General features: G+C 66.5%; 109 protein-coding genes (1 of these 109 running past the window's edge). 48 read left to right on the top strand and 61 right to left on the bottom strand.

All coding sequences use genetic code 11. The annotated features are described in order from the left end of the window. A protein-coding gene (locus ASC78_RS06185) for a DNA-3-methyladenine glycosylase 2 family protein (RefSeq protein ID WP_055797978.1) crosses the window boundary here: on the bottom strand, positions 1–1,428 show its 5' portion. The gene continues 165 nt to the left of window position 1, outside the view; the window shows 1,428 of its 1,593 coding nt (coding positions 1–1,428); the start codon lies at positions 1,426–1,428; its stop codon lies off the left edge, out of view. A 112-nt stretch (positions 1,429–1,540) separates the two neighbouring features. On the opposite strand from ASC78_RS06185, the gene ASC78_RS06190 reads away from it, so the two are divergent. From ASC78_RS06190 to ASC78_RS06200, 3 genes are all read left to right on the top strand, one after another. After that, positions 1,541–2,923: a phosphomannomutase/phosphoglucomutase gene (locus ASC78_RS06190; protein WP_055797981.1), complete on the top strand. Its 1,383-nt coding sequence runs from the start codon at positions 1,541–1,543 to the stop codon at positions 2,921–2,923. A gap of 5 nt (positions 2,924–2,928) precedes the next feature. Further along, a complete protein-coding gene (locus tag ASC78_RS06195; protein WP_055797984.1) occupies positions 2,929–4,305 on the top strand; it encodes a 3-deoxy-D-manno-octulosonic acid transferase in 1,377 nt (458 codons plus the stop codon). A 129-nt stretch (positions 4,306–4,434) separates the two neighbouring features. Then, positions 4,435–5,010, top strand: coding sequence for a hypothetical protein (locus ASC78_RS06200; RefSeq protein WP_157634394.1), 576 nt, complete (start codon positions 4,435–4,437; stop codon positions 5,008–5,010). 42 nt (positions 5,011–5,052) lie between these two features. On the opposite strand, the gene ASC78_RS06205 is transcribed toward ASC78_RS06200, so the two are convergent. From ASC78_RS06205 to ASC78_RS06220, 4 genes are read right to left on the bottom strand one after another with little or no spacing between them, the layout of a single operon-like run. After that, the gene (locus ASC78_RS06205) at positions 5,053–6,579 is read right to left on the bottom strand and encodes a TolC family outer membrane protein (protein WP_055797990.1); all 1,527 of its coding nucleotides are present in this window, start codon (positions 6,577–6,579) and stop codon (positions 5,053–5,055) included. A 22-nt stretch (positions 6,580–6,601) separates the two neighbouring features. After that, the gene (locus ASC78_RS06210; protein WP_055797993.1) at positions 6,602–6,940 is read right to left on the bottom strand and encodes a rhodanese-like domain-containing protein; all 339 of its coding nucleotides are present in this window, start codon (positions 6,938–6,940) and stop codon (positions 6,602–6,604) included. Between the two features lie 14 nt (positions 6,941–6,954). Then, positions 6,955–7,632, bottom strand: a complete 678-nt coding sequence (locus ASC78_RS06215) for a protein-L-isoaspartate O-methyltransferase family protein (RefSeq protein WP_055797996.1) — start codon at positions 7,630–7,632, stop codon at positions 6,955–6,957. A gap of 42 nt (positions 7,633–7,674) precedes the next feature. After that, entirely contained in the window at positions 7,675–8,400 is a 726-nt protein-coding gene (locus ASC78_RS06220) for a TetR/AcrR family transcriptional regulator (protein WP_157634395.1), read from the bottom strand. Positions 8,401–8,502: 102 nt separating this feature from the next. Between ASC78_RS06220 and msrA the strand changes: the two genes are divergently transcribed. The 4 genes from msrA to ASC78_RS06240 all read left to right on the top strand — a co-directional run bounded on the left by msrA (position 8,503) and on the right by ASC78_RS06240 (position 12,699). Then, positions 8,503–9,054: a peptide-methionine (S)-S-oxide reductase MsrA gene (gene msrA, locus ASC78_RS06225; RefSeq protein ID WP_055798000.1), complete on the top strand. Its 552-nt coding sequence runs from the start codon at positions 8,503–8,505 to the stop codon at positions 9,052–9,054. A 23-nt stretch (positions 9,055–9,077) separates the two neighbouring features. Beyond that, a complete protein-coding gene (locus ASC78_RS06230) occupies positions 9,078–9,494 on the top strand; it encodes a hypothetical protein (protein WP_055798003.1) in 417 nt (138 codons plus the stop codon). An 81-nt stretch (positions 9,495–9,575) separates the two neighbouring features. Then, positions 9,576–11,678 carry a TonB-dependent receptor gene (locus ASC78_RS06235; protein WP_055798005.1) on the top strand — a complete coding sequence of 701 codons (2,103 nt, stop codon included), beginning with the start codon at positions 9,576–9,578 and terminating at the stop codon, positions 11,676–11,678. Between the two features lie 70 nt (positions 11,679–11,748). Continuing rightward, entirely contained in the window at positions 11,749–12,699 is a 951-nt protein-coding gene (locus ASC78_RS06240; protein ID WP_055798008.1) for an AEC family transporter, read from the top strand. A gap of 132 nt (positions 12,700–12,831) precedes the next feature. Here the strand turns inward: ASC78_RS06240 and ASC78_RS06245 are convergent, their stop codons facing one another. Then, complete coding sequence (locus ASC78_RS06245) at positions 12,832–13,224, bottom strand: hypothetical protein (protein WP_055798011.1); 393 nt, start codon at positions 13,222–13,224, stop codon at positions 12,832–12,834. 18 nt (positions 13,225–13,242) lie between these two features. Between ASC78_RS06245 and ASC78_RS06250 the strand changes: the two genes are divergently transcribed. After that, complete coding sequence (locus ASC78_RS06250) at positions 13,243–14,451, top strand: OmpA family protein (protein ID WP_055798014.1); 1,209 nt, start codon at positions 13,243–13,245, stop codon at positions 14,449–14,451. Positions 14,452–14,457: 6 nt separating this feature from the next. On the opposite strand, the gene pdxH is transcribed toward ASC78_RS06250, so the two are convergent. Beyond that, on the bottom strand, positions 14,458–15,129 hold the full coding sequence (gene pdxH, locus ASC78_RS06255; RefSeq protein WP_443082707.1) for a pyridoxamine 5'-phosphate oxidase: 672 nt from the start codon (positions 15,127–15,129) through the stop codon (positions 14,458–14,460). 46 nt (positions 15,130–15,175) lie between these two features. Between pdxH and ASC78_RS06260 the strand changes: the two genes are divergently transcribed. Beyond that, the gene (locus ASC78_RS06260) at positions 15,176–15,751 is read left to right on the top strand and encodes a nucleotidyltransferase family protein (RefSeq protein WP_055798017.1); all 576 of its coding nucleotides are present in this window, start codon (positions 15,176–15,178) and stop codon (positions 15,749–15,751) included. A gap of 4 nt (positions 15,752–15,755) precedes the next feature. Here the strand turns inward: ASC78_RS06260 and ASC78_RS06265 are convergent, their stop codons facing one another. Continuing rightward, a complete protein-coding gene (locus ASC78_RS06265; protein ID WP_055798020.1) occupies positions 15,756–16,307 on the bottom strand; it encodes a superoxide dismutase family protein in 552 nt (183 codons plus the stop codon). Then, a complete protein-coding gene (locus ASC78_RS06270; RefSeq protein ID WP_055798024.1) occupies positions 16,304–17,017 on the bottom strand; it encodes a gamma-glutamylcyclotransferase in 714 nt (237 codons plus the stop codon). Before ASC78_RS06270 ends, ASC78_RS06265 begins: the two co-directional genes overlap by 4 nt. 123 nt (positions 17,018–17,140) lie before the next feature. On the opposite strand from ASC78_RS06270, the gene ASC78_RS06275 reads away from it, so the two are divergent. The 4 genes from ASC78_RS06275 (at position 17,141) to ASC78_RS06290 (ending at position 21,066) form a co-directional block, all read left to right on the top strand. Beyond that, positions 17,141–17,707, top strand: coding sequence for an OmpA family protein (locus ASC78_RS06275; RefSeq protein WP_055798027.1), 567 nt, complete (start codon positions 17,141–17,143; stop codon positions 17,705–17,707). A gap of 166 nt (positions 17,708–17,873) precedes the next feature. After that, complete coding sequence (edd, locus tag ASC78_RS06280) at positions 17,874–19,700, top strand: phosphogluconate dehydratase (protein WP_055798030.1); 1,827 nt, start codon at positions 17,874–17,876, stop codon at positions 19,698–19,700. Beyond that, positions 19,691–20,335 (top strand): bifunctional 4-hydroxy-2-oxoglutarate aldolase/2-dehydro-3-deoxy-phosphogluconate aldolase, encoded by a 645-nt coding sequence (eda, locus tag ASC78_RS06285; RefSeq protein ID WP_055798033.1) that lies wholly within the window; start codon positions 19,691–19,693, stop codon positions 20,333–20,335. The genes edd and eda overlap by 10 nt, the downstream gene beginning before the upstream one ends. A gap of 2 nt (positions 20,336–20,337) precedes the next feature. Continuing rightward, positions 20,338–21,066: a haloacid dehalogenase type II gene (locus tag ASC78_RS06290; protein ID WP_055798039.1), complete on the top strand. Its 729-nt coding sequence runs from the start codon at positions 20,338–20,340 to the stop codon at positions 21,064–21,066. A 6-nt stretch (positions 21,067–21,072) separates the two neighbouring features. Here ASC78_RS06290 and ASC78_RS06295 read toward each other — a convergent pair whose 3' ends face one another. The 9 genes from ASC78_RS06295 to ASC78_RS06335 all read right to left on the bottom strand — a co-directional run bounded on the left by ASC78_RS06295 (position 21,073) and on the right by ASC78_RS06335 (position 29,722). Next, a complete protein-coding gene (locus ASC78_RS06295; protein WP_055798043.1) occupies positions 21,073–22,134 on the bottom strand; it encodes an acyltransferase family protein in 1,062 nt (353 codons plus the stop codon). After that, positions 22,131–23,297: a hypothetical protein gene (locus ASC78_RS06300; RefSeq protein ID WP_055798045.1), complete on the bottom strand. Its 1,167-nt coding sequence runs from the start codon at positions 23,295–23,297 to the stop codon at positions 22,131–22,133. The genes ASC78_RS06295 and ASC78_RS06300 overlap by 4 nt, the downstream gene beginning before the upstream one ends. A gap of 295 nt (positions 23,298–23,592) precedes the next feature. Further along, positions 23,593–24,030, bottom strand: coding sequence for a lactoylglutathione lyase (gene gloA / locus ASC78_RS06305; protein WP_055798048.1), 438 nt, complete (start codon positions 24,028–24,030; stop codon positions 23,593–23,595). Between the two features lie 41 nt (positions 24,031–24,071). Then, the gene (locus ASC78_RS06310; RefSeq protein WP_055798294.1) at positions 24,072–24,752 is read right to left on the bottom strand and encodes a glutathione S-transferase family protein; all 681 of its coding nucleotides are present in this window, start codon (positions 24,750–24,752) and stop codon (positions 24,072–24,074) included. A 105-nt stretch (positions 24,753–24,857) separates the two neighbouring features. Further along, complete coding sequence (locus ASC78_RS06315) at positions 24,858–25,541, bottom strand: ABC transporter ATP-binding protein (protein WP_055798049.1); 684 nt, start codon at positions 25,539–25,541, stop codon at positions 24,858–24,860. Beyond that, positions 25,538–27,217 (bottom strand): ABC transporter permease, encoded by a 1,680-nt coding sequence (locus ASC78_RS06320; protein WP_055798052.1) that lies wholly within the window; start codon positions 27,215–27,217, stop codon positions 25,538–25,540. Before ASC78_RS06320 ends, ASC78_RS06315 begins: the two co-directional genes overlap by 4 nt. Positions 27,218–27,251: 34 nt before the next feature. Continuing rightward, positions 27,252–28,313, bottom strand: coding sequence for a Fe(3+) ABC transporter substrate-binding protein (locus ASC78_RS06325; protein WP_055798058.1), 1,062 nt, complete (start codon positions 28,311–28,313; stop codon positions 27,252–27,254). A gap of 154 nt (positions 28,314–28,467) precedes the next feature. After that, a complete protein-coding gene (locus ASC78_RS06330; protein WP_055798061.1) occupies positions 28,468–29,160 on the bottom strand; it encodes a nitroreductase in 693 nt (230 codons plus the stop codon). 13 nt (positions 29,161–29,173) lie between these two features. Then, a complete protein-coding gene (locus tag ASC78_RS06335; RefSeq protein WP_055798066.1) occupies positions 29,174–29,722 on the bottom strand; it encodes a PaaI family thioesterase in 549 nt (182 codons plus the stop codon). Between the two features lie 44 nt (positions 29,723–29,766). On the opposite strand from ASC78_RS06335, the gene ASC78_RS06340 reads away from it, so the two are divergent. The 3 genes from ASC78_RS06340 to ASC78_RS06350 are packed head-to-tail and all read left to right on the top strand — an operon-like array spanning position 29,767 to position 32,940. After that, complete coding sequence (locus tag ASC78_RS06340) at positions 29,767–30,270, top strand: MarR family winged helix-turn-helix transcriptional regulator (RefSeq protein WP_443082708.1); 504 nt, start codon at positions 29,767–29,769, stop codon at positions 30,268–30,270. Continuing rightward, a complete protein-coding gene (locus ASC78_RS06345; RefSeq protein ID WP_055798068.1) occupies positions 30,263–31,498 on the top strand; it encodes an MFS transporter in 1,236 nt (411 codons plus the stop codon). Before ASC78_RS06340 ends, ASC78_RS06345 begins: the two co-directional genes overlap by 8 nt. A 35-nt stretch (positions 31,499–31,533) precedes the next feature. Next, entirely contained in the window at positions 31,534–32,940 is a 1,407-nt protein-coding gene (locus tag ASC78_RS06350; RefSeq protein WP_055798071.1) for an MATE family efflux transporter, read from the top strand. Positions 32,941–33,024: 84 nt separating this feature from the next. Here the strand turns inward: ASC78_RS06350 and ASC78_RS06355 are convergent, their stop codons facing one another. From ASC78_RS06355 to ASC78_RS06375, 5 genes are all read right to left on the bottom strand, one after another. After that, entirely contained in the window at positions 33,025–33,348 is a 324-nt protein-coding gene (locus ASC78_RS06355) for a hypothetical protein (protein WP_055798074.1), read from the bottom strand. A 158-nt stretch (positions 33,349–33,506) separates the two neighbouring features. Next, positions 33,507–34,247, bottom strand: coding sequence for an aldolase (locus ASC78_RS06360; RefSeq protein ID WP_055798076.1), 741 nt, complete (start codon positions 34,245–34,247; stop codon positions 33,507–33,509). 60 nt (positions 34,248–34,307) lie between these two features. Then, a complete protein-coding gene (locus tag ASC78_RS06365; protein WP_055798079.1) occupies positions 34,308–34,949 on the bottom strand; it encodes a 2-dehydro-3-deoxy-6-phosphogalactonate aldolase in 642 nt (213 codons plus the stop codon). Beyond that, a complete protein-coding gene (locus ASC78_RS06370) occupies positions 34,946–35,854 on the bottom strand; it encodes a 2-dehydro-3-deoxygalactonokinase (RefSeq protein ID WP_055798082.1) in 909 nt (302 codons plus the stop codon). Before ASC78_RS06370 ends, ASC78_RS06365 begins: the two co-directional genes overlap by 4 nt. 42 nt (positions 35,855–35,896) lie before the next feature. Continuing rightward, positions 35,897–37,633 carry an IlvD/Edd family dehydratase gene (locus ASC78_RS06375; RefSeq protein ID WP_055798085.1) on the bottom strand — a complete coding sequence of 579 codons (1,737 nt, stop codon included), beginning with the start codon at positions 37,631–37,633 and terminating at the stop codon, positions 35,897–35,899. A 150-nt stretch (positions 37,634–37,783) separates the two neighbouring features. Between ASC78_RS06375 and ASC78_RS06380 the strand changes: the two genes are divergently transcribed. The 5 genes from ASC78_RS06380 to ASC78_RS06400 all read left to right on the top strand — a co-directional run bounded on the left by ASC78_RS06380 (position 37,784) and on the right by ASC78_RS06400 (position 42,835). After that, the gene (locus ASC78_RS06380; RefSeq protein ID WP_055798088.1) at positions 37,784–38,527 is read left to right on the top strand and encodes a FadR/GntR family transcriptional regulator; all 744 of its coding nucleotides are present in this window, start codon (positions 37,784–37,786) and stop codon (positions 38,525–38,527) included. A gap of 75 nt (positions 38,528–38,602) precedes the next feature. Then, positions 38,603–39,988, top strand: coding sequence for an ABC transporter substrate-binding protein (locus tag ASC78_RS06385; protein ID WP_055798090.1), 1,386 nt, complete (start codon positions 38,603–38,605; stop codon positions 39,986–39,988). Positions 39,989–40,024: 36 nt separating this feature from the next. Further along, a complete protein-coding gene (locus tag ASC78_RS06390) occupies positions 40,025–40,900 on the top strand; it encodes a carbohydrate ABC transporter permease (RefSeq protein ID WP_082517452.1) in 876 nt (291 codons plus the stop codon). After that, the gene (locus ASC78_RS06395; protein WP_055798093.1) at positions 40,897–41,748 is read left to right on the top strand and encodes a carbohydrate ABC transporter permease; all 852 of its coding nucleotides are present in this window, start codon (positions 40,897–40,899) and stop codon (positions 41,746–41,748) included. The genes ASC78_RS06390 and ASC78_RS06395 overlap by 4 nt, the downstream gene beginning before the upstream one ends. Before the next feature lie 19 nt (positions 41,749–41,767). Then, on the top strand, positions 41,768–42,835 hold the full coding sequence (locus ASC78_RS06400; protein ID WP_055798096.1) for an ABC transporter ATP-binding protein: 1,068 nt from the start codon (positions 41,768–41,770) through the stop codon (positions 42,833–42,835). A gap of 18 nt (positions 42,836–42,853) precedes the next feature. Here ASC78_RS06400 and ASC78_RS06405 read toward each other — a convergent pair whose 3' ends face one another. Continuing rightward, positions 42,854–43,867: an endonuclease/exonuclease/phosphatase family protein gene (locus ASC78_RS06405; RefSeq protein ID WP_055798099.1), complete on the bottom strand. Its 1,014-nt coding sequence runs from the start codon at positions 43,865–43,867 to the stop codon at positions 42,854–42,856. Between the two features lie 238 nt (positions 43,868–44,105). Between ASC78_RS06405 and ASC78_RS06410 the strand changes: the two genes are divergently transcribed. Continuing rightward, entirely contained in the window at positions 44,106–44,537 is a 432-nt protein-coding gene (locus ASC78_RS06410; protein WP_157634396.1) for a hypothetical protein, read from the top strand. 9 nt (positions 44,538–44,546) lie between these two features. Next, positions 44,547–45,272: a hypothetical protein gene (locus tag ASC78_RS06415; protein WP_235505008.1), complete on the top strand. Its 726-nt coding sequence runs from the start codon at positions 44,547–44,549 to the stop codon at positions 45,270–45,272. A gap of 80 nt (positions 45,273–45,352) precedes the next feature. On the opposite strand, the gene ASC78_RS06420 is transcribed toward ASC78_RS06415, so the two are convergent. Next, complete coding sequence (locus ASC78_RS06420; protein ID WP_055798107.1) at positions 45,353–47,182, bottom strand: DEAD/DEAH box helicase; 1,830 nt, start codon at positions 47,180–47,182, stop codon at positions 45,353–45,355. Positions 47,183–47,470: 288 nt separating this feature from the next. On the opposite strand from ASC78_RS06420, the gene ettA reads away from it, so the two are divergent. Further along, positions 47,471–49,132, top strand: coding sequence for an energy-dependent translational throttle protein EttA (gene ettA, locus ASC78_RS06425; RefSeq protein WP_055798110.1), 1,662 nt, complete (start codon positions 47,471–47,473; stop codon positions 49,130–49,132). Between the two features lie 86 nt (positions 49,133–49,218). Here ettA and ASC78_RS06430 read toward each other — a convergent pair whose 3' ends face one another. The 5 genes from ASC78_RS06430 to ASC78_RS06450 are packed head-to-tail and all read right to left on the bottom strand — an operon-like array spanning position 49,219 to position 53,351. Beyond that, positions 49,219–50,058 (bottom strand): hypothetical protein, encoded by an 840-nt coding sequence (locus ASC78_RS06430; protein WP_157634397.1) that lies wholly within the window; start codon positions 50,056–50,058, stop codon positions 49,219–49,221. Then, the gene (locus tag ASC78_RS06435; protein WP_055798115.1) at positions 50,055–50,477 is read right to left on the bottom strand and encodes a carboxymuconolactone decarboxylase family protein; all 423 of its coding nucleotides are present in this window, start codon (positions 50,475–50,477) and stop codon (positions 50,055–50,057) included. Before ASC78_RS06435 ends, ASC78_RS06430 begins: the two co-directional genes overlap by 4 nt. Then, entirely contained in the window at positions 50,392–50,886 is a 495-nt protein-coding gene (locus ASC78_RS06440; protein ID WP_055798118.1) for a MerR family transcriptional regulator, read from the bottom strand. Before ASC78_RS06440 ends, ASC78_RS06435 begins: the two co-directional genes overlap by 86 nt. A 34-nt stretch (positions 50,887–50,920) precedes the next feature. Continuing rightward, the gene (locus ASC78_RS06445; RefSeq protein ID WP_055798301.1) at positions 50,921–52,315 is read right to left on the bottom strand and encodes a TAXI family TRAP transporter solute-binding subunit; all 1,395 of its coding nucleotides are present in this window, start codon (positions 52,313–52,315) and stop codon (positions 50,921–50,923) included. A gap of 10 nt (positions 52,316–52,325) precedes the next feature. After that, entirely contained in the window at positions 52,326–53,351 is a 1,026-nt protein-coding gene (locus ASC78_RS06450) for a P1 family peptidase (protein ID WP_055798121.1), read from the bottom strand. A 40-nt stretch (positions 53,352–53,391) separates the two neighbouring features. Here ASC78_RS06450 and ASC78_RS06455 point away from each other — a divergent pair, with 40 nt between their 5' ends. Continuing rightward, positions 53,392–54,690: an NAD(P)/FAD-dependent oxidoreductase gene (locus ASC78_RS06455; protein WP_055798124.1), complete on the top strand. Its 1,299-nt coding sequence runs from the start codon at positions 53,392–53,394 to the stop codon at positions 54,688–54,690. 15 nt (positions 54,691–54,705) lie between these two features. Here ASC78_RS06455 and ASC78_RS06460 read toward each other — a convergent pair whose 3' ends face one another. Genes ASC78_RS06460 through ASC78_RS06475 form a run of 4 tightly spaced genes read right to left on the bottom strand, consistent with a single transcriptional unit; the run spans position 54,706 to position 57,015 of the window. Then, positions 54,706–55,173: a DUF411 domain-containing protein gene (locus tag ASC78_RS06460; protein WP_055798127.1), complete on the bottom strand. Its 468-nt coding sequence runs from the start codon at positions 55,171–55,173 to the stop codon at positions 54,706–54,708. An 11-nt stretch (positions 55,174–55,184) separates the two neighbouring features. Continuing rightward, the gene (locus ASC78_RS06465) at positions 55,185–55,463 is read right to left on the bottom strand and encodes a hypothetical protein (protein ID WP_055798129.1); all 279 of its coding nucleotides are present in this window, start codon (positions 55,461–55,463) and stop codon (positions 55,185–55,187) included. Then, positions 55,460–56,452 carry a glycerophosphodiester phosphodiesterase gene (locus ASC78_RS06470; protein WP_055798132.1) on the bottom strand — a complete coding sequence of 331 codons (993 nt, stop codon included), beginning with the start codon at positions 56,450–56,452 and terminating at the stop codon, positions 55,460–55,462. The genes ASC78_RS06465 and ASC78_RS06470 overlap by 4 nt, the downstream gene beginning before the upstream one ends. Then, positions 56,449–57,015, bottom strand: coding sequence for a DUF1439 domain-containing protein (locus tag ASC78_RS06475; RefSeq protein WP_235505009.1), 567 nt, complete (start codon positions 57,013–57,015; stop codon positions 56,449–56,451). The genes ASC78_RS06470 and ASC78_RS06475 overlap by 4 nt, the downstream gene beginning before the upstream one ends. A gap of 169 nt (positions 57,016–57,184) precedes the next feature. Between ASC78_RS06475 and ASC78_RS06480 the strand changes: the two genes are divergently transcribed. Beyond that, positions 57,185–58,147, top strand: a complete 963-nt coding sequence (locus ASC78_RS06480) for a DUF72 domain-containing protein (protein ID WP_055798138.1) — start codon at positions 57,185–57,187, stop codon at positions 58,145–58,147. A 21-nt stretch (positions 58,148–58,168) separates the two neighbouring features. Here ASC78_RS06480 and ASC78_RS06485 read toward each other — a convergent pair whose 3' ends face one another. The 7 genes from ASC78_RS06485 to ASC78_RS06515 form a co-directional block, all read right to left on the bottom strand. Continuing rightward, complete coding sequence (locus tag ASC78_RS06485) at positions 58,169–58,951, bottom strand: amino acid ABC transporter ATP-binding protein (RefSeq protein ID WP_055798140.1); 783 nt, start codon at positions 58,949–58,951, stop codon at positions 58,169–58,171. Continuing rightward, positions 58,935–59,588, bottom strand: a complete 654-nt coding sequence (locus ASC78_RS06490) for an amino acid ABC transporter permease (protein ID WP_055798143.1) — start codon at positions 59,586–59,588, stop codon at positions 58,935–58,937. The genes ASC78_RS06485 and ASC78_RS06490 overlap by 17 nt, the downstream gene beginning before the upstream one ends. A gap of 17 nt (positions 59,589–59,605) precedes the next feature. Then, the gene (locus tag ASC78_RS06495) at positions 59,606–60,262 is read right to left on the bottom strand and encodes an amino acid ABC transporter permease (RefSeq protein ID WP_055798146.1); all 657 of its coding nucleotides are present in this window, start codon (positions 60,260–60,262) and stop codon (positions 59,606–59,608) included. Positions 60,263–60,296: 34 nt separating this feature from the next. Continuing rightward, positions 60,297–61,097 carry a transporter substrate-binding domain-containing protein gene (locus tag ASC78_RS06500; protein WP_055798148.1) on the bottom strand — a complete coding sequence of 267 codons (801 nt, stop codon included), beginning with the start codon at positions 61,095–61,097 and terminating at the stop codon, positions 60,297–60,299. After that, positions 61,094–61,858: a GntR family transcriptional regulator gene (locus ASC78_RS06505; protein WP_055798303.1), complete on the bottom strand. Its 765-nt coding sequence runs from the start codon at positions 61,856–61,858 to the stop codon at positions 61,094–61,096. The genes ASC78_RS06500 and ASC78_RS06505 overlap by 4 nt, the downstream gene beginning before the upstream one ends. A gap of 112 nt (positions 61,859–61,970) precedes the next feature. Beyond that, a complete protein-coding gene (locus ASC78_RS06510) occupies positions 61,971–62,930 on the bottom strand; it encodes a Bug family tripartite tricarboxylate transporter substrate binding protein (RefSeq protein WP_157634400.1) in 960 nt (319 codons plus the stop codon). 74 nt (positions 62,931–63,004) lie between these two features. Continuing rightward, positions 63,005–63,445, bottom strand: coding sequence for an OsmC family protein (locus ASC78_RS06515; protein ID WP_055798152.1), 441 nt, complete (start codon positions 63,443–63,445; stop codon positions 63,005–63,007). A gap of 222 nt (positions 63,446–63,667) precedes the next feature. On the opposite strand from ASC78_RS06515, the gene ASC78_RS06520 reads away from it, so the two are divergent. Both ASC78_RS06520 and ASC78_RS06525 read left to right on the top strand, forming a co-directional pair. Beyond that, entirely contained in the window at positions 63,668–65,368 is a 1,701-nt protein-coding gene (locus ASC78_RS06520; RefSeq protein WP_055798153.1) for a long-chain fatty acid--CoA ligase, read from the top strand. 76 nt (positions 65,369–65,444) lie between these two features. Continuing rightward, positions 65,445–65,963 carry a thermonuclease family protein gene (locus tag ASC78_RS06525; RefSeq protein ID WP_055798306.1) on the top strand — a complete coding sequence of 173 codons (519 nt, stop codon included), beginning with the start codon at positions 65,445–65,447 and terminating at the stop codon, positions 65,961–65,963. Positions 65,964–66,003: 40 nt separating this feature from the next. Here the strand turns inward: ASC78_RS06525 and ASC78_RS06530 are convergent, their stop codons facing one another. Beyond that, positions 66,004–67,350, bottom strand: coding sequence for an NAD(P)/FAD-dependent oxidoreductase (locus ASC78_RS06530; RefSeq protein WP_055798308.1), 1,347 nt, complete (start codon positions 67,348–67,350; stop codon positions 66,004–66,006). 166 nt (positions 67,351–67,516) lie between these two features. Between ASC78_RS06530 and egtB the strand changes: the two genes are divergently transcribed. Both egtB and egtD read left to right on the top strand, forming a co-directional pair. Continuing rightward, positions 67,517–68,767, top strand: coding sequence for an ergothioneine biosynthesis protein EgtB (gene egtB / locus ASC78_RS06535; RefSeq protein ID WP_055798156.1), 1,251 nt, complete (start codon positions 67,517–67,519; stop codon positions 68,765–68,767). A gap of 3 nt (positions 68,768–68,770) precedes the next feature. After that, positions 68,771–69,772, top strand: coding sequence for an L-histidine N(alpha)-methyltransferase (egtD, locus tag ASC78_RS06540; RefSeq protein WP_055798159.1), 1,002 nt, complete (start codon positions 68,771–68,773; stop codon positions 69,770–69,772). A gap of 802 nt (positions 69,773–70,574) precedes the next feature. Here the strand turns inward: egtD and ASC78_RS06545 are convergent. From ASC78_RS06545 to ASC78_RS06555, 3 genes are all read right to left on the bottom strand, one after another. Beyond that, complete coding sequence (locus ASC78_RS06545; RefSeq protein ID WP_055798162.1) at positions 70,575–71,420, bottom strand: ABC transporter permease; 846 nt, start codon at positions 71,418–71,420, stop codon at positions 70,575–70,577. A 3-nt stretch (positions 71,421–71,423) separates the two neighbouring features. Next, complete coding sequence (locus ASC78_RS06550; protein ID WP_055798166.1) at positions 71,424–72,371, bottom strand: ATP-binding cassette domain-containing protein; 948 nt, start codon at positions 72,369–72,371, stop codon at positions 71,424–71,426. A 92-nt stretch (positions 72,372–72,463) separates the two neighbouring features. Beyond that, a complete protein-coding gene (locus ASC78_RS06555; RefSeq protein WP_055798169.1) occupies positions 72,464–73,354 on the bottom strand; it encodes a LysR family transcriptional regulator in 891 nt (296 codons plus the stop codon). A 116-nt stretch (positions 73,355–73,470) separates the two neighbouring features. On the opposite strand from ASC78_RS06555, the gene ASC78_RS06560 reads away from it, so the two are divergent. Both ASC78_RS06560 and ASC78_RS06565 read left to right on the top strand, forming a co-directional pair. Further along, positions 73,471–74,127 carry a glutathione S-transferase family protein gene (locus ASC78_RS06560; RefSeq protein ID WP_055798172.1) on the top strand — a complete coding sequence of 219 codons (657 nt, stop codon included), beginning with the start codon at positions 73,471–73,473 and terminating at the stop codon, positions 74,125–74,127. Further along, on the top strand, positions 74,124–75,092 hold the full coding sequence (locus ASC78_RS06565; protein WP_055798174.1) for a pyridoxamine 5'-phosphate oxidase family protein: 969 nt from the start codon (positions 74,124–74,126) through the stop codon (positions 75,090–75,092). The genes ASC78_RS06560 and ASC78_RS06565 overlap by 4 nt, the downstream gene beginning before the upstream one ends. Here the strand turns inward: ASC78_RS06565 and ASC78_RS06570 are convergent. Next, positions 75,086–76,258 carry a cytochrome P450 gene (locus tag ASC78_RS06570; protein ID WP_055798311.1) on the bottom strand — a complete coding sequence of 391 codons (1,173 nt, stop codon included), beginning with the start codon at positions 76,256–76,258 and terminating at the stop codon, positions 75,086–75,088. The genes ASC78_RS06565 and ASC78_RS06570 overlap by 7 nt on opposite strands. An 82-nt stretch (positions 76,259–76,340) precedes the next feature. On the opposite strand from ASC78_RS06570, the gene ASC78_RS06575 reads away from it, so the two are divergent. Beyond that, positions 76,341–77,045 (top strand): ArsR/SmtB family transcription factor, encoded by a 705-nt coding sequence (locus tag ASC78_RS06575; RefSeq protein WP_055798313.1) that lies wholly within the window; start codon positions 76,341–76,343, stop codon positions 77,043–77,045. A gap of 9 nt (positions 77,046–77,054) precedes the next feature. Here the strand turns inward: ASC78_RS06575 and ASC78_RS06580 are convergent, their stop codons facing one another. The 4 genes from ASC78_RS06580 to ASC78_RS06595 form a co-directional block, all read right to left on the bottom strand. Next, positions 77,055–78,065: a Bug family tripartite tricarboxylate transporter substrate binding protein gene (locus ASC78_RS06580; RefSeq protein WP_200934275.1), complete on the bottom strand. Its 1,011-nt coding sequence runs from the start codon at positions 78,063–78,065 to the stop codon at positions 77,055–77,057. A gap of 100 nt (positions 78,066–78,165) precedes the next feature. Continuing rightward, positions 78,166–79,683 (bottom strand): AMP nucleosidase, encoded by a 1,518-nt coding sequence (locus ASC78_RS06585; protein WP_055798177.1) that lies wholly within the window; start codon positions 79,681–79,683, stop codon positions 78,166–78,168. A gap of 31 nt (positions 79,684–79,714) precedes the next feature. Beyond that, positions 79,715–80,614 carry a hypothetical protein gene (locus tag ASC78_RS06590; RefSeq protein ID WP_055798181.1) on the bottom strand — a complete coding sequence of 300 codons (900 nt, stop codon included), beginning with the start codon at positions 80,612–80,614 and terminating at the stop codon, positions 79,715–79,717. Between the two features lie 28 nt (positions 80,615–80,642). Next, positions 80,643–81,659: a hypothetical protein gene (locus ASC78_RS06595; RefSeq protein ID WP_055798184.1), complete on the bottom strand. Its 1,017-nt coding sequence runs from the start codon at positions 81,657–81,659 to the stop codon at positions 80,643–80,645. 114 nt (positions 81,660–81,773) lie between these two features. Between ASC78_RS06595 and ASC78_RS06600 the strand changes: the two genes are divergently transcribed. Beyond that, complete coding sequence (locus ASC78_RS06600; protein WP_055798186.1) at positions 81,774–82,682, top strand: ketopantoate reductase family protein; 909 nt, start codon at positions 81,774–81,776, stop codon at positions 82,680–82,682. Here the strand turns inward: ASC78_RS06600 and gorA are convergent. Next, positions 82,679–84,037, bottom strand: coding sequence for a glutathione-disulfide reductase (gorA, locus tag ASC78_RS06605; RefSeq protein WP_055798188.1), 1,359 nt, complete (start codon positions 84,035–84,037; stop codon positions 82,679–82,681). The genes ASC78_RS06600 and gorA overlap by 4 nt on opposite strands. A gap of 97 nt (positions 84,038–84,134) precedes the next feature. Beyond that, positions 84,135–86,120: a DUF6600 domain-containing protein gene (locus tag ASC78_RS06610; RefSeq protein WP_055798190.1), complete on the bottom strand. Its 1,986-nt coding sequence runs from the start codon at positions 86,118–86,120 to the stop codon at positions 84,135–84,137. A 138-nt stretch (positions 86,121–86,258) separates the two neighbouring features. Between ASC78_RS06610 and ASC78_RS06615 the strand changes: the two genes are divergently transcribed. Continuing rightward, positions 86,259–88,328 carry a PEP/pyruvate-binding domain-containing protein gene (locus ASC78_RS06615; RefSeq protein WP_055798194.1) on the top strand — a complete coding sequence of 690 codons (2,070 nt, stop codon included), beginning with the start codon at positions 86,259–86,261 and terminating at the stop codon, positions 88,326–88,328. Positions 88,329–88,341: 13 nt separating this feature from the next. Here ASC78_RS06615 and ASC78_RS06620 read toward each other — a convergent pair whose 3' ends face one another. The 3 genes from ASC78_RS06620 to ASC78_RS06630 form a co-directional block, all read right to left on the bottom strand. Further along, positions 88,342–90,309, bottom strand: coding sequence for a TRAP transporter large permease (locus ASC78_RS06620; RefSeq protein ID WP_055798196.1), 1,968 nt, complete (start codon positions 90,307–90,309; stop codon positions 88,342–88,344). Further along, on the bottom strand, positions 90,306–90,926 hold the full coding sequence (locus ASC78_RS06625) for a TRAP transporter small permease subunit (protein WP_055798199.1): 621 nt from the start codon (positions 90,924–90,926) through the stop codon (positions 90,306–90,308). The genes ASC78_RS06620 and ASC78_RS06625 overlap by 4 nt, the downstream gene beginning before the upstream one ends. An 88-nt stretch (positions 90,927–91,014) precedes the next feature. Next, positions 91,015–92,130: a TRAP transporter substrate-binding protein gene (locus tag ASC78_RS06630; RefSeq protein WP_055798204.1), complete on the bottom strand. Its 1,116-nt coding sequence runs from the start codon at positions 92,128–92,130 to the stop codon at positions 91,015–91,017. A gap of 218 nt (positions 92,131–92,348) precedes the next feature. On the opposite strand from ASC78_RS06630, the gene ASC78_RS06635 reads away from it, so the two are divergent. After that, positions 92,349–92,759, top strand: coding sequence for a rhodanese-like domain-containing protein (locus ASC78_RS06635; protein ID WP_055798206.1), 411 nt, complete (start codon positions 92,349–92,351; stop codon positions 92,757–92,759). Positions 92,760–92,806: 47 nt separating this feature from the next. Here ASC78_RS06635 and lysM read toward each other — a convergent pair whose 3' ends face one another. Continuing rightward, complete coding sequence (gene lysM, locus ASC78_RS06640; protein WP_055798210.1) at positions 92,807–93,268, bottom strand: peptidoglycan-binding protein LysM; 462 nt, start codon at positions 93,266–93,268, stop codon at positions 92,807–92,809. 134 nt (positions 93,269–93,402) lie between these two features. On the opposite strand from lysM, the gene ASC78_RS06645 reads away from it, so the two are divergent. After that, positions 93,403–94,179, top strand: coding sequence for a type III pantothenate kinase (locus tag ASC78_RS06645; protein ID WP_055798213.1), 777 nt, complete (start codon positions 93,403–93,405; stop codon positions 94,177–94,179). A 15-nt stretch (positions 94,180–94,194) separates the two neighbouring features. Here the strand turns inward: ASC78_RS06645 and ASC78_RS06650 are convergent, their stop codons facing one another. The 3 genes from ASC78_RS06650 to ASC78_RS06660 are packed head-to-tail and all read right to left on the bottom strand — an operon-like array spanning position 94,195 to position 97,251. Then, positions 94,195–95,520 (bottom strand): serine hydrolase domain-containing protein, encoded by a 1,326-nt coding sequence (locus ASC78_RS06650; protein WP_055798321.1) that lies wholly within the window; start codon positions 95,518–95,520, stop codon positions 94,195–94,197. 32 nt (positions 95,521–95,552) lie between these two features. Then, the gene (locus tag ASC78_RS06655) at positions 95,553–96,368 is read right to left on the bottom strand and encodes a crotonase/enoyl-CoA hydratase family protein (RefSeq protein ID WP_055798216.1); all 816 of its coding nucleotides are present in this window, start codon (positions 96,366–96,368) and stop codon (positions 95,553–95,555) included. 34 nt (positions 96,369–96,402) lie between these two features. Then, a complete protein-coding gene (locus tag ASC78_RS06660) occupies positions 96,403–97,251 on the bottom strand; it encodes a 3-hydroxybutyryl-CoA dehydrogenase (RefSeq protein ID WP_055798218.1) in 849 nt (282 codons plus the stop codon). Between the two features lie 183 nt (positions 97,252–97,434). On the opposite strand from ASC78_RS06660, the gene purT reads away from it, so the two are divergent. From purT to ASC78_RS06710, 10 genes are all read left to right on the top strand, one after another. Then, positions 97,435–98,649, top strand: a complete 1,215-nt coding sequence (gene purT, locus ASC78_RS06665; protein ID WP_055798221.1) for a formate-dependent phosphoribosylglycinamide formyltransferase — start codon at positions 97,435–97,437, stop codon at positions 98,647–98,649. A 118-nt stretch (positions 98,650–98,767) separates the two neighbouring features. Further along, positions 98,768–99,712 carry an alpha/beta hydrolase gene (locus ASC78_RS06670; RefSeq protein WP_055798224.1) on the top strand — a complete coding sequence of 315 codons (945 nt, stop codon included), beginning with the start codon at positions 98,768–98,770 and terminating at the stop codon, positions 99,710–99,712. A 110-nt stretch (positions 99,713–99,822) separates the two neighbouring features. Continuing rightward, positions 99,823–100,650, top strand: coding sequence for a helix-turn-helix domain-containing protein (locus tag ASC78_RS06675; protein ID WP_055798324.1), 828 nt, complete (start codon positions 99,823–99,825; stop codon positions 100,648–100,650). A gap of 23 nt (positions 100,651–100,673) precedes the next feature. Next, positions 100,674–101,549 carry a branched-chain amino acid ABC transporter permease gene (locus ASC78_RS06680; RefSeq protein WP_055798227.1) on the top strand — a complete coding sequence of 292 codons (876 nt, stop codon included), beginning with the start codon at positions 100,674–100,676 and terminating at the stop codon, positions 101,547–101,549. A gap of 36 nt (positions 101,550–101,585) precedes the next feature. Beyond that, positions 101,586–102,662 (top strand): branched-chain amino acid ABC transporter permease, encoded by a 1,077-nt coding sequence (locus tag ASC78_RS06685; RefSeq protein ID WP_055798230.1) that lies wholly within the window; start codon positions 101,586–101,588, stop codon positions 102,660–102,662. Then, on the top strand, positions 102,659–103,480 hold the full coding sequence (locus ASC78_RS06690) for an ABC transporter ATP-binding protein (RefSeq protein WP_055798234.1): 822 nt from the start codon (positions 102,659–102,661) through the stop codon (positions 103,478–103,480). Before ASC78_RS06685 ends, ASC78_RS06690 begins: the two co-directional genes overlap by 4 nt. 466 nt (positions 103,481–103,946) lie before the next feature. Next, positions 103,947–104,720, top strand: a complete 774-nt coding sequence (locus ASC78_RS06695) for an ABC transporter ATP-binding protein (protein WP_055798237.1) — start codon at positions 103,947–103,949, stop codon at positions 104,718–104,720. A gap of 4 nt (positions 104,721–104,724) precedes the next feature. Further along, positions 104,725–106,608, top strand: a complete 1,884-nt coding sequence (locus ASC78_RS06700; protein WP_055798241.1) for an AMP-dependent synthetase/ligase — start codon at positions 104,725–104,727, stop codon at positions 106,606–106,608. 48 nt (positions 106,609–106,656) lie between these two features. Further along, positions 106,657–107,820, top strand: coding sequence for an ABC transporter substrate-binding protein (locus ASC78_RS06705; RefSeq protein WP_055798326.1), 1,164 nt, complete (start codon positions 106,657–106,659; stop codon positions 107,818–107,820). A gap of 53 nt (positions 107,821–107,873) precedes the next feature. Next, the gene (locus ASC78_RS06710; protein WP_055798244.1) at positions 107,874–108,335 is read left to right on the top strand and encodes an EVE domain-containing protein; all 462 of its coding nucleotides are present in this window, start codon (positions 107,874–107,876) and stop codon (positions 108,333–108,335) included. A 7-nt stretch (positions 108,336–108,342) separates the two neighbouring features. Here ASC78_RS06710 and ASC78_RS06715 read toward each other — a convergent pair whose 3' ends face one another. Continuing rightward, on the bottom strand, positions 108,343–108,996 hold the full coding sequence (locus ASC78_RS06715; RefSeq protein ID WP_015867683.1) for a MarC family protein: 654 nt from the start codon (positions 108,994–108,996) through the stop codon (positions 108,343–108,345). Beyond that, a complete protein-coding gene (locus ASC78_RS06720; protein WP_055798247.1) occupies positions 108,997–109,743 on the bottom strand; it encodes an SDR family oxidoreductase in 747 nt (248 codons plus the stop codon). It abuts the gene before it with no gap. 72 nt (positions 109,744–109,815) lie between these two features. Between ASC78_RS06720 and ASC78_RS06725 the strand changes: the two genes are divergently transcribed. Continuing rightward, complete coding sequence (locus tag ASC78_RS06725) at positions 109,816–110,421, top strand: 2-hydroxychromene-2-carboxylate isomerase (RefSeq protein ID WP_055798250.1); 606 nt, start codon at positions 109,816–109,818, stop codon at positions 110,419–110,421. Positions 110,422–110,467 lie beyond the last annotated feature (46 nt).

The raw sequence follows: 110,467 nt of genomic DNA on the forward strand, positions 1-110,467 counted from the left end.
GCCCAATGCCTTCTGCAGCGCGACGTCGCCCGCGGGAAACGCATCGGGCCAGCGCAGTGCGCGCATCGCGATGTACTGCGCGGTCCACGCGCCGATGCCGGGGAGTTCCTGCAGCGCCGCGATGGTCGATGGCACGTCGGCACCCGCATGCAGCGCCAGCTTGCCGGCAGCGACTTCGCGGGCAATGGCCTGCAATGCGGCCTGCCGCTGCCGCACGATGCCTAGCTGCCCGAGTGCATTGCCGCTTGCCGCGGCGAGTGCCGCGGGCGTGGGGAACAAGCGGTCCAGGCCTTCGATGGGCGTGGCGATCGGCTCGCCGAATGCCTCGACCAGCCGCGAACCCAGCGTGCGCGCCGCGGCCACCGTGATCTGCTGGCCCAGCACCGCGCGCACCGCAAGCTCGAAGCCGTCGACCGTGCCCGGCACGCGCAGCCCGTCGCCGTGCGGAAAAGCCTCGTGCAGCGCGGCGTTGATGGCCATCGGCTCGGCATCGAGATCGAGCATTGCGCGTGCGCGGCTGATCACGATCGGCAGTACCGCGGCGAGCGAATCGCTCACCGAGAGCAGCATCTGCTCGCGCTCCATGTCGAAGCGCAGTTGCAGCCAGCCAGCGTGCGTCTGTCCGCCTTGCTGTACGCGCAGCGTGCGGGCCAGGCGAACATATGTCGGCGTGCTGCCCTTGACGGGCACCTTGCCGTCGGCCGTGCTTGCAACCTCGACACCGCGCAGCGCGCGCCGTGCAAAGAAGCCGAGCATCGCGTCCGCGTCGTAAGGCGGACGAAAGCCCAGCCGCACCTCGATGGCCTTGCCTTCGCCGCCCTCGGCACCGCCAGCGCGCCGCAGCGCACTGGGGTTGAGGCCGTAATGCTCCACGAAGGCCGCATTGAAGCGCCGCACGCTCGCAAAGCCGCTGGCCAGTGCGACCTGGGTCATCGGCAGCCGGGTGTCGGCAATCAGCTGCTTGGCGGCCAGCAGGCGGCGCGTCTGCAGATACTGCAACGGGGACACGCCGAACTGCGCCTCGAAGATGCGCCTAAGGTGCCGGTCGCTCACGCCGAGCCGCGCCGCGATCTGCGCCGCGCCGGGGCCTTCTTCGGCCCATGCATCGGGTTCGTCGATGAGCCGCGCGGCCTGCAAGGCGAGGATGCGCGAGGCGTCTTCGGTCGACCAGCTTGCCGCGCGGGGCGCGAGTTCGGGCCGGCAGCGCAGGCAGGGGCGAAAGCCCTCGGCCTCTGCCTGTGCCGCATGGCGAAAGAACCTGCAGTTCTCGCGCCGCGGCAGCTTCACACGGCAGACCGGCCGGCAATAGATGCCGGTGGAGGTCACCGCGGTGAAGAAGGAGCCGTCGAAGCGCGCGTCATGCGTCTTCATCGCCAGGTAGCAGGCGTCGCTCTCGAGCGCTTCGGTGAAGGCATGAGTGATAGGCATGGGCAAATGATAAGGTTTCGAGTCGTTTCAACTGGCCGTTTTCGGACATGTGGGCGCTGGAACGCTTGCCTACAATGGCCCGGTCTCCAGAACCAACAGGGAATGCCTCTTCATGCAACTCAGCGCATCGATATTCAAGGCCTATGACATCCGAGGCGTGGTGCCCGTCACGCTCGATGCAGAGGTCGCAGAAGCGCTCGGCCGGGCTTTCGGCAGCGCCGCCCGCGCGGCCGGTGAAAAGACCGTGGCCGTGGGCCGCGATGGCCGCCTTTCGGGCCCCGCGCTCGTCGAGGCATTGATCGACGGCCTGGTCGCCACCGGTATCGAAGTGATCGACGTGGGTGCGGTCACCACGCCCATGCTCTACTTTGCGGCCCACACGCTGTGCTCGAGCGGCATTCAGGTCACGGGCAGCCACAACCCCAAGGACTACAACGGCTTCAAGATGGTGCTGGCGGGGCGTGCCATCTACGGCGACGAGATCCAGGGCCTGCGAAAGGTGATGGAAGAAGGCACAGCGAAGCTCGCACCCGGCGGCAGCGTGCGCAAGGTCGACGTGACCGATGCCTACGTGCAGCGCATCGTCGGCGACATCAAGCTGGCGCGACCGCTCAAGATCGTGGTCGATTCGGGCAACGGCATCGCGGGCGCCACGGCACCCGCCATCTTTCGTGCCATTGGCTGCGAAGTGACCGAGCTGTTCAGCGAAGTCGACGGCGACTTTCCCAATCACCACCCCGACCCGAGCAAGCCCGAGAACCTCAAGGACTTGATGGCTGCGCTGGCCACGGGCGATGCCGAACTGGGCCTGGCCTTCGACGGCGACGGCGACCGCCTGGGCATCGTTACCAAGGACGGCCAGAACATCTTCCCCGACCGCCAGATGCAGCTGTTTGCACAGGACGTGCTCTCGCGCGTGCCCGGCGGCACCATCGTCTACGACGTGAAGTGCTCGCAGCGCCTGGCGCCGGCCATCGAGGCCGCGGGCGGCAAGCCGATGATCTTCAAGACCGGCCATTCGCTCATCAAGGCCAAGATGAAGGAAATCGATTCGCCGCTCGGCGGAGAGATGAGCGGCCACATCTTCTTCAAGGAGCGCTGGTACGGCTTCGACGATGGCACCTACGCCGGCTGCCGCCTGCTCGAGATATTGAGCAAGACGCCGAACGCGAGCGACACGCTCAACGCGCTGCCCACGAGCTTCTCGACCCCCGAACTCAACGTGAAGTGCGCCGAAGGCGAACCGCACGTGGTGGTCGACCAACTCGTTGCCGGCGCGAGCTTCGCGGCACCCGCGGTGGTCTCGACCATCGACGGCCTGCGCGTTGACTGGCCGGACGGCTTCGGGCTCATCCGCGCTTCCAACACCACGCCGGTGCTGGTGCTGCGCTTCGAGGGCCAGACCGATGCGGCCCTGAAGCGCATCGAAGCCGAAATGCTCGCGCTCCTTCGAACCGTCAAAGCCGACGCGACGCTGGCCGAAGCGTCGCACTGAGCCCCGTGCGTTCGCTGCTGCTGCGCCTCTATGGCGCCTTCACCACCGCCGTGCAACCGCTGGTTCGCCGCAAGCTGCGGCGCCGCGCGGAAGCCGAGCCCGGCTACGCCGTGGCCGTCGAGGAGCGCTTCGGCCACTACGACGATGCCGTCACCGGCGAAGGCCAGTGCTGGGTGCACGCGGTTTCGCTCGGCGAAACGCGCGCCGCCGCCATCCTGATCGCGGAGCTGCGCAGGCAATATCCGGGCATCCCGATCCTGCTCACGCATGGCACGGCCACCGGCCGCGAAGAGGGCGCCAAGCTGCTCGAACCCGGCGATACGCAGGTCTGGCAGCCGTGGGACACGCCGGGGGCCGTGGCGCGTTTTCTCGACCGCTTCCAGCCGCGCATCGGCGTGCTGATGGAAACCGAAGTCTGGCCCGAGATGGCCGCGGCCTGTGCCGAGCGCCGCATTCCGCTGGTGCTGGCCAATGCGCGGCTCAACGAAAAATCGCTGGCTGCGGCCGAGCGCCTGGGCTGGCTCGCGCGGCCCGCGTACTCGGCGCTGGCCGCCGTATGGGCGCAGACCGAAGCCGATGCGCACCGGCTGGTGTCGCTCGGCGCCAAGGTGGCCGGCATCTACGGCAACCTCAAGTTCGACGCCTCGCCCGATGCGCGCCAGCTCACCGCGGCCGTGGCGCTGCGCGAGCGCTTGCCGCGTCCGATGGTGGTGCTCGCGAGCTCGCGCGACGGTGAGGAGCGCATGCTGCTCGACGTGCTCAAGCGCTTTGGCGCCACCTCGCCCGTGCCGCCCGAGCAGGGTGCCGTTCGTTCGATTGCCAAGCGTGTGCACGACGTGCAATGGATGATCGTGCCGCGCCATCCGCAGCGCTTCGACGAAGTGGCCGCGCTGATCGAATCGCAGGGCTTCGCGGTGGCGCGCCGCAGCGCCGCTGGCGAGCCGGCCGAAGCCGAGATCTGGCTGGGCGATTCGCTCGGCGAAATGGCCCTTTACTACGGCCTGGCCGACGTCGCGCTGCTCGGCGGAAGCTTCGAGCCGCTGGGCGGTCAAAACCTCATCGAGCCCGCCGCATGCGGCTGTCCCGTGGTCATGGGCTCATCGACCTTCAATTTTGCCGAGGCGGCGCAGCTGTCGCTCGCGGCCGGTGCCTCCTTGCGCGTCGAGAACATGGAGCAGGCCGTGACCGCGGCGCTCAAGCTGGTCGAGAACCCCGAGCGCCGCGCCGCCATGGCGGAGGCCGCATTGGCTTTCTCGTCGTCGAACCGCGGTGCGGCCGAACGCACGGCTGCGGCGGTTCTGGCCATTGCACAGGCCGCCGATCCCGTCGTCACCGAACGCGCGCCCCTGGACGATTCCAGAGCAGAGCCAACGCTGGAGTGACCTGACAATAGTTAAAAATTCACGATTGTTTCGCCCAAGGAAAAGAGGCGATGACTTCGTGAAATAAACCCACTGCCGTGAAGGCACTCCTCCCACAATGCGACATCGTCATTGTTCAGGAGGGCGACAGTGGAGAAAAAGATCATTGCGGGTGGCGGTCCGACAGCATCTGGAAGGCGCTTGCCCTTTCTTCGCAGCGGCGCCAGAGGGCCCATCGCCGCGGCGCTGCTCGGGTGCTTCCTGAACTCTCTGGCGCTGGCGCAGGAAGGGCGGGAGGCGGGCACGCTGCAGCGACTGGCGGCTCAATCCGGCCTCGGCACGTGTCTGAATGCTGTGCGCAGTGCTGGGCCTTTACTCACGGGCCCGGAGGGCTCTTACGCGGTCCTTTCAATGAGCCATCCGGTGGCCCCCGATGCCAGCGCCTGGACCGTGGCGATAGAGCGTGCCCGTGAGGACGTTTCCGATCTGGTGTCGGCCACCTTCGCTCCCACGATTCGGGGCGGCTGCGACGTCGTCTACGAAGTCGTCCAGCTATGGCGCATGTCATGCCAGGACTACGCACTGAAGGCCGGGTCCGCAATCGGCAGCGTTCCCGTCATCGGACTGCGCGTCGGAGTGCTGGCGGCAAGCCCGACAAGTCATGTGTACTTGATGCGCACGCCCGGCGGGTGCACCAGCGTCACGAGGGAATACCTGTTTCTCTGAGCGAGCCGCGCAGATCCGGCGGCTTGCGCGCTTCGCGGCGTTCTAGCGCGCTGGCGGATTCAGAATGACTGGCGGCGGCGGTGCCGTAGGCATGACCGGCGCCGGCGGGTTGAATGGCGGCACCAGCACTGGCGGCACGACCGGAATACTGGGCGGCGTGACCGGCACGGCCTGCGGGCGCTCGCCAAGCGACGGCGCTGGCGTGCTCCCGTTTTTCGCGAGCGTCGCATTGATCGCGTTCATGTCTTCAACGGTGAGCGTGCCATTGGCCTGGCGCAGCTTCAGGTTGCCGAGCAGCACGTTGTAGCGCGCCTGCGCAAGATCGCGCTTGGTCTGGAACAGCTGGCTCTGCGAATTGAGCACGTCGATGTTGATGCGCACGCCCACCTGGTAGCCGAGCCGGTTGGCATCGAGCGCGCTCTGGCTCGAGGCCTCGGCCGCTTCGAGCGCCTTCACCTGGCCCGCGCCGGAAACAAGCCCGAGGTAGGCCGCACGCGTGGCCTGCGCCACGCTGCGGCGGGTGCCTTCGAGCACGCTGCGCGACTGGTCTTCGAGCGCGAGCGTTTCCTTGATGCGGTTCTCGGTGGCAAAACCCGCGAACAGCGGCAGGTTGAACACCACGCCCACCGAGGCAGCGTTGATGCGCGTGCCCACGGTGCTGGTGGCGGTCCCTTGGGGGTTGCGCGTGATGTTGTATCCCAGGTTGGCATCGAGCGTGGGCTTGTGGCCGGCCTCGGCCTTGCGTATTTCGAGGCCCGCCACGTCGAGGCCGAGCCGGGCCTGGCGAATGGAGGGATGCACGTCATCGGCCTGCGCGACCCAGGCTTCGATGTTGGCCGGCATGGCGGTGGGCAGCACCACCGGCTGTGCCAGCGGCACAGGCACGCTGCCGGGGCGGCCGACCAGCTGGTCGAGCACCACCTTCTTCACCTGCAGGTCGTTCTCGGCGGCAATCTCCTGCGCAATGACGAGGTCGTAGCGCGCTTGGGCTTCGCGCGTGTCGGTGATGGTGGAAGTGCCGACCTCGAAATTGCGCTTGGCCGATGCGAGCTGCTCTGCCACGGCCACCTTTTGCGCGCGCACCAGCGTCAGGCTGTCCTGGCTTGCGAGCACGTCGAAGTACGCCTGGCTCACGCGCACGATCAGGTCCTGCTCGGCCGCGGTGAGCACCGCTTCGGCGATCTCGGCCTGGCGCTTGCCCTGCTCGTAGGTGGCCCAGTTGGCAGGCCGGTAGAGCGGCTGCGTGGCGTTGACGCCGACGTTCTGCGTGGTGAAGTCGCGCGGCGTGCTTGTTCCGCGGCCGGCGCCGGTGAGCGTGTCGATGTCTAGCGCGTTGCGGGTCGCGCCGGCTGTGAGCCCCACGGCGGGAAGGATTCCGGCCTTGGCCTGCGCGGCGCGCGCCACGGTTGCGTCGTATTGGGCACGCGCACCTTGGTAGGTGGCGTCGAAGCCGCGTGCGGATTCGTAGAGTTCGTTCAGTGTCTGGCCTTGGGCCGGCAGTGCGAGCAGGGTGGCAAAGAGACTTGCGAGCGCTGCGGAGAGAGGCAAAAGCCTGGGCCTGGAAGGCATTGAACGTCCTTGGGAGAAAGAATCAGTAGCGCGGCACGGCGGGGTCGTGCTGTGCGGACCAGGCGTCGATGCCGCCGGCCACGTTGGCCACCTCGGCAAAGCCGTTCTGGCTCAGGAAGGCCGCCACGCGTTGGCTGCGCGCGCCGTGATGGCACAGGCACGCAACGCGCTGGCCTTCGTCGAGTTCCGAAAGCCGCGCCGGAATTTCGTTCATCGGAATGGCGACCAGCGTGAAGCCCTGCGGAGTGACGCTGGCCGTCTGCAGTTCCCAGGGTTCGCGCACGTCGAGCAGCACGGGCGCCGCGCCGGGGTTCTGCGCAAACCAGGCGGCCAGGTCGGTGGGGCGGACTTGATCGATCATGCGGTGGTGCCCGATCAGAACGAGAAGCGCGAAGGCTCGGGGAAATTGAGCAGCCGCGGTGCCACGGTGTCCCACGGCTGGATGGTGTCCCACTTGCTTTCGCTGGTGCGGGTGACGAAGTGGGCGCGCATCATCGGTTCGTCGCCCACGATGGCGGCAAGGCGGCCACCCACCTTCAGCGAGCCGATCAGGTTCTGCGGAATGCGCGCCACGGAGCCGCTGAGCACGATCACGTCGAAGCTCGGGCCGCTTGGCAGCGGCACGGCGCCGTCGGCATTGCGCACCTCGACATTGGCCACGCCGTTCTGGCGCAGCGTTTCGGCGGCGCGGGCGGCCAGTACGGGGTCGATTTCCAGCGACAGCACCTGGGCCGCGCGATGGGCGAGCAGGGCGGCCATGAAGCCCGATCCGGTGCCGATCTCGAGCACCGACTCGTGCTTTTGCACGTGCAGGTCTTGCAGTATGCGCGCCTCGACCTTGGGCGAGAGCATCACCTGGCCGGGAACGGAGCCGTCGCCCAGCGGAAGCTCCATGTCGAAAAAGGACAGCGTGCGATGCTCGGGCGGCACGTAGTCTTCGCGCCGGATGCTGGCCAGGAGGTCGAGGATTTCCAGGTCGAGCACATCCCAGGGCCGGATCTGCTGCTCGATCATGTTGAAGCGCAAGCGCTCGAGGGTGGGGGTCGGGTTCATTGGAGGGCTTTACCTTGTGGGACTCAGGACAAACCTTCAATTTTAGGTGGCCCGGCCCGCGCCGGTGGAAGGCTCGCCTGGCGTTTGCGCGTCCTGCCGCTGTTCCGGCCGCCGCGTGAGGCCGTAAAGCACGGTCTCTGCCTGCGTCGCAAGGTATTTTTCGGGGTCGAGCGAGGCCTGCCCGTCGACGCAGATCATGGCCGAGTGCTTCCACAGCATGAGGAACATCATGGGCGCCACCACCGCGTAGATGGCGTGATCGATGTCGACCGGCGCGAACTCGCCGCGGTCGATGCCGCGCTGCAGGATGCGCCGCAGCAGCACGTGGCCCGGCCGGACCACCTCCTGGCGGTAGAACTCGGCCAGGTCGGGAAAATTGGTCCCTTCGCTCATCATGAGCTTGGTCAGGCCCGAGGCCTTGGTCATGCCGACCCGTTCCCACCAGACGCGCATGCAGTAGCGCAGCATGTCGGCGGTGGTGCCCTCGAAGGCCTCGAACTCGTCGTTCCACTCGGAGAACCGGCCGCTGAGGTTCTCGACCACCACGGCCTTGAAGAGCTCTTCCTTGCTCGGAAAGTAAAGAAAGAGGGTGCCCTTGGAGACCCCCGCGCGGGCCGCGACTTCTTCGGCGCGGGTGGCTGCAAAGCCTTTCTCGACGAAGAGATCGAGCGCCGCCGCCAGCAGTTCGCCGGGGCGCGCCTCCTTGCGGCGCTCGCGTTTGGAGCGCACCGGGCAGAGCTTGTCGACAAAGGAACGGGGGGTGGGCATGAGATTAATGACTCGCGGGTTAGTAATGTAGTGACCAGCATCCGGCCCGTCAAGCCGCGACAATATCGGGTTCGCCTTTTTTCCACCTGCCGGAGCAGCCCCATGTCTTCTTCACCGTCGCCCACCGAAACCGTCGTGCTCGGCGGCGGCTGCTTCTGGTGCACCGAGGCCGTGTTCGACCGTGTGCAGGGCGTGGTGGACGTCGAATCGGGCTATTGCAACGGCCAGACGGTGAATCCTAGCTATGAGCAGGTCTGCACCGGCCGAACCGGGCATGTGGAAGTGGTGAAGGTCGAATTCGACCCGGCCGTCATCAGCCTGCGCGAAATTCTCGAGATTTTCTTCGTGGTGCACGATCCGACCACCTTGAACCGCCAGGGCAACGACGCCGGCACGCAATACCGCAGCGGCATTTATGTGACGAGCGACGCGCAGAAGCAGGTGGCGCAAGACGTCATCCGCGAAATCGAGGCGAGCAAGACCTACGCTTCGCCGATCGTGACCGAGGTGGCGCCGCTCGCCAACTACTCGGCGGCCGAGGCCTACCACCAGGACTATTTTTTGAACAACCCGAACCAGGGCTACTGCGCATTCGTGGTGGGTCCCAAGGTCGAGAAGTTCCAGAAGACCTTCGCGTCCCGGGTCAAGGGCTGATCGTTCTGCAGGCCCCGCGTTCCGTGCACTTTGCCCCCTGCCCAACCTATCGCCGCTCGATCCTGTCGACGCGCGCGATTGCTGTCGCGCTGGTGGTTGCGCTGTGGTTCGCAGGCACGCTGGGACTCATGCACCGGACGCTGCACGTGCCCGGCCTGGCGCATGCCGAAGCGACTGCCCAGGCATCGGCACAAGCCGTTCACCCCGATGGGGCGCACGAGCATGCGGTCCCGCGCGGCATAGGCGACCTGTTCAGCGGCCACTCCGATGCCGAATGCCGGCTGTACGACCAGCTGTCGCACGGCTCGGGCGCATTGGGCGTTCCCACGGTGGTGCTGCCGGTGCTGCTGCCGTCGGCCACCTTTGCCTATCTGCAGGGCGAGGCCATCGCCCGTTGGGTTGCGCTGTTCGACGCGCGCGGCCCGCCTTCCACTCGCTGAATCTTCCCTGTGTTCCGGTTGCTGCACCCGCGCCTTTGCGGGTGGCGGCAGATCGTCCCTTGATTCAACGAGTGCTCATTCATGATTCCCAATTTCCGTCGCAACGCCATTGGCGCTGCTGTTCTTTCGCTCGCCTCTTTTGCGAGCATGGCCCAAGCCCAGCCGGCACCCCAGGCGCAACCTGCCGACGCGGCCGCGGCCAGCCTGCCCGAGATCGCCGTCACCGGCAATCCGCTGGGTGCCAGCGAGCTGATCGCACCCACCACCACGCTGTCGGGCGACAAACTGTTGATGCGCTCCGAATCGACGCTGGGCGAAACGCTCAACAACCTGCCTGGGGTAAGCAGCAGCTACTTCGGCCCCAACGCGAGCCGGCCGATCATCCGCGGCCAGGACGGCGACCGCATCCGCATCCTGCAGAACGGCGGCGGCGCCCCTGACGCTTCGGCGTTGAGCTACGACCATGCCGTGCCGGTGGACGCGCTGGTCACCGACCGGATTGAAGTGCTGCGCGGGCCTTCGGCGCTGCAGTACGGCGGCAGCGCGGTGGGCGGCGTGGTCAACGTGATCGACAACCGCATTCCCACCGAGCCCATCAACGGTTTCGGCGGCCGTGCCGACCTGGGCTTTTCAACCGGTAGCAAGGAGAAGAGCGGCGGCGTGGTGCTCGAAGGCGGCAATGACCGCTTCGCGCTGCACGTCGATGCGTTCAACCGTGACGCCAAGGACGTCTCGGCGCCCATCGACCTGGAATGCAGCAAGCCCGGGCGCCCCTGGCTGGCGCGCAAGATCTGCAACTCGGCCAACGAGGCGCACGGCGGCGCGGTGGGCGGCACGCTGTTCTTCGACCAGGGCTATATCGGCGCCTCGGCCAGCACCTACCGCAGCAACTACGGCACCGTGGCCGAAGACGATGTGACCATCGGCATGAAGTCCGACCGCTATGCGATCGAAGGCGAATGGCGTCCGGGCGGCATCATCAGCACCGTTCACGTCAAGGCCAGCCACACCAACTACCGCCACACGGAATACGAAGGGGGCGAGGCCGGCACGACGTTCTCCAACATCAGCAACGACCTGCGCATCGAGGCGCGTCACCGCAAGATCGGCAACTTCGAAGGCCTGGTCGGCTTTTCCAGCGAAAGCAACCGCTTTGCCGCCGATGGCGAGGAAGCCTTTGCGCCGCACAGCCGCACCCGCTCCAATGCGCTGTTCATGTATGAAGAACTCGGCACTTCGTGGGGCCGCCTGAGCTTTGGCGCGCGCACCGAGAAGGTCCGCGTCACGTCGCTCGGCTATCCGGACGATCCAACGGTGACGCGCTTTGCCATTGGCGAGCGCACGTTCAACCCGCACAGCGCGGCCCTGGGTGCGCTGGTCAACCTGACGCCGCAATGGCAGCTCACGTCGAACCTCGCCTACACCGAGCGGGCGCCGAAAGATTACGAACTGCTCGCCAACGGGCCGCACGTGGCAACGGCCGCCTGGGAGGTCGGCAATCCCGACCTGCAGAAAGAAAAGTCGACCGGCTTCGATGTCGGCGCGCAATGGAAGTCGGGCGCCAACACGGCTCGCGTCAACGCTTACGTTACGCAGTTTCGCAACTACATCGGCCTGACGGCTTCGGGCCGCACACTCGATGAAGAAGGCCAGGTGGTGACCGACCCCGCGGCGACCGACACGCTGGCCGAGTACCTCTACAGCGGCGTGCGCGCGCGCTTCACCGGCATCGAAGCCAGCGGCAACCTGCGCCTCCTGGGCACCGAAGGATTCGCGCGCATGGCCGATGCCTCGACGCTCGATCTGGAGTGGCGCGGCGACGTGGTGCGTGCAAAGAACCTCGACACTGGCGAGCCGCTGCCGCGCATCGCGCCGTTCCGCGCGGGCGCGACGTTGGCATATGGCAATGGCCCATGGAGCGCGCGCTTCGGCTTCGACTACAACGCGGCGCAGCGCCATGTGCCGAGCGTCGGCGCGCGGGAGACCGATGCCTACACGCTGTGGAACGCGTCGATTTCCTATCGCATGAAGGTGCAGCGCGCCAACCTCACCTGGTATGCGCGCGTCGACAACATCACCAACAAGCTGGCCTACAGCCCGACTTCGATCCTGACGACGACGGTGTACCCGAATGCGCCGCTGCCGGGGCGTTCGCTGAAGGTCGGCCTGCGCGTGACGTTCTAAAGGCGCTGGACCTGCTCCTTCCGTCCTCGCGGGGCGGAAGGAGGGGCAGGCAAGAGGCTATCCTCGGCGGGTGAATTCGTTCGTCATCTCGTCGCTGCTTCCCGTCGTCTTTCTCATTGCCGTGGGCTACCTGGCCGGCCGGCGCCGCTGGATCGGCGGCAACGCCGTGAAGGATCTGTCCAACCTGATCTTCCTCTTGCTCGCGCCGGCACTGCTGTTTCGCGCCATGAGCACGGTGCACGTGCAGGAGCTGAGCCTGAAGCCGGTGGCGGCGTACTTCATTGCCTCGGGCCTGCTGTTCGCGGCCACGCTGGCGCTGCGCGGCTTCAACCGCACGGCGGCCGTCATTGCGCTGGCCAACACCTACAGCAATACCGTGATGATCGGCATCGTGCTGGTCGGCCTTGCCTATGGCGAGCAGGGCATGGTGGTGCTGCTCACGCTGATCTCTCTGCACTCGCTGGTGCTCTTGACCAGCGCCACGGTGGTGCTGGAACTGGCCGTGGCGCGCGAGCATGCGGCGGTGAGCGGCCAAGCGAAGCGCCCCATGGCGCGCACCGTGATGCGGGCGCTCCGCAACGCCATCATCCACCCGGTGCCGCTGCCGATCATCGCGGGGCTGCTGTTCGCGCAGACGGGGCTCACGATGCCCGAATCCATCGACAAGCCGATCATGCTGCTCGGCCAGGCCTTCGGTCCCGTCGCGCTCGTGATGGTGGGCATCACGCTCGCGCTGACGCCCATCGGCCGGCACTGGCGCGGCGCCATGGTGCAGTCGCTGGTGAAGAACCTGCTGCATCCGCTGCTGGTGGCGGGCATCGGCTGGCTGCTGGGCGTGCGCGGCATTCCGCTCACCGTGATGGTGGTGGCGGCGGCGTTGCCCATTGGCGCCAACGTCTTTCTCTTTTCGCAGCGCTACCGCACGGCCGAAGACCTGGTCACGGCCAGCGTCGCGATGTCGACAGTGCTCGCGCTGGCCACGCTGACCCTGGTGATGACCCTGGTGCAGTGGCTTCCCTGAATTTTTCATAAGCCTTTAGCTCTACCGACGCGCCGACCGCGTGCAACGGCGGGCGCCTATGCCGTTCGGCAGGGTGGCCATTTGGCGAGATGGCGAGCGGCGGCTGCCGCTCTACATTTGCCCGCTGATGATTTACCAGGCGCGGTCTTCGCCGTTTTCCGTCATGGCGCCGATCGCGATGGTGATGGCGCTGTGCTGTGCTGCCTTGCCGGCGGTGGCTGATACCAAGCCGTGCCGGACGCCCTGCCTTTCGGCCGCGGTGCCGCGCGAGTCGACGCCAACTCCGCCAGCAGCGCCGGTGAAGCCAACGGAGGCGGAGCCCAAGTCTGCGTCTGCACCTGCCGCGGCAACGCGGCCGAATGCCAAGCCGAGGCCGCAGGCCGTTGCGGTGGCTGCACAGCCGCCATCACCGCCCGCACCGGAGGTGGAGAAAGCCGCTGCCGCCAAGCGGCCCTCGCCCTCCAGGCGCTGCAGCGAAATCAACATGCGCGCGGCGGTCGGGGAGCCGCTGTCGGACGAAGACATGAAGATATTGAGGAGTCAATGCTGATGATGAACACCACCCGTCCCATTCGCTCGGCGCTGCGCATGCTGGCGCTGTGCGCCACCGTGCTTGCCGCTGCGTGCGCGCACAGGCCGGCACCAAGCAATGCCATGCCCTTCGACCAGGCCGTCAACCAGGCGGTGGACGACCTGATCGTGCAGACCCAGAAGCTGCCGGCCTTTCTGGCCAAGGTGGAGTCGACGATCAAGCAAAGCCGCATCGTGATCGATCCGCTGCTCGAGGGCTCTAGCGGCCAACAGACCGAAGTCACGCGCGTGGCCGAGCAGCGCATCGTCCAGCGCATGCAGTCGCAGTTCAAGCAGTTCACCGTCACGCCGTTCAACAACGCCGAGATCGAGCGCGCGCAGTACGTCCTCAACGGCACGCTGGTGCGCGACAAGGACGCGGCAGACGGGCGCTACCGCCTGAACCTGGCGCTGACCGAGATCAAGAGCGGCGTGGTCATCGCGCAATCGGTGGCGCGCATCAGCGATGCAACGCTCGACACGCGGCCCACCGCCTTCTTTCGCGACAGCCCCGTGAACGGCAAGGACCGCGGCGTGGAAGGCTACATCCGCACCGCCGAAACGCAGCCGGGCCAGGCGGCCGACGCGCTGTACCTGGAGCGCCTGCCCACGTCGACCGTGCTGCAGGAAGCCACCGCGGCCTACGAGGCCGGCCGCATGAGCGAAGCGCTCAGCCGCTACGAAGCCGCTTCGCGCCGGTCAGACGGCCAGCAGCTGCGCATCTACAGCGGCCTGTACCTCACGCAGGCCCAGCTCGGTCGCACCGCGGAGGCGGAGAAGACCTTCGGCACCATCGCGCGGCTCGGGCTGGAAACCAACAACCTGAGCGTGAAGTTCCTGTTCAAGCCCGGCTCGACCGACTTCCTGGCCGATCAGAAGATCAGCGCCGCCTACCCGATGTGGCTGCGCCAGATCGCGCGCCAGGCCGCGCAAATCGATTCATGCGTGGTGGTCACGGGCCATACGAGCCGCACCGGTTCGGAATCGGTCAACGAGCGCCTGTCTCTGCAGCGCGCGGTCAGCGTGAAGACCCGGCTGGTGGGCGAAGCGCCGCCCTTGTCGAAGAAGCTGCGCGAATCCGGCATGGGGTTCCGCGAGAACATCGTGGGCACGGGTGCGGACGATGCAAGCGATGCGCTGGACCGCCGCGTCGAGTTCAAGGTTGTCGGCTGCGAGGCTTGACGAAATTCAAGGTGCGAGGCGTTCACGCACCCACGCGCTGCCTTCGAGCCGGTAGCGCAGTCGGTCGTGCAGCCGGCTCTTGCGGCCTTGCCAGAATTCCCAGCGATCCGGCACGAGGCGGTAGCCGCCCCAGTGCGGCGGGCGCGGTGGCGAGAGCAGGTGCCTGGCGGCCGCCACGGCCGCGTTCTTCACCAGCACGTCGCGCCCGCTGATCACTTCGCTCTGCGGGCTGGCCCAGGCGCCGATGCGTGAATCGAGCGGGCGGCTCGAAAAGTAGGCATCGCTTTCCTCGGCACTGGTTTTTTCCACGCGGCCCTCAATGCGCACCACGCGCTCGAGCTCGACCCAGTGGAACTGCAATGCCGCATACGGGTTGCCCGAGAGCTCGCGCCCCTTGCGGCTTTCATAGTTGGTGTACCAGACGATGCCGCGCGCATCAAAGCCCTTGATGAGCACGATGCGGCTCGAAGGCCGCAGGTCGCTGGCCACGGTGCACAGGGTCATCGCGTTGGGCTCGGGCACCTGGGCGTCGATGGCTTCGCCGAGCCAGCGCTCGAACTGCTTCAGCGGATCGTCGGCACTGTGGGTTTCGCCGAGTTCGGCGCGCTCGTAGCTCTTGCGCAGCGCGGCCAACGTTTCGTTGGTGGGAGAAGAAGTCATGGCGGCATTGTTGCGCATGCACCACCAAACGGCATCCCGGCCATTCCGCGCACATACTCGGCGCATGGCGGCAAAGGCGACTTCCCCCTTGGTGATCGTGCTGGCCTCGGGGCGCGGCGAGCGTTTCATCGCGGCCGGGGGATTCGGCTCCAAGCTGCAGGCGCCGCTCGCGGGCAAGCCGCTGCTCGAACGCACGCTCGACGCCGTGCGCGCCAGTGGCCTGCCGTGGCGGCTCGAAGACGCCGGGCATCCGGGCATGGGCGATTCAATTGCCGCCGCGGTGCGCGCCACGCCCGATGCCGCGGGCTGGCTGATCCTGCCGGGCGACCTGCCGCTGGTGCGCCCCGAGACATTGCGCGCCGTGGCCGCGGCGCTCACAGGCCGCATCTGCGCGGCGCAGCCGCAATACAGGGGCGAGCGCGGGCATCCGGTCGGCTTCGCACCGGGATGCCGGGCTCAGCTTGCGGCGCTGCGGGGAAACTTCGGCGCGGCACCGGTCCTGAAGGCAATGCGCGCCATCGATGCCGTGGCCGACCTGGTGGTCGACGACGTCGGCATCGTGACCGACATCGACACGCCCGAGGCCCTGGCGCGCGCCGAGGTCCTGTGGCGGGAGCGCTCCACCGGCCGCCCCGGCTAGCCGATCAGCGCCGCGTGATCACCGCGCAAGCGGTGCGCGGGCCGGAGTTGCCGGCCGGCTGGGTCGTGAAATCGTCTCGGTCGCGGTGTACCACGAGCGCGCGGCCGACCACGTTGTTGGCAGCGCCCTCGGTCAGCGAGATGGCGTGGTCGTCGACGCTGAAGCGCGCCACGCCGCTGGCATCGGCGACCAGGCTCGGCAACTCGCCGGCATGGCTGCCCGGCGCGCCGAACTTGCCGTGCGTGCCGCCGGCGGGGTTGAAGTGGCCGCCCGAGGCATTGCCGTTGTCGCCGCAGTCGCCCTTTTCATGGATGTGGAAACCGTGCTCGCTGCCTGGCGCCAGTCCGCGCACCTCGCCGGCGATGCGCACGCCGTGGTCCAGCGCGGTGAAGGTCACCGAGCCGCGCGTCGGATTGGGCGAGATCGCCGCGGTCGGCATCAGTTCGGCGGCCGCGCGCGGCTTGCCGCTCATCATGCCGCTCATGCTGCCGCAGGCAGACAGCAGGGCGGCGGCGATAAGGGCGGTGCCGGTGGCGGCGAAAAGGCGATGGTTCATGGTTTTTCCTTTTTGGAAGATGGGTTCGGAGACCCCGGAACATATACCGGACCCGGCGGCATATCGCAATCGGCGGCTGCCGCGGACTGCTTTTGCCGCGCCTCTTTGGCGTCTTGCTCCTGCTGCTCCTGCTTCTCGTGCGCGAGCGCCACCAGCCGCGCCAACGCCGCGTCGTGGATCGAGTGCCGGCGCAGCTCCAGCAAGGTCTGTCGCGCGTAGTCGAGCGAGCTGCCGTAACGGCCCACGGCATGGGTAAAGATGTGGCGGTAGCGGTCGTCGCTGAGCTCGCCGGTGAAGTTGGGGCTGCGCCTGGACAGGGTGAAGGCCAGCGCGCGCACGGGGCCTTCGGGCGTGTTGCACTTGAGCCACCTCGGGTCGTATACGCCGGTCGGCATCTCGCGCAGCCAGAGCCTGCGGAGCGTGTCGAGGCCGTGCGCCGAAGGCACTCGGAACACCATACCGCGGCAGCTGCCGCCAGAAAGCAGGCCGAAGACGAGGCCCGGCGTCTGCACGCTGCCGCGGTTGATGCGGCTCCACATCTTCAGTGCTCGATGCCAGCCGTGCACCCAGGCGGTCCGCCGCTCGACAAAGTCGAACTCCGGGCGCCAGATGAGCGACCCATAGCCGAAGAGCCACAGATCCTCGCGGCCTCCCCAGTCGGCAATGGCCTGTTCGAGCATGGGCTGCGGGTCGCGCAGGGGCTTGGGCATCGGGTCCAGGCCCGGTGGCCCAGGGTCTGGCAACGGTCCTGAAGGGCCGGCGCCTACAATTTCGTGATCATGGTTCACCGCACCATTATTTACCGACCTCTTTCCTATGGAGTACGCCCCCTCATGAGCGACGACGACAGCCAGCAAAATTTCATCCTCGGATTTCTCCTGGCATTGATTGCGCTGGTGATTTTCTTCGTCGTCGGTATCGCGGTCTGGCACAAGGGGCACGCCGTGGCGCCGGCCAATGCCAAGCCCGCCGTGGCGGCAGCGATTGCTCCAGCCGCGCCCGCAGCGCCGGCACCCACCACGACGGTGGCGGAGGTGACCGAGACGGTGACGGTCGTGATCCCCGATGGCGCGAGCATCCGCGTGGCCAAGGATGGCGTGGTGAACTTCTATTTCGCCACCGGCAGCGCCGATCTCGCGCCCGGTGCGGCCGAGGCGCTGGCGGCGGTCATCAAGGGCGTGGAGAGCGGCCGCAAGGCGGTGGTCTCCGGCTTCCACGACACCACGGGCGACGCGACCATGAACGAACAGCTTGCCAAGAAGCGCGCTGAAACCATACGCGACGTGCTGGTCGGTCTGGGTGTGCCCGCGAGCAAGGTCGATCTGCAGAGGCCCGCGGTCACCGCGGGGTCGGGCAACAACGCCGAGGCGCGCCGCGTCGAGGTCAAGCTGGTCGACTGACGAGGCTCGCGCCTGCCGCTCGATGGGCGCGGATGGTAAATGCGTATAGCCGGGGTGGTGATTTCCATCGGCCCGGCGCCTGCTGTCTTGGTACCATTGACTTCCGAGTCGAAGGTCGCAAAAGCGACAGTGCCGACAGGCCGGCCACGCGACCGAACACATCCCCATGAGCACACATCCCACCGTCCTTGACGTTACCGATCGCATTCGCGAACGCAGCCGGGGGCCGCGTAGCGCGTACCTCGAGCGCCTGAGAGAAATTGGCAACCGCGACCGGGGCTCCGACCGCATGGGCTGCGCGAACGTGGCGCACGCCGTGGCCGGTATCCCGGCCAATGACAAGTTCAGGGTGGTGACCGAGCGCGCGCCCAACATCGGCATCGTCACCGCCTACAACGACATGCTCTCGGCCCACGCGCCGTACCAGGGCTATCCAGACATCATCAAGCAGGAGGCGCGCGGCCTCGGTGCCACGGCGCAAGTGGCCGGCGGCGTGCCGGCCATGTGCGACGGCGTGACGCAGGGCACGCCCGGCATGGAGCTGAGCCTCTTCAGCCGCGACGTGATCGCCATGAGCACCGCGGTGGCGCTCACGCACGACATGTTCGACGGTGCGCTGCTCCTGGGCGTGTGCGACAAGATCGTGCCGGGCCTCCTGATCGGCGCGCTGCACTTCGGGCATCTGCCCACGGTGTTCGTGCCCGCCGGCCCCATGCCCTCGGGCCTGTCGAACGGCGAGAAGTCCAAGGTGCGCGAACAGGCGGCGCAAGGCCTGGTCGGCCGGCAGGGCCTGCTCGACGCCGAGATGGCGGCCTATCACACGGTCGGCACCTGCACCTTCTACGGCACGGCCAACAGCAACCAGATGCTGCTCGAGGCCATGGGCCTGCACGTACCCGGCACCGCATTCATTCAGCCCGGCGACGCGATGCGCGAAACGCTCACGCGCGAGGCCGTTCGCACGGTGCTGGGCCGCGCGAGCGAAGCGAAATTCAACTGCCCTCCCATCGGCGAGATGGTCGACGAGCGCTGCATCGTCAACGCCATGGTGGCGCTGCTGGCCACCGGCGGGTCCACCAATCACCTGATCCACTGGGTAGCCGTGGCGCGCTCGGCGGGTATCGTGATCGACTGGGACGACTTCTCCCGGCTCTCCGACGTCATTCCGCTGCTCACGCGCGTCTATCCCAACGGCAGCGCCGACGTGAACGCCTTCCAGGCCGCGGGCGGCCCGGGCTTCGTGATCGGCGAACTGCTCGATGCAGGGCTGATGCACGCCGACGTGCTGACCGTGCGCGCCGGCGGCATCCGCGAATTTGCGGACGTTCCTTCCCTGGTGGACGACAAGCGCCTGGTCTGGAGTTCCGCCGCACCATCGAAGGACGAAGCCGTTGCGAGGCCCGTCGAGAGCCCCTTCAGCGCCACCGGCGGCCTCAAGCTGCTCAACGGCAACCTGGGGCGCAGCGTGATCAAGGTGTCTTCGGTGCCGGACGACCGCCACGTGATCGAGGCGCCCGCACGTGTGTTCGATTCGCAGGCCGCGCTGCACCAGGCCTTCACGGCCGGCGAGCTCGAGCGCGACGTGGTGTGCGTGGTGCGCTGGCAGGGCCCGCAGGCCAATGGCATGCCCGAGCTGCACAAGCTCACGCCGCCGCTCTCGGTGCTGCAGGGCAAGGGCTTCCGCGTGGCGCTTGTCACCGATGGCCGCATGAGCGGTGCCTCGGGCAAAGTCCCGGCCGCCATCCATGTGTCGCCCGAAGCCGCCGCCGGCGGACCACTCGCCAAGGTGCGCGATGGCGACGTGATCCGTCTCGACGCCGTGGCGGGTACGCTGGCTGTGCTGGTGCCCGACGACGAATGGGCCGAGCGCGAAACCGTTACGCTCCCCGAGGCCAAGCGCATCGCCGACGGCCACGGCCTCGGCCGCGAACTGTTCGCCGGCATGCGCCGCAATGCATTGACAGCTGAAGAAGGAGCCTGCTCATGGCTGTAGAAAACAACAAACTCACCGCGCTCGACGTGATGCGCGATGCACCGGTCATTCCGGTCATCGTGCTGAACGATGTGAAGCATGCCGTTCCGTTGGCGCGCGCTCTGGTGGCTGGCGGCATCCGCATGCTCGAAGTCACGCTGCGCACGCCGCAGGCGCTCGAATGCATCGAAGCCATTGCGCGGGACGTGCCCGATGCAGTGGCAGGCGCGGGCACCATCCGCAGCGCCGCCGATGCGCAGGCCTCGGCGCTGGCGGGCGCCAAGTTCGGCGTGAGCCCGGGCTACACGCGAGCAGTCGGCAAGGCCTGCCACGACCTCGGCCTTCCGTTGCTGCCGGGCGTGGCCACCGGCGGCGAGATCATGATGGCGCAGGAAGACGGCTACACCGAACTCAAGTTCTTTCCCGCGCTGCAGGCCGGCGGCCTGCCCATGCTCAAGGCGTGGCAAGGGCCATTCGGCGACGTCACTTTCTGCCCCACCGGCGGCATCCACGCTGGCAATGCGGCGGAGTTTCTCGCCCTTTCTAACGTGGCGTGCGTGGGTGGCTCCTGGATCGTGCCGACCGACGCGATCCAGGGCGGCAACTGGGCGCTGATCGAGCAACTGGCCCGCGCAGCGAGCCAGCTGCCGCGCTGACCATGCGCGCGGATTTCGACGCGAGCGACCTGAAGGTCATCGCGTTCGACGTTTTCGGCACCGTGGTCGACTGGCACAGCGGCGTTGCCGCCGAGGCCGAGCTTGCGTTGCCCGGTGTGGATGGCGCGACCTTCGCGCTGGCCTGGCGCGCCGGCTATTTGCCCGCGATGAAGTCCGTGATGGAACGCATCGCTGCGGGCGAGGGCGGCTTCACGCTGCTGGACGAACTGCACCTGAGCATGCTCGAACAGGTGCTGCATGATTTCGGCCTGACCGGGCAACTCGATACCCCCGCCAAGCGCCACTTGAGCCGCGCCTGGCACCGGCTGCCTGCCTGGCCCGATGCGGTCGAGGGGCTCACGCGCCTGAAGAGCAAGTTCACCATCTGCACGCTTTCCAACGGCAACATCGGCCTGCTCACCGAAATGGCCAAGCGCGCCGGGCTGCCCTGGGACTGCGTGCTGTCGGCTGAAGTGTTCAAGGCCTACAAGCCCGACCCGCGCACCTACCTGGGCGTGGCGGGCGTATTCGACGCAACGCCCGGACAGGTCATGCTGGCCGCGGCGCACCACGACGACCTGGCCGCGGCGCGCGTCTGCGGCCTCAAGACCGCCTACATCGAACGGCCCAACGAATTCGGCCGCGCGCAGCCGAAGGACGTTTCTCCCAACCCAGAGAACAACCTGCACGCCCGCGACATCAAGCAGCTGGCCGACCTGCTGGGCTGCTGAGCGCGGTCACCTGGCCCTGGCTGCGCCCAGGGATTTTGCGGACTTGATCATGCCGCGCATCATTTGCGTGAGCGGGAATTCCACGAACCTGTAGACCATGTGCGAAGCCCAGAACGAGGCGACGCAGACCGCAGCGGCAATGGCAAGGATTTGGATCGGCGACGAGAGTCCGAGCGCCTTCACCGCGATGGGAATGGCCACCAATATGAACGGGTGAAAAAGGTACAGCGAATAGGAGCTGTCCCCAATGGCCAGGATCGTGCGTGCCTTGGCCCACACCGATCCGAGCAGGATGATTCCGACGAACATCATGGCTGATGGGATTGCCAGTGCAAACCCCCGGAGTTCGCTGTTTCCGAAGCCCCACGAAATGGCCAGGTAGGCAAGAAAAGCACCGGCGGTGGTCAAGACAATCGACAAGGGAATGCTCTGCCGCAGCAGTCCCTTCTTGAACGCGACGCCAATAGCGACCCCGAACGCGAACTCCACGAACAAGGAAAAATTCATGACCTTGTAGTCGATGCCGGAGAGCAGGCCAATAAACGATGCGGCTGCCAATACGAGGCAGGCGATGTAAGCGTTTCTCGGCTTGGCCACGGGAAGTGCGACAAGCGCCCACAGCCCGTAGAAGATGATCTCGTAGGTCAGCGTCCAGCCGTTGTTGACCAGATAGGGCGCAGAGGTCGGCCACAAGAAGAACGATGCGGCGACATCGGTCGCTTCTTTCGCGTTGCTGTTGATCAGCTTGGGCGCAAGAATGAAGACGAGCAGCGCGAGCAGCGAGAGTCCCCAGTACAGCGGAAACACTCTCACGATCCGCTTTTCCATGAACTCCACGTGCGTCATCGTCTTGTTCGCGGTGACGAAGTAGATGATGAAGCCACTGATCATGAAGAAGACGTCGACCCCGACGATTCCGAAATCGAACAGCGGGATGGTGCCGCCAGACAGCGCGTGCGCCTTTTGCGCTGCGTGGTGAATGACGACCAAGAGGGCGGCAATGCCTCGTCCGGCCTGGATGGACTCTACGTACTGGGGCTGATCGACCGCAATGGATTGGGACTTCACGAGTTGCGATCCTGAGCAAGCGGGCGAGCAAAAGCCGCGGCGGCAGAAGTGGTCGTAGGAGTGGCGGCTTGCCTGCGCCGCAGTCGCTTTTCCTGCGCCAGCTCGCTTTTTTGCACCAGCGCCAATGCGGAAAAGACCAGCGGGCTCACGATGGCGAAGTGGCGGGCGAACGAACCGAAATCAGGCTCGAACACGCCCTCGATGATGAGAAAAGCCAGTGGTGCCAGCGCCACCTTGCCGGCCTGGATCAAATACTTGCTGTCTGATTTCACGCCCTTGACGATGGCTTGCACCATCCAGATGAAGGTGAAGGGCATGATCGAAATGAATGCCAACTGGCTGACCGATCCAAAACGCAAAAGCTCAAGAGGAAATGCCAATCGGAAAAAGGTGATCGTGGCGTTAAGTGCCTGAAGCATTGCATTGTCGGAAGCAATCACCGCATCGATGACAGTTCGCGATCCTTCGGCGCCCACGTCTCTGTTTTCATTGACTGCGGCGCGGGCGAAGTCGAGCGTGGCGCCCAATGCAATCTGGAACGTCAGCGAAAGCGCGATGTAAATCAAAACGATGACAACGAACAGCCTGAATACGGTGAGCTGATTTCTTACGAGCCTCAATCCGAGCCATGTGGCGCTGACCAGCAGCCAGTATTTTCTGACCACCCAGCCGTAGACCGTGGAAGATAAAAACCACGTGAGCCCGAACCCGCTGTGCTGCGCCGCCATGATCGAAAGCAGCACCACGCAGGCGGAGAGCATGTCTTTCGAAAGAACCGAAAGAAAAATGGCCCTGATGAAACCCCATCCCAGTGAAACAAGAAAAACGCCGAGGGATATCCGGCTGAATTGAAATATGGGTATGAGGGTGAGCGAGACGCTCAGCAGGGCGCCCGCAATCGGAGCCGTCTTGGCGCTCAGCCCCACCGATTCGAGCAGGAAGGCGCTGCATGCGTAGGAGTTTCGTTCCTCCACCGACGTGGAGGCGATCTGGCATGAGTCGGCACCGAAGAAGCTCAGCAGCGTTTCTTCATCAGGAAAATTCTGTGCGGCCGTGTCGTGGTAAGCAAAAGGTATTGCTCCCACAATCAGGGCGGCAAACAAAAATATGATGAGCGATATGGCCGGATCAATGGCTTTGCCGCGGATGCTGAGAATGGTCAATGGCTGGCCGCTTAAAAGAAGCGAAAAGGTAGAAAATAGTTCAAAGGCGCGCCACCGGACGATTCATCCGAATGGACGGCCTTGCCGAACTCTAAAGGGGCTTGATTGCGATTTCAGGAAACGGCGCGCGGAGCATTGAGCAGCCGCGCCGCACCCCGAGAAAATACCAGCAAAGAATATGCCGATCGCCTGCGAAACGGTGATCATTTGTATCCCCAATTCGCCGCGCTTTCATTTTAAACGGCACCCTCTTGGGGCCCGTTTCGAAGGGGCGAGCGGGCGGCGCAGCGGCCGGCTAGGAGGCGCGCAATGCGTCGGCGCCGGCTTCAGGTTGGCCCTGGGCCCTGGATTTGTCTTGTATCAATTCGACCTTGTAGCCATCGGGATCGGTCACGAAGGCGATCACCGTGGTGCCGCCCTTCACCGGGCCGGCTTCTCGCGTGACCTTGCCGCCAGCCGCCTTGATCTTCTCGCAGGCGGCATAGGCGTCCGGCACGCCAAGTGCGATGTGGCCATAGGCGGTGCCCAGCTCGTAGCTTTCGGTGCCCCAGTTGTAGGTGAGCTCGATCTCGGCCTGCTCGGGATTGCCGGTGCCGTAGCCGAGGAAGGCGAGGCTGTATTTGTACTCGGGGTTCTCCGAGGTGCGCAGCAGGTTCATGCCCAGCACCTGAGTGTAGAAATCGATCGAACGCTGGAGGTTGCCAACGCGCAGCATGGTGTGGAGGAATCGCATCTCGTGGTAGTTGTGGTGAGGGGAAGGAACGCCGATTTTCGTTATTGCGCGAGCTCGAGCAAGTGCGCCTCGCGCTTGCGCAAGAACTCGCGCAGGTGCTGCGGATACTCCGGCACCACGGCGCTTTGCACGCTCGGGCGCACCGCCAGCGCATGGCGCCATGCATTCACCTTCGGCAAGGCGTCGAAGATGTGCGAGTTGCTGATTTCTTCGAACACCTCGAAATAGCGAAAGATCGGCGCGAACACCGCGTCGACCAGGCTGAAGTCGGCGCCGGCGAAGTAGGGCCCCGCACCCAGCGCGGCTTCGACGCGCTCGAACTTGGCGGCGAGTGCCAGGCGCTTCTGCTCGAACACTTCGGCGTCGCGCGTGGTTTCGTAGCCCCACAGGTCGCCGAGGATGGCCGACCCGAATTCCATCCACGCGCGGTGTTCGGCACGGGTGAGCGGATCTTCCGGATGCAGGCGCGAGCCCGGCTGCGTTTCTTCGAGGTACTCGCAGATCACGTTGCTTTCGAACAGCACCGCTTCGCTGCCGTCGGGCCGTGCCAGCCGCAGCAGGGGCACCTTGCCGAGCGGCGAGATCGCAACGAACCAATCGGGCTTGTTGGCAAGGTCGATCACGACGCGTTGAAACGGCACCTTCTTTTCGGCCAGTGCGATGGCTGCGCGCTGCACGTAAGGGCACAGCAGGTGGCTGACGAGGGTGAGTGGCTTGGACATGGCGTTTGCGTTCTCGAAGAAGAAAAGTTGAATGGAGCGCCGCGATTCTTGCGGGCCCGAACAACCTTTTCCCGAAAAGCCCATTCGCCGAATGGGCGCCTTGTGCTACTGGGCGGTGTCCAGCCAGTGCGTGATTCGGCCCCCGTGCATCACGCCGATACGGTCGGCCATGGCATGGGCCTCGGCGTCGTTGTGGGTGACCAGGATGGCGGTCTGGCCGGCGCGCTTGAGGATGCCGCGCACCTCCGCCGTCAGGCGCTCGCGTGTGCCGCCGTCGAGATTGGAAAAGGGTTCGTCGAGCAGCAGCAGCGCGGGCGAAGGTGCCAGCGCGCGGGCCAGCGCGATGCGCTGCTGCTGGCCGCCCGAGAGTTCGTGCGGAAAGCGCTCGCCGGCATCGGCCAGGCCGACCAGCGCCAGCATCTCGGCCACGCGCGCCTGCTGCATCGAACGGCTCGAACGGCGCAGGCCGAAGGCCACGTTCTGGCCCGCCGTCAGGTGGGGAAAGAGCGCGTACTCCTGGAACATCATGCCCACGCGCCGCTGCTCGGGCGGCAGGTGCACCTCTGTCGAAGAGAGCAGCACGTCACCCAGACGGATGCTGCCGGCGCGTAGCGGCTCGAAGCCCGCAATCGCACGCAGCACGGTGGTCTTGCCGCAGCCCGAAGGGCCAAAGAGGCATGCGATTTCACCGGCGGGCAGCGAGAGCGAGAAGTCGCTCACCACGGTGTGCAGGCCGCGCGGTGTCTCGTAGGCGAGTTGGATCGATTCGATGGAAAGAGAGGAACTCATGTCTTGTCCGGGCCGGGCAGCGCCGATGGCGTGCCCAGCTGATTGCGCGCCAGCAGAATCACGGGCAGCAGGCCCACCGCGACGATGGCGAGCGCGGCAATGGCGCCTTCCTCATACGTGCCGCGGGCGGCCTCGGCATAGAGCCAGGTGGCCAGCGTGTCGAAGTTGGCCGGCCGCAGCAGCAGTGTGGCGGGCAGTTCCTTCATGGCATCGACAAAAACCAGCAGCGCGCCCGTGGCAATGGCGGGCTGCAAAAGCGGCAGATGCACTCGCCGCAGCGTGCTGCCACTGGTCTCGCCCAGCAGCCGCGACGCCTGCTCGATGGCGGGCGGAATGCGCGCGAGTCCGGCTTCGATGCCGCCGACCGGCATGGCAAGGAAACGGATCGCGCAGGCCACCACCAGCACGATGCCCGCACCCATGAGCGGCAGGCCCTGCAGGCCAAGCACATTGGCGAGCGCGGCGTCGACCGCGAGCGCGGGCGTGAGCAGGCCGATGGCGAGCACCGTGCCCGGCACCGCGTAGCCCAGCGTGGCGACGCGTGCCTGCCAGCGTGCGCGGCTGGGTCGCGAGCCCTGGCTGCGCGCTGTCCATGCGACGACCAACCCCCCCGCCACCGCCACCACCGTCACTCCGGCGGCCAGGGCCAGTGTGTTGCCGAGGCTTGCGAGCAGGCCATGCGATACGCCGCCACCCTGGTGCAGCCGCTTGGCGCTCTCCCACACCAGGTAGAGGGCTGGCGCCACGAAACCGATCAGCACCGGCAGCGTGGCGATGGCGGTTGCGAGCCAGGCGGCGCTGCCGTGCAGGCGGCGCGGCTGCATGGCTCGCATGCGTTGCGCCGAGCCGAAGCGCTGGTGCTGGCGTCCGTTGCGCTCGAGCCAGACGAGCGCCACCACCATGAACAGCATCGCGCAGGCGATCTGCGCCGCGCCCGCCAGGTCGGAGCGCGTGATCCACGTGGTGTAGACCGCCACCGTGAGCGTGTTGATGCCGAGGAATTCAGAGGCGCCGATGTCGTTCAGCGTCTCGAGCAGCGCGAGGCTCAGGCCCACCGCAAGCGCCGGCCGAGCGAGCGGCAGCGCCACCCGAAAGAACGCGCCGCGCCGGCTTTCGCCCAGCGTGCGGGCGGCTTCCATCAGGTGCGCGGGCTGAGTCATGAACATGGCGCGCGCGGTCATGTAGACATAGGGGTACAGCACGAAGCCGAGCACGAAGATCGCGCCCGGCATCGAGCGCAGGTCGGGCAGGCGGAACTGGCGCGGACTGTCGAAGCCCAGTGCCCAGCGGATCGCGCCTTGCACCGGACCGATCGGGTGCAGCAGGTCGAGATAGGCGAAGGCGACGATGTAGGTCGGCATTGCCAGCGGCAGCAGCAGCGCCCAGTGCAGCACGCGCCGGCCCGGAAAGTCGCAGGCCGTGACCAGCCACGCACAGCCGGTGCCGATCACAAGCACCATCGTGCCCACGCCTGCCAGCAGCACGGCCGTGTTGAGTGCGGCCCGTGGCAGCACGTGCGCGAACAGCGGCCCCCAGTGCCCCACGCCGGACCCGAACGCCAGCCATGCCAGCGTGAGCACCGGCGCCAGCACGCCGATGGCGATGGCGAACGAGGCCGAGCGCCAGAGCGGGCCTGCAGCATGCAGGCCCGGCAAGTGGCGCCGCGCGATCAGCATTCGGGCACCAGGAACGCGTGCCCGGCCATCTCGATCACTGGTCGAAACCGACCTTGTCCACCAAAGCGCTGGCTTGCTTGCGGTACTTGGCGATCTCGGCCACCGGCAGCGCGTCGGCCTTCACCCCGCCGATGGTCTCGCCGATGATCGAGTCGAGCGCCACGCCCTTGCGCACCGGGTACTCGTAGTTGGCCTGCGCGTAGAGCGTCTGCGCCGGCTCCGACACCAGGAACTCGATCAGTTTGACCGCATTGGCGCGCTGCGGCGCATTCTTGGCCACGGCCGCGCCGCTGATGTTGACGTGCGTGCCGCCGCTCTTGGCGTTGGCGAAGGTCGGGCGGATCACCTTGATGGCGTCGCCCCACTTGCGTGCATCGGTGCCTTCCTTGGCGCTCTTCATCTGGCCGACGTAGTACGAGTTGGCCAGGCCGATGTCGCAGATGCCGCCCAGGATGTCGCGCGCCACGTCGCGGTCGCCGCCGGTGGCCTTGCGGGCCAGGTTGGCCTTGACGCCGCGCAGCCACTGTTCGGCCTTGGCCTCGCCGTCGTGCGCGATCATCGCCGCCACCAGTGCCGTGTTGTAGGGGTGCTGGCCCGCGCGGATGCAGACCTTGCCCTTCCACTTCGGGTTGGCCAGGTCTTCATAGCGGAAGCTGGTGAGCGGCTGGTTCTTGTCGGCGTAGAGCACGCGCGCGCGCAACGAGAGCGCGACCCACTGCCCATCGGCACCGCGCAGGTTGGCGGGCACAGCCGATTCGATCGCGGCCGACTTCACCGGCTGCGTCACGCCGCCATCGACCAGATCCATCAGGTTGCCAATGTCTACCGTCATCAGCACGTCGGCCGGCGAACGCGCGCCCTCGGCCTTGACGCGCTCCAGCAGGCCGTCTTTCACGAAAACGGTGTTGACCTTGATGTTGCTCTGCGTGCTGAAGGCGGTAATCAGCGGCTGGATCAGCGCGGGCTCGCGCGTCGTGTAGAGCGTGAGTTCGTCATTGGCGGCGTAGGCCGGCAAGGCGGCGGCTGCCAGCCAGGCGGCGGAGACGCCGATCAGTGCGCGGGCGGCGCGGCCTTGGACGCCGAAGCGGTCGGTCATGAAGGATCCTCCAGGTGCAGAGACGTATTTGAAAAAGCATCGCAGCCATGTGGCTGACGATGAGAATCATTATCACTGCCCTTGGGGTGCTTTTTACGTCCTTGCACTTACACGGTGAAGGATTCCCGGATGGGCCTGCCGCCCCTGTGGACCTTCAATCCACCCAGCGGCAGACCTGTTCCAGCGCCGCGCGCGTCGTGCGAAAGCGGTTCGCGGGATGCGAGGCATCCTCGTAGCCAAACGAAATGCCGCACACCACCTGGCGATCGTCCGGAATGTCGAACCACCGGCGCAGGAACTTTGCGCGCGAGGCCACGGCCGCCTGGGCGATGCTGGCCACACCGAAGCTGCGGGCCGCGAGCACGAAATTGTTGACATAGGCGCCGCAGTCCACTGCGCCGTAGGTGCCGAGCACCGCCTCGGTAGTGACGAGGGCCAGGTGTGGCGCGCCGAAGAACCGGAAGTTCTCCCGCGCCTGCCGCTCCGAAGCCTCGCGGTCGCCGCGTGCGATACCCACGCTTTCGTACAGCTGGAAGCCGCATTCACGCCGGCGCTCGAGGTACACGCCGCGGTATTCGGAGGGAGGCGCGATGTCGAACGCGGCATCGGCCGCGGCTTCTGCCGAGTCGAAGGCCTGGCGGAGCCGCTCGGTAGCGGCGGCGCTGGTCACGATCACCTGCCAGGGCTGCGAGTTGCACCATGAGCCGGTGCGCTGCGCGAGCTGGAGGATGGCATCGATCATTTCTCTCGGTACCGGATCGGCAAGGTAGCCGCGGCAGCTGTAACGCTGGTCGAGAAGGGCCTTGAAGGCCGGTGCAAGCGAGGGGTCGTCGGGCGTCGGAGGCATGGCGGTGGCCGGTTCAGCGTGGCGTTGGAATCTCGAACACCAGGCAGGTGGTGGTGGCATGCGCGTACAGCTTGCCGTCGGGCCCGACGAGCCGTGCCTCGGCGGTGGCGAGCTGCCGGCCGCAATGGATCACCTTGCCCTCGGCGCGAACCCGCTGCACCTGGGGTGTGACGCCTCTCACGAAGTTCACGCTCAGCTCGGCCGTCGTGTAGCTGCGGCCCACCGGCATCATGGTGTGGATCGCGCAGCCCAGCGCGGAATCGAGCACCGTGGCAATCCAGCCGCCGTGGATGGTGCCGAGCGGGTTCAAGTGCTGCGCCAGCGGAGTGCCCTGGAACACCGCCACGCCGGGGCTGACGGAAAGCAGCGTGAAGTCGAGCGTCTTGGCAATGGCCGCAAAGGGAATCTCGCCCCTCAGCATGGCCTGCATCATTTCGAGCCCGGTCTTGCCGGCGATCTGCTCAGGCCGTGCCAGGCCAGGGCCGGGTCCCGCATCGAGGCGTTGGACGATCTCGGCCTCTTGGGCGATCCACGCGTCGATGACATGGGACGGCTCGGTCATGAAAGAATTCCTTGATAGTTGCATATACAATCATTGTAGCTACAATGAAAAGCATGAACACCGCTCTGAAGCCTCAGCTGAAGCCCCAAGGATGTACCAATTTCCGTCTGCGCCGGCTCTCCAGGCTGGCGTCGCGCCTCTATGACGCGCACGTTGCGCCTAGCGGGCTCAAGACCACGCAGTATTCACTGCTCTCGCACGTGCTGCATTTCGGGCCGCTCCGCCCCGTCGACGTGGCGCGCGAGATGAACGTCGACGCCTCCACGCTCACGCGCAATCTCAAGCCTATGCTGGCGGCGGGCTTCCTGGTGCAGACCGAGGGCCCCGATGCGCGCAGCCGCATGCTGGCGATCACCGATGCGGGCCGCGAGAAGCGAGCCGAGGCGCAGCGCCTTTGGCACGGCGCGCAGCTCGCGCTCAACGACATCCTCGGCACGGAGCGCGTGCTGGCGCTGCATGCCCTTCTCGACGAGAGCCTGGAATTGCTGCAGCGCGCAGGCCTGGGCGATGGACAGCCGGAAGACCAAACAGGAGCCCGCGATGAATGAAACCTCTTTGCGGCGCCATGCGCTCTGGCTCGTGCTGCTTGCGGCCGCGGGCGCTTTTGCGCTCACGATGGGCGTGCGCCAGACGATGGGGCTGTTCCTCTCGGCGCTCAACACCTCGACCGCTCTCGGGATCGGCAGCATCAGCCTCGCGTTCGCGTTCGGGCAGCTCTGGTGGGGACTCACGCAACCCTTTGCGGGCGCCGTGGCCGACCGCATCGGAACCGGGCGCGTGGTGTTCATCGGCGTGCTGCTGGTGGCCGTCGGCACGCTCATCACGCCGCTCATGACGAGCACGGCGGGCCTGATCTTCGCCATTGGCGTGCTCGCGGCCGGCGGCGCCGGCATGGCGGGCCCTTCGGTGCTGATGGCCGCGACCACGCGCCTGGTGCCGGCGGACAAGCGCGGCCTGGCCACCGGCTTGGTGAATGCCGGCGGTTCCTTCGGACAGTTCGCGATGGCGCCGATCGCCGTCGGCCTGACGGCGGCCGTGGGCTGGGCCGGCGCCATGCAGTGGCTCGGCGTGCTGGTGCTGCTGGCGCTGCCGGCCGCATGGGTGCTCAAGGGCAATTCGAACGCAATGGCCGCGGCTTCAGCGGCCGCATCGGGCACAAAGCCGCTGAGTGCGCGCCAGGCCATCGGCCAGGCGCTCGCGACGCCCAGCTTCCGCTACCTGAGTCTGGGCTTCCTGGTCTGCGGCTTCCACGTTGCCTTCCTGGCCACGCACCTGCCCGGCGTCGTCGCGGCCTGCGGGCTGCCGGCCGAGGTCGGTGGCTGGGCGCTCGCAATGATCGGGCTCTTCAACATCGTCGGCAGCCTTGCGATGGGCTGGGCCGTCGGGCGCTGGCGCATGAAGTCGCTGCTGTCGCTGGTCTATGCCACGCGCGCCATCGCCGTGCTGGTGTTCCTGCTGGCGCCGAAGACGACCTTGGTCATGCTTGTGTTCGCCGCCGTGATGGGTGTGACCTTTCTGTCCACCGTGCCGCCCACCGCCGGCCTGGTCGCCAAGATGTTCGGGCCGGCCAACATGGCGATGCTGTTCGGCATCGTGATGCTGGCGCACCAGATCGGCGGTTTCCTGGGCGCGTACCTGGGCGGCTACGTGTTCCAGGCCACGGGCAACTACGACATCGTCTGGTACATCGACATCGCGCTCGCCGCGGGCGCCGCGCTGGTGCACCTGCCGATCCGCGAAGCGCGGCTCGCGCGTTCAAAGCTGGCGGCCGCATGAGCGCGCACCGCGGCGCACAGCACGGAGGTCGATGAATGAGCCAGGAACTCGATCCGCGCACGCGCCGCATGCTCGAGGCGCCCATCGTGCCCACGCTGCTGCGCCTGGCCGCGCCCAATGTGCTCGTGATGCTGGCGCAGGCCTCCGTCGGGCTCATCGAAACCTATTTCGTGGGCAAGCTGGGCACGAATGCGCTGGCGGGCATGGCGCTGGTGTTCCCCATCGTCATGCTGATGCAGATGATGTCGAGCGGCGCGATGGGCGGCGGCATCGCCTCGTCGATTGCCCGTGCACTGGGTGCGCGCCGCCGCGATGATGCCGATGCGCTGGTCTGGCACGCGGTGGTCATCGCGCTCGGATTCGGCCTGTGCTTTTCGCTCGCGCTGCTGCTCGGCGGGCGCTGGCTGTACGGCGTCATGGGCGGCACGGGCGCCGCATTGGACGCGGCGCTGACCTATTCGAACTGGGTGTTCGCGGGCGCCGTGCTGGTGTGGCTCTTCAACTCGCTCGCGGCCGTCATCCGCGGCACCGGCAACATGTCGGTGCCGGCGAATGTTTCGGTGGTCGGGGTGCTGTTCCTCATTCCCGCATCGCCGCTCCTGATCTTCGGCTGGGGCCCGCTGCCCGGCATGGGCATCGCGGGCGGCGCGATGGCGCTGCTGCTGTACTACCTGCTGGGCTCGGTGGCGCTCATCGTCTACCTGCGGTCGCCGCGCAGCCTGCTGCGACCCACGCTTGCCGCAATGAAGCTGCGCTGGCCGCTGTTCCGCGAGATCCTGCGCGTCGGCCTCGTGGCCGCGGTCGCAACCGTGGCCACCAATCTGTCGATCGGCACCGCCACTGCATTGACCGGCCATTTCGGTCCCGGCGCACTGGCCGGCTATGGTACCGCGTCGCGGCTCGAGTACCTGCTGGTGCCGCTGGTGTTCGGCCTGGGTGCGCCGCTGGTCGCCATGGTCGGTACCTGCATGGGCGCCGGCCAGCGGGAACGCGCGCTGCGCGCCACCTGGGCCGGTGCGGCCATTGCCTTTGTGCTCACTGAAAGCATTGGCCTGGCGGCGGCGCTGTTTCCGCGGCCCTGGCTGCTGCTGTTCGGCAATGACCCCGCCATGCTCGAAACCGGCACGCACTACCTGCGGCTGGTGGGGCCGCTCTATGGCTTCTTCGGTGTCGGATTGGTTCTGTATTTCGCCTCGCAGGGGGCAGGGCGCCTGCTGTGGCCGGTGCTGGGCAACATCACACGCCTTTCCGTGGCGGGCATCGGCGGCTGGCTCGCTTTCCAATGGGGCGGCGGGCTGACCGGCGTCTTTGCGGCGCAGGGCGTGGCGCTGGTGCTGTACGGCACGGTCATCGCTTCGGCCATTGCGGGCGGCGCATGGTTTGGCCGCGTGGGCTGGCCGCGCACGACCACCGGGCTGCTGCGGCGGGTGGCGCAAGCCTGAGCGGGCACAAAGCCTGCCGGCAATTCGCCCGCCTATGCGGTGGCATTTGCCGCCGCACAGGCCCGAACCTCGCGCTGCGGCGAATCAGTACCGGTAAGGATTCTCGGGCCGGCGGTCGTAACGGTTGGGCACGCCGTCCCCGTCATAGTCCCTGCGGCCGTGGCGGCGCTCTTCCCACCGGCGATGCCGATGCTCGTAGCGGTCATGGTCGCTGTAGCGCGGTCCGTAGTAGTGGTGCGGCGGAGGCGGCGCCACGTAGTAGTGATGGCGCGGCGGCGGCGGCGGCGCAGGCACCACATACACCTGGGTCTGGATGAAGCGGCCGCCGGCCTGTGCCTGCGCCGGTGCGCTGAGGGCTGCCAGCGAGAGCAGGGCCGCGGCGCCAAATGCGAGAGTGAGCTTTTTCATGGCAACTCCAATGGAGTGGTTGGAAGCCCTATCGTCGTGGCTCCATGTGAACGCTGTGTAAGGCTGGAGCGAAATCGGATAAAGAGCTGTAAGCCGCTGCGCGGCAGTTCCGCCATCGTAAGCGCCGCATTTCCGATGCGAAAGCAGCCGAACGGACGTCAGCCGTGTGGCGGGGGTGGCAGCATGCGCCGCAGCGCCTCGAAGAACAGGTCGGATTGCTCGCGCTCGCCCTGGATCTGCGCCGCGGCATGCGCCGCCAGCTTCGCATCGACCGGGATCAGTGGCCGCCCGGTCGATTGCGCGATCACCTGGTGCAGGCTGGCGCGTTCCAGATAGTAGAGATCGTCGTAGGCATGTGCAATGGTGGCGCCCGCCACGATCACGCCATGGTTGGCCAGGAACGCCACGTCCTTGCCTTCCATGGCATGCGCGATGCGCTCGCCCTCTGCGTCGTCGAGTGCCAGGCCGTTGTAGACCGCATCGATCGCGATGCGGTTCATGTAGCGCATTGCGTTCTGGCTCAGCGTGGGATCGAGCGCGCGATCGGCCGTGAGCGTGAGCGCGGTGGCGTAGGGCATGTGGCAGTGCAGCACGACCGCGTGGCCGGTCAGCCGATGCACCGCGCCATGGATGAACAGCGCGGTCGGCTCCACCCGGTGGCGGCCGGCAAGCACTTCGCCGTGCACGTCGATGAGCACGATGTCGTCGGGACCGATTTCGCTCCAGTGCAGGCCGCGCGGGTTGATCAGGTAGCGGTCTTGCGCGCCGGGCAGCATCACGCTGAAGTGATTGCAGACGCCCTCCGAGAGGCCATGGTGGGCGGCTGCGCGCAAGGCGAGCGAGAGGTCTTCGCGCAACTTGCGCACGGCGGGGCTGGCGTAGTCTGAATCTGCGGACATCGACGGGGCCTCGTGGATGTTGGGTGAAGAAGAAAACGACGAAAGAGGTGAAGCCTTTTTTCAGGCGTGGATTGCGCCCGTGCAGGCGGCGACGAATCTCTCGGCGTCGGCACGCACGTCCGACGCTTGCTTGCCGGGCTTGTAGAGCGCAGAGCCGATGCCGAAGCCGGCCGCGCCGGCCGCACGCCATTCGGCCATGTTGGTGGGTGTGATGCCGCCCACGGGCATCAGCGGCGTGCCGGCGGGCAGCACCGCGAGCAGGGCTTTCACCACGGCCGGCGATGCCAGTTCAGCCGGGAACAGCTTGAGACCGGTCGCGCCCGCGGCCAGCGCGCCGAAGGCCTCGGTCGGCGTCATCACGCCGGGCAGGCAGACCATCCCGAGCCGCACCGCTTCGGCGACCACCTCGGCATTGAAATTGGGCGAAACGATCAACTCGCCGCCCGCCGAATGAACGTAGCGCACCTGCTGCACGTCGAGCACCGTGCCGGCACCCACCAGGGCTTCGGGAAAGCGCGTGCGCATCAGCGCGATGCTGGCGTAGGGCTTGGGCGAATTGAGCGGCACTTCGAGCAGCCGGAAGCCGGACTCGACGATGGCGTCGCCCACGTCGGCGGCTTCGGCGGGCGTGAGCCCACGCAGGATGGCGACCAGCGGCAGCTCGCGCATCGCGGCTTCGAATTTTTCTTGCGGAGTGGTCATGAGGAGGTTCTGTCTGCGTCGAGAAAAACGGACAGCGCATGCAGCCCGGCCCAGGTGGCTTCGGCGCCCATCGTGCGCGTGGCGATGCCGGTGGCGTGCAGCGCCAGCGCGTAGCGTTGTGTCAGAGCCGGGGAGCCGATCAGCACCACTTCGCCGGAGGCATGCAGAGATTGCGTGCGCAGCTCTTCGCCGATCAGGAGGCCCGATAGATAACTGGCGAGTTCCTGCGTCGGCATGCGCTCGAACAGCGCCAGCGTGCGGGCGCCGAAAGCGTTGTGCAGCAGGCCCTGGCCGTTGTCGGAACGCGTGACGCCCTCCACGAAGGCCGCCTCGTCGAGCGGTGCGTTGGCATCGAGCGTGCGCGATAGGATCGAATGCTGGCTCAGCAGCGCATAGAACTCGCCCGTCATGAAGGTGCGAAAGCCCTTGACGCGGCCCTTCTTGACCGTGGCCCACTTGTTGTGCGTGCCCGGCAGCACGAAGACGCCTTCATCGACATCCATGAGCGCCATGGCGCCGAAGATCTGCACTTCTTCGCCGCGCATCACATCGGGAACGCCGGCGTGCTCATCCCTGAGGCCCGGCACGATGGAGATGCGCGCGCCCGGCAGCGCATCGATGTCGATGATCTGGCGGCCCACTTCGACGCGGCCAGCGGGGCAGGCGCAATAGGGCGCCTCGACCCAGCCCTGCTTGCTGCCGGCCATGCCGGAGATCAGGCAGCGCGTGCCCGCGGGCTGCATCCAGTCGGCGAACAGCGACTCGAACACCGCCGGAAAGCCGCCCGCCGGCACCTTGAGAATGCCGCGCGCATCGCTGCGCTCCTCGAGCACCTTGCCGCGGGCATCGAGCAGCGCGCCGCGCAGGGAGCTCGTGCCCCAGTCGACCGCCACCAATCTGCTCATGTCAATGCGACTCCTTGGGGAAAGCCTGGGGTGTGCCCAGTGCTAGTGATTGTCCCTTGGAACGAAGGCACCGCGCCGGCCGCGCAAGAAAGCCAGGTCGGCGCCCTGGTCGGCCTGCAGCACCGTGTCGACATAGAGCTTCCAGTAGCCGGAATCGAGCGGCGCCTTGGGCGCAACCCATTTCTCGAGACGGCGCGCCAGTTCTTCGTCGCTCACGTGCAGGTGCAGCTTGCGGTTGGGCACGTCGAGCTCGACGATGTCGCCATCCTGCACCACCGCCAGCGGCCCACCGGCGGCGGCCTCGGGTGCTGTGTGCAGCACCACGGTGCCGTAGGCGGTGCCGCTCATGCGGGCGTCGCTGATGCGCACCATATCGGTGATGCCCTTGCGCAGCACCTTGGGGGGCAGCGGCATGTTGCCCGACTCGGACATGCCAGGGTAGCCGCGCGGGCCGCAGTTCTTTAGCACCATGATGCAATGCTCGTCGATGTCGAGGTTCTCGTCATCGATGCGTTGGTGCAAGTCGTCGGCGTTTTCGAACACCACCGCGCGGCCCTTGTGCACCAGCAGTTCCGGCGTGGCGGCGCTGGGCTTGATGATGGCGCCGTTGGGCGCGAGGTTGCCGCGCAGCACGCAGATGCCGGCGTTTTCCTTGAACGGCTCGGCCAGCGGACGGATCACCTGCGGGTTGTAGTTCTCGGTGTCTTTCACGTTGTCCCACAGCGTCTGGCCGTTGGCCGTGATGACGTCCTTGTGCAGGTACTCCGCGATCTCCTTGATGACCACCGGCAGCCCGCCCGCGTAGCAGAAGTCTTCCATCAGGAAGCGGCCCGAGGGCTGCAGGTCGACCAGGCAAGGCAGTTCGGAGGCGAGCCGGTCGAAGTCGTCCAGCTTGAGGTCGACGCCAATGCGGCCCGCAATGGCCAGCAGGTGGATGACCAGGTTGGTGGAGCCGCCGATGGCCGCGTTCACTTTGATCGCGTTCTCGATCGCCTCGCGCGTGAGGATCTTCGACATGTGCAAATCTTCATGCACCATGTCGACGATGCGGCGCCCGGCCATGCGCGCCAGCACGTTGCGACGCCCATCCACAGCCGGGTAGGCCGCATTGCCGGGCAGGCCGATGCCCAGCGACTCGACCATGCAGGCCATGGTGCTCGCGGTGCCCATCGTCATGCAGTGGCCGTGACTGCGGTGCATGCAGCTTTCGGCCTCGAAGAAATCTTGCAGCTTGAGCGTGCCGGCACGCACCTGCTCGCTCATCTGCCACACGCCGGTGCCGGAGCCCAGTTCCTGGCCGCGCCATTTGCCCGAGAGCATGGGGCCGCCGGAGACGCCGATGGTCGGCAGGTCGACGCTGGCTGCTCCCATCATGAGCGCGGGCGTGGTCTTGTCGCAGCCCATGAGCAGCACCACGCCGTCGAGCGGATTGCCGCGAATGCTTTCTTCCACGTCCATGCTCGCGAGGTTGCGATACAGCATGGCGGTGGGGCGCAGCAGCGTTTCGCCGAGCGACATCACCGGGAACTCGAGCGGGAAGCCGCCGGCTTCGTACACGCCGATCTTGACCTGCTCGGCCAGTGTGCGGAAGTGCGAGTTGCAGGGCGTGAGTTCGCTGAAGGTGTTGCAAATGCCGATGACCGGGCGGCCGTCGAACTGGTCGTGCGGTACGCCCTTGCCCTTGACCCAGCTTCGGTAGATGAAACCGTCTCGGTCATTGCGGCCGAACCATTGCTGGCTGCGCAGTTCGCTGGCTTTTTTCTTGGGGGAAGTGCTCATCGGTTGTCTCCGTTTACGACCGCTTACGACTCCAAACCTCAGGGTTTGTCCTGCCAATCGGTCATTTCAATCATCATATGATAAGTGCGAAGTACATGTCGGACCCTTAGTGTTTTCGAGCGTCGGCATATCAAATTTCACATCACGCACATGATCAAGAACATCCACGGTCGCACGCTCGAGCTTCTCGGCGAAGCTGTCGTGGCCGGCCGTTATGCAATTGGTGCGTCGATCCCGGCCGAACCCATTCTGGGCGAGGAACTGGGCGTGAGCCGAACCGTGGTGCGGGAGGCGATCAAGTCGCTCGCCGCCAAGGGCCTCATCGTGACTGGGCCGAAGGTGGGCACACGGGTGCTGCCGCAGGACAAGTGGAACTGGTTCGACCCCGACGTCATCACCTGGCAGTCGCGCGCCGGGCTCACGCCCGAGTTCCTGCGCGACCTGCAGGACCTGCGGCGTGTGGTCGAGCCGGCCGCCGTGCGACTCGCGGCCGAGCGCGCGAGCCCGGAGGACATCCAGGAGATCGAGCGCGCCTACGCCGGCATGAAAGAGGCCGTGGAAAACGGCGGCGACTACGTCACTTTCGACCTGCGCTTTCACACCGGCTTACTGAGCGCCGCGCGCAACCGCATGCTGGCTCAGATGAGCAAGGCGCTCAATGCGCTGCTGCGCACCAGCTTCGAGATTTCGACCACCAAGCCCGACGGTCCGGCGCTCTCGCTGCCGATGCACCGCGCGGTGCTCGATGCGGTGATTGCGCACGATCCGGCCAAGGCCGAGCGCGCGATCATCCGCCTCATCGACGGCGCGCGCCAGGACATCGAGGACGTGCTCGGTTCGCGCAGGCGGCTGCCGCGGCTCAGCCGCCCGCCGCCCCGGCTCAAGGCGCATTAGCCTTCCTGGCAGGTTGCAAGAGGTTTTTCACCACGCTCGTGTTTCGAGCATTTCCACCGAAGAAGAGGAGACACCATGAAAGTCGTCAAATCGCTGATAGCGCCGACGCTATTTGCGCTGGGGTTGTTGGCCGCGGCAGGCCCCGCCGCCGCGCAGGAAAAGCTCACCGTCTGGTGGGTGAAGGGCTTCTACAAGGCGGAGGACGATGCGCTGTTCGCCGCCATCAAGAAGTTCGAGGACAAGAACAAGAACGTGAAGATCGAACTGTCGCAGTACCCGATCCAGGACATGATCCCCAAGACTGTGTCCGCACTCGACTCGGGCAGCCCGCCCGACGTGGCGTACGCCGACGTGTACGACTTCCAGGTCACGGGCAAGTGGGCCTACGACGGCAAGCTCGAAGACCTCAGCAGCGTGCTCGCGCCCATGAAGGACCGCTTCGCGCCCAACACGCTGGAGACCACGTACCTGCACAACGAGCAGACCAAGACCAAGGCGTACTACGCCTTCCCGATCAAGCAGCAGACGATGCACGTCGAGTACTGGCTCGACATGCTGACCGAAGCCGGCCTCAAGGAAACCGACATTCCCACCACCTGGAAGGACTACTGGACCTTCTGGTGCGAAAAGGCGCAAACCGCCAGCCGCCAGAAAAGCGGCAAGCGCACCTTCGGCATCGGCATGCCCATGGGCGTGGATTCGAGCGACTCGTTCTATTCGTTCCTGACCTTCATGGATGCGTACAACGTCAAGCTGGTGGACGACAACGGCAAGTTGCTGGTCGACGACCCGAAGGTCCGCACTGGCCTGATCGGCGCTCTGACCGACTACACCTCGCCCTACACCAAGGGCTGCACGCCGCCGTCGGCGACCAGCTGGAAAGACCCGGACAACAACGTCGCGTTCCACAACAAGACGACGTTGATGACGCACAACGCGACCATCTCCATTGCCGCCAAGTGGCTCGACGACTCGAACAACGCGACGCTCACGCCCGAGCAGCGCGAGGAAGCGCGCAAGAACTACACGGAGCGCATCCGCACGGCGGGCTTTCCGAGCAAGCCGGATGGCAGCAAGATGGTCTACCGCAGCGCGGTGAAGACCGGCGTGGTGTTCAAGGACTCCAAGAACAAGGCTCGTGCCAAGGAGTTCGTTGCCTTCCTGCTGCAGGAAGAAAACCTGACGCCGTACGTCGAGGGTTCGCTGGGCCGCTGGTTCCCGGTCACCAAGGCCGCGCAGCAGCGTGACTTCTGGAAGGCCGATCCGCATCGCCTCTCGGTCTTCAACCAGTACGCCGCCGGCACCGTGACCTTCGAGTTCACCAAGAACTACAAGTTCACCGTGCTCAACAACGAGAACGTCTGGGCCAAGGCCATGAGCCGCGTGGTCACCGACAAGGTGCCGGTGGACAAGGCGGTCGACGAGATGATCGCTCGCATCAAGACGGTCGCGGCGCAGTAAGCCGCATTCGGAAACACCTTCACCGGGCTGACTCGCATGAGCTCCACTGCCACCGCCGCGCCATCCCTGGCGCCTGTTGTTAATCTTGGGGCGCGGCACGCGCGCTGGCAGTTCTGGGGCGCGGTCATGGTCGTGCCCTACCTGCTGGTGTTCGTGGTGTTCGTGCTCTATCCGGTGGGGTACGGGCTGTGGCTCGCGCGCCATCCGCAAAGCTACGTCAAGCTGGTTGAAGACCCGATCTTCTTCCGCTCGGTGATCAACACGGCCATCTTCCTGGTCGTGGCGATCAACATCAAGATGCTCGTGGCCCTTGTGCTCTCGGGTTTCTTCGTGACATCGCGATGGTGGATCAAGATCGTCTCGGCGATCTTCATCCTGCCTTGGGCGATGCCGTCGATTCCCACCATTTTGTCGATCCGCTTCATGCTCAACCCCGAGTGGGGCGTGATCAACAGCACCATCTTCCGCCTCACCGGCGCGGATGGTCCCAATTGGCTCAACGATCCTTCGCTGGCACTGTCCTTGGCGATGGTCGTGCACATATGGAAGTCGCTGCCGTTCTGGACGCTGATCCTGGTGGCGGGGCGGCTGGCCATTCCGACCGAGCAGTATGAAGCTGCGTCCGTCGACGGCGCCTCGTCGTGGCAGAAGTTCCGCTTCGTGAGCTGGCCCGCACTGAAGACGCTCTACGTCACGTCGCTCATTCTTTCGATGATCTGGACGCTGGGCGATTTCAACAGCGTCTACCTGCTGACCGGCGGCGGACCTGCCGACCTGACGCACGTGCTCGCAACGCTGGGCATCCGTTATCTGCGGCTGGACCAGGTCGACTTGTCGATGGCATCGATCGTGGTGGCATTGCCCCTCGTGCTGCCGCTTGTCTACTTCATGATGAAAAGGCTCTCGAAATGAAGCGCTGGACCCCCAAGGCCATAGCGACCGAGGCCAAGCTGCTGCTGATCGGCATTCCAGTGCTGCTGTGGACGCTGATCCCGGTCTACCACATGGTGCTCTTCGCGATCTCGTCGAAGGACTCCGCGACCTCGGGCCACCTGTGGCCCAAGAACCCGACGCTGGACAACTTCAGCATCGTGTTCCAGCAGAAGCACTTCTATCTCGACCACTTCTGGCTGCAGTTGGGGAACTCGCTGCTGATCGCGGTTTCGGTCGGCGTGCTCACGCTGTTCGTGGCGACCACGGCCGCGTTCGCGATCAGCCGTCTGCGCGTGCGTGGCGGGCGCACGGTGATGAACCTGGCGCTCTTCACCTACTTCATTCCCGCGGCCTTTCTTGCGGTGCCGATGTACAAGACCATGGGCAACTATGGCTTGCTCAACAGCCAGTGGGCGCTGATCCTTGCCATGGTGACCATTGCATCGCCGTACTGCATCTGGGTGCTGAAGCAGGCGTCGGACAAGCTGCCCTACGAGCTCGACGAGGCTGCGCGCATGGACGGCGCCTCGCCGCTGCAACTGTTCCGCCTGGTGTACCTGCCGCTCATGGTGCCGTCGCTGGTGGCGGTGGGCACCTATTCGCTGCTGCTGGCGTGGAACGAGTACCTCTATGCCTTCTTGCTGCTGTCGAACGACAGGAGCGTGACGCTGGCGGTGGCGCTCGGCAACTTCCTCTCGGCCGACGATTCGCCGTGGGAGCTGCTGATGGCGACCGGTCTCATCTACGCATTGCCGCCCGCGGCAATCTATTACGCATTCAAGCGCTACATGGTGGGCGGGCTCACCGCCGGCGCCGTCAAGAGCTGAGCGAAACCTGGGAATAAAAATGGCTTCCGTATCCTTTCGCAATATCCAGAAATCCTTCGGCAAGGTCCAGATCATCCAAGGCCTGAGCTTCGACATCACCGACGGCGAGTTCGTCGTGCTGGTCGGCCCTTCGGGCTGCGGCAAGTCGACCTTGCTGCGCATGCTCGCTGGCCTCGAAGACATCAGCGGCGGCGAGATCATGATCGACAGCCGCGTGGTCAACGACCTCGAGTCGAAGGACCGCGACATCGCCATGGTGTTCCAGAGCTATGCGCTTTATCCGCACATGACGGTGGGCGAGAACATGGGCTTCAGCCTGCGGCTGCGCAACGCCGAGAAGTCGGTGACCGACGAGCGCGTGTCGCGCGCCGCCAAGATCCTCAACCTCGATGCACTGCTCGGACGCTATCCGCGCGAGCTGTCGGGCGGCCAGCGCCAGCGCGTGGCCATGGGGCGCGCCATCGTGCGCGACCCGAAGGTGTTCCTGTTCGACGAGCCGCTTTCCAACCTCGACGCCAAGCTGCGCGTGGCAATGCGCGCCGAGATCAAGGCGCTGCACCAGCGGCTGAAGACCACCACCGTCTACGTGACGCACGACCAGATCGAAGCCATGACCATGGCCGACCGCATCGTGGTGATGCACGACGGCATCGTCGAGCAGATCGGCACGCCGCTCGACCTGTACGACCGCCCCGACAACCTGTTCGTCGCGCAATTCATCGGCTCGCCGTCGATGAACGTGATCGAAGGCACCGTGCGGCGCTCTGGCTTGGAATGCTGGGTCGAGGCGCACGGCGCGCGCTGGCCCGTGCCAGCGGGCACCTCGGCACCCGATGGCCAGCCGGTGCACTACGGCATCCGTCCGGGCGACATCACGCTGGGCGGCGGCAGCGGCGTCAATGCGCAGGTGATCGTGGTCGAGCCCACGGGCGCCGAGACCGAACTGCTGGTGCAGGTGGGCGAAGCGAAACTGGTGCTGGCGGTGCATGGCCGTGTCGACGCGCAGCCCGATGAGACCGTGGGCCTTGCCATCGACGTCGACCGGGTGCACTTGTTCGACCGCCAGAGCGGCCGGCGCATGCCCTGAGTTTTCTCGACTTTCGGCTCAGTCCGTGCGCAGCCGGAGAAGCGCGCGCACAAAGCCGTGGTCCGAGCGCGAGCGGTCGCGCCCTTCGTGCAGGTGGTCGTTGAAGTAGTCGACCCGGCGCACGTCGCCCAGGCTGTTGCGGCTCGTCGCCACGAATTCTTCGCTCACGAAGACCTGGTCGAGCACGGCCGGAAAGCCCTGGTGGATGTGGGAGTAGGCCACGTCTTTCTTGAGCGCCGATTCGCCCTGCATCTCGTAGGCGTTGAAAAGCGCCACGTCGCGCGCGGCCTTGTCGTAGGCCACTTCGGAAGTGGCGGCCACCAGTTGCGTGGTGACGCTGTGCGGGTCGTCGTTGAAGTCGCCCATCACCACCAGCGGCGTGTTCGTACCCTGCAGCAGATCGAGCACGATGCAGCGCAGGGCGGCGGCCTCGGCGCCGCGCATGACGAGCGAGCGCAGCGACGCCATCACGCCAACCTTGCGGTCCTCGCGGTCTTCCAGTGAGTTGCCTTGCGCGTCCTGCAGAAACTTGGGCCGCTTCGACTTGAGGTGCGCCGTGAGCACGTGCACCTGCTGCCCGTGCTTCATGCGCAGCGTGACCAGAAGCGGCGGGCGCTCGAAGCGCGTGTGCGGGCCGAGGCCCGGCACCTCGACCCCGAAACCAGGTGGAAAGTCGACGAACGATTGCACGCGGTCTACCTGCAGCCGCGTGGCAATGCCGACCCGCGGCGTGCCCTGTGCGCCGTTGTGCGGCGGCGTGTTTTCGGCACCAGGCACCGCGACGAAGTCGTAGCGCAAGCCGCTGCGCGCAATGGCGGCTCTCAGCGCGTTTTCGTCCCAGACTTCCTGCACCGCGAGCACGTCGGCATTGAGCGCACGAATGCGCTCGCCGATCCAGTCGATCTTGCGCTCGTATTCGCGTTCGTCGTATGGGTCCTGGTTCTCGTAGAACACGCGATGAGGATTCGCGAGATTCAACAGGTTGCAGGTGGCGACGAAGAGGGTGGCGTAGTTGGGCGGGATGTATTGCATGGCTCGCGATTGTGTCCGGCGCTGTGCCAAGTCTGGGAGACGCCTTTGGTACTAATAGGCAAAACCACCGTGAATGCGGTTGTGTGGAGCAGTTGACAAAAACGCAATAAATGCGCCGGGTTCGCACCCTGGCAACGATTGTGTCGGGACTTGTAAAACGACAATTCGATGCTGCGGACTTTTCATCCGTGTTGGCGGGCTCTCATGTTCGCGCCAAATTTCAACGGGAGGAATAAAGATGATGATTCGATCGACCTGTGCTGTCTTGCTGGTTTGCGTTGCACTGGCCGCCTGCCAATCTGCCCCTTTGTACGAGCCCAGCCGGCGCGCGCTGGTCACAGCGCAAGAAGACGAAGAGCGCACCGCGGTCGGCCAGCCGTTGCCCGGCACCCCTTTCGCGCAGCTTCGGCCCGGCATGAGCTACGCGGAAGTCATCAAGATCGCGGGTAAGCCCAGCGCCGAAACCGTCCGGAACACAGGCAAGGCCTGGATTCCCACCTACAACGGCACAGATCGGTGGCGCCATTACCTTGCCTACAAAGGGCAGGGCGTGCTGGTCTTCGCCGGCACCGCAGGCGGAGAAATTGCCGAGATCTCGCGCACGAGGGCCTACACGCCCGACGTGCTGATCCAGATCGTGCACAACTCCGCCGACAGCGGGAAGCTCTGAAGCGACACCGTGAAACCCATCAACCGCCTCCCATCCCGCCGCGTTCTCTTAACCTTGGCCTCCACGGGCTTCCTGGTGCTCGCGGGTTGCGGCTCCAGGCCCGCTACCGTGGCGGAGCTTCCCACCGTCACCCGCGTCATGGTGATTCCCGTGGCGCCGATCAAGAAGCTTCACACCGAGAACAAGGGCATCCCGCTCGGGGTGCTGTGGCAGTCGATTGCCGATCGGGTCAAGGGCTCTGAATTCAACGAACGAATGGAGTCCGTCCGCAACGACATGGGCCCGAAGATGACGGCGGCGCTGGTCGCGCAGCTGAGTGCACAGGGTTACCAGGCGCAGGCGCTCGAAGGTGTTTCCAGGCCGGCGGCGTCGCCCGACAACATCGACTACGGACTCCTGCCGACTTCGGAGCCGGTGCTGCACGTCTACTTCAACGAAGTCGGCATGTCTTCGGCGCGCTTTTCGACCGACTATGTGCCGCGCGTGAACCTGAGCGCCTACCTGATGAGCGCCAAGGACGGGGATACCGTGTACTCCGAGACCATCTACTACGGTGCCGACGCCAGCGGCGATTCTTCAGGCAGCGTGCCGGCCAATGCGCGCGATCGCTGGGGGAGCTTTGGCGAACTGGTGGCGCAGCCGCAAGCGGTGGCCCGCAGCTATGACGACGCAGTGACCGCCCTGGCCACCCGGATCGCAAAGAACATCCGGGTGAACACGGCGCCGCCGCGCTGACGGCCCGGACAGAAAAAACAAAGGGCACCGAGGTGCCCTTGTTCGTTTGCGGGATAGTTGTGTTCTACCCGACGTTCCGCTTAGCGGCCGAAAGAACGGCCACCGCCACCACCGCCGGAGCGATTGCCACCACCACCGCCGCCGTAGCCACCGCCGCCACCCGAACGGCCACCGCCGCCCGAACGGTTGCCGCCGTAGCCGCCACCACCGCCGCCGCCCGGACGGCCGCGACCGCGGCCGCCACCCATGTGGTCAACGCTCGTGCGCAACGGATCCGGCTGGCCATCGCCGCCTGCGACTGCTTCGGCGCGCAGGTGTGCCACCTGGTTGGCTTGCGTCGGGCTGTGGCTGTTGCCGTGATGGCGCGGCTGGCGCTCGTCATGCGGCAGGTGATTCTGTTGTTGATGATGATGCTGGGGCGCATGGTGCGGCGTGCGTGCCGGGCCTTGCGGTCCGCGGCCTTGTGCCGGACGGGCACCCTGGCCACGCGGGCCCTGGCCCTGGCCTTGACCGCCACCATTGGCGTTGCGGCCTTGACCGCCACCGCCCTGGCCGCCACCGCGGCGTTGACCGCCGCCGTTGCCGCCACCACCGCCACCGGCGCGTTCGCCGCCGCCCTGGCCGGCCTTGTTCTCGCGAATGCGTTGCAGCATTTCGGTGCGGGCAGCCTTGGCGGCCGCCTGCATCACGTCGCGGCTCGGCGGACGGCCGGCGCCGCCCCAGATCGTCTGGCGGCCCATGGCGATCGGCTCGGCGCGTTCGCCGTCTTCAGGGCCGAAGCCTTCGACGAACTGCACCGGAATCGTCTGCTTCGTGAAGCGTTCGATCTCCTGCATGAAGCCTTCTTCGTCCAGGCAGACAAAGCTCACGGCCTCGCCGCTCGAACCGGCACGGCCGGTGCGGCCGATGCGGTGAACGTAGTCTTCGCTGACGTTCGGGATTTCGTAGTTCACGACGTGCGGCAGCTCATCGATGTCGATGCCGCGGGCTGCGATGTCGGTGGCCACCAGCGCGCGGATGTCGCCGCTCTTGAAGCCGGCCAGCGCTTGCGTACGCGCGCTCTGGCTCTTGTTGCCGTGCAGCGCCATCGCCTCGATGCCGTTCTTGGTCAGGAATTCGGCCACGCTGTTGGCGCCGAACTTGGTGCGCGTGAACACGAGCACCTGGCTCCATTTGTTCTCGTTGATGATGTGCGCGAGCAGCGCCTTCTTCTTGCCGCGGCCCACCGGGTGGATCACCTGGGTGATGCGCTGCACGGTGGTGTTGCGCGGCGTGACCTGGATGCTTTGCGGGTTCTTGAGCAGCGTGGCGGCCAGGTCGCGGATTTCGTCGCTGAAGGTTGCCGAGAACAGCAGGCTCTGCTTTTCCCGGGGCACCAGGGCGAGGATCTTCTTCACGTCGTGGATGAAGCCCATGTCCAGCATGCGGTCGGCTTCGTCCAGGATCAGCATCTGGACCTGGCTCAGGTCGAGCATGCCTTGCTGCTGCAGGTCGAGCAGGCGGCCGGGGGTGGCCACGAGGATGTCGACACCCTTCTTGAGCTTGCTGATCTGCGGGTTCATGCCCACGCCGCCAAAGATCACCGTGGAGTCAAGCTCCAGGTATTTGCCGTAGGTGCGGACCGACTCTTCGACCTGGGCCGCGAGTTCGCGCGTGGGCGTGAGCACCAGGGCACGAATGCCGATGCCGCCGAACTTGTTGGTGGCGCTCGCGCCCGTGCTGAGCTTGTGCAGCATCGGCAGGGTGAAGGCGGCCGTCTTGCCGGTGCCGGTCTGGGCGCCGCCGAGCAGGTCGTGCCCGTCGAGAACCGCGGGAATGGCTTGCGCCTGGATGGGGGTGGGGGTGTCGTAACCGTGCTCGTGCACAGCCTTCAAGATGGCGGGAGCCAGCTTCAGTTCGTCAAAATTCATTGGAAACAATAAGCGCCATACACGGCGCAGTGGCATCGGCCCGCTTGGCGCTTTTTGCAACGCCGAGCCAGTCAAGGCTGATGAAGGTCAGGGGTGGGAGCCGAAAAACCCGTCGTGATTGAGGGCTTTCTTCGTCCCCGGCAGAGAGCCGGTGTTGCGGGCAACTGGACCCGGCAACGGTGAGTATTGTGGCATGAGTCGATAATGCGTGGTTTGCCGCGCCCGAATATCGCTTTCGGATGCCCGCGATTTCCCCGAATCTCCGCTACCCAAGGTAACTACCCCCAGATGGCTCAATACGTCTATTCGATGAACCGCGTCAGCAAGACCGTGCCGCCCAAGCGGCAGCTCTTGAAAGACATTTCGCTCTCTTTCTTCCCCGGCGCCAAGATCGGCGTGCTCGGCCTGAACGGCTCGGGCAAGTCCACGCTGCTCAAGATCATGGCGGGTGTGGACAAGGAGTTCGAGGGCGAGGCGCTGCCCATGCCCGGGATGACGATCGGCTATCTGGAGCAGGAACCAAAGCTCAACAACGAGCACACGGTGCGCGAATCGGTCGAAGAGTCCATGGGTGCGGTGTTTGCGGCCAAGGCGCGCCTCGAAGAGGTTTACATCGCCTATGGTGCCGAAGACGCCGACTTCGACGCGCTGGCGGCCGAGCAGGCCCAGCTCGAAGCCATCATCGCCACCGCCGGCACCGATTCCGAACACCAACTGGAAATCGCCGCCGACGCACTGCGCCTTCCGCCGTGGGACGCGAAGATCGGCCTGCTGTCAGGCGGCGAAAAGCGGCGCGTGGCGCTGTGCCGCCTCTTGCTGTCCAAGCCCGACATGCTGCTGCTCGATGAGCCGACCAACCACTTGGACGCCGAATCGGTGGAGTGGCTCGAAGTGTTCCTGCAGCGCTTCACGGGCACCGTGGTGGCCATCACCCACGATCGCTACTTCCTCGACAACGCGGCCGAGTGGATCCTGGAAATGGACCGAGGTCGCGGCATTCCCTGGAAGGGCAACTACAGCACCTGGCTCGAGCAGAAGGGCGAACGCCTGGCGCAGGAGCAGAAGAGCGAAGAAGCCCACGCCAAGGCACTGAAGAAGGAACTGGAGTGGTCGCGCCAGAACCCGAAGGCGCGTCAGGCCAAGAGCAAATCCCGTCTCGCCCGCTTCGAAGAGCTGAGCGACATGGAATACCAGAAGCGCAACGAGACGCAGGAAATCTTCATTCCGGTGGCGGAGCGGCTAGGCCAGCAGGTGTTCGAGTTCCACGGCGTCAGCAAGTCCTTCGGTGACCGCATGCTGATCGACAACCTGAGCTTCACCGTGCCGCCGGGCGCGATCGTCGGCATCATCGGCCCGAACGGAGCCGGCAAGTCGACGCTCTTCAAGCTGCTCGCGGGCAAGGAGCAGCCGGACACCGGCGAAGTCGTCATCGGCTCGACGGTCAAGATGGCCTTCGTGGACCAGCACCGCGACGAACTCGCCAACAACAAGACCGTGTGGGAAGACATCTCGAACGGCCTGGACATCATCAACGTCGGCAAGTTCCAGATGGCGAGCCGTGCGTATGCGGGCCGCTTCAACTTCAACGGCGCGGACCAGCAGAAGAAAGTCGGCACGCTCTCGGGCGGCGAACGCGGCCGCCTGCACCTGGCCAAGACGCTGATCGCTGGCGGCAACGTGCTGCTGCTTGACGAACCCTCGAACGACCTTGACGTCGAAACCCTGCGCGCGCTGGAAGACGCGCTGCTCGAGTTCGCCGGCACGGTCATGGTCATCAGCCACGATCGCTGGTTCCTCGACCGCATTGCCACGCACATTCTTGCGGCCGAAGGCGACAGCCAGTGGACCTTCTTCGACGGCAACTACCAGGAGTACGAAGCCGACAAGAAGAAGCGACTTGGCGAAGAAGGCGCCAAGCCCAAGCGCATGCGCTACAAAGCCCTCAAGTAAGCCTGCACCGGTTCTTCCGGAACGCGAACGGCGCGCCGACCTTGGAGGGTGGCGCGCTTTTTTCATGGGCCGCGCAAGCCGGCTTCTCAACGCGCCTGCACCAGCCGAAAGGCCGCATTCGCCCCCCATGTGGCGACCAGCAGGTTTCCGTCGGGTGTGCGGGTGAGTCCGACCGGGCTCGAAAGGCCGTCCGCCACCACGACGCGGCCTCCTTCGCGGTCGATGCGGCTGACCGTCGTGCCGCCGTAGTCGACCACATAGGCGGCAGCACCATCCCGGTCCGCGACGATGCCGGGGCCAGGGCTGCGCAGCCCGCCGTGAATGCTTCGCGCGCGGCCGTCCTGGCCGACCAGCGAGATGCCGCCCGCGATGTTGCTGACCATCAGCTCGCCGCCCGGCAGTTCGACTGCGCCGACCGGTGTCTGCAACCCCTCCGCGGCGATTTCGATCCTGCCGTCGGGATGCGCCGCGAGGATCTGATTGGTTCGACGGTTGGCGATCAGCAACCGGCCCTTGCGGTCGAAGCTCAGGCCGGCCGGCGTTGCCAGGCCGCTCACGAACACGCTCTGCCTGCCGCCGGGCGTGAAGCGCCACACAAGGTCCTGGCTGTAGGACGCGACGAAGATGTCGCCGGAAGGGCCGATCGCCAGCCCGCTGGGGCCGCTCAAGCCCGATGCGAACACCGAGCGGGCACCGTCAGGCGCAAAGCGCAGGACGGTCCCGGCCGACCAGTTGGCGACATAGAGATGGCCCGCCGCGTCGTAGGCCATGCCGACCGGCGAGGAGAGGTCGCTGTGCACGGCGCGTTTCTCCAGCGTCCAGCCCGGCAGGGCGGGCGTTTGCGCCGAGGCGGGCGCATTCATCGCAGCCGCAAGCAGCGCCAGGCCGAGCAGCGGCATCCGGACGCGAAAACTGCGGTGCTTCATGCGGGCTCCCCCACCGGGGCCTCCGCGGCAAACACCTCGCGCGCGGCCGTCAGCCCGTTCAGCGCGGCCGGAAAGCCCGCGTACACCGCCATCTGCATGATGACTTCGACCACCTCGGCACGCGTGACTCCAACGTTGAGCGCGCCCTGGATATGCACCTTGAGCTGCGGCGCGGCATTGCCCATGGCTGTGAGCGCGGCCACCACCGCGATCTCGCGTGAGCGCAGGTCGAGGCCGGGGCGCGAGTAGATGTCGCCGAACGGAAACTCGATCAAGAGGCGGGCGAAATCCGGCGCGATGCTGGCCAGGCTTTCGACGACCTTGATGCCGCCTTCACCGTCGATTTGCTGGAGCTTGGCCAGCCCGCGTTCGTAGCGCAGGTTGTCTTTGCCGTTCTGGCTTGCGTGTGCGTTCGTCATCGCTCGTCTTCCTTTCCGGGGCAGTGCCCGGTGACGAGGGACGCTTCTTGTCGATGGCTCGGTAATGCGCGATCTTCAGCGACAGCGCCTGCATGGATTGCTGCAGCGCCGCCACCTTGGCCTGGACCTCGGCAAGATGCTGTTCGAGCATCTCGCGCCGCTCCCCGACACTGGCGTCCCCCTGGCTTCGAAGCCTGGCGAAGGCCTGCATACCCTGGATGGGCATGCCGGTCTCGCGCAGGCGCAACAGGAAGGCCAGCCAGTCCATGTCGGCGCTTGCATAGCGGCGCTGGCCGCCCGGTGCACGCGGCACTGCGGCGATCAGGCCGATGCGCTCGTAGTAGCGCAGCGTGTGGGCCGTGAGGCCGGTGCGCTGCGCGACTTCCGCAATGGTCAAGCTGGTTTCCATGGCGGGAATTCTCGAAGTTGGAGCGCGCTCGAAGTCAAGCGCTTTCCGCGGCTTCCTTCGGCAGCGGCGTTCGGGGCGCGAAGTCGCCCGGTTCCGGCCAGCGCATCTGCACGCGCTTTTGCACCGTGTGGATGTTGTTGCGCAGCGCATAGAGCTCGTCGGCGTACGACAGCGGAACGGCCACCTTGTTCACCACGCGGTCCAACTCGTCGAGTTCGTCGAGCAGCTCCTTGCGCTCGCCTTGCCGCGCATCCACCTTGGATTCGATATCGCGCAGCCGCGCATACCAGCGGAACACGCGCCGCCGCACGCGGAACTGGTAGAGCGGCGGCACCACGCGGCTCAGCGGCAGCATCAGTACCAGCAAACCGCCCAGCACCAGCCACATGCGCTCGATCAGGTTGCTGGCCCAGAACGGCAGGTAGCGCTGCCAGAAGGGCGGCGTGCCGTTGATGGCACGATCGCCCTCGGGGCTTACGGGCAGTTCGCTGGTGCGCGTGTTGGGAAAGTCGCGCGCGCGGTTGAACCAGCCGGCATCGCTGTGCATGCCTTGCGCGGCCTGCGCAAAAAGCTGCCGCAGTGCCGGGTGCGTTTCGTCGCGCGAGAGCAGCGAGGTTGTGGCCGCGAGCAGGGATACGTCGGAAGGCGGCAGGTCTCTCGACAGGTCGACCACGCCGCGCGGCAGCGTGACCGCCGAGAGGAACGGAAAGCGCCGGGTATAAGCATCGGCCTGGCCGAAGTCCATGAGCTTGATGTCGGGCGCGCGCAGCAGGCGTTGCACCTGCGGCGACTGCGGCGCGGAGGACAGCACGATGGCGTCGAGCAGGCCGGCCTGCAGCGCTTCGGCGGCGGCCGCCTGTTCAAGGTTGGAAAGCTGCAGCGCGTCGGGGTCCAGGTGATTGGCTTTGAAGAGCCGCTCCATGATCTCGGGCAGGCCGCTGCCCGCGAGATCGACATTCACGCGCAAGCCGCGCAGTTGCGCGAGCGATGTCAGCGTGCTCGTCTTGCGGTCGATCTTCTGTGCGCTATCCGCTCGGTAGAAGAGCCAGATCGGCTCGTAGAACAGGCTGCCGAGGGAAGTGAGACCGGCTTCCTCGTCGGCCACCGGATCGGCGCTGCCGCCGCGCACAAAGCCCACGTCGGCGCCGCCGCTGCGAAGCAGTTCCAAATTCTCGGACGATCCCGTGGTGGCCTTGAGCTCCACCTCGATGCCGCTGCTCTTGAGCAGTTCGGCATAGCGCTTGCCGAACTGCGAGTAGGCGCTGCCTGTGGGCCCGGTGGCCAGGGTCACATGCCCGGGTGGCTGCGGCTGCAGCCACCAGTAGGCGGCAATCAGCAGGCCGATCACGAGGAACACGATCGGGCCGGCCGATGCGATCAGGTCGCGGATCGAGAGCAGGATCAGCTTCAGCGTCTTGGGCATGGCCATGGGAATCAATTCAAATTTTGGTAGTGGCGAGGTCGGCTGCGCACGGCACGTGCATTTCGCCCACGGTGACAGAACGCGCGGCCAGCACCGCGCGCAAGGTGGCGCGCGCCACCGCCTCCGCGGCCATGGTGCCGAGCACGGTCATGCCGGGGGCATTGCCCTCGAGCGGCACGCGGCCGGTGGCCAGCGCAAAGAGCGTGTCGCCGTCGCTCATCGTGTGCACCGGGTTGATGGCGCGCGCGAGACCGTCGTGCGCCACGCTGGCGAGGCGGTTGGCCTGCACCTTCGTCAGCACCGCATCGGTCGCGATCACGCCCAGCGTGGTGTTGGTGCCCGCAAGCAGCGGCTTGGGCTGCTCGCCGCGCAGCAGGGCGCGGCGCGTGTCGAGCAGTGCCAGGCCGTCTTCAGTGCGCGCGCCGGCCACCGGCTGCGCGGTGTCGGGGTCGATCACGTCGCCGAGCGAATTGACCGCGATCAGCGCGCCCACCGTCACGCCGCCCACGGTGACCGAAGCCGTGCCGATGCCGCCCTTCATCGCGCGATGCACGCCGAAGAGCTTGCCCACAAGTGCGCCGCTGCCGGCGCCCACGTTGCCTTCGGCCGGGGGGGCGCTGCTGGCCGCCTCGCAGGCTGCATAGCCGGATGCGGCGTCGGGACGGACGCGCGCGTCGCCCATGGGCAGGTCGAACAGCACGGCGGCCGGCACGATGGGCAAGATGCCGAAGCGCACGTCCATGCCGATGTTCCGCTCCTCGAGCCAGCGCATCGCGCCCTCGGCCGCGGCCAGGCCCCAGGCGCTGCCGCCCGCCAGCATGATCCCGTGCACCTGCTGCACCAGGTTGCCGGGCGAGAGCAGGTCGGTTTCGCGCGTGCCGGGCGCGGCGCCGCGCACGTCGACGCCCGCAACAGCGCCTTCGCGCGCGAGGATCACGGTGCAGCCGGTGGGCCGGCGCGTGTCGGAAAAATGACCTACCTCGATGCCGGCGACATCGGTGATGGCGCCTGAAGGCGAAAGATCGGAAGAGGGAACGGACATGGCGGCCGATTATGGGACCGCCCCTCTACGATAGGCGCCCATGACAGTTGCAAGAAGTTTCTCCGCAGGCGGCGCCGGGCGCCACGCGGTCGTGATCGGCGCGGGTGCCGTGGGAAGTGCGACGGCCATCGAGGCCTTGCGCGCCGGCCTGCGCGTGACGGTGGTGGAACCCGGCGAGCCGGGCGGCCCGCAAGCCACGAGCTATGGCAATGCGGGCTGGTTGTCATCGCATTCCGTGGTGCCGCCCGCGTTGCCCGGTGCGTGGCGCAAGGTGCCCGGCTGGCTGGCCGATCCGCTGGGGCCCCTCGCGCTGCGCTGGCGCTACCTGCCGCGGGCCCTGCCCTGGCTGCTGCGCTACCTGGCCTCGGGCTGGACCGAGGCGCGGGTGCAGCGCACGGCCGACGCACTGCGCACCCTGCTTGCCGACGCACCGGCGCTGCATGCCAGGCTCGCCGCCGAGGCCGGTGTGCCGCAGCTCATCGAGCAGCGCGGGCTGCTGCATGCATACCGTTCGCGCGAAGAGTTCGAGGGCGACGCGCTCGGCTGGCGCGTGCGCCAGCGCACCGGCGTGCGGTGGGAAGAATGGCCGGAGCCGGAACTGCGGCAGCGCGAACCCGATCTCGACGCGCGCTACACGCTCGGCATCTTCGTGCCCGAGGCCGGCCACTGCCGCAACCCTGGGGCCTACGTGGCCGCGCTGGCGCAGCATGCGATGGAGGCCGGTGCACAGCGCGTGGCGGCGCGCGCCACGGGCTTTCGTATCGAAGGCGGGCGGCTGCGTGCAGTGCAAACGGAGGCCGGCGAGATCGCCTGCGATGCCGCGGCTATCTGCGCGGGCGCGCGCTCGGGCCCTCTCGCCGCGGCGGCCGGCTCCCCGGTGCCACTCGAATCGGAGCGCGGCTACCACGTGGTGGTCGAAGGCGCTGCCGTGGGTCCGCACACGCCGACCATGGTGGCCGACGGCAAGCTCATCGCGCACTGGATGGACGGCGGCCTGCGTGCGGCCGGGCAGGTCGAGATCGGCGGGCTCGAGGCCGCGCCCGACTGGCGCCGCGCCGAGATCCTGCATCGCCACCTGCAATCGATGTTTCCAGGCCTGGCCGATCAGCCGGTGGCGTCGGTCGCGGTGAAGCACTGGCTCGGCCACCGCCCCAGTCTGCCCGATGGGCTGCCTTGCATCGGCACCGCCGCGGCCAGCCCGGACGTCGTGCTCGCCTTCGGGCATGGACACGTGGGCCTCTGCGGCTCCGCGCGCACCGGCAGGCTGGCGGCGCAGTTGCTGGCGGGCGCCACGCCCGAGACGGCGCTGGCTCCGTTTGATCCTGTCCGCTTTAGCTGACCGGGCCGTACCGGTTCAGCGGTAGCTCTGGTAGACGCGGGTGCCGCCGTCGGTCAGTACCAGCAGAACGTCGTAGGGATCGCGCTGGTTTCCGTAGACCGCGCCGTCCATGCCCGGCGAGCCGACCGGCATGCCCGGCACGGCAAGGCCGATGGCTTTCGGCTTCTCACGCAGCAGCCGGTGCACCTCGCGTGCGGGCACGTGCCCTTCGAGCGCGTAGCCGCCCACCAGGCCGGTGTGGCACGAGCCCAGTTTGTTGGACACACCGAGCCGTGCGCGCGCGGCGGTGTTGCCGTCATCGTGCACGCGGGTTGCGAAGCCGTTCACATTGAGGTGCTTCACCCAATCCTGGCAGCACCCGCAGTTCGGGTCCTTCCAGATCTCGACCATCGGCGCCGCGGCCAACGCGGCGAGCGGCCATGCCGCGGTGGAGGCGAGCGCCAGCACCGGGCCGGCGCGCAGAAGAAGTGTGCGTCTTTGCATGTGGGTTCTCCTCAAGACACGAGCTGTCCGCGGGCCTTGTCGACCCACACCTGCAGATTGTCGAGCAGGTCTTTCTGGCTGAATGAGCAGCTCTCCTCGCTGAAGAGCGCGCCCGATTCGAGCCGGTCGAGCAGGTTCAGCAGTACTTCTGCGTAGCGCGGCGGCAGGGCGCCGAGCAGGTCCGTGCTGGCGCGCGCTTCGTTCGACAGCACGGAGGCCGAGCCGCTGCCGCTTTGCAGCGCCGCGATGCGGCTGCCGAGGTCTTCGAGTTGCCGTGCGGCGGTGTTCATGACGCGGCCTTTCCGGGGGGCGGCAACGACAGGCCGCGTTCGCGCATCAAGTCGCGCAGCACATCGGGGTAGTCGGTAATGATGCCGTCCACGCCCCAGTCCATCAGCCGCAGCATGTCGGCGCGCTGGTTCACGGTCCAGGGCAGCACCTTGAAGCCGAAGCCTTGCGCCTCCTTGATGGCCGCCGGGGTCAGGTCGTTGTAGGCCGGCGACCAGATCACCGGGCCCTCGGACTTGCCTGCCGCAGCCTTGACCAGTTGCGGTGTGGAGGTGAAGTTGGCGCTATCCAGCCCGGCCGTCCAGCGGCTGTCCTTGAGCGTGCGCGCGCTGCTGAGATAGGCGCGCGGCAACTGCGGCGCCAGCTGGCCGACCAGCGCGAGCGTGCGCCAATCGAAGCTCTGGATGGTGACCCGGCCGCCCATCTGCGACTTGTCGATTTCGGCGAGCAGGGCGCGCACCATCGGCTCGGGCGCGGCGGTCTCCTCCGGCTTGGCCGGATCGATCTTGGTCTCGATGTTGAAGCGCACCGTGGCGGCCGCGGCGCCCCGTGCACGCACGTGGTCGAACAGGGCGGCCAGAGTGGGAATGCGTTCGCCGTCTTGCGGGATTTGCAATGCAAACTGCTTGCCGTAATTGCTCGCGGGATTGAGGCGGCCCACGTCGTAGCCCTGAAGCTGCGCCAGGGTGAGCGAGCGCACGGTGGCGCCGCTCTTCGGTGCGAGCCATGCGCCGTTCGCGTCCCGCGTGTGGTCGGGGTTGAGCGCAGTGTCGTGGGAGATCACGACCACGCCGTCGGCCGTCAGACCAATGTCGAGCTCGAGCGTGTTCACGCCCAGGTCGATGGCCTTCGAGAAAGCCGCCAACGTGTTCTCGGGTGCAAGGCCGCGCCCGCCGCGGTGGGCCTCCAGATCGAAGTGCTGCTTGGCCTTGGGGAGAATGGCCGCGCAGCCTGCAATCAGCAGTGCGGCAGCAAGCAAGGGGTATTTCATTTGAGCTGTACCTTGATGCCGTCGTCTTGCACCTTGATGTCGCCGATTTCGTAGGTCTTTCGGCCGACGGTGAGTTCTTCGGCGGTGAAGCTGCGCAGTATTTGGCCTTGCAGCAGTTCCTGGGCGACCACCGCGCCTATCTTCTGCAGCCTCTCGGCATCGCGGCCCTGCACGCCCTGCAACTCGAGGCGCTCGGCCTTGGGTTGGTCGAGCCGCAGCGCGCGCGTGGCAGCGTCGTAGCGCAACGCACTGCTGACCGAGACCACGCCCTGCACCGGCGATGCGGCCAAGAGGGGGCTCGCGATGGTCAGCGTGGCCGTGATGGCCGCGCGGTTGCCGCGCGCGTCCAGGCCCAGTTGCGGATCGCGCAGCCCGACCATGAAGATCTCGGCATAGCGTTCGGCCACCGGAAAGCGCTTGGCGATCTGCGCCTGCAATTCGTCGCGGGTTGCGGTGTATTCGCTCAGGAAGAAATTGAAACCTGCCAGCGCCGAAAGCGGCGATTGCAGGACCGTGGCGCCGAGCAGCGCGCGCAGCATCCAGCGGCGGGAGTTGAAGGGCATGGGAGGGATTTGCATACTTCTCGGAGCTTGCCACAGCCCGCGTGGTTCCAGCCAGCGGGTCCGGCGCGCTCGCGGGCTCCCCATGCTGCTATGCGGAAGGGAATATTTCCTACGCGCCGGCGCCCCCTGCCGAGCCACGTTCGGGGCTTCGGCAAGAAAAAGACGAACGATGCAGGGCGCCACGCGAATCGGAGTTTCTGGCTGGCGCTATCCGCCGTGGCGGGGGCGCTTTTACCCGAAGGGGCTGGCGCAGCGCCTGGAGCTCGATTTTGCCTCGCGCATGCTGCCGACCATCGAGATCAATGGCTCGTTCTATTCGCTGCAGCGCCCCGAGTCCTACCGGGCATGGCATGACGCGACACCGGACGATTTCGTGTTTGCGGTGAAGGGGCCGCGCTACATCACTCACAACCTGCGGCTCAAGGAACCGCGCACCGCGCTCGCCAACTTCTTTGCTTCGGGCGTGTTCGCACTCGGCTCCAAGCTCGGGCCGATCCTGTGGCAGCTGCCGCCGTACTTTGCCTACAACGCCGATCGCCTGGAGGAATTCTTCACGCTGCTGCCCCGGGACGGCCGTTCCGCGCTGGCGCTCGCGCGCCAGCACAGCGAAAAGGTCGGTGACGACCGTGCGTTGTTGAGGGTGCCCGCGAAACTGCGCCTGCGCCATGCACTGGAAGTGCGGCATGACAGTTTCGCGAATCCGGAATTCATCGCGCTGCTGCGCCGGCAGAAGGTCGCGCTGGTTGTTGCCGACACGGCAGGGCGCTGGCCGCTGCTCGAAGACCTGTGCGCCGACTTCGTCTACATGCGGCTGCATGGCGACAAGGAACTCTACGCCAGCGGCTACAGCGACGAAGCGCTCGATCGCTGGGCCGAGCGCATCGATGCGTGGCGCCACGGGCGCCAGGTCAAGGATGCCAGGCTGGCCGCGCCTTCGCGTCGATTGTCCGGTCGCAAGGGGCGCGACGTGTACTGCTATTTCGACAATGACGTGAAGGTGCACGCACCTTACGATGCCGCGCATCTGGCCACCCGGCTCGGCGTGGCCACCGGCCTCGGCCCCGACGACAACTTCGAGCCGCCGCCTGGCATGGCCGTGCGCAAGCGCACGAAGGCGCAGGCTCGCAAGTAGCGTGAGCGGTGGCTTGCCGCCTCAGTCGTGCAGCGACGAAAGAAACTGTTTGAGCTCGGCCGTCTGAGGATTGCCGAACATTTCCGCCGGCGGGCCCATCTCATGCACGCGGCCCTGGTGCATGAAGATCACGCGGTCGCTCACCTTGCGCGCAAAGCTCATCTCGTGCGTGACCATGAGAAGCGTCATGCCTTCATCCGCCAGGGACTCCACCACGCGCAGCACCTCGCCCACCAGCTCGGGGTCGAGCGCGGACGTAATCTCGTCGCACAGCAGTACGGCGGGCTCCATGGCGAGCGCGCGGGCGATGGCCACACGCTGCTGCTGTCCGCCGGAGAGCTGGTCGGGCATGGCGTCGAACTTCTCGGCCAGGCCCACGCGCTCGAGCAGCTTGCGCGCCTGCGACGCTGCCTCCATGCCGCCGCGCTTTTTCACCAGCGTGGGCGCAAGCATCACGTTCTTGCCGACCGAGAGGTGCGGAAACAGGTTGAAGCTCTGGAAGATCATGCCCACGCGTTGGCGCAGCTCGCGCATAGCCATGGCGCTTTCGTGCAGCAGGGGCTTGCCGTCGACGGTGAGCGAGCCCTCCTGGAACACCTCGAGCCCGTTGATGCAGCGCAATAGCGTGCTCTTGCCCGAGCCGCTCTTGCCGATGATGGCAATGACCTCGCCGCGCTTCACGTCGAGGTCGATGCCCTTGAGCACCTCGTTGGTGCCGTACGATTTGCGCAGCGCGGTTACGCGCACGATCGGCGCGGCGGAGGACGAGGCGGAAGCGGCGGGGGATTCAAGCACGGCGGCCATGGGATTTCCTCTCGAGGTTCTTGGCGTACAGGCTTACCGGGAAGCACAGCACAAAGTAAAGCAGCGCCACGCAGCTGAACACCACAAAGGGCTGGAAGGTGGCGTTCGAAATCATGCTGCCGGCCTTGGTGAGTTCGACGAAGCCGATCACCGAGGCGAGCGCGGTGCCCTTGATGACCTGCACCAGGAAGCCGACGGTCGGTGCGATCGCGATCTTCACGGCCTGCGGCAGGATCACATGGCGCATCTGTTCGGCAAAGCTCAGAGCCAGGCTGTCCGAAGCCTCCCACTGGCCCTTGGGAATCGAGGCCACGCAGCCGCGCCAGATCTCGGTGAGAAAGGCGCTGGTGTAGAGCGTGAGCGCCACGCTGGCAGCGGTCCACGCCGACACGTCGACGCCGAACAGCGCAATGCCGAAGTAGGCAAGAAAGAGCTGCATCAGCAGCGGCGTGCCCTGGAACAGCTGCACGTAGAGACCCACGGCGCGGTCCATGACGCTGCCGCCGCGCAAGCGCAAAAACAGCAACAGGCCACCTACAAGCCCGCCGCCAATAAAGGCGATGAATGACAGGACAACCGTCCAGCGCAGTGCCATCAGCAGGTTGCGCAGGATGTCCCAGAGAGAAAAATCGACCATGGTGTGGCTTCCTGCGTTCAGCGGCCGAAGAAAAATCTCGGCCCGGCCCAGTTGAGCAATTTGCGCAGCGCCACTGCCAGCGCCAGGTAGAGCAGCGTGGCGATGATGAAGGACTCGAAAGCACGGAAGTTGCGGCTCTGGATGAGGTTGGCCGCATAGCTCAGCTCTTCGGTGGAGATCTGTCCGCAGACGGCCGAGCCCAGCATCACGATGATGATCTGGCTCACCATGGCGGGCCACACCTTCTTGAGCGCCGGCGGCAGCACCACGCGGATGAACACCTGCACCTTGTTGAGCGCCAGGCTCACGGCCGCCTCGATCTGCCCCTTGGGCGTGGCCTCGATGCCGGCGCGGATGATCTCGGTGGAATAGGCCCCGAGGTTCATCACCATCGCGATGATCGAAGCCGTCTCGGGCGTGAGCTTGACGCCCGCGGCCGGCAGCCCGAAGAAGATGAAGAACAGCTGCACGATGAAGGGCGTGTTGCGGATCAGCTCCACGTAGCTACCAGCCACCCAGCGCAGCCACGTTGGCCCGTTGGCGCGCGCCCATGCGCAGGCCACGCCCACGGCCATGCCGATGACCGTCGCAATGGCCGTGAGGCCGACTGTCCAGGCTATGCCCTTGGCGAGCAGCCGCCAGTCGACGAGAACTGCACCGAAGTCGAATTCCATGGCGGCGCCTTTATCTGAGGTTCAGCGTGATGGGTCAGACGGGCAGATCGCCGGCTGCCTTGCCGAGCCACTTCTTGGACATGGCATCGAGCGTGCCGTCCTTCTTGGCCGCGGCGATGATCTCGTTGACCTTGGTCTTCAGTGCGGTCTCGCCCTTTGCCACGCCGACGTAGCAGGGGCTGTCTTTCAGCAGCAACTTGAACTCGGCGCTGACCTTCGGGTTCTTGGCGAGCATGTCGCCGGCCACCGCCGCGCTGGTGGCAACGGTCTGCGTCTGGCCGGCCACGAAGGCGGCGATGGTCGCGTTGTTGTCTTCGAAGCGTCGGTAGTCGACGTTGGGCGGCGCCACCTTGTTCAGTTCCTGGTCTTCCATGGCGCCACGCGTCACGGCGACGGTCTTGCCGGCCATGTCGGCAAAGCTGGTGAGCTTCATGCTCTTGGCCGCGTACACAGCCTGGAAGAAAGGCGCATAGGCCGAAGAGAACTCGATCACCTTTTCGCGCTCGGGGTTCTTGCCCAGCGTGGAGATCACGAGGTCGGCCTTGCGGGTCTGCAGGTAGGGGATGCGGTTGGCGCTGGTCACGGGCACCAGCTCGACCTTCACGCCCAGCTTGGCGGCGATGAGCTCAGCCATTTCAACGTCCAGGCCCTGCGGCTTCATGTTCTTGTCGACCGACCCGTACGGCGGGTAGTCGGTCGGCACGGCGATCTTGATGGTCTTGGCCTTTAGCACGTTGTCCAGGGCGTTCTGGGCCTGGGCGGTGCCCGCTGCAGCCAGCATGGCGACGGAAGCAAGCGCGAGCGTGAGGTGGCGTTTGGACGAAGAGAAGTTCATAGCAGGGCTCCTAGGTAAGTCGTTGAATCGGTGTCGTCGGGGGAGGGCACGGCTTTGCGCCGCTTCGGCTTGGCCGAGGTGTTTTGAAGCGGTGCCAGCGCATCGCGCAGTTGCGCGAGGGGGTCGGTGGGCGCCTGCACGCGCAGGGCCGACTGCACCGTGCCGATGTGCGCGGCCATCAATGCCTCGGCCGCGGCGTGATCGCCCCGTTCGAGTGCGGCAACGATCTGCACGTGATCTTCGCAGGACTGCACGGCATCGTGCGAAGACTGGTAGAGCATGGCGATCAGCGTGGTGCGCGCCGTGAAGTCGCGCAGCGTGTCGGCCAGGAGGGTGTTGCCCAGGCATTCGGCCAAGCACACATGAAAGTCGCCGAGCAGGAAGCTGCGGTTGCCGACGTCGTTTTCCTTCAGCGCGGTTTTTTCACGCTGGAGGTGCGCCTTCAACTGGCGCAGGGCGGTTTTGTCGATCTTGCCGGTGCTGCCCGCACTGCGGATAAGGCCCAGTTCGATGACGCGCCGGGCCTCGAAAGCTTCGCGCGCCTCGTCCTGGGAGGGTTCGATCACGAACCAGCCGCGCCGTGCGCTCACGGTGACGATGCCGCGCGCGGCCAGGCGGGTGAGCGCTTCCCGCACGATGGTGCGGCTGCAGTCGAACAGCATGGCAAGCTGCTGCTCGCCCAGGCGCGAACCCGGCGCGAGCTTTTGTGCCATCACCGCTTCGACGATGCGTGCACTGATTTCGGATGCGGAAATGGCCATAGCCTGCATACCAGCAGCTTTTATGCCAACTGGTATGCAAGATATGTGCACCGAAATGGGTCGCGGCTGCGCACAAGCCGCCCAAAATGCGGGCGTCGGGCCCGTCGTCCGTTCAGTCCATCCGGGCGCCCGAAGCCTTCACCGCCTTCTCCCAGCGCGGCGTTTCCGTGGCCAGGAAGCGCGCGAACTCCTCGCTGCCCAGGAAGGCCGGGTCCGCGCCCTGGCTCACCATGCGATCGCGCACCTCGGGGCTGGTCAGCACCTGGCGGAACGCTTCGCTGAGCTTGGCGACAACGTCCTTGGGTGTGTCCTTCGGGGCGAGAAAGCCATAGAAGCCCACCACCTCGAAGCCCTTGATGCCCGACTCGATGACGGTTGGCACGTCGGGCAGGGCGGGGTTGCGCTCGCGGCTGGTCACGGCCAGGGCGCGCACCTTGCCTTGCTTGTGGTAGTTGGCGGCTTGCGGAATCGATTCAGCCATGAACTGCACCTGCCCCGCCATCAGGTCGGTAAAGGCCGGCGCACTGCCGCGGTAGGGAATGTGCACCATGAAGATGCCGGTCGCGGTCTTGAACATCTCGGGCACCAGGTGGCTGATGCCGCCATTGCCGGCCGAGCCGTAGTTGACCTGGCCGGGCCGCGCCTTGGCGTAGTCGACAAACTGCTTGAGGTCTTGCACCGGCAGCTTGGGCGTGACCAAGAGGGCGAGGGGCTGCATCGCGGTGCGCGCGATGGGCACGAAATCGCGCTGCGTGTTGTAGGGCAGCTTGCTATAGAGCGCGCCGTTGATCACCGCCACGCCGGTGTTGGCCAGCAGCAGGGTGTAGCCATCGGCCGGGCTCTTGGCGACGGCGTCGGCGCCCACCGAGCCGCCCGCGCCGGGCTTGTAGTCGACGATCAGCGGCTGGCCGAGCACGGCCTGCAGCTTGTCGGTCAAAAGGCGCGCATGCTGATCGAGCGGACCCCCGGCCGGAAAGCCGATGACGACCTTGATGGGCTTGTCGGGATAGGCGGCCTGTGCATGGCCGCCGATGCCGAACGATGCGAACGACGCGATTGAAAAAGCCGCCATGATGGCGGCGCGGACCGGGTGGCGGTGGGCCATGGATCGTCTCCTCTTGTAGTGGAGACGATCATAAGCAGCGCTCAGCCGGCCAGCGTGGCCTTCAGCGTGATCTCCGGCACGCTGGCCAGCGCCTTCGACAGCGGGCATCCGGCCTTGGCGGCGGCCGCGATCTGGTGGAACTTGGGTTCGTCGAGCTTTGGCACGGTGGCGTCGAGCTCGAGCGCGATGCGGTCGATCTTGAAGCCTTCGCCGTCCTTGGCCAGGCGTACCGCGGCCTTGGTGTCGATCCTGGTGGCGGTGAAGCCCTCTTTCTCGAGCGCGAAGGCAAAGGCCATCGTCAAGCAGGCCGCATGGGCCGCACCGACGATCTCCTCGGGGTTGGTGCCGCGCTTGTCGTCCTCGAAGCGGCTTGCGAAACCATACGGGTAGTCCTTGAGCGCGCCAGTCTCGGTGCTGACCTGGCCCTTGCCGGTCTTGCCGGCGCCTTCCCAGTGAACGCTTGCGTGCTTGTCTGCTGCCATGAAATCTCTCCTTCATAGGGGTGACGGTGGGGAGCCGAAGGTTCGCGCGGAACGCCGGTCTTGTCTGTAGTCGCAGAGCGCGTGCGGTGCGGATCGCGACGTTGAAACAAATGGGCGTCGCCAAGGTGACGGTCCCGGGGGCTTCCCCGATGGGAGCGGCGGACGGGTCGCCTTAGGCTGCGGACTGTTCCTTTTTCTCTCCCTTCGACCGACTGCCCGACCATGCAACAACGCCCGCACTACAAGTTCTGGCCCAAGCGCCTTCCGCATTCGATCACCGTGCCCGCAACCTCGCTCTGGCACAACCTCGCGACGTCGGCGGCGCGCTATCCGGACAAGGCTGCGCTGGTGTTCTTCGGCCGCGTGGTGAACTACCGCGATTTCGCCGACGAGGCCGAGCGCCTGGCCGGCACGCTGCATGCGCTGGGCGTGAAGCGCGGCGACCGCGTGGTGCTGGACATGCAGAACTGCCCGCAGCTCGTGATCGCGCATTTCGCGATCCTGCGCGCCAATGCGGTGGTGGTGCCGGTTAACCCGATGAACCGGGCCGAGGAGCTCAAGCATTACATCGTCGACCCCGACGCCAAGGTGGCCATCACCACCGGCGACCTGGCTGGGGAGCTGGCCAGGGCCAGCAATGCGCTGCCAGCCGAGCAGCGGCTGTCGCACATCATCGTGACCCAGTTCACCGACGCCTTCGACGCCGATGCAACCGGCGACGATGCACCTGCACCCGCGTGGAAGGAGTGGCTCACCACGCGCCATCCCCTGCCCGAGCTGGCGGGCGGCAAGGCGATGGCCTGGACCGATGCGCTGGCCGCGGGCCATGCCGCGCCCGAGCACGTGGTGGGCGCCAACGACATGGCGCTGCTGCCCTACACCAGCGGCACCACCGGCCTGCCCAAGGGCTGCGTGCACCATCACTCGAGCCTCATGCACAACGCGGTGGCTGGTCAGTTCTGGGGCCAGGCGACGTCGGAAGCGGTGGTGCTGGCCGTGGTGCCCATGTTCCACATCACGGGCGTGGTGAGCATGATGCACACCTCTATCGTCGCGGGGGGCACGCTGGTCATCATGCCGCGCTGGGACCGTGACGTGGCCGGGCGGCTCATCTCGCGCTGGAAGGTGACGAGCTGGACCAACATCCCGACCATGGTGATCGACCTGATGGCCAGCCCCCACTTTGCGAGCTACGACCTGTCGAGCATCACCCACATCGGCGGCGGCGGTGCCGCCATGCCACAGGCCGTGGCGCAGCGCCTCTTCGAACAATACGGCCTCAAGTACCAGGAGGGCTACGGCCTCACCGAAACGGCGGCGCCATCGCACACCAACCCATCCGACAACCCCAAGCAGCAGTGCCTGGGCATTCCGTTCATGAGCACCGACGCGCGCGTGGTCGATCCCGACACGCTGGCCGAAATGCCCATCGGCGAATCGGGCGAAATCATCATCCACGGCCCCGAGGTGTTCCAGGGCTACTGGAAGCGCCCCGATGCCACCCGTGCCGCTTTTGTCGAGTTCGAAGGCAAGCGCTTTTTTCGCTCCGGCGACATGGGCCGCATGGACGAGGACGGCTATTTCTTCATCACCGACCGCCTCAAGCGCATGATCAACGCGAGCGGCTTCAAGGTGTGGCCCGCCGAGGTCGAGCTGCTGATGTTCCGCCATCCCGCCATCCAGGAGGCTTGCGTCATTTCCACCAAGGACAGCTATCGCGGCGAATCGGTCAAGGCCGTGGTGGTGCTGCGCGCCACGCACAAGGACACCACCGAGCAAGAGATCATCGACTGGTGCCGCGAGAACATGGCCGTCTACAAGATCCCGCGCAAGGTGCAGTTCGTCGATGCACTGCCCAAGAGCGGGAGCGGGAAGGTGATGTGGCGGCTGTTGCAGGAAGACGAGAACGGCAGCGTCGCGTAACAGCGGGTTCCAGCCCCGGCGCTCCTGCACTTCGCGCCGAGAATCCGTGCCTTTGATCGCCACGGTTTCTCCGCTCATGCGCTTGCGCTTTCTCTCCGCCATCTGCCTTGCGCTTCTGCCCCTGCTGTCGCACGCCGCCCCTCGAACCTGCCTCGTGGTCGGCATCAGCGACGGCGACACGCTCACCGCCCGATGTGGCCGCTTCGGTTCCTACGAAGAGGTCAAGGTGCGCATCGCCGCGATCGACGCACCCGAAAGATCGCAGCCGTATGGCCAACGAAGCCGGCAGGCACTGAGCCGCCTCTGCTATTTCGAGCAGGCCGTGATCACCGAACGCGACACCGACCGCTATGGCCGCACGGTCGCCGATGTGAGCTGCAAGGGGCACGACGCGGGCACCCATCAGGTCACTGAAGGCTGGGCCTGGGTGTACGACTTCAACGGAATCGCCACGCGGCGCGGCGGCGGATTGTTCAAGCTGCAGGAGAGCGCCCGCACGCAGCGCTTGGGGCTGTGGGCCGGTGCCAAGCCGACGCCGCCATGGGAATGGCGGCGTCGCCAGCGCGAGAGCGATTCGAGCGAAGCCCTGTTCTGAGCCCTGCTGCGGCCACCCGCTCCCAGGGGATGTGCCGCTGCTACGACTCGCTCCTGCCCTGCACGTCCGCCACCACGCGCGCATTGCGCTGGAAGCTCCAATAGGCGCTGGCCCAGTCCATCATCACCACGATGCGGTTGCGGAAGCCGATCAGGAAGTAGGCATGCGCGAACAGCCAGAAGAGCCATGCGAGCCGGCCGCTGAAGCGCAGCGGCCCGAAGGGCGTACCCAGGTCCACCACGGCAGAGTTACGGCCGATGGTGGCCAGGTTGCCGTAGTCGCGGTAGCGAAAGGGCACGGTAGGCTCGCCCTTGATGCGGCGCAGAATATTCGCGGCCGCCGCGCGGCCCATCTGCTTGGCGCCGGGCGACACGCCGGGCACGGGCTTGGGCGGCTTGCCGGGCGCATGGCTCAGGGCCGCCGCAAGGTCGCCCACCACGCTGATCTCGGGATGGCCGGCCAGGCTCAGATCGGGCTCGACCTTGATGCGGCCGGCGCGATCGCACTCGACCCCGGTCGCCTCGCCCAGCATGCGGCCGAGGGGTGACGCGGCGACGCCCGCCGCCCACACCACACAGCTGGTGTCGATGCGGTAGCTTGTGGCCGGCGCGCCGTCCGCACCCCCGCCTGTCTGCACTTCGAGCCCGGTGGCATCGATGGCCGTAACGCGGGCGTTGAGCCGCACCTCGACACCGAGCTTTTCCAGTTGATCTAGCGCTTTCTGACTGAGGCTCTCGGGCATGGCCTGCAGCACGCGCGGCCCGCCTTCGATCAGCAGCACCTGTGCGCTACCGGGGTCGATATGACGGAACTCGCCGGAGAGCGTGTGCTTGGCAATCTCGGCCAGCGTGCCCGCCATTTCGACACCGGTCGGCCCGGCGCCGATGACCGCGAAGGTGAGCAGGGCACGGCGGCGCTGCGGGTCGGTGGCGGTTTCGGCCGCCTCGAACGACATCAGCACGCGGCGTCGGATCTCGAAGGCATCGGCCAGCGTCTTGAGGCCAGGCGCGACGGGCGCCCATTCGTCGTGGCCGAAATAGCTGTGCGTGGCGCCGGCCGCGACAACCAGGTGGTCGTACGGGACGCGGTTTCCGTTGGCCAAATGCACCGCTTGTGCCGAGGTATCGATGGCGCTCACTTCGCCGAGCAGCGTGGTGATGCGCGGCTGCTGGCGGAACAGGGTGCGCACCGGCGCTGCAATCGATGGTGCGGCCAGCCCGGCGGTCGCCACCTGGTAGAGCAGGGGCTGGAACAGGTGGTGGTTGGTCTTTTCGATCACCGTCACGTCCACGTCGGCACCTTCGAGCTTGCGGGCGGCTTCGAGCCCGCCGAATCCGCAGCCGACGATGACGACACGGGGGCGGGCGGAGGCGTTGTTCGTTTGCATCGAGCGGATGATACGCAGGCGCCCTGCACGCCAGCCCATCTTGTGCCAAAGTGGCTCCCCCGCCGATCGGGCGGCCCACGCGGCACAGGGCAGGGCGGGCACTTGTCCTACGTGATGCGGCAACACCGATCGGCTACAAATTGCGGTTGACCCGACTGGAGACACCATGACGCTTTCCCGGCCGATCACCCAGGCGGCAAGCGCACTGCGCGACAGGTTCCGCGAAGTGCGCGCCGCCAGCCTGGCACTCGCCGCGCCGCTCTCCGCCGAAGACCAGTGCATCCAGTCGATGCCCGACGCGAGCCCGACCAAGTGGCACCTGGCGCACACCACGTGGTTTTTCGAGACCGTGCTGCTCCAGCCGCACGCCGCGGGTTACCGGCCGTTCGATACACGGTTTCATTACCTCTTCAATTCGTATTACGAGGCGCTCGGCCCGCGCCATCCACGGCCGCAGCGCGGGCTGCTCACGCGGCCCTCGGTGGACGAGGTGCATGCCTACCGCAGCCATGTCGATGAGGCGGTGCTGACGCTGCTCGACAGCGACATCGGCGACCAGGACTGGGCCGCCATCGAACCCATCGTCACGCTCGGCCTGAACCACGAGCAGCAGCACCAGGAACTCTTGCTCACCGACATTCTTCATGCGCTGTCATGCAACCCGCTGCTGCCGGCCTACAAGCCCGCCGCCGGGCCCGCGTTGCGGCTTGCTGCGGTGCCGCCGGCGATGCGGTGGCTTCCGCAGCCCGGCGGGATGGTGCAGGTGGGCCATGAAGGACAAGTCTTTGCCTTCGACAACGAGACGCCGCGCCATGCGGCGCTGCTGCAGCCCTATGCCATTGCCGACAGGCTGGTGAATTGCGGCGACTACGCGCAGTTCATTGCCGACGGCGGTTACCAGCGGCCCGAGCTCTGGCTGTCGGACGGCTGGTCTGCCGTGCAGGCGCAGGGTTGGCGGCACCCCGCGTACTGGATCGAGGCCAACGACCCGCGACTCGGAACCCAGCAGCAACAGGGCGGCTGGCAGGTCTTCGGCCTGCACGGCGTGCGGCCGATGGAAGCCGACGCACCGGTGTCTCAGCTCAGTTTCTACGAAGCCGCCGCGTACGCCGAATGGGCCGGCGCGCGGCTGCCCACCGAGTTCGAATGGGAGGCCGCTTTCGACGCGCCCGGCATTTCTCAAATGGCCGGCCATGTCTGGCAGTGGACGCGGTCCTCCTATGACCCGTACCCCGGGTTTCGGCCCATGCCCGGTATCGCGGCCGAATACAACGGCAAGTTCATGGTGGGTCAACTGGTGTTGCGCGGTGGCAGCGTCGCCACCCCGGCCGGGCACACGCGGCCCAGCTACCGCAACTTCTTTCCGCCGGCCGCGCGCTGGCAGTTCTCGGGGCTGCGGCTCGCGAAAGACGTTTGAATCATGCGCAATCCAAGTTCCTCGTCCTCCTATCCGTTTGCTTCCGCCGCGCAGCAGCAAAAGCGCCAGCCCATTGCGCCCGTGCCGCTTTCTGAGTTCGGCCGCGAGATGCAGGCCGGCCTGGCGAGCAGGCCGCGCCGGATTTCGCCGAAGTATTTTTATGACGCGGCGGGTTCGCAACTGTTCGACCGCATCTGCGAATTGCCCGAGTACTACCCCACGCGCACCGAACTGCGCATCCTCGGCGAATGCGCTACGGAAATCGCCGGGCAGATCGGTCCCGGTGCCGAGATCGTGGAGTTCGGCGCCGGCTCGCTCACCAAGGTACGGCTTCTGCTCGATGCGCTGGAATCGCCCCGGCGCTACCTGCCCATCGACATCTCGGGCGAACATCTGGAGGCCGCCGCCGAGCGGCTGAAGGCCGACTACCCGCAACTGGCGGTGCAGCCGATTGCGGCCGACTACACGATGCCCCTGGTGCTGCCCGCGCCACTGCCGGGCGCGGGCAAGCGCGTCGGCTTTTTCCCGGGTTCGACCATCGGGAACTTCGAGCCTGACGAGGCCCTGGCCTTTCTGCAACTCGCTGCGCGGATGCTGCGCGGCGGAGGGCTCCTGATCGGCGTCGATCTCGTGAAGGACCCGGACCGGCTGCACGCGGCTTACAACGACGCGCAAGGCGTGACCGCTGCGTTCAACCTCAATCTGCTGCGGCGCGCGAATGCCGAGCTCGACACCGATTTCGACGTTGACGGCTTTGCGCATGCGGCGTTCTACAACGCGCCGAAGCAGCGCATCGAGATGCATCTTGTGAGCCGCCGGGACCAGGCGGTTTCATTGAACGGTGAGCGGTTCGGCTTTGTTGAGGGTGAGACGATTCATACGGAGTACTCGCACAAGTTCACTGTGGAGGGGTTGAGGGCGCTGGCTGTGAAGGCGGGGTTTCGGCCTTTGGCGGTTTGGACGGATCCTGAGAGGCTTTTTAGTGTGCATTGGCTTGCGGCCTGACTTCTTCTTTTTTAGTTCCGAGGCCGGGACTCGCCCCGGCGGGCGACCTACTTTTCTTTGCTTCGCCAAAGAAACGTAGGCAAAAGAAAGGCGACCCCACTGTCTGCGACCCTYCGCTNGAGGCCGGGACTCGCCCCGGCGGGCGACCTACTTTTCTTTGCTTCGCCAAAGAAACGTAGGCAAAAGAAAGGCGACCCCACTGTCTGCGACCCTYCGCTKCGCTGCGGGCAACCTGCGGTGCTCGGGTTTCGCGGGGTCTCGCAGAACTCGCTTCGCTCARACAGCTGCGAGCCCTGATCCGCGAAACCCTGCGCTCCTCGGCGCATACAGAGGGGAGGGCAAACCACACGGGCCTTTGCTTCGCTCGGCCACCAGGCCACTGCGGCGCTGCGCGCCTCGGTGGTTGGTATGAGCCTGGGCTTGGGCTTCGGTATTGGCTGTTGGTCTTGGGGCCGAGCGAGAGCGAAGGCTGCCCGCTCCCACCCCTTCTGTATGCGCCGAGGAGCGCAGATGCAGGCGGGATCAGGGCCGCAGCTGTTTGAGCGAAGCGAGTTCTGCACCCCTTCTGTATGCGCCGAGGAGCGCAGATGCAGGCGGGATCAGGGCCGCAGCTGTTTGAGCGAAGCGAGTTCTGCGGACCCCCGCCGGAGTCGAGCACCGCAGGTTTCCCGCAGCGCAGCGAAGGGACGCAGACAGTAGGGGTCGCCTTTCTTTGCTTACTTTCTTTGCCGAAGCAAAGAAAGTGAGTCGCCCGCCGGGGCGAGACCCGGCCTCGGGAAAGAAAAAGAACCCGTAAAAACAGCTATCCCCGAAACCTCTTCCGAGTCAAAGCCAAAGCAATCCAAAAGGCCACAACCGCATAAACCGCCAACACTCCCCCGTGCAGCCACCAGTCCGTAGGCCACTGGTCCATGAACAGCGGCCTCACCAGCGCCACCGCAGTAGTCAGCGGCAACCAAGCCGCCACAGCCCGAACAGCAGAAGGCAATTGCTCCAGCGGAAAGAACACGCCACTTAAGAACATCATCGGCGTCATGAACAGCGTGAAGTAATAGGTGAAGAAGTCATACCCCTTCGCCAGCGCATTGAAGATCAGCGCAATGGACGAGAACGTGATGCCGGCCCCGATCAGCACCATCCATGCGACCACCAGCTTCGGACTGTGGCTGATCCCCAGCCCGAGCATCACGAAAAGGATCGCGGTCACGGTGAAGATCGACTTGAAGGCGGCCCACAGCATCTCCGCCAGCACGATGTCATCGAGCCCGACCGGCGCGTTCATGATGCCGTCCCAGGTTTTCTGCACGTGCATGCGCGAGAAGGCCGAGTACAGCGCCTCGAAGCTCGCGGCGTTCATCGCGCTCATGCAGATCGAGCCGCTCGCCAGAAAGAGGATGTAGGGCACCCGCGTTCCGTTGACCGACACCTCGCCGACAAGCGCGCCCATACCGTAGCCGAAGGCCACGAGCCAGATCAGCGGCTCGGCGATGTTGCCGATGAGGCTCGGGATCGCGAGCTTTTTCCACACCAGCAGGTTGCGCAGGAAAACCGGCCACCAGCGCAGCGAAAGCTCGGGCGCGCGCCATACCGAAGGCGGTGGCGGCGTGGCGCCGAGGGCCGTAGATGGTGTTGTCGTCGTCGTGTTCATGGATCAGCCCTCCTGGCGAATCTGCCGGCCCGTGAGCTTGAGAAAAAGGTCTTCGAGGTTCGCGGGCCGATGAAAGGTGCGCAGCCGGCCGTGCTGCGCCAGCGCATCGAGCAGGCGGCGTGCATCCTGCGTGTAGAAGAACACCGTCTCTCCGCTCACTTCCACGCGGGCCGCCATGGCCTTGAGTTCGGGCGACTCGGCCAGCGAGAGCGCGCCGTTGCCATACACCTCGACCACATCGGGTTCCAGGTGCTCGGCGATCAGGTCGCGCGGCCGTCCTTCGGCAATCTTTCGGCCGTGGTCGAGCACCAGCAGGCGCGAGCACAGGCGCTCGGCCTCGTCCATGAAGTGCGTCGTCAGGAGGATCGACTTGCCCTGCTGAAGCAGCACCTGCAGCCGCTCCCACATCAGGTGCCGCGCCTGCGGATCGAGCCCGGTGGTCGGCTCGTCGAGCAGCAGCAGCTTGGGGTCGTTCACCAGCGCGCGCGCCAGCGAAAGGCGCCGTCGCATGCCGCCCGACAGCTCGCCCGGCTTCGCATTCGCCTTGTGCGAGAGGGCGGCAAACTCCAGCAGCTGCGGTACGCGCTCGCTCGCCTGCGACTTGCTGAAGCCGAAGTAGCGGCCGTACACCACGAGGTTCTCGGCGCAGCTGAAGTCGGGGTCGAGCGTGTCGAACTGCGAGACCACGCCAAGCTGCGCCTTGATGGCGAGCGCATCGCGCGGCATTTGCAGGCCCAGCGCCGAGATCTCGCCGCCGTCGGGCATGGTCAGGCCCAGGCACATGCGGATCGTGGTGGTCTTGCCGGCGCCGTTCGGCCCGATCACGCCCAGGCATTCGCCGGGCGAGATCTCGAACGACAGGTCGTCGACGACGGTGGTGTCGCCATAGCGCTTCTGAAGATGGCTGGCGCGGAAAAGGGGGGTGGACGAAGAAGAGTAGGAGGATGGCACGCGGTCATTCTGGCCCAGGCGCGCGAAGCCTGCCGCCCACGCTTCAACCGATGGACAACGCTCGGGAGTTCGGGGCAGCAGGTGCGGGAGCCCTACATCCGCAAGCCGCTGAACTCGGTCTTCATCCAGTCGATGAAAGCCCGCGTGCGCGCCGGCAGCAGCCGCGCGTTCGGGTAGATCACGCTCACTGGCCGCGGTGGCGGTTCGTAGTCTTCGAGCACCAGCTTCAATCGGCCTTGCGCCACGTACGGCAACACCTGGTACGAGAAGAAAGTGCCAAACCCCATGCCCGCGGCGCACGCCTCCACGGCGGGCGCGAGGTGGTTGAACTCGAGCCGGTTGCTGGGCGTCACGCTCACGGTCTTGCCGCCCTCGTGGAACTGCCACTGCGGCGGCGCGTCGATGCGGCCGCGCACGCAGGGGGCGCCGGCAAGGTCGCGCGGGTGCCGCGGCGTGCCATGGAGCGCGAGGAACTCGGGGCTCGCCGCCACCACGCGCCGGATGGTGCCGAGCGTCTGCGCCACGAGCGATGAATCCTGCAGCGGGCTGATGCGGATGCCGATGTCGATGTTTTCCTCGAGCAGGTTCACCGTGCGGTCGTACAGCAGCACGCTGCAGCGCACCTTGTCGTAGCGCTTCATGAAGCGCGTGATGGCCGGCGCCACGTACATGTGGCCGAACAGCACCGGCGCGGTGATGGTGAGCAGGCCCGCGGGCTCGTGCGCCTCGGCCTTGAGCGCGAGGTCGGCGGCGTCGGCCGCGAGCAGCACCTCCCGCACGCTGGGCAAATAGTGGCGGCCTTCCTCGGTCAGCGAGAGGCGGCGCGTGGTGCGATGAAAGAGGCGCACGCCCAGGTGCGCCTCTAGTGCCGCGAGCGAGCGCACGACCGCGGGCAGCGAACTGCCCATCGATTCGGCGGCGCGGGTCAGGCTGCCCTGCTCGGCAATCTGCACGAAGGTCTGCATGGCTTTGAAGCGGTCCATGACCCAATTAAACCGGAAAAAGCAGCAGTCAAATTCAAGAATGGCTATTCATTCATTTGCCGCAAGAGAGAAGAATCGGGACACGCCATCAAACCATTGCAAAAAAGGACTTCTCCATGAACGCCGTTGCCAGCCTTCCCGCCCAACCGATCAAGCTCTACGGCAGCGCCATCTCGGGCCATGTGCACCGGGTGCGCTTGTTTCTCTCGATGCTCGGCTTGCCCTTCGAAAGCATCGAGCTCGACCTGAAGCAGCGCGCGAACCGCACGCCCGAGTTTCTGGCACGCAACCCCTTCGGCCAGGTGCCGGTGATCGAGGACGGCGAGGTCACGCTGGCCGATTCGAACGCGATCCTGGTCTACCTCAACGAGCGCTATGCCTCCGATCCGGCGCGCTGGATGCCGCGCGATCCGGTTGGCGCGGCGCGTGTGCAGCGCTGGTTCTCGGTGGCGGCGGGGCCGCTGGCCTATGGTCCGGCGGCGGCGCGCGTCATGGCGCTGTTCGGCCGCACCGACTCCGGCGAAGCTGCGACGCGCTCGCATGCGCTGCTGGCGGTGATGGAGATCCACCTGGCGCAGCTGCCCTTCCTGGCCGGCCCTTCCTCCACGCTGGCCGACATTGCGAACTACGCCTACGTGGCGCATGCGCCCGAAGGCAGCGTGTCGCTCGATCCGTATCCGCATGTGCGCGCCTGGCTCGCGCGCGTGGAGACCTTGCCCGGCTTCGTGCCGATGGTGCGCACGCCGGTCGGCCTCGCGGCGGCGGCATCATGATCGCCGCACCCTTCCACGCCGGCGAGCGCGCGCTGCAAGCCCAGACCGGCTGGCGCGATCGCATGGAGGCCGCGGGCCCGCGCGTGATCCGCGACTACATGCCCGATCAGCACCGCGAGTTCTTCGCGCAGCTGCCGTTCCTCGTGGTGGGCAGCCTCGATGCCAGCCTGCAGCCCTGGGCCAGCATGCTCGCGGCGCCTGCGGGGTTCGTACATTCGCCCGACGCCACGCACCTGCGCATCGATGCGCTACCGGCGGCCGGCGATCCGCTGACCGGCCAGCTCGCGCAAGGCGCTTCGCTGGGTCTCTTGGGCATCGAGCCCCACACGCGGCGGCGCAACCGCATGAACGGCATGGTCGAGTCGCTCGATGGCGCGGGCTTCACGGTCGAGGTGCAGCAGAGCTTCGGCAACTGCCCGCGCTACATCCAGGCGCGCGAACCCGTGTTTGCGGCTGCGCGCAACAACATCGGCGCGCCGGTGCAGCGGCTCGACAGGCTCGACCTGGCTGCCGAGCGGCTCATCGGCAGCGCGGACACGCTGTTCATCGCCACGGCGTACCCGGAAGAAGCTGCGGCCGGCGACGATGCCGATGCAAGGTCACACGGCGTCGACGTGTCGCACCGCGGCGGCCTGCCGGGCTTCATTCGCGTCGACGAAGGCGGCGTGCTCACGGTGCCGGACTTCAACGGCAATCGCTTCTTCAACACGCTGGGCAACCTGGTGGCGCATCCGCGCGCGGGCCTGCTGTTCATCGACTTCGACAGCGGCGAGCTCTTGCACGTGGCGGCCACGGCCGAGATCGTGCTGGACGGGCCGGAGCTCGCCCAGTTCGAAGGGGCAGAGCGGCTGCTGCGGCTGCATGTCGACCATGCATTGCGCCGGCCTGCCGCGCTGCCGCTGCGCTGGGGCGATGCCGAGCTGTCGCCGCACCTGGCGGGCACGGGGCGCTGGGCCCGTCAGTGAAAAACCGGAATGCGCGCGTTGGTTGAAGGGCGGTAGCTCCAGCCGCGTTCGCGCATCGCACCGAGATCGGGCGCACGACTCAGCAAAGCCTCGAGCCCCGCGGCCGCGAGCGTGCAGGCCAGCGCTTGCCCCGGACAGGCGTGCACGCCGTGGCCGAAGCCGAGATTACGGCGCCGTGCGCGCGAAAGCATGAAGCGGTCGGGGTCGGGGTTGAAGGCCGGGTCGCGATTCGCAGCCGCCAGCACGAGCAGCACCGCATCACCAGCCGCCAACGTCGTGCCTGCGATGGTGATGGGTTCGACGCAGAAGCGGCGCGTGTTCTGCACCGATGGGTTGTGCCGCGCGGTCTCCTCGACGACGGCCTGTAGTCCGACGCGCGTTCGTGCGGCTTCACGCAGCGAAGGCTCGCGCATCAACGCGATGAGGCTGTTGCCCAGCAGGCCCGCCGTCGCATCGCAGGTTTGCGATAGCAGGCCGACGAGGTTGGCAAGCAGCGAACGCGGAAGACGTGCGCCAGAATCGCTTTCGGCCAGCACCGCCGCGAGCAAGCTTCCGCGTCGCGGCGGCGTGCCCGCGGTCAAAGCCTCGAAGCGCGCCATGAGTTCGTTCGCTGCGACGCTGGCGGCTTGCAACTGGTCGGCGCTGGAGAGCGGCGACAGGCAGGCGACGAAATCGCGCATCCAGCGGTCGACCTGCGGCAGCGCCTCGTCGGCGAAGCCGAGCAGATGAGCCACCGCCCGCACCGGCATGGAGAACAGCGCATTGGACAAGGGTTGTGTGGGCACACCGCGCCCAACCTGCAAGGCCGCCGAATAAACGCTACCGAGGTCCAGCCCGGCCAATGCGCGTTGCAGCGCGGGGCGGTGCGCTTCGTGCGCGGCGCCATCGTTCATGCGCACCAGATGGCCGAACACCTCACCGGCCGGGCTGCCCAGGATGGCGCTCGGCACCGGTTCGGCGGCTGGCCGCACGCGCAGCGCGCCGTGCGCGAGCAGCAGCGACTCGATGACGTCGGCGCGGCTCGCGACCCACGCGCGCAGCGTATCGTTCCACACGAGCGGCAGACCCGCGCGGAGTTCGGCATAGAAAGGATAGGGGTCGATGTGCGTGACGGCGGCGACCGGGTCGAGAGGGTTGACGGCGGAAGAAGTGGAGCTCGGATTCATGGCCGCAGTGTGCAATCGAGGCCGTCGCCACACTTCGCCCGTGAACGAAGTGTGGATTGCGTCGGCGACTTACGATCGGCGCATGGACACGTCCTCCCAATCCTCCTCATCGAACGCCGATTTCCAGCTGGCCCGTTTGGCCGGCGCCATTGCCGAGCCCGCGCGCGCCCGCATGCTGAGTTGCCTGATGGACGGCCATGCGCGCACTGCCACCGAGCTCGCTGCGGTGGCCGAGGTGGCCGCTTCCACCGCCAGCGCGCATCTTGCACGCCTTAAGGAAGAGCGGCTGGTCGAGTTGCTGGTGCAAGGCAAGCACCGCTACTTTCGCCTGGCCGGCGACAACGTTGCCGCTGCGCTCGAGAGCCTCATGGTGGTGGCCGGCGCGCCGCGCGTGGCCGAGTTCAAGCCAAGCACACCAAGCCGGCTGCGCACCGCGCGCACCTGCTACGACCACATGGCGGGCACGGCCGGCGTCGCGCTGCATGACCGGCTGCATGCGCAGGGCTGGCTCAGCGGACTGCAGAGCGGTTCGTACGAGCTCACGCCCGAAGGTGCCATCGCGCTGGAGAGCCTGGGTGTCGAGATCGACGCGGTGCGCCGCTCGCGGCGGCGCTTTGCCTGCGCCTGCCTCGACTGGAGCGAGCGCCGTCCGCATCTGGGAGGTGCGCTCGGTGCGGCGTGGCTCCAGTTGTCGCTGCGCCGCGGCTGGGTGCGGCAGGCGCTTGATGGGCGCGAGCTGACACTCACGCCCAAGGCGCAGCGCGAGATGCCGGAGTTGTTCCCCTGAAAAGCCTCTTCAGGCCTTCAGTTTGAGCAGATAGATCATCGGACCGGCCATGGCCAGGTCCAGTTCGAGAAAGCTCTCGAAATCCTTGCCCGCCATCCAGTACGCATCCCAATTGTTGCGCTTGATGGTCTTTTGCCAAACGTCCGCGGTGGTGGCGCGGTGCACGGCTTCGAGCAGCACGGCCTTGCGTTCCGCGGGCACCTTCTTGCCGGTGAGCACACCGCGCCAGTTGGCAAGGTCGGCGTCCACGCCCTGCTCGCGCACCGACGGAATGCCGAGAAACGGCCGCTTCGACGACACGCCGATGGCGCGCAGCTTGCCGCTGGCGAGGCTCTCGCTGAATTCGCTGAAGCCCGAGATTCCCGCCACGGCCTTGCCGGTGGTGAGCGCCTCCACCACCTGGGCGCCGCCGGGGTAGGGCTGATAGGCCAAGTTGGCGGCGTTGCCGGCCACGCGGGCCAGCATGCCGGCGTACATGTGGTCCACGCCCCCCGCCGAGCCGCCGGCGATCACGGTCTTGGCCGCATCGGCGCGCAACTGGGCGATCAGGTCCTTCGGCGTCTTGATGGGCGAGTCGGCCTTGACCGCCACCACTTCGTAGTCGCTGGTGAGACGCGCGACGGGCGCGACCTGCGCCATGGTGACGGCCGGCTTCTGCAGCGCCACCGCACCGACCATGACCATGCCGCTCATCAGCAGCGTGTCGGGATCGGCATCGTATTTTTCGACGTACTTGGCCAAGCCGATGGTGCCGCCCTTGCCGCCAATGTTTTCGTACGCCACCTCGCCCGCTGCGCCCGAGGCCAGCAGCGCCGCGCCGAGCGCGCGGCCGGTCTGGTCCCAGCCGCCGCCTTCATTGGCCGGAATGACGATGCGCAGCTTGGAGACGAGTTGCGGCTCGGCTGCCCCGGCGGCACGCGGCCACAGAGCGGCGTGCCCGGCGCCCGCGACGGCGGCCGCGCCCGCCATCCATGCGTTGAAATTGCGGCGTGAAAGGCCCGCGAGCGACGAACGAGGCATTTTGTTTCCAGTTGTTCAGAATAGTAACTGAATGATCCACGCGAATTGCGTCGCCTGCCTACACCTGGAAGTAGGTGAAAACCCTAGGAAGTGCCAACTATTACTGAAAAGCGACCTCCGCGAAGCTGCGCAGCTTGCGGCTGTGGAGGCGGGTCGAGCCCTGTTCGCGAAGGATGTCGATCGCCCGCATGCCGATGCGCAGGTGCTGCTCCACGCGTTCGCGGTAGAAATGGTTGGCCATGCCCGGCAGCTTGATCTCGCCGTGCAGCGGCTTGTCGCTCACGCACAAAAGCGTGCCGTAGGGCACCCGGAAGCGGAAGCCGTTGGCCGCGATGGTGGCGCTTTCCATGTCCAGCGCCACCGCGCGGCTTTGGCTGAAGCGGCGCTGCGGCTGGTTGCCGGGCAAAAGCTCCCAGTTGCGGTTGTCGGTGCTCGCCACCGTGCCCGTTCGCATGATCTTCTTCAGGTCGGGCCCTTCGTAGCGCGTGACGTCGGCCACCGCTTTTTCCAGCGCGAGCTGGATCTCCGAGAGCGCAGGGATCGGCACCCACAGCGGCAGCTCCTCGTCCAGCACGTGGTCCTCGCGCACATAGGCGTGGGCCAGCACGTAGTCGCCCAGTTGCTGCGCGTTGCGCAGGCCCGCGCAGTGGCCCAGCATCATCCAGGCGTGCGGTCGCAGCACGGCGATGTGGTCGGTGATGGTCTTGGCATTGGCCGGGCCGACGCCGATGTTCACCATGCTGATGCCGCTGCAATCCTCGCGCACCAGGTGGTAGGCCGGCATCTGCGGCAGGCGCGGCGGCGCCGTGCCCTGGCTGCCGTCGAGCAGCGATCCGTAGTTGGTGCTTGCGCCCGCGGGCAACCCGCGCCGGCGCGTAATCACGTTGCCGGGCTCGATGAAGGCGACGTATTCGCTGTTTTCGTCGGCCATGGCCTCATGCCCGAGGCGCACGAACTCGTCGATGTAGAACTGGTAGTTGGTGAACAGAACGAAGTTCTGGAACCACTCGGGCGCCGTGCCGGTGTAGTGGCGCAGGCGGTGCAGCGAGTAGTCCACGCGCGCGGCCGTGAAGAGCGACAGCGGCTGCGCCTCGCCAGCCTGCGCCTCGTAGGTACCGTTGGCAATGCCGTCGTCCATCACGCCGAGGTCGGGCAGGTCGAACACGTCGCGCATCAGCGCGCGCCGCTCCTCGCTCATCGTGCCTTCGATGTGGTCGTTCTCGGCAAACGAGAAGTGGATGGGAATCGGTTGGGTACTGGTGCCGACCTCAATGTCGACCTGGTGGTTCTCCAGCAGAAGGCGGAACTGGTCGAGGTAGTAGTGCGAGAAAAGATCGGGCCGCGTGAGCGTCGTTTCGTAGCGGCCCGGGCCCGCCACGAAGCCGTAGCTCAGGCCCGCGTTGGCCGGCGGCGTGTGGCGCGACACGGTGTGCGTGTGCACCCGAACGAAGGGGTAGCAGGCCCGCACGCGCCCCGGCAGCGCCTCGCCAGCGACGAAGCGCAGCATCGACTCGCGCAGGTGCGCCAGGCCGGCCTGGTAGATGGCCCTGACCTGTTCGAGAGCGGCGGCGGCGTCGGTGAAGCGGGCGGGAGCGACGAAGGTGGGCATGTAAGGCATATCGGCATTGTGCAATGCCAACGCGGCCTTATCAGTTCGTATCGCCGCGCCAATAGGCGCGCAGCAAGGAGCCCGCCATGGCTGGCTCGCGCTGCAGGACGAGCTGCGTCTTGCGCAGCACCATGTCGCAATAGAGGGCCGGATGCGCTTCGCGCCACGCCGGGTCCTTGGTGCGGACGGCGTCCTCGCCGAACTCGCCCTGCATCTGATCCATCACCCGCCGGTATTCCATCTGCAGAGCCTGCAGTTCGACGTGCGGGTCCTTGCGGACGGTGTCGTGGCGCATGCCTTCCGAGGCCGAAGCGTAGACATCCGCGACCGCTTTCAGGAAGGCGGCACTGCTCTCTTCGCTCAGCACCGGCCCCGAAAGCGGATGCGGCGTTCCCGGCACGAGATGCAGCGTGCGGACGCAGTTCTGTGGATCGAACGCCTTCATCTGCTGCAGCACGTCGCGCATAACGTGGGTCCACATCACGGCCGTGGCCTGGTCGGCAAAACCCAGGCGCTCGCGGGTCAGCGCTGCGAACACCGGCCGGATGCGCACGAAGGCGTCGGCGACGCTCGCCCCGCCGGCGACCTCCTTGCCGAGCGCCGCCTGCACCGTGACCAAGTCGCTCGGCGAATATTTATCGATAGCCTGGTACGCAATGTTCTCGTGCAGCTGCTCCTGAAGCTTGACCTCGGGATTGATGCGCGACTGGACCGAGGGCAGCCGGCTGATGCCCCAGGTCGCGGCCGCAAAGATGGCCAGGAACAAAAGGAACTGCCGCACCAGGCTGCCGTCTTCGGGCGACTGGCCGCGGTTCGAGACGCCCACGACCACGCCGGCAATCACCGCGCACACCGGCAACAGCATCAGCACGACGGCGTAGCTCAGCCACAGGCTGGCCTGCTGGCCGACGGGGATGGCGAACATGCTGTGGCCGCTCATCGGCGTGCTCCGGTTTTCTGGGTCTTCTTCATGATGCCTTGGCCCCCAGCAGGCCCACGCGCCAGCCGGCGCCGCGCAGAAGGCGGGTGGTCTTGCTGCTCAGGTAAAGCAGCGCAATCAGGTTCACCAGCGGCACGAAGGCCAGCACCATGAACAGGACCTTGATCGTTGTGCCATGGCCCAGCCCGGAGCAGATGCGCACGATGCCGAACAAGCTCACCGCGGCCGTGGCGATGTACAGCGCCGAGGCAACCAGCGGCGGAATCGACCCTCCCCGCGCGGCAGCCGACAGCACGAAGTTCGCGATGAGGCAGTAGATGACCAACTTCTGCCCGCCGGCGACGAGCGAGAGCGGCAGCTCCTCGTCGTCGTGCGCTTGGGCGGCTTCGGGGTCCCGCGGGCGGACACCTGGCCTGGCCCGGCTTTCTGCCGCGGACGCCGTCGCAGGCGCTGCGGCGGGCAGGGCGCCAAGGACTTCCCAGCCACGCGCGCTGAAGAGGTACAGCAGGCCCGACACCCGGTGCTCGCCCGCCGCATCGTGCAGGCGTGAAGCCATGCGCGTGAGTTCTTCCGTTGAGGCGCTGTCGCCGGCATCTGCGAAGAAGAGGCTGCCGCGCCGCGGAATCGCCGCCACCACGCCCTTGGGGAAAGCTTGCAACTGGGTGCGCCAGAAGCCGCGGTCCAGCAGGTAGCTGGCGTCGGTGTCCGCGTCGCCACGACCCGTGAACTGGTAGACCCCCTGGCCGAACAGCGCATGCTTGGGCGCACCGCGTGCGCGGCGCGTGTTCACCGCGACCTGCGTCATCGCGAGTTCGGGCGTGAGGTTGAGGCGTTGCAGGTCGGCCTCCTTGGCAACCGCCTGGGTGCCGTCGGGCGCCGTGAACATGAAGCGCAGCTGCATGTCGCCCAGGTAGTCGTAGACAGCCGGTGGGTCGTCGCCTGCGACGGCCGGCGCGCCCAGTGGCCCGGTGCGCTGCTCGCTCCCCTTGCCGCGCTGGAACGCGACAGACAGGTTTTCGCGCAGGCGAAGGGCGGAAACGCTCATGGCAGAGACCTTGGGGGCAGAGGGTTGGAGAACTGTGGGGCCGCGCGATTGTGCCCGGCTTCAGAACGTTTAACCTCGACGGCTTTCCCCTCAACAACCGTGAAAGGTGAAGCAATGAAGGTCGCAGTCATGGGCGCCGGCGCAGTCGGCTGCTACTACGGCGCCATGCTGGCGCGGACGGGCCACGAGGTGGTGCTGATCGGGCGGGCCTCGCATGTGGAGGCCGTGCGCGCCAACGGGCTGCGGCTGGAGACGAAGGCTTTCGACGAGCAGGTGAAGCTCGACGCGAGCACCGAAGCGGGCGCGGTGCAGGGCGCCCACCTGGTGCTGTTCTGCGTGAAGTCCACCGACACCGAATCGGCCGCGGCGCAAATCAAGCCGCATCTTTCGCCCGACGCGCTGGTGCTCACCTTGCAGAACGGGGTCGACAACGACGAGCGCGTGCGCTCGGTGCTGCCGTCCAGCGACGTGGCCGCCGCGGTGGTTTACGTCGCCACCGAGATGGCCGGGCCGGGCCACGTGAAGCATCATGGCCGCGGGGAACTGGTGATCGCTCCTTCGCGCAGCAGCGAGCAGGTGGCGCAACACCTGGCCGCGGCCGGCGTGCCCACGCAGATCTCCGACAACGTGCGCGGCTCGCTCTGGGCCAAGCTGGTTCTGAACTGCGCCTACAACGCGCTATCGGCCATCACCCAGCTGCCCTATGGCGAGGTGGTGAAGGGCCAGGGCGTGGCCGAGGTCATCCGCGACGTGGTGGCCGAATGCCTCGCCGTCGCCAAAGCCGAAGGCGTCGCCATACCCGGCGACACCAACGCCGCCGTGCGCGGCATTGCAGAGACGATGCCCTCGCAGTACTCATCGACCGCGCAAGACCTCGCGCGCGGCAAGCCGAGCGAAATCGATCATCTCAACGGCTTCGTCGTGCGGCGCGGCGAGGCGCTCGGCGTGCCCACGCCCGCGAACCGCGTGCTATTGGTGCTGGTGAAGCTGCTCGAAGGCAAGCAGCAAAAAGCCGGCAGCTAGCCTGGCATAGGTTCGCGCATCGTCACGAACTCTTCGGCCGCAGTTGGGTGGATGCCCACGGTGCTGTCGAACAGCGCCTTGGTCGCGCCCGCGCGCATGGCCACGGCAAAGCCCTGCACGATCTCGCCCGCATCGGCGCCCACCATGTGCAGGCCGACCACGCGGTCGGTGGCCTTGTGCACCACCAGCTTCATGAAGGTGCGCTCGCCGCGTCCCGAGAGCGTGTGGCGCAGGGACTTGAATTCGGTCGAGAACACCGCGACCTCGCCGAACCTGGCGCGCGCGTCCAGCTCGGTGTAGCCGCAGGTGCCGATGTTCGGGTGCGTGAACACCGCGGTCGGAATGTATTCGTAGTCGAGAGCGCGCTTGCCTTTGCCGAACAAGGCATCGACCACCACCATTGCCTCGGCCAGAGCCACCGGCGTGAGCTGCACGCGCGTGGAAACGTCGCCCACCGCGTAGATCGACGGCACCGAGCTGCGGTAGTGCGCATCGACCGCGATCGCGCCGCGCTCGTCGAGCGCCACGCCCGCGGCCTCCAGGCCGAGGCCCTGCGTGTTGGGCACGCGGCCGGTGGCAAAAAGCACCGTGTCGGCTTCGATCTGCTGCCCGCGGGCCAGCGTGACCACGAGGCCGTGCGGCCCGCGCGCGATGGATGCCGCCTCGACATTGAGCCGCACTTCGATGCCGGCCTTGCCCATTTCGTTGGCGACGAACTGCCGCACGTCGTCGTCGAAGCCCGTGAGCAGATGCGCGCGGCGATGCAGCTGAGTCACCTTGGCGCCCAGGCCGTTGAAGATCGACGCGAACTCGCAGGCGATGTAGCCGCCGCCCACTACCAGCAGGCGCTTTGGAAAAGGGGCGAGATCGAACATCGCGTCGGAGGTGACGATGTGCTCGCGTCCCGGCATCTCCGGCACGTAGGGCGTGCCGCCGGTGGCCACCAGCAGGTGGCGGGCCGTGTGGCGCTTGCCGTCGACCTCGACCGTGTGGCCATCGGCCAGCTGCGCCCAGCCCGCGACCAGCGTGACGCCGGAATTCTTCAGCAGCGAGGCATACACGCCGTTGAGCCGCGAGATTTCCTTGGCGCGCTGGGTCTTGAGGTAGACCCAGTCGAACTGCGGCGCTTCGGGCAGCTTCCAGCCGTAGCCGGCGGATTCCTCGAAGGATTCGGCGTACCCGGCTGCGTAGCTGTAGAGCTTCTTCGGAATGCAGCCCACGTTGACGCAGGTGCCGCCGAGTTCGGCCGCCTCGGCCAATCCCACGCGCGCGCCTTGCTGCGCGGCCATTCGCGCGGCGCGAACGCCGCCGCTGCCGCCGCCGATGACGAAAAGATCGAAGTCGAATGTGGGCATGGAAAAGACGCTCCTTGGCGGCGACTGTAGCCGCCAAGGAGGCGCCGGTGGTGGCTAGGCTTGCGCGCGGCGCCATGCACCGCCGCGCGCGCGGCGTTCAGCGCTGGTCGGGAGAGGTCACGAGCCGGCGGCGCTCGTCGGCGCCGGGGCGTTGGCCCGGCTGGGCCGGAGCTTGAGGCTGTGCCTGAGGCTGCGGGGCTTGCGATTGCGTGAAGCCGCGTTGCTGCTGCATCGCGCGCACCTGCGCCTCTTGTGCCTGGCGCTGAGCCTGCTGCTGTGCCTGGAGCTGCTGCTGCGCCTGGGCGGCGCGCTGCTGCATCTCCTGCTGCTGGCGCAGCATCTGTTGCTGGGCCAGGGCTTGTTGCTGCGCCGCGCGCTGTTGCTGCTGCAACTGCTGCTGGGCTTGTGCCTGTGCTGCCGCACGCTGCTGCATCTCCTGCTGTTGCCGCTGCGCCTGTTGTTGCTGCTGCTGTTGCTGCAGTTGCATCTGCTGGTTCTGTTGTTGCTGCTGCCGGTGTTGCCATTGCCGGTCCTGGTCGCTGCGCTGCGGCCACTCCTGCTGCTGCTGCTGTTGCTGGCGCAACTCCTGCTGGCGCTGCCATTCCATCTGCTGTCGTTGCTGCAACTGCTGGGAGGGTTGACCCTGCAACGCGCGCTGCTGCGCCTGCTGCATCTGGCGGGCCTGCCGCGCTTGTTCGTACTGCAGTTCCTGCTGTTGGCGCAGCATCGGCGGGGTCGGCGGCGGCAGCGCCGCCGCGGGCCGGCCGAAGCCGCTGCCGAAGCCTTGCACGGGTACACCCGGCGCCGGCGCCACCGGCACGCGCGCAAAGCGGTCGTCAGGCACACGCACCAGGTCGCGCCGGCCGAAGGGGCCGCGGCCGAAGCGGTCGGCCGGCAGCACGGTCACGGCGCCGGGCATCCGCTGGTTGGCGTAGAACTCGTTGCGCGGCTCGGCCTGCCGGTTGCGGTAGGCCGCCATGCGGTTCACCTGGTCGATGTAGCGCGGGCTCGCGCGATAGCCGGGCCGCCACGCCTCGCCGGGCGCCAGCGGGAACCAGCCCACGCCGCTGCGGCCGTCGCCGATCTGCAGGGTGGCGTTCGCCCCGCCGCCCACAAAGCCGACCAGTGCGGGCGAATACACGGGCCGCGTGGTCGTCCGCCCCGGCACCCAGGCCCAGCGCGGACCCACGCGCGCCCAGCGCCCGTAGTGGAAAGGCGCAAAGCCCCATGGCGCGGCATCGACCCAGGTCAGGCCCCAGGGCGCGATGTTCACCCATTGGCCGTCGCGGTAGGGCGCCCAGTCGGCGTCCACGTTGCGCGGAAACCAGACGTCGCCGTAGGTGGGGTCGCTTTGCCAGTCGCCGTGGATGTCCAGTTGCTGATAGCCGACGACTTCGCGCGACACGTAGCGCGCGGAGATCGATTGGTCCTCGATGCGGTTGCGCTCCGCCACCCAGGCATCGAAGCCGCCGTTCTGCGCCGGTGCGCCGCCCATGGCAGCCAGGTTGCGGCCGCCCACCGTGAGCTGCTGCCGCGCGCCCAGCGATTGCGATTCGCCGTTCTCGCCATGAAGCGTGACGCGGCCGGAAGCCACGGCGATCCAGGTGGTGTCGGCGGCGGGATCGGCCGAAATGCGGTATTCGCCGGGCGCGTCGATCACCACGGCAAGGTTGCCGGTACCGACCTCGACACGCTGGCCGGAGAGGTCGTCACGCACGCGCAATTGCAGGTTGCCCTGGTTCGCGGTGAGGCGGATGGTGTCGTCGTCGAGTTCGGAGAACTCGACGTGGGTCTGGCCGTCCATTCGCAGCGTGGCCGAGCCAATGTGCACTTCGGCACGCGCATTGCGGTCGGTCCAGAGCCGGTCGCCGGTGGTCATGGGGCGGTTGGGCTGCGCGTCGTACCAGCTGTCTTCTCCGGCCGGTGCGAAGCTCACTGCGCCTTCGTGCAGGTTCAAACGAGCCACGCGGCCGGGCGGGTCTTGCTGTGCGCTGGCTGCCGCGGCGATGCAAAGCAGTGCCAGGCCGATCAGCCATCGATACAGCGGCCGGGCAGGAACGATGGAAATGGTAGGGCGTTTCATGGTTTGTCTCTGGTTCGCGGGACCGGATGAAAGCAATGGATATGTAACGCGCGAGAATCCGCTGCCGCTGTCAGCGCAGGTCCCCTGCTTGGTGAAGCGCACGCACATTCGGCAACCGCATGTAATGAGGGACCCTGCATGAAAAACGACAAACATCAAGGCGCAACGGGCCAATCACGCTACCGAAACAAGAGCGGGGCGCAATGGCTGTCCACGCTGGCGGTTGCGTTTGGCGCAACGGCCATCGCTATTCCACAGGTGGCGGCGCAACTCGCGCGCAAGCCTTCCTACTACCAGCAGCAGAACCAGGCTGCTCCCGAGGGCGCGGCCGCGCAGCCCGCCCCGCGCGTGGCGGCTCCCGCATCGCTTGCCGCGCTGCGCAGCCGGGGCGACTTCGACAGGCTGGCTCGCGTTTACGACCCCGGCACGCCGATGCAACTGGCCCACGTGCTGTTCGCGGTCGACCGCCAGGCCAGGCCGGTGCGCACCTATTACATCGACACGCCGCGCTACCAGCTGCATGTGCGCTTCGTGCGCGACACCGGCCTTGCGCCGCATGCCGGCAAGCGCGAGATCGACCGCAACTACCTCGCGGCAGACCGCCGCTTTCTCTTCGGCACGCTGAGCTGGCAGCAGAACATCGGCAGCTTCACCTATGAATTCTGGGAGGGCGACCAGCTCACGCCCGCGCTGCTGCGTCAGGCCGATGCAGAGGTGAAGGCCAGCTTCTTCGCGCCCGTGAAGTTCAAGACCAACTCGACGCTGCACGATCGGGTCGCCAAGGAAGCCGGCATCGACTCCGTCAGCCAGGAAGCGCTGATCCGCGAGCAGCCCTACATGCCGATGAATCTCGGCACGGCCACGGGGCGCGTGCGCATCGTGGACGAGGCCTCGGGCCCGAACGCGTTGAACGTGCTCTTGCCCGATGACATCGCCGTGCTGCGCCAGGTGCCCATCAACCTGCCGCCCGTGGCCGGTGTGCTGACCGAGCGGCCGTCGACCGCGCTTTCGCACGTCAACCTGCTGGCCAAGGGTTGGGGCATACCCAATGCCTACGTGCGCGACGCCGCAACCGTGCTGCGCGAGCATGCCGGGCAGTGGGTGGCGCTCAGGGTCGCGGCCTCGGGCTACCAGCTGCGCCGCCTCACGCCCGACGAGGTGGCCGCGCTGCCGCCACGCAACGTGCGCAGCGCGGCCATCGGCGCGGTGCCAGGCAGTGCGAGAGCCGCCAGGCCCGACCTGCGCGAAACCCGCCTGCTGCCGCTCGCATCGCTGCGCGCGCGCAACAGCGCCCAGTGCGGCACCAAGGCCGCGAATCTGGGCGCCGTGCTGGCCGCCCGTATTCCGTCCACCACGGTGCCCGACGGCTTTTGCATTCCGTTTGCGCACTACGACCGCTTCATGCGCGCGAATGACCTGGCTGGGCGCATCGCGCGCATGCAGCAGCAGCCCGGGTTTGCGAGCGACCCACAGATCAGACAGAAGGCGCTGGCGCTGCTGCGCGACGAGATCGTCAAATGGCCGGTCGAGCCCGCCACCGCGGCCGCTTGGCGCGCTGCCTGGCATTCGCAACTGGGCGGCGGCGGTGTGTTCGTGCGCAGCTCGTCCAACTCAGAAGACCTGCCCGGATTCAGCGGCGCGGGGCTCTACAGCACGGTGCCGAACGTCAAGACCGGCGACGGGCTCGAACTCGCGGTGAAAAAGGTGTGGGCCTCGGTCTTCAACCCCGAAGCGTGGGAGGCGCGCAGCGCCGCGGGCTTCGGCGCCGAGTCGGTGCTGATGGGCGTGTTCGTGCAGACCGCCATCGATTCGGCCAACGCCGGCGTGATGATCACGCGCGACCCCTTCGACGCGGGTCACCCCCATGTGACTTACATCTCGGCCAAGCGCGGCATCGGCATTCGCGTTGTCGAAGGCCAGCGCGTCGCTGAGCAAGTGATGTATTCGAGCTGGTCGAAAGCCATCCAGGTGCTGAGCCGCTCGGCGGAAGAAACGGCCCTGCAGCTCGACAAGGACGGCGGCGTGAAGGAAGTGCCGGTGGAAGCCGGCCGCACCGTGCTGACGGATGAACTGGTGCTGCGCCTCGCAAGCGTGGGCGCGGCCGTGAAGCGGGCATTCGGCGGCGTCGACCAGGACATCGAGTGGGCCACCGTGGGCGACCGCATCGTGCTGTTGCAGGCGCGCCCCTACGTGGAGCGGCGCCGCTGAGTTGGGCGGTGCCTTACTTGTAGAGCAGCTGCGGCAGCCAGAGCCCGATCTGCGGCCAGATGTAGAGCAGCACGATGGCCAGCACCTGGATGCCCATGAAAGGCAGCATGCCCAGGAAGATCTGGTTCAGCGTCACGTGCGGCGGGCTCACGCCCTTCAGGTAGAACGCCGCCATGGCCACCGGGGGGCTCAGGAATGCGGTTTGCAGGTTCATTGCAACCAGCAAGCCGAAGAACAGCGGATCGACGCCGAAGTTGTCGAGCAGCGGAATGAAGATGGGCATGAAGATCACGATGATCTCGGTCCACTCCAGCGGCCAGCCCAGGAGGAAGATGATCACCTGGCTCAGCACCAGGAACTGCACCTTCGTGAGGTTCATGCTCAGCACCCATTCCTCCACCAGCGCCTGCCCGCCGAGCAGCGCGAATGCCGCCGAGAAGATGGCCGAGCCCACGAAGAGCCAGCACACCATGGCCGAGGTCTTGGCCGTGAGAAACACCGATTCCTTCAGCACCGACAAGTTGAGCCGCCGGTAGGCTGCCGCAAGCAGCATGCCGCCGAGTGCGCCCATGGCCGCCGCCTCGGTGGGTGTGGCCAGGCCCATCACGATCGAGCCGAGCACCGAAAGGATCAGCAGCACCAGCGGGAAGAACGAGGCCAGCAGCATCTTGAAGATCTCGAGCCGCGCGAAGCTCAGGAACAGATAGAACAGCGTCACCAGCGCGCCGAAGATGGCGAAGGTGACCCACCACCAGGTGGGCGCCGGGCGTACCGAGGCGCCTTCGGCCGCGGGTGCGGCAGCGGCCGGGCTTGCGGCCGGTGGTTGGGCCGCGGAGGCTGCTTCGGCCGGCGCGATGGATGCGCCCGGCGGTTCCGCCAGCGGACCGGAGGAAGGCGCGTCCCCCGAAGGCGGCTCCTGCAAGCCGCCTGCCGACGGTGGTTCCTGCAGCCCGCCCGTAGAGGGGGGCTCCTGCAGTCCGCCCGCGCCTTCGGCGGTGCCGCTGCGCGTGGCGCCAATCTCCTCGATGTCGTAGCGCGCCTGAGCCTCGACCGTGGTTACGGCTTTGTAGCTGAAGCCGGCGAGCAGGAGAAAGATCACACCGGGCATTGCGACGATGGCCAGCTGCCGCAGCACGTGCGAGAACGGCACGCCAGCGTTGCGCCGGCCCTTCAGCAGCCCGACCACCGCATGCGCGGCGGGGCTTTTGGCCAGCCGCTGCGACATCGGCGACAGCGGCACCACGCGTTCGGCCTGCGACAGCGGCGGCGCCCATTGCGGCTTCAGGCGGGCGACGATGATCACGTACACCACGTAGAGCGAGGCGAGCATCAGTCCCGGAAAGAATGCGCCCGCATACAGCTGCACCACCGAAACGCCCGCGGTCGCACCGTAGACGATCAGCAGCACCGAAGGCGGAATCAGGATGCCCAGGCACCCCCCGGCCGTGATGGCACCCGCCGCCAGCGGCACGCTGTAGCCCGCGCGCAGCATGGCCGGCAGTGCCAGCAGGCCCATCAACGTGACCACCGCGCCGACGATGCCGGTTGCAGTCGCAAAGATGGTGCAGGTGACCAGCGTGGCCACCGCCAGCGCACCCGGCAGCCGAGCGAGCGCCAGGTGCAGGCTCTTGAACAGCGACTCGATGAGGTTGGCGCGCTCCACCAGGTAGCCCATGAAGACGAACAGAGGCACCGCAATGAGCACGTCGTTGGCCATGGTCTTGTAGGCCGCCTGCACCATCAGGTCGAGCGTGCGGTGCCAGTCGCGGTCGTAGGCCAGCCAGGTGAAGAGCATGCCCATGCCCATCAGCGTGAAAGCCGTGGGAAAGCCCAGCATGATGGCCACCACCACCAGGGAGAGCATCAGGAGGCCCAGGTGGCCGTTGGTGATGGTTTCGGCGCTCACGAGCACCGCGGCCGCGCCGATCACGATCAGCGCCATGAACGAGAGTCCGAACCAAAGTTCGCGGCGGATCATCATCGCGCGCTCTCCTTGGCCGCCACCACGCGGTCGAGCGCGGCAATGTCTTCATCCTTGACGTTGACCATCTCCTTGAGTTTCTCGACGTCGACCTCCTCCACGTCCTGCTCGCGGGAAGGCCACGCACCGCTTTGGATGCACTGCACGCAGCGAATGATCTCGACCACGCCCTGCAGCAGCAGCGTGAAGCCGGCGAGCGGAATGATGAACTTGAACGGATACAGCGGCAGCGGCTCGGCCGAGAAGGTCTGCTCGCGGATGGCGAGCGATTCGCCCGCATAGATCCAGCCGGCCCAGGTCAGCGCGACGATGCCAGGCAGGAAGAAGACGATGTAGAGCACCAGGTCCACCAGTGCCTGCGTGCGCGGGCGAAAGAATCCGTAGAGCACGTCGCCGCGCACATGGCCGTTCTTGGAGAGCGTGTACGCGCCGGCGGTCATGAACATGGCGCCATACAGCATGATCTGCGCGTCGAGCACCCATGCATGCGGGTGATTCAGCACGTAGCGCGAAAACACCTCCCAGCTGATCAGCAGCGTGAGCAGCAGCGCGCACCATGCGAAGGTCTTGCCGATCCAGGTCGAGAAACGATCGACGGCCAACAGGAAAGATTGCATCGAAGAGAACTCCTCGCTGCGGCCGGCGCAGCACGGACGGGCATGAAGAGGGCACCGCGCCGGGTGCCCTCGCATCACGGGATCGGCGTCAGGACTTCTTCGCCCCTGAACCGAAGTAGTGGTTGTAGGCCATCTTGAAATCGACCGTGTAGTCGTTGTGCCACTGGCCGGCGCGTTCGGCAAAGGCTTTTTGCGAGTCGAGCACCTTCTTGAACATCGGGTTCTCGGCGGCCTTCTTGGCAACGGTCTTGTCCCACGACGCCAACTGCGCGCGCAGGATCGCGTCGGGCGTCTTGTAGAACTTGATGCCGGCCTTCTTGAGCTCGATGTAGTCCTGCGAATTGCGCTGGATGGCCTTCCAGCTCATGTCGGCACTGGCGGCTTGCACCGCGTAGTCGATGATGGCCTTGAGATCGGCCGGCAGCGCCGCGAGCTTGCCCTTGTTGAACAGAACCTCGAACTGTTCGCCCGACTGGTGGAAGCTCTGCAGCATGCAGTTTTTCGCCACGTCGGGGAAGCCCAGTACGCGGTCGCTCGAAGCGTTGTTGAACTCGGCCGCGTCGATGAGGCCGCGGTCCAGCGCCGGGACGATCTCGCCGCCCGGCAGCGGGTTCACGGCCGTGCCCATGTCGGTGAACACATCCACGGCCAGGCCCACGGTGCGGAACTTGAGGCCCTTCATGTCTTCCACCCGCGCTACCGGCTTCTTGAACCAGCCCAGTGGCTGCGTCGGCATGGGGCCGTAGAGGTAGGAGACCACGTCCAGGTTCAGGCTCTTGTAGATCTCCTCGATCAGCGCCTTGCCGCCGCCGTAGTTGTGCCAGGCCAGCACCATGTTGGCGTCCATGCCGTAGCCGGGGCCCGATCCCCAGAGCGCGAGCGCCGAGTTCTTGCCGTACCAATAGGCCACCACGCCGTGGCCGCCGTCGAGCGTGCCCTTGGCGACGGCGTCGAGCAGCTGGAAGGCGGGCACGACGGAGCCTGCCGGCAACACTTCGATCTTCAGGCGGTTGCCCGCCATGTCATTGACCTTCTTCGCGAAGTCTTGCGCGTACTCGTGGAAGATGTCCTTGGCCGGCCAGGTGCTCTGGAAACGCAGCGAGGTGGTCTGGGCCATGCTGACCATCGGCGCCGACATGGCGCCGGCGGCCACGGCCGCACCCTTGAGCAGGCTGCGGCGGCGGGGTGATTTGCTGATTGTCATGTTGTCTCTCTCCAAACAAGTTCTGACCGGAAGAAATCCTGCCCACCTTCCTGGAGTTATGTTCGGCAGGCCCAATCCGCATCTTTGGCTCGCCGGAATATGTGACAAACAGGGTTTTCACGAACTGGTGAAAAATTCCATCATCCGGACGTGGCTGAGGCAAAACTCAAGGGAGCCGTCCCACGTAGTTACCCTGTCTATCGAAAGGACGCAGAGAGATGACTGAACCCGTTGGGGAAAAAGGCTATGCCGGCGACGTGACGCCCGAGCAGGCGGCGCTGTGGATGGCGAGCGGCGAGGCCGTACTGGTCGACGTGCGCAGCGACGCCGAGCGCGAATGGGTCGGCTACGTGCCCGGCGCCGTGCCGCTGGCTTGGAAGCAGTGGCCGGGCATGGCGCCCAATCCGGCCTTCGACGACGGCATTCGTGCCGCGGGCGAGGGCAAGCAGAAGCTGGTGCTGCTGTGCCGCAGCGGCGTGCGTTCCATTGCCGCCGCCAAGCGCGCCACCGAACTCGGCTTTGAGGCCTACAACATTCTCGAAGGCTTCGAGGGCAACCCCGACGACCAGGGGCACCGCGGCACGATCGGCGGCTGGCGCAAGCGCGGCCTGCCCTGGAAGCAGAACTGAAATGAAAAAGGCCCGCCGGGAACGACGGGCCTTTCAAGCGGGGAAGGTCAGAGCACCGGGATGCGCAGCTTCTGGCCCGGATAGATCTTGTCCGGGTGGCTCAGCATCGGCTTGTTCGCCTCGAAGATCGCGTTGTACTTGTTGGGATCGCCGTAGTACTTCTTCGAAATGGCCGAGAGTGTGTCGCCCTTGACCACGTCGTGGTACTGGGCCGGCGGTGCGGCCGGGGCAACCAGGTTGTTGTCCACGCTCGTCACGTTGGCTACGTTGCCGGCGGCGAGGGCGGCTTTTTCGCTGGCTTCCTGCGAGGGGGCCTGGCCCGCCAGCGTGACAACGCCCGTCGCGGCGGTGTAGGTCACTGCGAGTCCGGTCAGGCCGAGGTTCTGGCTTTCGATGTAGGTCTTGATGGCCGCCGCGGCCTTGGTGTTGGCGTCCGGCTCGGCGGCCTGGGCCGACGATCCGCCGAACAGTTTTTCACCGGCTTCCTTGATGAAACTGAGCAATCCCATGGTGATCTCCTTGTGCCGTGGTGGATGGAACTGGCGAATGTAGCGGCGGAACGGCAGGTGCCGGCGTAGGCCCGCGCCGCGTGTGTCAACGATGTGCCAGCATGAACGCCGACAAAGTCGCAATAATCCCGCGCATGGCATCCCCCTTCCTTGCGATCGACATCGGCAACACCCGCCTCAAATGGGCTCTCTACGATGCCGCGCATCCGGGGGCTGTGCTGCAGGCGCATGGGGCCGAGTTCCTGGACCACATCGAGCGGCTGGCCGAAGGCCCCTGGGCCGACCTGCCCGCCCCCGGTTCCATGCTGGGCTGCGTGGTGGCGGGCGATGCGGTGCGCCGCCGCGCCGAGGAGCAGATCGAGGAGCGCTTCGACTGCGCGCCGCGCTGGGTGGTGTCGAGCGCGGCCGAGGCCGGCATCGTCAACGGCTACGACCATCCCACGCGGCTGGGCGCCGACCGCTGGGTGGCGATGATCGGTGCGCGACAGCGGATGCTGGACGCCGGGCCGGCGCGGCCGATGGTGGTGGTGATGATTGGCACGGCCGTCACGGTTGAGGCCATCGATGCCAGCGGCAAGTTCCTGGGCGGGTTGATCCTGCCGGGCCACGGCATCATGCTGCGCGCGCTCGAATCGGGCACAGCCGGGCTGCACGTACCCACCGGCGAGGTGCGCGAATTTCCGACCAACACCAGCGACGCGCTCACCAGTGGTGGCACCTATGCCATTGCGGGCGCCGTCGAGCGCATGGTGCAGCACGTGCGCTCGCACTGCGGCGCCGAGCCCGCCTGCTACATGACGGGCGGCGCTGGCTGGAAGATGGCGCCCGTCATGAACGGCGACTTCGAACTCGTCGAAAGCCTGATCATGGACGGACTCCTGGTGATCGCCCGCGAGCGCGCCGCGGGCTGAGCCTTTCAAGAAGGCTCAGGGGCGCATCAGCGCCTCGGCCACCGCCTGGAAGGCCGGCAGCGTGAGCGGGTCGTTGCCGGCGCTGGCGGCCACCGGATGCGCGGCGTAGCGCACGATCACCATCTCGGCCTTCGGATCGACATAGATGCTCTGCCCGTGGATGCCGCGCGCCATGTAGGCGCCGTGCGGGTTGTTCGTGACCCACCACATGTTGCGGTACGACCAGCCCGGCAGCAGCGCGTAGCCGGCCTTGGCAAACTTGGCCGGATCGCCGCCGCGCTGGATGTCTTCGACTACCGCCTTGGGAATGGCCTGCTGCCCATTGGGCGCGCGGCCGCCGCTTCGCATGGTTTCGCCGAAGCGCGCAATGTCGCGCAGCACGGTGTTGAGCCCGCCCCCGCCCGACTCGGTGCCAATCCGGTCGACCATGAAATAGGCGTCCTGCTCGGCGCCGATGCGACGCCAGATCTTCTCGCTCAGCAGATCGGCGAGCGGCTGGTTGCTGACGCGGCGCAGGATCCAGGCCAGCACTTCGGCGTTCACCGTCTTGTAGGCAAAGGCGGCGTCGTGTGCGCCTTCCTTCTTCAGCGTGGCGAGAAATTCGTAGAACGACTTGGGACCGGCGTAGTTCGGCCCTTGGGTCAGCATGCCGCCGGCGCGCGCGTAGTCCCAGATCTCGGCCTTCGGGTCGGCGTAGTTCTCCGAGTAGTGCACACCGATGGTCATGTCCATCACCTGTCGTACCGTGGCGTCGCCGTAGGCGGTGTCCTTGAGTTCGGGGAGGTAGCGGGTGACCGGCGCCGACGGGTCGAGCTTGCCTTCGTCGGCGAGGATGGCCGCCAGCGTGCCCACGAAGGACTTGGTGACCGACATCGCGAGGTGCGGCCGTTCGGGCGTGAGCGCGCCGAAGTACTTTTCGTAGACCACGCGGCCGCGGTGCAGCACGAGGATGCCGTCCGTGTAGGTGCGCGGAATCATCTGGGCGAAGGTCACCGTCTCATCGCTGCCCATCGGTTTGAAGGTCACGGCTTCGATGTCGCTGCGCGGTGCCGCCGGCAGGGGGCTGGCCGCGCCGCTGCCGCGCCACACGTTGGCGGTGGGCACGGTTTCGCGCACGTGCGAAAAGCTCCAGCGCGTGCGCGGGAACACGCCGCCTGCCGGGTTGTCGAAGGTGATCAGCTTGTCGGGCGGGGGCGGAAAGCCCTTCATCCAGCCCAGGGCCTCCACCGAAGTGGCCGCGGGGTCGGGGGGCGCGGCGGGCGGGGAAGTCTGGGCGTTGGAGGTGTTCACGGCAAGGAGTGTGAAGGCGGCGGCGAGCGCCGTGCGTTTGAACAGAGACATGGGCGCGGGCGTTCCGATGGAATGCATCAACATCATCGGCCGCTGAAGCGCGCGGGCCGGCGCTCGACAAAAGAACGCACGCCTTCGGCCGCGTCCTCGCTGTTCGACAGGCGCTTTTGCGTCTCGATGAACTCCGACACCGCCGCGAGCGGACCCTCTTCAACCGCCTTGATCACGTTGAGCCTCGTCGCCACCACCGCCAGCGGCGCTTGCGCCGCGATGCGCTGCGCAATGGCCAGCGCCGCGTCGAGCTCCTGCCCGGCCGGCACCACCTTCTGCACGAAGTTGAGGCGATAGGCCTCGGCGCTGTCGAACTCGTCGGCGGTGAGCAGGTGCAGCATTGCGCTGCCCACGCCCGCGCGCTCAGCCATGCGCAGCGTGGCGCCGCCTGTGGCCATGATGCCGCGCTGCACTTCCATTTGCGAGAAGCGGCAGTTGTCGGCCGCCACCACGATGTCGGCACCCAGCATCAGCTCGATGCCGACCGTGAAGCAGATGCCCTTCACCGCCACCACCATCGGCTTGGTGCGGCGGCGGTAGCCGGGCAGGCCGAAGTCGTGCGGCTCCACCAGCCCGGCCGGAATGGCCTTCTCGCCGCGCTTCATGTACTCGGTGACCGCCGGCAGGTCGAGCCCTGCCGTGAAGTGGTCGCCGAAGGCGTGCAGCACGCCCACCCGCAGGTCGGGATCGTCGTCGAGCCGGGTGTAGGCCTCGGCCAGCTGCTTGAACATCGGCGGCGTCCAGCCGTTGCGCTTGGCCGGTCGGTTGATGCCGATCAGCAGCACGTGGTCGATCACCTGGGTGTCGATGCAGCCTTCTGCAGGCGGGGTGGTGGGGGTCACGGCCATGGCGCTTGTCTCCTTCGTTGTTCTTGGCTTGCGGTCAGTACGTGTACACGCCGCGCCCCGTCTTGCGCCCGAGCTGGCCGGCCGCGACCATCTCCTTCAAGAGCGGGCAGGGGCGGTACTTGGAGTCGCCGAACTGCTCGAGGTAGACCTCCATCACAGCCAGGCACACATCCAGGCCGATCATGTCAGCCAGCGCCAGCGGGCCGATGGGCTGGTTGCAGCCCAGCTTCATGCCGGCGTCGATGTCTTCGGCCGTGGCAATGCCTTCGGCCAGCACGAAGAAGGCCTCGTTGATCATCGGCACCAGGATGCGGTTGACCACGAAGCCGGGCGCGTTCTTCACGGTGATCGGCGACTTGCCGAGCGTCACGGCCAGCGCCTTCACGGCGTCGTGCGTGGCGTCGCTCGTGAGGTAGCCGCGAATCAGTTCCACCAGCGCCATCATCGGCACGGGGTTGAAAAAGTGCATACCGATGAAGCGGTCGGGCCGCGAGGTGGCGGCGGCCAGCTGCGTGATCGAAATCGAGGAGGTGTTCGAGGCAATGATCACCTCGGGCCCCAGCAGGTCGTCGACCTGCTTCAGGATCTTGAGCTTGAGCGCATGGTTCTCGGTGGCGGCCTCGATCACGAGTTGCGCGCTCTTCAGGTCGTCGTAGTTCGTCGAGCCCTTGATCAGCGCAAGCGCCGCGCTCTTCTGCTCGGCCGTGAGCTTCTCTTTCTTGATCAGCCGGTCGAGGCTGCCCGAAACGGTGGCCAGGCCCTTGTCGACCGCCGCCTGGGCGATGTCGACCATCACCACGTTGACGCCGGCCACCGCGCAGGCCTGTGCAATGCCATTGCCCATCGTTCCGGCGCCGATGATGCCGACAGTCTGGATCGTCATGAGAAAACTCCTTGAAGAAAAAAATGGGGGAAGGGGAGCGGGTGGGGCGCTGGCCGCCACCGCGACAGGAGATCGATTGTGAAGCAGCCCCGCCAGGCCTCCGTTGCCGCGCGTGACACGGGGCGCCCGCGGGTGGCTTACAGTGCGGCGGTCGCCTTTTCTTCTCTCTTTTCGATCCCGACCATGACCACCCTCGGCACCCCTCTTTCCCCCTCCGCCACCCGCGTGATGCTGCTCGGCTCCGGCGAGCTCGGCAAGGAGGTGCTCATCGCCCTGCAGCGCCTCGGCGTCGAGACCATCGCGGTCGACCGCTACGACAACGCGCCCGGCCAGCAGGTGGCTCACCACGCACGCACCATCACCATGAGCGACCCCGAGCAGCTCAAGGCGCTCATCGAGGCCGAGAAACCCCTGCTCGTGGTGCCCGAAATCGAGGCCATCGCCACGCCGATGCTGCAGCAGCTCGAAGACGCCGGCGTGGTGCGCGTGATTCCCACCGCCCGCGCCGCCCGCCTCACGATGGACCGCGAAGGCATTCGCCGCCTGGCGGCCGAAACGCTGGGCGTGCCCACCAGCCCTTACAAGTTCTGCGACTCGCTGGCCGAGCTGCAGGCCGCCATCGACGGCGCGGACGGGAAAGGTATTGGGTACCCCTGCATCGTCAAGCCCGTGATGAGCAGCTCCGGCAAGGGCCAGAGCAAGATCGACGGCCCGGCCGACGTGCAGAAGGCCTGGGACTACGCCATGGCCGGTGGCCGCGTGAGCCACGGCCGCGTGATCGTCGAGGGTTTCATCGACTTCGACTACGAGATCACGCTTCTGACCGTTCGCGCCAAGGACGCCGACGGCGCGGTGCGGACGCAGTTCTGCGAACCCATCGGCCATGTGCAGGTGAGCGGCGACTATGTCGAGAGCTGGCAGCCGCATGCCATGGCAACGGCCGCGCTGCAGAAGGCGCAGCAGATCGCAGAAGCCGTCACGGCCGACCTGGGCGGCCAAGGCCTGTTCGGCGTCGAGCTGTTCGTGAAGGGCGACGAGGTGTGGTTCAGCGAAGTGAGCCCGCGTCCGCACGACACCGGCATGGTCACCATGGCCACGCAATGGCAGAACGAGTTCGAGCTGCATGCGCGCGCCATCCTGGGCCTGCCGGTGGACACCTCGCTCAAGAGCCCGGGCGCCAGCGCGGTGATCTATGGCGGCGTCGATGCCACCGGCATTGCCTTCGACGGCGTGGCCGAGGCGCTGCAGGTGCCTGGCAGCGACATCCGCCTGTTCGGCAAGCCCGAGAGCTTTGCCAAGCGCCGCATGGGCGTGGCGCTGGTGCATGCGGCCGACACGGGCACCGCCCGCAGGCTCGCCAAGGAAGCCGCCTCGCGCGTGAAGCCACGCAAGGCCTGAAGCGCCGCGCCCGGCCCAGCCAACGGGTGACAGCCAGTTTTCGCAAGCAGAGACTGGCGCCTGCGGGCATCGTGCGGATGAGATCGGGAGAACCTCTGCCCGACCCACCGGAGACACCATGCTGCACCCCCAGGCGCGCGCCTTGCTCGACTTCATCGAGGCGCGCGGCATCCCGCCGACCCATACGCTTTCTCCGGCCGAGGCGCGCGCGTTCTATCGCGACCGGCGTACCGCCACCCAGCCCGAAGCCCCGCGGGTTGCCGAAGTCAGCGAGCTGAAGGCCGAAGGGCCGCACGGCACCATCCCGGTGCGCCTGTATCGCCCAATGGGCCCCACGGCCGGTGCGGCGCTGCCGGTGCTGGTGTACTTTCATGGCGGTGGCTGGGTCATCGGCGATCTCGACACGCATGACGTGCTGTGCCGATCGCTCGCCAACGGCGCGGGCTGCGCGGTCGCCTCGATCGACTACCGCATGGGCCCGGAGCATCGCTTTCCGGCCGCCGTGGACGACGTGCTGGCGGCCACCCGTTGGATGCACCGCGAGGCCGCTTCGCTCGGCCTGGATGCCGCCCGCCTCGCGGTGGGCGGCGACAGCGCTGGCGGCAATCTGGCGGCGGTGGCGGCCATTGCCGCGCGCGACGCGGGCGACCTGCCCATCGCCTTCCAGCTGCTGATCTATCCCGCCACGGACCAGCGCCGCGGCCACCCCTCGCACCACGCCAACGGCCAAGGCTTGCTGCTGACCCGCGACACGATGGCGTACTTCCACGACCACTACATCGACGACCCTCGGCACGACCTCGACTGGCGCGCGTCGCCGCTGCTGCACGCCGATCTCTCGGGCCTGCCGCCCGCGCTGGTTCTCACCGCCGGCTACGACCCGCTGCGCGACGAAGGCATGGCCTACGCCGACGCGCTGACCGCCGCTGGCAATCGCGCCGCGTACGTCTGCTTTGAGCGCCAGATCCATGGCTTCATCACCATGGGCAAGGTGCTCGACGAGGCTGACACGGCCATCGCGCTGTGCTGCGCTGAACTCCGCCGCGCGCTCGCGCCGGCCTAGGGAAAGTCCCCGCGCAAATGGACGCCTTGCAGCAGGCCCCCGCCGCTACGATCCAGCCAACGCAACGCTGGCCCCTGGCCGACGGCGGCCGGATGCAGGAGACGGACACCATGCAGCGAACGAAGACGGCGTCGCCGGAAAGCGGCGGCGAAGAGCGCGGGGAGCGCCTGATGTGGCTCACGCATCAGCGGGTGTTCTACGCCGGGCTGCTCGGCGCCGCGGCCGAACGCACGGTGGGCGGGCACGGCGTGTACGTGTCGCCGGCCGGTGCGCCGCCCAACCGCCTCTGCATCGGCGGGGGCGCCTGGCAGACGGGCGAGCTGCTGGTGGTGCCGCCACACGTGCCGCACCGCGTGGAAAGCACCCATCCGCTCATCTTCAACCTGCTGATCGAGTCGGAATCGGTCGATCCCGCGCAGCTGCCGGGTTTCCTCCAGCATTGCGGGCCGGTCGATGCGCCGGCGTTCCTGCAGCGCGTGCGCGATGCCCATGCGCAGCTGCTTGCGCTCTCGGGCCGCCAGGGCTTCGAAGGCCTCGAGTTCGACCATCTGTTCTTCGGCGAGGCGCTGGCGCCGCGCGCGCTCGATGCACGCATCCGCAAGGTCATCGACGCCATCAACGCCGACCCGGCCGCGCCCACTTCGGCCGAAGACTGCGCAGCCTCGGTGCACCTGTCCTTCTCGCGTTTCCTGCATCTGTTCAAGCAGGAAACTGGCATGGCGTTTCGCGCCTTCCGGGCTTGGAAGCGCGCGCGCAGCCTGCTGCGCTACGTGCGCCAGACCAGCACGCTGACCGACATTGCGCTGGACGCCGGCTATCCCGATTCGACGCATTTCAGCCATTCGATCCGCCAGGTGTATGGGCTCAAGCCGAGCGACATCCTGGCCGGTTCGCGCCGCCTGGCGCTGCACGACGCAGCCGGCGGCCCTAGGCACTAGGCATACAGGAGGGCAGAAGCCGCATGCAGACTCTCCAGCTCCTTCTGTCCGGCATTGCGCAGGGCTGCATCTACGGATTGATCGCGCTGGGCTTCGTGCTGATCTACAAGGCCACTGAAACCGTGAGCTTTGCGCAGGGCGATCTGATGATGCTCGGCGCCTTTGGCGCATTTGCCGGCATGTCGCTGTTCGGCCTGCCGTTCTGGCTCGCGGCCCTGCTGGCAGTAGTGGCCATGGCGGCTTTCGGGGTGCTGCTGGAGCTGGTGGTAATTCGCCCGATCCTCGGGCAGCCGCAGTTCTCCATCGTGATGCTGACCATCGGCATTGCCTACGTGGCGCGCGGCCTCATCACCATGGTGCCGGGCATCGGCACCGACACCCACACCCTGGCCGTGCCCTACAAGGACCAGATCTGGAAGCTGGGCGGGCTGGTGGTCAACCTCGAGCAGCTGGCCATCATCATCGCCACAGCCATCCTGTGCGGCCTGTTGTTCGCGATGTTCCGCTACAGCAAGCTCGGCATCGCCATGCAGGCCTCGTCGCAGAACCAGCTCGCGGCGTACTACATGGGCATTCCGGTGAAGCGGCTCAACGGGCTGGTATGGGGCCTGGCGGCAGCGGTCGCGGCCATTGCCGGCATGCTGCTCGCGCCCATCACCTTCGTGCACGCGAACATGGGCTTCATCGGGCTCAAGGCCTTTCCGGCCGCGGTGGTGGGCGGCTTCGGCAGCCTGCCGGGAGCCATCGTCGGCGGGCTGGTGATCGGCATCGTCGAATCGTTCGCGGGTTTCTATTTGCCCGACGGTTTCAAGGACACGGCGCCCTACATCGTGGTGCTGCTGATGCTGATGATCAAACCCAACGGCCTGTTCGGCGAAAAGCTGCGCAAGAAAGTCTGAACCATGCGCGCCCAAGCTCTTCGGCGGATCTGACCCATGCGCTTCATCTTCAAGACCAGCTACGACCAGGACATCCGCCTTGCGCGGCACGGCGGCCATGTGTTCTGGTATGGGCTCCTGGTCGCGTTCCTCATCGTCGCGCCATGGGTGATCGACGAATACTGGCTCGCGCAACTGACCTTCGTGCTGATCTACGGCATCGTCGGCCTGGGGCTGATGCTGCTGGCGGGCTTCACGGGGCAGTTCTCCATCGGCCATGCGGCCTTTCTTGGCGCGGGCGCCTATACGCAGGGCGTGCTGACCAACCTGGGCGTGCCGTTTCCGATCGCGCTGCTTGCGGCCGCGGCGCTCTCGGCGGCGGTGGGCGTGGTGGTGGCCTTGCCGGCCTTGCGCGTGAAGGGCATCTACCTCGGCATCGCGACGCTGTCGTTCGGCTTCATCGTCGAGGAGGTGTTCGCGCGCTGGGAGAGCGTCACGGGCGGCAATTCGGGGCTGCACGTGAAGTCGCCCCAGCTCTTCGGCTGGTCGCTGGGGTCGGGCAACGGCTTCTACTTTCTGTGTCTGGTGGTGGCGGTGCTCAGCACGCTGGGCATCCTGAACCTGCTGCGCTCGCCGACGGGCCGCGCCTTCGTCGCCATCCGCGATTCGGAAATATCCGCGCAGAGCATGGGCATTCACCTGGCGCGCTACAAGACGATGTCGTTCGCGATTTCGGCCGCGCTCGCGGGGCTGGGCGGTGCGCTGTACGCGCACAAGCTCAGCTTCATCTCACCGGACCAGTTCAACATCCTGCAGTCGATCGACCTGCTGCTGATGGTGGTGATCGGCGGGCTGGGGTCGGTGCACGGCGCATTCCTGGGTGCGATCTTCCTCATCGCGATGCCGCAACTGATCTCGATGGGCAAGGACTGGTTGCCGGCCGTGGTCGGACAGGCACCGGGGCTGCAGGGGCTGGTGTACGGCCTGGTGCTGATCGCCTTCGTGCTGTTCGAGCCGCTGGGGCTTTACGGACGCTGGCTCAAGATCCGAACGTGGCTGCAGCTCTTTCCGTTCTACCGCAAGGGTTTGTTCAAGCGGCAGAAGTCATTCACCAAGTCGGATCGGCTGAGATGAGCAGCGGCGACGTTCTTCTTTCGGCGAAAGACCTGAGCGTGCGCTTCGGCGGCGTGCTCGCGGTCAACAAGGTGAGCTTCGACGTGCGGCGCGGCGAGGTGTTCACGCTGATCGGCCCCAACGGCGCGGGCAAGACGACGGTGTTCAACCTGATCAGCCGCATCTACACGCCGACCATGGGCGAGATCACATGGCACGGTGAAGCAGCCGGTCCGCTGGCCCTGACGCACCAGGCTCCTCATGCGATTGCCGCACTCGGCATTGCGCGAACCTTCCAGAACATCGAGCTCTTCGAGCACGCTACCGTGTTGCACAACCTGCTGATCGGCCGCCACACGCACCGGCAGACGGGTTTCTGGAGCGAGGTGTTCTTCACGCCCGCCACGCGCCGCGCCGAGATCGCGGCGCGCGAGAAGGCGGAGCAGGTGATCGAACTGCTGGACTTGCAGCATCATCGCGATTCGATGGTGGCGGGGTTGCCGTATGGCGTTCGCAAGGTGGTGGAGCTGGCGCGTGCGCTGTGCACCGAACCCAAGCTGCTGCTGCTGGACGAACCATCGTCGGGGCTCAATGTCGAGGAAACGGCCGACATGGCGTTCTGGATTCAGGACATCCAGCAAGAGCTGGGCGTGTCGGTGCTGATGGTCGAGCACGACATGTCGCTGGTGTCGAAGGTGTCCGACCGCGTGCTGGCGATGAACATGGGCGAGGTGCTGGCCACGGGCACGCCGCGCGAAGTGCAGGCGGATGCGCGCGTTATCGAAGCCTATCTTGGGACTGTGGACGACGTGAGCAGCTTGAGGAGGGTGGCGGCGTGAACCTCTTGTTCGCTACCTTTGGAGAGACGCCCGGTATGCGGCACGGCGCGGGCGCCCCCACTATGCCGGCCGCTTCGCGGCTCCCCTGCGGTGCTCACGTTTCGCGGGGTCTCGCAGAACTCGCTTCGCTCAAACAGCTGCGAGCCCTGATCCGCGAAACGCTGCGCTCCTCGGCGGCACAGAGGGGGCGCCCACCCCGCACCGCACACCGGGCTTGGGGGTGGAGGAAACACCTTGAGCGTGCCCACGGCGTTGGGCCCCATGCCCCCGGCGGGCCGTTGAGGCGCCGCCGAGCAGCGGAGCGACAGGCGGATCAGGGCTCGCAGCTGTTTGAGCGCAACGCAGTGGAGCGAGTTCTGCGAGACCCCGCCTGTCGTGAGCAGCGCAGGGGAGCCGCGAAGCGGCCGGTGACGTCGGCCCGCCGGGGGCATGGGGCTCAACGCCGCCCCTGCGAAGGAATCCGAGCATGACCGACGTCGTCCTCCAGCTGCTCAACGTCGAAAGCGCCTACGGCCCCATCAAGGCCATTCGCGGCGTGAGCCTGAAAGTCAGGCAGGGCGAGATCGTGACAGTCCTGGGTTCGAACGGTGCAGGAAAAACGACCATTCTGAAGACGATCTCCGGAATCATCGACCCGAGAAAAGGCAGCATCGAATTCAAGGGGCACGACATCACGGCCAAGGACCCGGCCTACATCGTCCAGCAGGGCCTGAGCCACGTGCCCGAAGGCCGTGAAGTGTTTCCCTTGCTCTCGGTGAGGGAAAACCTGCTCATGGGCGCTTACACCCGCAAGGACCGCGACGGCGTGGCGCGGGACATGGAGAGCGTCTACACCTACTTTCCCATTTTGCGCGAGCGTGCCACGCAGGACGCCGGCCTGCTCTCGGGCGGCCAGCAGCAGATGCTCGCGATTTCGCGCGCCATCATGGCCGCGCCGCATCTCATCCTGCTCGACGAGCCCAGCCTCGGCCTCAGCCCCAAGCTGACGAAAGAGATTTTCGAGATCGTCGTGCGCATCAACCGCGAGCGCGGCACCACCATCCTCCTGGTCGAGCAGAACGCCAACATGGCGCTCAACGCTTCCGACCACGGCTACGTGCTCGAGAACGGCCGCATCGTCATGGAAGACACCTGCGAACGCCTGCGCGAGAAGGAAGACATCAAGGAGTTCTACCTCGGCGTCAAGGATGACGGCGTGCGCGGCGAGCGGCGCTGGAAAAAGAAGAAGACGTGGAGATGACCGCATGACCACCCCCGTCGCCTTGCGCCCGCCCGCCGGCCTGTGGGACTTGGCGCACCTGCAGCCCACGCCAGGCGTCGTCGTGCCCGGCGACACCATTCCCGCCGTGTTCTGGAAGGCCGTGGAACTGCGCGCCGACAAGGTCTGGATGCGGCAGAAGGAGTTCGGCATCTGGCGCAGCTGGACCTGGCGCCAAACCGCCGAGGCCGTGCGCGAGATTGCGGGTGGCCTGCTGGCGCTCGGCTTCGGGACGGGCGAATGCGCCTCGATCCTGGCCAACACCGTCATCGAATGGGTGCTGTGCGACGTCGCCGTGCTCAGCTGCGGCGGCGTGTCGAACGGCATCTACCCGACCGATGCCGCGTCACAGGTGCACTACCTTTGCGAAGACTCGCGCACCACCGTGCTCTTCGTCGAGGACGACGAGCAGCTCGACAAGGCGCTCGAAGTGCGCGCGCAACTGCCACTGCTGCGCAAGGTCGTCGTGTTCGACATGGAGGGCTTGCGCGAGCTCGACGATCCCGGCGTCATGAGCCTGGACGCACTGCGTGCGCTCGGCCGCGCCCATCTGCAGGACCACCCGCAGGCGCTGGAGCAGCGCATTGCCGGCTGCCGGCCCGAGGACCTTGCCATCCTCGTCTACACCTCGGGCACCACCGGCAAGCCCAAGGGCGCGATGCACAGCCACCGCGGGCTGGTGTACACCATGCGCGGCTACAACTCCTTGCTGTCGCAGGGCGAGGGCGACGAGCGCATGTGCTTCCTGCCGCTGTGCCACATCGCCGAGCGCATGGGCGGCGAATACTTCGCGATGTACACCGGCTCGATCCTCAACTTCGTCGAGAACCCCGAGACGGTGCCCGAGAACGTGCGCGAGATTTCGCCCACAGTGTTCACCGCCGTGCCGCGCGTGTGGGAAAAGTTCTATTCCGGCGTGATGATCGCGCTGAAAGAGGCGAGCCGGCTGCAGCAGGCCGCCTACGGCTGGAGCATCGGCGTGGGCCGGCAGATTGCCGAACGCGTGCTCCAGGGCCAGCCGGTGGGTGCGGGGCTGCGTTTCAAGTTTCGCTTGGCCCGCTGGCTGGCGCTGGACAACGTGCGCAAGCTCATCGGGATCCACCGTGCGCGGTTTCTCGTGACCGGCGCGGCGCCCATCTCGCCCGAACTGGTGCGCTGGTACCTGGCGCTGGGCGTGCCGATGCTGGAGGTTTGGGGCATGACCGAATCGTGTGGCGCTTCCACGGGCGTTCCGCCGTCGCGCATCATGCCGGGCTCCATTGGCCCGGCCACCAGCTACAACGAGGTGCGCCTCGATCCGCAGACCGGCGAAATCCTGGTGCGCGGCCCCAATGTCTTCATGGGGTACCTCAACCTGCCGGAGAAGACCGCAGAGACCATCGACGCCGATGGCTGGCTGCACACCGGCGACGTGGGGACGGTCGACGCGGGAGGGTATTTCCGCATCACCGACCGCATGAAGGACATCATCATCACGGCAGGTGGAAAGAACATCACGCCGAGCGAGCTGGAGAACGAGCTCAAGTTCAGCCCCTACATCACCGATGCGGTGGTGATCGGCGACAAGAGGCCCTACCTGACGGTGATCGTCATGATCGACCAGGAGAACGTCGAAAAATTTGCGCAGGACCACGATGTGCCTTTCAGCAACTACGAAAGCCTCACGCGCGCGCAAGAGGTGCTGGACCTGATCCAGGGCGAGATCGACCGCGTCAATGCCAAGTTTGCGCGGGTCGAGCAGATCAAGAAATTCTTCTTGCTCGAAACGCAGTTGAGTGCCGAGGACGAAGAGCTCACGCCGACGATGAAGCTCAAGCGCAAATTGGTGCAGACCAAGTATGCCGAGCGCATCGAGGCGATGTACCGCTGACCGGCATCGCCGAATCGTTTTTTGTCAACCCGAGGAGACAACGCCATGATGAAGCTCAAGACACTGACGACTCTGGCCGTGCTGGGCCTGATCGCGACGTTCGCGTCCGCGCAGCAACAGGGCGTGAGCAAGGACGAGATCCGCATCGGCACGATCCAGGACCTCTCGGGCCCGCTCGCGGGCTTCGGCAAGCAGGCGCGCAACGGCATGCAGCTGCGCGTGGACGAACTCAACGAGCAGGGCAACATCCACGGCCGCAAGCTCAAGCTCTTCGTCGAAGACTCGGGCTACGACCCGAAGAAGGCCGTGCTCGCGGCGCAGAAGCTGGTCAACCAGGAAAAGATCTTCATCATGGCCGGCCACATCGGCACGGCGCAGAACATGGCGGCCATGCCGGTTCAGTTCGAGAAGAACATCGTCAACTTCATGCCGATTACCGCCGCGCGCGAAATGTACGAGCCGCTGCACCGGCTCAAGTATTCGTTCGCTGCTACCTACTACGACCAGATCCGCCTGGCCCTGCCCAAGATGATCAAGGAGAAGGGTGCAAAAAAGGTCTGCACCATCTACCAGGACGACGAGTTCGGGCTCGAGGTGCAGCGAGGTGCCGAGGCCGGTCTCAAGACAGCTGGATTGGAACTGGCCGAGAAAACGTCGTTCAAGCGCGGCGCCACCGATTTCAGCTCGCAGGTCGCAAAGATGAAGGCCGCCAACTGCGACCTCGTGGTGCTCGGCACCATCATCCGCGAGACCATCGGCACCGTGGGCGAGGCGCGCAAGACGGGCTTCAACCCGACCTTCCTGGGCTCGAGCGCCTCCTATACCGACCTGATCCACAAGCTCGGCGGCAAGGCGATGGACGGCATCTACGCCACCATGACGGTGCAGAATCCCTACACCGACGAACAGTCGCAGCCGCTGCGCTTCTGGGCGAACAAGTACAAGACCAAGTTCAACGAAGACCCGACGGTGTTCTCGGTCTATGGTTACATCATCATCGACTCGTTCATCAAGGCGGCGCAGAAGGCCGGCCCCAACCTGACGACCGACAGCTTCATCAAGGCGATGGACACCATGACCTTCGAGCCCGACATGTTCGGCAGCGCCAAGAGCACCTACACCGCCACCAAGCGCCTGGGCAACGACCAATCCCGTTTGTCCCAGATCAAGGACGGGAAATGGGTCGTCGTGTCTGACTATGTGACACCGTAGTCACAGGCTGAGGCGGGTTTATATTTGCGGCCAACTCCCGTGACGAGCCCGCAATGTCCCAGTATTGGTTGATGAAATCCGAGCCCGACGAGGTCTCGATCGACGACGCGCTTGCCGCGCCCGGCGCCACGGTGGCGTGGACCGGCGTGCGCAACTACCAGGCACGCAACTTCATGCGCGATGGCATGAAGGTCGGGGACGGCGTGCTCTTCTATCACTCGAGCTGCCCCGAGCCGGGCATCGCGGGCATTGCGCGCGTGGCTTCGGGCATCAAGCCCGATCCGACGCAGTTCGATCCCAAGTCGCCGTACTACGACCCAGCATCGAAGAAGGACGATCCGCGCTGGCTGCTGGTCGACGTGCAGGCTGTTCGCAAGACCCGGCTGCTGGCCTTGCCCGAGCTGCGCGCCAGGCCCGAGCTGGCCGACCTGGTCGTGCTGCGCAAGGGCAACCGGCTGTCGATCACGCCGGTCGAGCCCGCGCACTGGCGGATCATCGAGAAGATGCTGACCTGAAGCGGCCCTAGCCCACGCGCTGCAGTATCGGGAACAGCTTGCCGAGGCCGTCGGCCATGACCTCGACCGCGAGCGCCGCGAGGATCAGGCCCATGAGCCGCGTCATGATGTTGATGCCGGTCTTGCCGAGCACGCGCGCAATCGGCTGCGCGAGCGAAAAGGCCAGCGCGGTGGCCAGCGCCACCACCACGCCGTAGCCCACCAGCAGCCCGAGCTCCCACAGGTGCTGCGTCTTGTCGGCGTAGATCACCACGGTCGATATGGTGGCCGGCCCGGTGAGCAGCGGAATGGTGAGCGGCACCACCGCGATGGACGCGCCCATGGAGGCCTTGACCTCGGTGGCGCGCAGCTCCTCGACGTTGGTCTTGCTCTCGGCCGGCTTCGCATTGAGCATGGACAGCGAACTCATGAGCAGCAGCAGGCCGCCGCCCACTTGGAAGCTGGCAATCGAGATGCCGAAGAACGCCAGCAGCTGCAGCCCGATGAGCGCGCTGACCGCAATCACCACGAAGGCGCTGAAGGCCGACATGCGCACCGTGTGCCGGCGCTGCGCATCCGAATACCCCTGCGTGTAGTGGATGAAGAAAGGCACGATGGCCAGCGGGTTGACGATGGCCACCAGCGTGACCAGCGGCTTGATCAGGTCCATCGAGGTACTCACTTACCTCCCCCCGGTCACGTCGAGCAGGGCCATGGTGGTGTAGCTGGCCTCTTCGGACAGCAGCCACAGGATGGCGCCCGCAATTTCTTCCGCGCTGCCGGTGCGCTGCATCGGCACGGTGGGCGCCAGCTCGAAGGCGCGGTCGGGCATGCCGCCCGAAGCGTGGATTTCGGTGTCGATCAGCCCCGGGCGCACCGCGTTGACGCGGATGCCCTCGGCGCCGACCTCCTTGGCCAGGCCGATGGTGAAGGTGTCGATGGCGCCCTTGCTGGCCGCATAGTCGACGTACTGGCCGGGCGAGCCCAACCGCGCCGCGGCGCTGGAGACATTGACGATGGCGCCGCCCGCGCCGCCGTACCGGGTGCTCATGCGCCGGACGGCTTCGCGCGCGCAGATGAAGCTGCCGATCACGTTGGTGCGGAACATGCGCTCCAGGCGCAGCGCAGTCATTTCATCGACGCGGGCCTGCACGTCGACAACGCCGGCGCAATTGACCAGTGCCGTGAGGCGGCCGAGCCTGGCATCGACCTTCTGGAACATGGCGGTCACCTGCGCCTCGTCGCCTACGTCGGCCTGCACGGCCACCGCTGTGCCGCCGCCAGCGCGGATGGTGCGCACCACCTCGTCCGCGGCAAGCGAGTTGCTCGCGTAGTTGACGGCCACCGCGTAGCCGCGCTTTGCCGCCAGCAAGGCGGTGGCAGCGCCGATGCCGCGGCCGCCACCCGTGATCAAGAGTACCTGGTCCAAATCCGACCTCCTGCACAAAAACTGCGTGTCAGTTAAAACCGTTCGCTGGATTACATCATCGAGGGCGAGCGCATGAGCCATACGATCGACTATTACTTTGCGCCACAGAGCCCGTGGACGTATCTGGGGCATGCCCGGTTTGACGCCATCGCGGCTGCAGCGGGTGCCACGGTGCGCGTGCGGCCCGTGGACCTGGGCAGTGTCTATCCGATCTCGGGCGGGCTGCCCCTCGGCAAGCGGGCACCGCAGCGCCAAGCCTACCGGCTGTTGGAACTGGCCCGTTTTTCGCGCCACCTCGATTTGCCGCTGAACCTCAAGCCCAAATTCTTTCCGGTGTCGGGCGACGATGCGGCGCGGCTGATCATCGCAGTCGATCTGCACGACGGCACCGATGTGGCCATGCGCGTGTGCAGCGCGATATTTGCCGCCGTGTGGGTGCAGGAGCGGAACATCGGCGATCCCAAGGTGCTCGAATCGCTGGTCGCGGAATGCGGCCTGCCGGCCAAGCGCACGGAGCAGTCGCTGAGCCAAGCCGTGCAGGAGCGTTACGAGGCTTACACCCAGGAAGCGATCGACATCCAGGTGTTCGGTGCGCCAAGCTATGTCATCGACGGCGAGATATTCTGGGGCCAGGACCGGCTTGATTTCGTCGAGCGCGCGCTGCAGCAAAAGCGCTAGCGGCAACCCTTTCATTCGATTCAACTCATTCGCTATCAAGGAGCAT

The organism is Variovorax sp. Root318D1 (assembly GCF_001424835.1).
Taxonomy (GTDB): Bacteria; Pseudomonadota; Gammaproteobacteria; order Burkholderiales; family Burkholderiaceae_C; genus Variovorax.

Bases quoted from the DNA above. Each gene is read 5' to 3' on its own strand.
- ASC78_RS06595 (WP_055798184.1), bottom strand. From the start codon at position 81,659: ATGAGCGTTTCCGCCCTTCGCCTGCGCGAAAACCTGTCTGTCGCGTTC.
- ASC78_RS06190 (WP_055797981.1), top strand. From the start codon at position 1,541: ATGCAACTCAGCGCATCGATATTCAAGGCCTATGACATCCGAGGCGTG.
- ASC78_RS06335 (WP_055798066.1), bottom strand. From the start codon at position 29,722: ATGACCGAGCCGTCCCATGTCATCGACGCGTGGATCGCCCAAGAGGCC.
- ASC78_RS06420 (WP_055798107.1), bottom strand. From the start codon at position 47,182: ATGAATTTTGACGAACTGAAGCTGGCTCCCGCCATCTTGAAGGCTGTG.
- ASC78_RS06510 (WP_157634400.1), bottom strand. From the start codon at position 62,930: ATGGCGGCTTTTTCAATCGCGTCGTTCGCATCGTTCGGCATCGGCGGC.
- ASC78_RS06450 (WP_055798121.1), bottom strand. From the start codon at position 53,351: ATGTCCGTTCCCTCTTCCGATCTTTCGCCTTCAGGCGCCATCACCGAT.
- ASC78_RS06440 (WP_055798118.1), bottom strand. From the start codon at position 50,886: ATGGAAACCAGCTTGACCATTGCGGAAGTCGCGCAGCGCACCGGCCTC.
- ASC78_RS06560 (WP_055798172.1), top strand. From the start codon at position 73,471: ATGAACGCCGTTGCCAGCCTTCCCGCCCAACCGATCAAGCTCTACGGC.
- ASC78_RS06590 (WP_055798181.1), bottom strand. From the start codon at position 80,614: ATGAGCGGCCACAGCATGTTCGCCATCCCCGTCGGCCAGCAGGCCAGC.
- ASC78_RS06465 (WP_055798129.1), bottom strand. From the start codon at position 55,463: ATGAACACCGCCGCACGGCAACTCGAAGACCTCGGCAGCCGCATCGCG.
- ASC78_RS06460 (WP_055798127.1), bottom strand. From the start codon at position 55,173: ATGCAAAGACGCACACTTCTTCTGCGCGCCGGCCCGGTGCTGGCGCTC.
- egtD (WP_055798159.1), top strand. From the start codon at position 68,771: ATGCGCAATCCAAGTTCCTCGTCCTCCTATCCGTTTGCTTCCGCCGCG.
- ASC78_RS06680 (WP_055798227.1), top strand. From the start codon at position 100,674: ATGCAGACTCTCCAGCTCCTTCTGTCCGGCATTGCGCAGGGCTGCATC.
- ASC78_RS06375 (WP_055798085.1), bottom strand. From the start codon at position 37,633: ATGAGCACTTCCCCCAAGAAAAAAGCCAGCGAACTGCGCAGCCAGCAA.
- ASC78_RS06520 (WP_055798153.1), top strand. From the start codon at position 63,668: ATGCAACAACGCCCGCACTACAAGTTCTGGCCCAAGCGCCTTCCGCAT.
- ASC78_RS06620 (WP_055798196.1), bottom strand. From the start codon at position 90,309: ATGATGATCCGCCGCGAACTTTGGTTCGGACTCTCGTTCATGGCGCTG.
- ASC78_RS06570 (WP_055798311.1), bottom strand. From the start codon at position 76,258: ATGAATCCGAGCTCCACTTCTTCCGCCGTCAACCCTCTCGACCCGGTC.
- ASC78_RS06660 (WP_055798218.1), bottom strand. From the start codon at position 97,251: ATGACGATCCAGACTGTCGGCATCATCGGCGCCGGAACGATGGGCAAT.
- ASC78_RS06245 (WP_055798011.1), bottom strand. From the start codon at position 13,224: ATGTCTTCGTCCGACAGCGGCTCCCCGACCGCCGCGCGCATGTTGATT.
- ASC78_RS06670 (WP_055798224.1), top strand. From the start codon at position 98,768: ATGCTGCACCCCCAGGCGCGCGCCTTGCTCGACTTCATCGAGGCGCGC.
- ASC78_RS06250 (WP_055798014.1), top strand. From the start codon at position 13,243: ATGCTGATGATGAACACCACCCGTCCCATTCGCTCGGCGCTGCGCATG.
- ASC78_RS06505 (WP_055798303.1), bottom strand. From the start codon at position 61,858: ATGGCCATTTCCGCATCCGAAATCAGTGCACGCATCGTCGAAGCGGTG.
- ASC78_RS06330 (WP_055798061.1), bottom strand. From the start codon at position 29,160: ATGCCTCCGACGCCCGACGACCCCTCGCTTGCACCGGCCTTCAAGGCC.
- ASC78_RS06370 (WP_055798082.1), bottom strand. From the start codon at position 35,854: ATGAGCAGATTGGTGGCGGTCGACTGGGGCACGAGCTCCCTGCGCGGC.
- ASC78_RS06615 (WP_055798194.1), top strand. From the start codon at position 86,259: ATGAAAAACGACAAACATCAAGGCGCAACGGGCCAATCACGCTACCGA.
- gorA (WP_055798188.1), bottom strand. From the start codon at position 84,037: ATGCCCACATTCGACTTCGATCTTTTCGTCATCGGCGGCGGCAGCGGC.
- ASC78_RS06700 (WP_055798241.1), top strand. From the start codon at position 104,725: ATGACCACCCCCGTCGCCTTGCGCCCGCCCGCCGGCCTGTGGGACTTG.
- ASC78_RS06390 (WP_082517452.1), top strand. From the start codon at position 40,025: ATGAGCTCCACTGCCACCGCCGCGCCATCCCTGGCGCCTGTTGTTAAT.
- ASC78_RS06580 (WP_200934275.1), bottom strand. From the start codon at position 78,065: ATGCCTCGTTCGTCGCTCGCGGGCCTTTCACGCCGCAATTTCAACGCA.
- ASC78_RS06320 (WP_055798052.1), bottom strand. From the start codon at position 27,217: ATGCTGATCGCGCGGCGCCACTTGCCGGGCCTGCATGCTGCAGGCCCG.
- ASC78_RS06555 (WP_055798169.1), bottom strand. From the start codon at position 73,354: ATGGACCGCTTCAAAGCCATGCAGACCTTCGTGCAGATTGCCGAGCAG.
- ASC78_RS06265 (WP_055798020.1), bottom strand. From the start codon at position 16,307: ATGAACCATCGCCTTTTCGCCGCCACCGGCACCGCCCTTATCGCCGCC.
- ASC78_RS06380 (WP_055798088.1), top strand. From the start codon at position 37,784: ATGATCAAGAACATCCACGGTCGCACGCTCGAGCTTCTCGGCGAAGCT.
- ASC78_RS06430 (WP_157634397.1), bottom strand. From the start codon at position 50,058: ATGAAGCACCGCAGTTTTCGCGTCCGGATGCCGCTGCTCGGCCTGGCG.
- ASC78_RS06235 (WP_055798005.1), top strand. From the start codon at position 9,576: ATGATTCCCAATTTCCGTCGCAACGCCATTGGCGCTGCTGTTCTTTCG.
- ASC78_RS06690 (WP_055798234.1), top strand. From the start codon at position 102,659: ATGAGCAGCGGCGACGTTCTTCTTTCGGCGAAAGACCTGAGCGTGCGC.
- ASC78_RS06210 (WP_055797993.1), bottom strand. From the start codon at position 6,940: ATGATCGATCAAGTCCGCCCCACCGACCTGGCCGCCTGGTTTGCGCAG.
- ASC78_RS06565 (WP_055798174.1), top strand. From the start codon at position 74,124: ATGATCGCCGCACCCTTCCACGCCGGCGAGCGCGCGCTGCAAGCCCAG.
- ASC78_RS06490 (WP_055798143.1), bottom strand. From the start codon at position 59,588: ATGGTCGATTTTTCTCTCTGGGACATCCTGCGCAACCTGCTGATGGCA.
- ASC78_RS06600 (WP_055798186.1), top strand. From the start codon at position 81,774: ATGAAGGTCGCAGTCATGGGCGCCGGCGCAGTCGGCTGCTACTACGGC.
- ASC78_RS06500 (WP_055798148.1), bottom strand. From the start codon at position 61,097: ATGAACTTCTCTTCGTCCAAACGCCACCTCACGCTCGCGCTTGCTTCC.
- ASC78_RS06400 (WP_055798096.1), top strand. From the start codon at position 41,768: ATGGCTTCCGTATCCTTTCGCAATATCCAGAAATCCTTCGGCAAGGTC.
- ASC78_RS06530 (WP_055798308.1), bottom strand. From the start codon at position 67,350: ATGCAAACGAACAACGCCTCCGCCCGCCCCCGTGTCGTCATCGTCGGC.
- ASC78_RS06345 (WP_055798068.1), top strand. From the start codon at position 30,263: ATGAATGAAACCTCTTTGCGGCGCCATGCGCTCTGGCTCGTGCTGCTT.
- ettA (WP_055798110.1), top strand. From the start codon at position 47,471: ATGGCTCAATACGTCTATTCGATGAACCGCGTCAGCAAGACCGTGCCG.
- lysM (WP_055798210.1), bottom strand. From the start codon at position 93,268: ATGGGATTGCTCAGTTTCATCAAGGAAGCCGGTGAAAAACTGTTCGGC.
- ASC78_RS06355 (WP_055798074.1), bottom strand. From the start codon at position 33,348: ATGAAAAAGCTCACTCTCGCATTTGGCGCCGCGGCCCTGCTCTCGCTG.
- ASC78_RS06630 (WP_055798204.1), bottom strand. From the start codon at position 92,130: ATGACAATCAGCAAATCACCCCGCCGCCGCAGCCTGCTCAAGGGTGCG.
- ASC78_RS06205 (WP_055797990.1), bottom strand. From the start codon at position 6,579: ATGCCTTCCAGGCCCAGGCTTTTGCCTCTCTCCGCAGCGCTCGCAAGT.
- ASC78_RS06405 (WP_055798099.1), bottom strand. From the start codon at position 43,867: ATGCAATACATCCCGCCCAACTACGCCACCCTCTTCGTCGCCACCTGC.
- ASC78_RS06270 (WP_055798024.1), bottom strand. From the start codon at position 17,017: ATGCCCAAGCCCCTGCGCGACCCGCAGCCCATGCTCGAACAGGCCATT.
- ASC78_RS06655 (WP_055798216.1), bottom strand. From the start codon at position 96,368: ATGGCCGTGACCCCCACCACCCCGCCTGCAGAAGGCTGCATCGACACC.
- ASC78_RS06575 (WP_055798313.1), top strand. From the start codon at position 76,341: ATGGACACGTCCTCCCAATCCTCCTCATCGAACGCCGATTTCCAGCTG.
- ASC78_RS06455 (WP_055798124.1), top strand. From the start codon at position 53,392: ATGACAGTTGCAAGAAGTTTCTCCGCAGGCGGCGCCGGGCGCCACGCG.
- ASC78_RS06365 (WP_055798079.1), bottom strand. From the start codon at position 34,949: ATGACCACTCCGCAAGAAAAATTCGAAGCCGCGATGCGCGAGCTGCCG.
- eda (WP_055798033.1), top strand. From the start codon at position 19,691: ATGGCTGTAGAAAACAACAAACTCACCGCGCTCGACGTGATGCGCGAT.
- ASC78_RS06650 (WP_055798321.1), bottom strand. From the start codon at position 95,520: ATGTCTCTGTTCAAACGCACGGCGCTCGCCGCCGCCTTCACACTCCTT.
- ASC78_RS06495 (WP_055798146.1), bottom strand. From the start codon at position 60,262: ATGGAATTCGACTTCGGTGCAGTTCTCGTCGACTGGCGGCTGCTCGCC.
- ASC78_RS06475 (WP_235505009.1), bottom strand. From the start codon at position 57,015: ATGCCCTTCAACTCCCGCCGCTGGATGCTGCGCGCGCTGCTCGGCGCC.
- ASC78_RS06260 (WP_055798017.1), top strand. From the start codon at position 15,176: ATGGCGGCAAAGGCGACTTCCCCCTTGGTGATCGTGCTGGCCTCGGGG.
- ASC78_RS06325 (WP_055798058.1), bottom strand. From the start codon at position 28,313: ATGACCGACCGCTTCGGCGTCCAAGGCCGCGCCGCCCGCGCACTGATC.
- ASC78_RS06385 (WP_055798090.1), top strand. From the start codon at position 38,603: ATGAAAGTCGTCAAATCGCTGATAGCGCCGACGCTATTTGCGCTGGGG.
- ASC78_RS06645 (WP_055798213.1), top strand. From the start codon at position 93,403: ATGGCATCCCCCTTCCTTGCGATCGACATCGGCAACACCCGCCTCAAA.
- ASC78_RS06215 (WP_055797996.1), bottom strand. From the start codon at position 7,632: ATGAACCCGACCCCCACCCTCGAGCGCTTGCGCTTCAACATGATCGAG.
- ASC78_RS06435 (WP_055798115.1), bottom strand. From the start codon at position 50,477: ATGACGAACGCACACGCAAGCCAGAACGGCAAAGACAACCTGCGCTAC.
- ASC78_RS06685 (WP_055798230.1), top strand. From the start codon at position 101,586: ATGCGCTTCATCTTCAAGACCAGCTACGACCAGGACATCCGCCTTGCG.
- ASC78_RS06340 (WP_443082708.1), top strand. From the start codon at position 29,767: ATGAAAAGCATGAACACCGCTCTGAAGCCTCAGCTGAAGCCCCAAGGA.
- edd (WP_055798030.1), top strand. From the start codon at position 17,874: ATGAGCACACATCCCACCGTCCTTGACGTTACCGATCGCATTCGCGAA.
- pdxH (WP_443082707.1), bottom strand. From the start codon at position 15,129: ATGCGCAACAATGCCGCCATGACTTCTTCTCCCACCAACGAAACGTTG.
- ASC78_RS06410 (WP_157634396.1), top strand. From the start codon at position 44,106: ATGATGATTCGATCGACCTGTGCTGTCTTGCTGGTTTGCGTTGCACTG.
- ASC78_RS06310 (WP_055798294.1), bottom strand. From the start codon at position 24,752: ATGTCCAAGCCACTCACCCTCGTCAGCCACCTGCTGTGCCCTTACGTG.
- ASC78_RS06710 (WP_055798244.1), top strand. From the start codon at position 107,874: ATGTCCCAGTATTGGTTGATGAAATCCGAGCCCGACGAGGTCTCGATC.
- ASC78_RS06585 (WP_055798177.1), bottom strand. From the start codon at position 79,683: ATGCCTTACATGCCCACCTTCGTCGCTCCCGCCCGCTTCACCGACGCC.
- msrA (WP_055798000.1), top strand. From the start codon at position 8,503: ATGTCTTCTTCACCGTCGCCCACCGAAACCGTCGTGCTCGGCGGCGGC.
- ASC78_RS06515 (WP_055798152.1), bottom strand. From the start codon at position 63,445: ATGGCAGCAGACAAGCACGCAAGCGTTCACTGGGAAGGCGCCGGCAAG.
- ASC78_RS06525 (WP_055798306.1), top strand. From the start codon at position 65,445: ATGCGCTTGCGCTTTCTCTCCGCCATCTGCCTTGCGCTTCTGCCCCTG.
- ASC78_RS06635 (WP_055798206.1), top strand. From the start codon at position 92,349: ATGACTGAACCCGTTGGGGAAAAAGGCTATGCCGGCGACGTGACGCCC.
- ASC78_RS06445 (WP_055798301.1), bottom strand. From the start codon at position 52,315: ATGGCCATGCCCAAGACGCTGAAGCTGATCCTGCTCTCGATCCGCGAC.
- egtB (WP_055798156.1), top strand. From the start codon at position 67,517: ATGACGCTTTCCCGGCCGATCACCCAGGCGGCAAGCGCACTGCGCGAC.
- ASC78_RS06695 (WP_055798237.1), top strand. From the start codon at position 103,947: ATGACCGACGTCGTCCTCCAGCTGCTCAACGTCGAAAGCGCCTACGGC.
- ASC78_RS06705 (WP_055798326.1), top strand. From the start codon at position 106,657: ATGAAGCTCAAGACACTGACGACTCTGGCCGTGCTGGGCCTGATCGCG.
- ASC78_RS06675 (WP_055798324.1), top strand. From the start codon at position 99,823: ATGCAGCGAACGAAGACGGCGTCGCCGGAAAGCGGCGGCGAAGAGCGC.
- ASC78_RS06470 (WP_055798132.1), bottom strand. From the start codon at position 56,452: ATGAAATACCCCTTGCTTGCTGCCGCACTGCTGATTGCAGGCTGCGCG.
- ASC78_RS06610 (WP_055798190.1), bottom strand. From the start codon at position 86,120: ATGAAACGCCCTACCATTTCCATCGTTCCTGCCCGGCCGCTGTATCGA.
- ASC78_RS06725 (WP_055798250.1), top strand. From the start codon at position 109,816: ATGAGCCATACGATCGACTATTACTTTGCGCCACAGAGCCCGTGGACG.
- ASC78_RS06625 (WP_055798199.1), bottom strand. From the start codon at position 90,926: ATGCAATCTTTCCTGTTGGCCGTCGATCGTTTCTCGACCTGGATCGGC.
- ASC78_RS06315 (WP_055798049.1), bottom strand. From the start codon at position 25,541: ATGAGTTCCTCTCTTTCCATCGAATCGATCCAACTCGCCTACGAGACA.
- purT (WP_055798221.1), top strand. From the start codon at position 97,435: ATGACCACCCTCGGCACCCCTCTTTCCCCCTCCGCCACCCGCGTGATG.
- ASC78_RS06220 (WP_157634395.1), bottom strand. From the start codon at position 8,400: ATGCCCACCCCCCGTTCCTTTGTCGACAAGCTCTGCCCGGTGCGCTCC.
- ASC78_RS06485 (WP_055798140.1), bottom strand. From the start codon at position 58,951: ATGGCCGCCGTGCTTGAATCCCCCGCCGCTTCCGCCTCGTCCTCCGCC.
- ASC78_RS06395 (WP_055798093.1), top strand. From the start codon at position 40,897: ATGAAGCGCTGGACCCCCAAGGCCATAGCGACCGAGGCCAAGCTGCTG.
- ASC78_RS06545 (WP_055798162.1), bottom strand. From the start codon at position 71,420: ATGAACACGACGACGACAACACCATCTACGGCCCTCGGCGCCACGCCG.
- ASC78_RS06275 (WP_055798027.1), top strand. From the start codon at position 17,141: ATGAGCGACGACGACAGCCAGCAAAATTTCATCCTCGGATTTCTCCTG.
- ASC78_RS06480 (WP_055798138.1), top strand. From the start codon at position 57,185: ATGCAGGGCGCCACGCGAATCGGAGTTTCTGGCTGGCGCTATCCGCCG.
- ASC78_RS06360 (WP_055798076.1), bottom strand. From the start codon at position 34,247: ATGTCCGCAGATTCAGACTACGCCAGCCCCGCCGTGCGCAAGTTGCGC.
- gloA (WP_055798048.1), bottom strand. From the start codon at position 24,030: ATGCGATTCCTCCACACCATGCTGCGCGTTGGCAACCTCCAGCGTTCG.
- ASC78_RS06290 (WP_055798039.1), top strand. From the start codon at position 20,338: ATGCGCGCGGATTTCGACGCGAGCGACCTGAAGGTCATCGCGTTCGAC.
- ASC78_RS06350 (WP_055798071.1), top strand. From the start codon at position 31,534: ATGAGCCAGGAACTCGATCCGCGCACGCGCCGCATGCTCGAGGCGCCC.